The organism is Streptomyces sp. NPDC087787 (assembly GCF_044743035.1).
Lineage (GTDB): Bacteria > Actinomycetota > Actinomycetes > Streptomycetales > Streptomycetaceae > Streptomyces.
In genome coordinates this window covers 57,672-173,014 of the sequence record NZ_JBIUVQ010000010.1, presented here as the reverse complement: position 1 = coordinate 173,014, position 115,343 = coordinate 57,672, and the positions used below count along the sequence as shown (strand labels likewise).

The following is a 115,343-nucleotide window of genomic DNA, read 5'->3' as shown; positions in this document are numbered from 1 at the left end:
CCGAGTGCGCAGTGGGCCTCGACGTGGCAGTGAGCCGAAGCCTCGCCAGGTGCTGGCAGCGGCAGTGGCAGCAGTTCCAGGCTCGGCCGACGAGCAGAGCGTCGGCGGAGACGCTCGAAGACCACACAGCCGAGACCGAGAACCAGATTCGCACGGGAGAGGCGCTGATCCCGGATCTCTCCGAGCCGCTCGGCGTCCACGCCAAGGCGACGCAGGACGCGCTGCGCTCGGTGTGGGACGACTACGGCCGCGATCAGCTGCTGTCGGGTGCGACGTCGTCCGAAGGCTCCGTCACCCTGCGGCGATCCACCGCGACACGGCTCAGCAACGGGCCGGTCGAGCTCCAGCTCGTCGTGCGCGCGGGCCGGGATCTGCGTGACACGAAGGTCACGGTGCTCGGCCACGAGAGGTCTCTCGGGGAGCTGAGGGCGTCGAACACCGTCGGCTGCTTCCTCGCGGTCCCCGCCTCCGACCGCGAACTCACCGTCGAGGTCTCCGGGACGCCGGCCAACGGGGACGAGACGGAAACGGCGCTGTTCACCGTGCAGGTGAAGCAGCTCGTGCGTCAGGAAGCAGTCGTGTCCAAGTTCCGGCCGGGCGAACCGGCAGTGCCGGGCATGTTCGTCGGACGCACGAGCGAGCTTGAACGTCTGCGCACCGTGTACGCGGATGCTCACCGGCACTCGGTGCCGTCACTCGTCATGATGGGCTCTCGGCGAGCCGGCAAGACATCGATCATCCATGAACTGATGCGCATGCACAGCGGGGCAGCCGGCGAGCTGCTGGCGCCGGCGGAATGGCGCATTCCGCGCGCCCTCACCGTTCTGGTCGACGGACAGGAGACGAATCCGGGGTCGGCCCCGATGCTTCAGCAAATCGCCAACTCGGTCCTGGACCGGATCGAGGACGTGTACGGCCGCGACCTGAGCGGCGTGGAGCTTCCCGGGGACAACAGTGTGAACTTCCGCCGCTGGTGGCGGCGCCTGCGCCGCGAGGTGTGGCCGAACGAGGAGATCGCTCTGCTGATCGTCGTCGACGAGTTCCAGGAGCTGCTGAACCGCTATCCGAATTCTCAGGCCAAGGCGAACGACATGGGCGTTCTGCGCGCGCTGAAGCTCGACGGAACTCTGGCTCTGCTCTTCAGCGGCTCCTGCACCACCGAACAGTTGCGCCAGTCCCTCGAAGGCACGCTGTCGCAGCAGGACTTCTCCCAGCCCATGCGCATCGGTCCGTTGGACCGTCAGGCGACCCTGCAGATCGTTCACCAGGGCTTCGACAACACCGTCCAGGTGCTCGCCTCTGCTGCCGAGCTCGTCTACGACAAGACACGGGGTCATCCTCAGCACGTCCACATGATGGGCAAGAGGCTCGCCGAGCTGCTGGAGCAGCTGAATCGTACGGTCATCGACGAACAGCTCGTGGACGAGGCCGGCGAGTGGGTCAGGAGGCAGCGTCAAGCCGTGCTGGACATCGCGGACCCCTACGCGAGCGGCGCCCGGATCCCGGACCTGTTCTTCAAGATCGACAGCGAACTGGACACCGATCCGGACGAACTGCAGGTCCGCCGTGCCCTCACGGAGGAGGAACGGCGGCAGCTGGACGACTACCTGGACTACGGATTGCTGGTCCTCGAGGGCAACTGCCTTTCCTGGGCGAATGGAATCGTGCAGGGATGGCTCAAGGAGCAGAGTGGCCCTCCGGAGGACGACCCGGACGGGATGCATCCGCATGAGCGGGAGCTGCGCACTGCCGGCTACCAGGTGCAGGATCGCATCTCTCCGTCCGACAAGCGGTCCTGCGTGGCCGTGCACCGGGACGATCCGTCGACCAAGTACATCGCCAAGTACTACCCCGAAGCGGATCGCAACGTGCTGCGCGAGATCACGAAGGTGCTCGGCGGCGACGCATACGAACAGATGCAGGGAGTTCCTTCGCGCTGGGAAGTCCGGGGAAGCTGGCTTGTCTACGAGCGAGTCAACGGATTCTCACTGGGCGATCACCTTGTTTCGACCCCGTCCATCGATCCGGTGAAAGCCGCCCGTTGGGTGCTGATGGCATGCTGGACACTCCAGAATGTGTGGGAGAACCAGCGCATGTCGCACGGGGACATCCGCCCCGCCAACCTGATCCTGTCCGGCGACGCTCAGAACGACAATCGAGAGGTGTTCGTGGTCGGCTGGGGGTACGGGTGCGTGAGTGCGGGACCCGAACACCGCCCGCTGCTGACACCGAAAGGTTCGCGCTACTACCGGGCGGCGATGGGGGACGGCGACATCCGGGGGCCCGAGCACGACGCCCTCGCACTGGTGGCCGTACTGTACGAACTGGTCCACCCCGAGCACCGATTGCCGCTGAAGCCGGACAATTCCGTGGACGCGGAGGCGCTGGTCCGCGACGACCTACCGGGGGTTCCGCCGGCCCTGCAGTTTCTGTTGAAGGATGCCCTGCACCCGCTTTCAGCCCGCCGGTACCGATCCCCGTCGGATCTGGCAGAAGCACTGATCAACGCGCTTCCGGCCGAACTCGGCCCGCGGGAGGCGCCTCCAGGCCCGAGCGAGGTTCATCTAAACGAACACACCTTTAAGGCAATGCCGGTCTTTCCCTCACCATCCCCGCCACCGGTCATCAACTACGTCACCGCCTCAGCCCGTTCCATCCAGGAGGAATCCATGACTGACAGCAGCATCAAGATCGATCGTTCCACCCTGCAGGGAAATGCGATCGGCCACAAGAGCAAGGCCAAAGTCACCAATACGTCGTCCGTCGGTCCAGATGCGACCGCTGAGAAGCAGGACCTGGGCAAGCTGGTCGCCGAACTCCGGGCGGAGATCGAGCGGATCCATGACCAGATGAACGAGGGCGACGCGAACGACGTGGCGACCACGCTCGAGCGGCTCGAGGGCGAGGTACAGAACGAGCAGCCGAACCCCGGCAGGATCGCCCGACTCGCTGGCTTCCTGCGCGACACGCTTGAGGCGATCGCTGGAGCCGCCACGGCATTCACGGCTGCCACACAGATCGTCGACGCTGTCAGCGGCTGACGCTCTCCCGGCCGCTGGCGGCTGGTCAACAGCCGCCACAGCTCGGTGCGCCGCGTGCCGTCGGCCAGGACGACGGTCAGCCACGCCTCCACCACCCGCTGCCCGCCCGCCCTGGCACGGTAGCGGCGCGGGAGGACCGCGGTAAGGCAGGAGTCGTCGGGCAGCGGGCGGCGCACCGTCGGGTGCCGCTTCAGTTGCGGGTGGAGCGCATCACAAATCGGGCGCCGGTGTCCTGCACGGCCTGAGGGAAGTCGACCGCGTCGTAGTAGGAGTCGGTCGGCAGGAGCATCGATGCATCCAGACGTCCCAGCAGGCGGCGTGCGTAGATCAGGGCGTCACAGCACGCCGCAGAACCACCGTTCCTGGTGGGCAACAGCTACCGCGCAGAGCCGCCGGCCCTCTGCCCACCGGCGGTCCGAGCGTCATATGAGCGTCAAGATCTTCCGCAAGTCGGCTCTCCTTCATCCCCCACACGAGTCTCGGCAGCGGAAAACCGCAGGTGAGGGACTGAGCCACCGTCCGACCTGTTGGACATGGCAAAACAGGTCGAGAGCCGACCCGGAACAGAGAACCCGCAGGTCAGGCAGTCTTCCGAGCAGGCTCCAGAATCGCCACGCACTCCACGTGCGAGGTCATCGGAAACAGGTCGAACGCCCGCAGCGTCCGCACCCGGTAGCCGCCCTCACGGAAGTACGCCAGGTCGCGGGCCAGGGCCGCCGGGTCGCAGGCGACGTAGGCGATGCGGCGGGCGGCGAGGGAGGTGAGGTGGGCGACCGTGGTGCGGCCGGCGCCCGCTCGGGGCGGGTCGAGGACGATGAGGTCGACCTCGGTGATGCCGGTGCGCGGCAGGACGGACTCGACCTTGCCCTGTTCGACGCGGACGCGGGGGAAGTCGGCGAGGTTGTGCCGGGCGTCCTCCACCGCGCGCTTGCCGGACTCGATGCCGAGGACCGCGCCCTTGTCGCCGACGCGGTCGGCCAGGGCGCCGGCGAAGAGGCCGACGCCGCAGTAGAGGTCGAGCGCCATGTCGCCCTTGCGGGGCAGGAGGCCCTGCATGACCGTCGTGACCAGGGTGTCCGCCGCCTTCGGGTGGACCTGCCAGAAGCCGCCCCCGCCCACACGGTGGGTGCGGCCGTCGGCGCGCTCGCGGACGAACGGGCGGCCGTGGACGCGGTGGACGCCGCCGGTCTTCTCGTCGACGCGGAGGACGGAGACCGGCTTGTCCAGTTCCACCAGCGGCAGGCGGGCGCCGGGGCGCGGGGTCAGGATCACCTGGCGGTCCTGCGAGCCCGTCGCCGCGATCGCCTCCACGGACTCCATGCCGGTCCAGTCGCGCCGCTCGATGCCCAGCTCGCTCACCCCGGCCGCCGCGATCATGCAGTGGTCGATCGGCTCGACCTCGTGCGAGCGGTGGCGGCGCAGGCCGGCCTTCCCCGTGGCGGGGTCGACCGCGTACTGCACGCGGGTGCGCCACTGCGGGACCTCGCCCGCGGGCAGCTTGTCGCCCTCGGCGGGCATCACCGTGCCGTCCCAGCCGGCCTCCTCGGGCGTGAGGCCCGCGAGCCGCTTGAGCTGCTCGGCGAGCACCTCGCCCTTGAGGCGGCGCTGGGCACCCGGCTTGGCGTGCTGCCAGTCGCAGCCGCCGCAGCGGCCGGGGCCCGCGTAGGGGCAGGGGGCCTCGACACGGTCCTTGGAGGCATCGACGATCCGTACCGCGTCGGCGCGCAGGAACCGGGCGCCCTCCTCGCCCTCGGTCACCCGGGCCACGACCCGCTCGCCGGGCAGCGCGTGCCGTACGAACAGCACCTGGCCCTCGGCGGTACGGGCGATGCAGTGGCCGCCGTGGGCGACGGGACCGATCTCGACCTCGTACTCCTGCCCCACCAGCGAGGCGCCCTGTTCCTGGCCCACCCGCGAGTTCTTCTGTTCTGCGTGCATGGTGGGGTGACTCCAGATCGGGAAGGGCGGACGGCGTTCGGCCGGACAACAGCCCACCAGTCTACGTGGACGCCGTCCGGCCGTTCACCGCGAGGGGGCGGCGCCTCCTGTCAGCGCTTCGCGGCCTGCGACTCCTTCGGTTCCTTGGCGCGCTCCTGGGCCGGGCCGCGCCGCACCGCACCCGGCGCGCTCCACTCCTGGCGCCTGCGGGCGCGCTGCTTGGCCGCCTCGGAGGAGGCCAGCTGGTAGGGCACCGAGGTGACCATCACGCCCGGCGTGAACAGCAGCCGGCCCTTCAGGCGCAGCGCGCTCTGGTTGTGCAGCAGGTGCTCGTACCAGTGGCCGACGACGTACTCCGGGATGATCACCGAGACGGCGTCGCGCGGGGACTCCTTGCGCAGGCTCTTGACGTACTCGATGACCGGGCGGGTGACCTCGCGGTAGGGCGAGTCGAGCACCTTCAGGGGTACGTCGATGCCGCGCCGCTCCCACTCCTCGCGCAGCGCCCGGGTCTCGGCCGGGTCCACGTTGACGGTGAGCCCCTCCAGGGTGTCCGAGCGCATCAGCTTGGCGTACGCCAGGGCGCGCAGGGTGGGACGGTGGATCTTGGAGATGAGGACCACGGAGTGGACGCGGGAGGGCCGGACGGTGTCGTCGTCCGGGCCGTCGGGGGCCGCGATCTCCTCGGTGACCCGGTCGTAGTGCTTGCGGATCGCGGTCATCGTCGCGAAGAAGATGCACATGCCGAGCAGGGCCACCCAGGCGCCGTGCGTGAACTTGGTGACGAGGACGACGACCAGCACGGTGCTGGTGAGGAACGCGCCGAAGGTGTTGATGGCGCGGGAGCGGATCATGTGGCTGCGCCTGGCCGGGTCCCGCTCGGTGGCCAGATGGCGGTTCCAGTGCTTGACCATGCCGACCTGGCTGAGCGTGAAGGACACGAACACGCCGACGATGTAGAGCTGGATCAGCCGGGTGGAGTCGGCACCGTAGACGACGACCAGCAGGATGGCGGCGCCCGCGAGCAGCACGATGCCGTTGGAGAAGGCGAGCCGGTCGCCGCGGGTGTGGAGCTGGCGGGGCAGGAAGCGGTCCTGGGCGAGGATCGAGCCGAGCACCGGGAAGCCGTTGTAGGCGGTGTTGGCGGCCAGGAACAGGACCAGCGCCGTCGCCGCGGCCAGGATGAGGAACAGGAAGCTGCCCTTGCCGAAGACGGCCTCGGCGACCTGGGAGATCACCGGGTTCTGCACATAGCCAGGGCCGACCGGGACACCGTTGTTCAGGAGGTTGGCGGCCGGGTTGTCGGACATGCGGACGCCGGTCGTCATGGCCAGCGTGATGATGCCGCAGAACATCGTCACGGCCAGCAGGCCGATCATCGCCAGCGTGCTGGCCGCGTTCCTGGACTTGGGCTTGCGGAAGGCGGGGACGCCGTTGGAGATCGCCTCGACGCCGGTGAGCGCCGCGCAGCCGGAGGAGAAGGCGCGCAGCAGCAGGAAGACGAGGGCGAATCCGGCCAGTCCCTGGTGCTCCGCCTTGACGTGGAAGTCGGCGGTCGGCGCCCGCATGGTCTCGCCGAGGACGAGTCCGCGGACCGCGCCCCACACGATCATGATGAAGACGCCGGAGACGAACACGTACGTGGGGATGGCGAAGAGCGTGCCCGACTCTTTCACCCCGCGCAGGTTCATCACTGTCAGGAGCACGATCACCGCGACCGCGCACAGCACCTTGTGCTGGACGACGAAGGGGACGGCGGAGCCGAGGTTCTCGATGCCGGAGGAGATCGAGACGGCGACGGTCAGGACGTAGTCGACCAGCAGCGCGCTCGCGACGGTGAGCCCCGCCCTGGAGCCGAGGTTGGTGGTCGCCACCTCGTAGTCCCCGCCACCGCTCGGGTAGGCGTGCACGTTCTGCCGGTAGGAGGCGACCACGGTGAGCATGAGCACGGCGACCGCGACCGCGATCCAGGGGCTGAAGTGGTACGCCGACACGCCGGCGACGGACAGGACCAGCAGTACCTCGCCGGGCGCGTACGCCACGGAGGACAGCGAGTCGGAGGCGAAGACGGGTAGGGCGATGCGCTTCGGCAGGAGCGTCTCGCTCAGCCGGTCACTGCGCAGTGCGCGCCCGATCAGAATACGTTTGGGCACGTCGGTCAGTTTGGACACAACAGAGCATCGTAGGCCTTGGCCCCCCGGGTCGTGCACCCGCCGGTCCAGATCTGCCTCACGAGTGAATTCCGGTACCGAAGACCCTGCGGATTCCGCAGGCGGGGTGTGTGCCGTGCCTAGATGTCTGGACCCCGCTCCCCGCCGACCCCCCGGAGGTCCCGTGCCCCCTACCGCGGAGCTGATCGGCGCCGCCGCCGCGTTGCTCGGCCTCGGATTCCTGACCCTGCGCAGCGTGCGCAGCATCACTCGGCGCCGGCCCTTCGAGGCCGAACGGACCCGAGTGGGACGCCTTGGGGCCGAGTGAGGCGCCGCGCGCCGCGGAGGCGTTAAGGACGCGACAGGGGGTGCCCGCCCCGGACCGGGCATGTGTAGCTTGTCCCTCTGTCTGAGACCCTGATGGGGCTGAGCAGTCGCTATTGACATCGGAAGGACGGTCGTGCACATCGTCATCATGGGCTGCGGGAGAGTGGGCTCCGCTCTCGCCCAGACCCTGGAGCAGCAGGGGCACACGGTCGCCGTGATCGACCAGGACCCCACCGCCTTCCGCCGGCTGGGCCCCGGGTTCGGTGGCCGCAGGGTCACCGGAATCGGCTTCGACCAGGACACCCTGCGCGAGGCGGGCATCGAGGAGGCCGGTGCCTTCGCGGCCGTCTCCAGCGGGGACAACTCGAACATCATCTCGGCCCGGGTGGCCCGCGAGATGTTCGGCGTGCAGAACGTCGCGGCCCGTATCTACGACCCCCGCCGCGCCGAGGTGTACCAGCGCCTGGGGATCCCGACCGTGGCCACGGTCCGCTGGACGGCCGACCAGATGCTCCGCCGGCTGCTGCCCTCGGGCGCCGAGCCGCTGTGGCGCGACCCCACCGGCGGCGTCCAGCTCGCCGAGGTGCACGCCTCCCCCAAGTGGGTGGGCCACAAGATCAGCGAGCTCCAGGAGGAGACGGGCGTCCGGGTGGCGTTCCTGACCCGCCTCGGCGAGGCGATCCTGCCGAGCTCGCAGACCGTGCTCCAGGAGGGCGACCTCGTGCACGTGATGATGCGGACGGACGACGTGGAGAAGGTCGAGGCGGCGTTCGCCGAGGGCCCGGAAGAGGAGAGCGGTCACTGATGAGGGTCGCCATTGCCGGTGCCGGCGCGGTCGGTCGCTCGATCGCGGGCGAGCTGCTGGAGAACGGCCACGAGGTCCTTCTCATCGACAAGGCGCCGACCGCCATCTCGGTCGAGCGCGTGCCGCAGGCCGAGTGGCTGCTGGCCGACGCCTGCGAGATCACCTCGCTGGACGAGGCCGCGCTCCAGCGCTGCAACGTGGTGATCGCCGCGACGGGCGACGACAAGGTGAACCTGGTCGTCTCCCTGCTGGCGAGGACGGAGTACGGGGTACCGCGGGTGGTGGCCCGTGTGAACAACCCGAAGAACGAGTGGCTGTTCAACGAGGCCTGGGGCGTGGACGTGGCCGTGTCCACGCCGCGGCTGATGTCCGCGCTGGTCGAGGAGGCGGTGAGCGTCGGCGACCTGGTACGGCTGCTGCGCTTCAGCCACGGCGACGCCAACCTGGTGGAGCTGACCCTGCCGGAGGAGTCGGCGCTGGCCGGCACCCAGGTCGGGGACGTCGAGTGGCCCGAGGACACCTCGCTGGTCACCATCATCCGCGGCACCCGGGTGCTCACCCCGTCCCGGGAGGACTCCCTGGAGGCGGGTGACGAGCTGCTGTTCGTGGCCGCGCAGGCCCGTGAGGAGCAGCTGGAGGACCTGCTGTCGGTGCGCCGGGAGCGCTGAGCGCCCGAGGTCCGCGCACGGCGCGGGGCGCCCGGTACGAGCACCGGCGTCCGCATACGGCGAAGGGGCGCCCGGAGATCCGGGACGCCCCTTCGCCGTGTGCGGCGGTGCTCAGTTCTGGCGGCGGTGACGGCCTGCGGCCGGTTCCTCGCCGTGCTCCCGCGTCAGGGCCGCCTTGCGCTCCTCCTCGGCCTTCTCCTCGGCCTCCATCTCCGCGAACACGTCGATGGGCGGGGGCGCCTTGGCGAGGAAGACCCAGGTCAGCCAGACCGCCAGCAGGAACGGCGGGATCTTCAGGATGACCAGGACCCAGCCGAGCTGGGCGGTGTTGGCCCACCAGTACAGCGGGAAGAGGATCGCGCACTTGGCGAGCAGGATCAGGCCCCAGGCCCAGCTCGCCTTGGCGTAGGCCTTCTTGCGGCCCGGGTTTCGGGTGCGCCAGGAGAGGTTCTCCTTGAAGACCGGGCCGAGCATCAGGCCGATCAGCGGGACCCCGGCCAGCGTGGTCACGATGTACGCCACGGCCAGGCCCAGCGTGTAGAGCATGCCGGGCAGGTAGAAGTCCTTGGCGTTGCCGGTCATCATCGCGAAGACGACACCGAAGGCGACGCCGAAGACACCGCTGAAGGCGTGCTTGACGGTGTCCCGCCTCGCCAGCCGGACCACGACCAGCACCAGCGACACGGCCAGCGCGGCGATCGCCGACCAGTGCAGGTCCTTGTTGATCGTGAAGATGGTGACGAAGAGGAGGCCGGGCAGCACCGTCTCGACCATGCCCCGCACCCCGCCGAACGCCTCGAACAGGGCGGCCTCCGTCACCGCCCGGGCATCGTGGTCGGCCGTCGTGTCTTCGGTCGGCTTGTCGAGTGACGTCACCGGCTACTCCCGTCCCAGGGGTCGCAGTTCGTACTTGGGATTGAACAGCACCCGGCGGCCCCGGCTCATCGAGATCCGGCCCGATGCGATCAGCCTGCGCCCCGGTTCTATACCGACGATGGAACGCCTGCCGAGCCACACCACGTCCAGGGCGGCCGTGCCGTCGAACAACTCGGCCTCCAGGGCCGGGACTCCGGCACGCGGACGCAGGGTGACCGTGCGCAAGGTACCAGTAACCGTGACGATCTGCCGGTCGGTGCAGTCGCCGATGCGTGTACAGCCCGCGGTCTCGGCGTCCTCCCGCAGTTCCTCGGACTCCAGGTCCTCCTGCGACGAGGAAAGCCGGTCGAGCATGCGCCGGAATCGGCCCACCGGCTTGTCTGAACGAGGAACAGCACTCATGTCTGAAGCGTACCGGGGGTCCCCGAGGGGGACGTAACCGCTCACTTCTCGAAGCGGTAGCCCATCCCCGGTTCGGTGACGAAGTGCTTGGGGTGCGAGGGGTCGGCCTCCAGTTTCCTGCGCAGCTGTGCCATGTACACGCGCAGATAGTTCGTCTCCGTGCCGTACGACGGCCCCCACACCTCCTGGAGCAGCTGCTTCTGGCTGACCAGCCGGCCGGTGTTGCGCACCAGCACCTCCAGCAGATGCCATTCGGTCGGGGTGAGCCGTACGTCCTTGCCGGCCCGGTTGACCTTCTTCGCGGCCAGGTCGACGGTGAAGTCCTCGGTCTCCACCAGCACGCCGTCCTCGCCGCTCCCGACGGGCTCGGCGCGGCGGACGGCGGCCCGCAGCCGGGCCAGCAGCTCGTCCATGCCGAAGGGCTTGGTGACGTAGTCGTCGGCGCCCGCGTCCAGTGCCTGGACCTTCTCGTCGGAGGAGTGCCGGGCGGACAGCACCAGGATGGGCACCCGGGTCCAGCCACGCAGGCCCCTGATCACCTCGACGCCGTCCATGTCGGGCAGGCCCAGGTCGAGCACGACCACGTCGGGGTGGCGGGAGGCGGCGAGGTCGAGGGCGCTCCTGCCGTCGGAGGCGGCGTCGACCTCGTACTTGCGTGCCTTGAGGTTGATCACGAGGGCCCGCACGATCTGCGGCTCGTCGTCGACCACCAGCACCCGCGTCATGTGGTTTGCCTTTCTGGTTCGGCGAGTCGTGCGGGGCCGCGAAGGCTCTCCGCGGCCCGCAGGGTGAGGACCATCGTCAGACCGCCACCGGGCGTGTCCTCGGCGTCGAGCGTGCCGCACATGGCCTCGGCGAAGCCGCGCGCCACGGCGAGGCCGAGGCCCACGCCGGCTCCGCGCGGGGCGTCGCCGTGCCGCTGGAACGGCTCGAAGATTCGGCCCTTGGCCTCGTCGGGGACGCCAGGACCGCGGTCGACGACCCGCACCTCGACCCGGTCGGCCATGGCGCTGGCGGACACCACCACCTGCTCGTCCGCCGGACTGTACTTCACGGCGTTCTCCACCAGGTTGGCGACCGCGCGCTCCAGCAGTCCGGGGTCGACGGCGACCATCGGCAGGTACTCCGGTATGTCCAGGTGCACGCTGTCCTCGGGCACCCCGCCCAGCGCCATCGGCACCACCTCGTCGAGGTCGATCTCACGGATCAGCGGGGTGACGGTGCCGGTCTGGAGGCGGGACATGTCGAGCAGGTTGCCCACGAGGTGGTCGAGCCGGTCGGCGCCCTCCTCGATGCCCTGGAGCAGTTCCGCGCGGTCCTCCTCGGACCACTCGACGTCCTCGGACCTGAGCGAGGAGACGGCCGCCTTGATCCCGGCGAGCGGGGTGCGCAGATCGTGACTGACGGCGGCCAGCAGCGCGGTGCGGATGCGGTTGCCCTCCGCGAGGGCGCGGGCCTGGTCGGCCTCCTCCTGAAGGCGGCGGCGCTCCAGGACGACGGCGGCCTGGGCGGCGAAGGCGGCCAGCACGCGGCGGTCGGAGGCGGGCAGCACCCGTCCGGTCAGCGCCAGCGCCATGTGGTCGCTGACGGGCATGTCCACGGCCGCGTCCTCGGGGCGCTGGAGCGGCCCGCCCGTGCCCACACGGCCGGCGCACGTCCAGGGTTCCACCTCGCTCTGCCGCTCCAGGAGCGCCACCGACTCCATGCCGAAGGTCTCGCGGACCCGCTCCAGCAGCGCCTCCAGGCTGGTCTCGCCGCGCAGCACGCTGCCCGCGAGGAAGGACAGTATCTCCGCCTCGGCGCGCAGCCGGGCGGCCTGGTGGGTGCGGCGGGCCGCGAGGTCCACCACGGAGGCCACGGACACGGCGATCCCGACGAAGATCGCGATGGCCACGATGTTCTTCGGGTCGGCGATGGTGAGCCGGTGCAGGGGCGGTGTGTAGTAGTAGTTCAGCAGCAGCGATCCCACGGCCGCCGAGGCGAGCGCCGGCAGCAGCCCGCCCAGCAGGGCCGCGGCCACCGTCAGGGCGAGGAACAGCAGCATGTCGTTGGCGAGGCCGAGGTCCACGGTGTTCAGCAGCAGCGCGAGGATCACCGGGCCGGCGACCGCGACCGTCCAGCCCCAGACGATCCGGGCCCGTCCGAGCCGGGCACCGCGTGCCACCGGCAGTCCGCGCCCCTTGGCGACCTGTCCGTGGGTGACGATGTGCACGTCGAGGTCGGGGCCCGACTCGCGGGCCACCGTGGCGCCCACGCCCGGTCCGAAGATGTACTGCCAGGTCTTGCGGCGCGAGGAGCCCAGCACGATCTGGGTGGCGTTGACCCCGCGGGCGAAGTCGAGCAGCGCGGCCGGTATGTCGTCGCCGACGACGTGGTGGAAGGTGCCGCCCAGGTCCTCCACGAGGGTGCGCTGGACAGTCAGTTCCTTGGGGGAGGCGGAGGTCAGCCCGTCGCTGCGGGCGATGTAGACGGCCATGACCTCCCCTCCGGCGCCCTTCTCCGCCAGCCTGGCCGCCCGGCGGATCAGCGTGCGCCCCTCGGGACCGCCGGTCAGGCCGACCACGATCCGCTCGCGCGAGCCCCAGATCCTGGAGACCTGGTGCTCGCTCCGGTAGCGCTGGAGGTACTCGTCGACCCGGTCGGCCACCCACAGCAGGGCCAGCTCGCGCAGCGCGGTGAGGTTGCCGGGCCGGAAGTAGTTGGACAGGGCGGCGTCGACCTTGTCCGACTTGTAGATGTTGCCGTGGGCCATCCGGCGGCGGAGGGCCTCGGGCGACATGTCGACCAGCTCGATCTGGTCGGCCCGCCGCACCACCTCGTCCGGGACGGTCTCCCGCTGCCGTACGCCCGTGATCGACTCGACCACGTCGCCGAGGGACTCCAGGTGCTGGATGTTGACCGTGGAGATGACGTCGACACCGGCCGCGAGCAGCTCCTCCACGTCCTGCCAGCGCTTGGCGTTGCGGGAGCCGGGGATGTTGGTGTGGGCGAGTTCGTCCACCAGGGCGACGGCCGGGGCGCGGCGCAGCACGGCGTCGACGTCCATCTCGGTGAACGTGCTCCCCCGGTACTCCAGCGCCTTGCGGGGGACCTGCTCGAGACCGTGCAGCATCACGTCGGTGCGCGGCCGGTCGTGGTGTTCGACGAAGGCCACGACGCAGTCGGTGCCCCGCTCCACCCGGCGGTGCGCCTCGGCCAGCATCGCGTACGTCTTGCCGACGCCCGGTGCCGCACCGAGGTAGATCCGAAGCTTGCCGCGTCCCATGGCCCCATTGTCTTCCCGTCACGGCTGCGTATGCCGCGTCGACCTTACGGCCGATAATCGCGACATAAGGGGTCGCGCGGGGGCGGATGGCCGTCTTTGACACAACCCTGACGGACACGGCCCCGACCTGCGCGGCGTCGGGGCGGGAGGGGCCGCGGCAATACGACGTCCCGGCCATACGGCATCAGGCCGTCAGGGCGTCAGGGCGTCAGGGCGTCAGGGCATCACGATTCGACGATCCTGCCGTCGCGCAGCTCCAGCACCCGGTCGGCGAGGTCCAGCAGGGTGGCGTCGTGGGTGGCGACCAGCGCGGTGACCCGCTCGCTGCGGACGACGGCGCGCAGCAGCTCCATCACGGCGTGGCCGGTCTCCGCGTCGAGCTGGCCGGTCGGCTCGTCGGCTATCAGGAGCGCCGGCTCGTTGGCGAGGGCGCGGGCGATGGCCACGCGCTGCTGCTGGCCGCCGGAGAGCTCACCGGGCCGCTGCCGGGCGTGGTCGGCGAGACCGACCAGGGACAGCAGCAGCTCGACGCGCTCCTCCCGCACGCGCGGATCGGCGCGGCGCAGCCGCATCGGCACGCCGACGTTCTCCGCGGCGGTGAGGATCGGGATGAGCCCGAAGGACTGGAAGACGAACCCGACGTGGTCCCGGCGCAGGGCGAGGAGGCCCTCCTCGCCGAGTTCGGACAGGTCGCGGCCGTCGACGTGGACCCGTCCCCGGTCCGGCTCGTCGAGCCCGCCGACGATGTTCAGCAGCGTGGTCTTGCCGGAGCCCGAGCGGCCCTTGAGCGCGACCAGTTCGCCCCGCGGGACCTCGAAGGAGACTCCGCGCAGGGCGTGCACGGCGGCCTCGCCCTGCCCGTAGGACTTGTGGACGTCCTCCACCCGCACCATGGTCTCGGTGATCACCTGGCTCATGTGCCCTCCCCGTTCACGCCCCCGTGGACCGGGCGCCAGTATCACCAGCCGCGCCCGTCCGTTCAATATCCAGACGAACGGACGTCCGCGAAGGTTTCCGGCCGGGACCGCGGAGGAGTCCGCGCACGGCGAAGGGCCGCACCGCGGAGGTACGGCCCTGGGTCCTGTCGATGAGAGGACCGTGTCCGGCTGACCGTGGTCAGCGGACCTCGGTGATCTCCGGTCCGCGCTGGAGCTGGCCCATCCCGCCGGAGAAGCGCGACTGGCCCTCGTCCTGCTGGACGCCCTCGGGCACCATCTGCGCGTCGTTCGGCAGCTTGAGGACGATCGGATCGCGGGGCGCCATCGGGCCCTCGCCGCGGACCACGACGGTGTCCCGGAAGATCTGCTCGAGCAGTCCGGCCGCCTGCGGCTGCACCGCGCCCTGCCCGGAGATCACCCCGCGCAGGAACCAGCGGGGGCCGTCGACGCCGACGAATCGCACGACCTGGTAGCCGCCCGTGCCGTCCGGCAGCTGCACCGGCACCTGCGCGCGCAGTTCCCAGCCCAGCGGCCCCTCGACCTCGTCGATGATGCCGCCCTGCTGGGTGATGCCGCTGCCGATCTCCTCGCGCACCTCGCCCCAGATGCCCTCACGCTTGGGCGCGGCGAAGGCCTGCAACTGGATGGCGCTGTCGTGCAGGACGACGGTCGCCGCGACGATCGCGTCGCCCGCGACCTCGACCCGCAGCTCCATGCCCTCGACACCCGGTACGAACATCCCGCCGAGGTCCACGCGGCCCTCGGCCGGCTCGCGCACCTCGGAGCTGTCCCAGGGCCCGTCGGGCCGCGGTCCGGGCTCGAGCCGCACGCGCTCGCGCTCACCCTCCACGTCCACGTCCGCCTCGGTGTCGACGCTGTCGACGACCTGCTCGGCCTCGCCGGCCGCGTCCTCGGCGGCACCCTTCTTGTTGCGACGTCCGAACACGTCACTGTCCTTCCCGGTCGGATACGACCGAAGCGTATCGATTCCCACCCGCCGGCCCGCCCATGGCGGCCCGGCCGTTCGTGCCGCTCGCACCGTCCACGGCGGCGTGGCCGCCGGTGGACCCGAAGCCCCCCTCGGCCCGCGCCGAGCCGGGAAGCTCCGCCACCTCCTGGAAGCGGACCCTCTCGACCTGCTGGACGACCAGTTGGGCAATCCGGTCGAAGCGCTCGAACCGCACGGACTCGCGCGGGTCGAGATTCACCACGATCACCTTGATCTCCCCACGGTACCCGGCATCAACCGTCCCCGGGGCATTCACGAGGGCGACACCGCAGCGGGCGGCGAGTCCGGATCGCGGGTGCACGAAGGCCGCGTACCCCTCGGGAAGCGCGACAGACACTCCGGTGGGCAGTACCGCCCGCTCCCCCGGCGCCAGTTCGCACGCCACGGTGGTGCGCAGATCGGCGCCCGCGTCACCGGGATGCGCGTACGCCGGAAGCGGTACGTCCGCGTCGACACGCCGGATCAGCACGTTCAGCGGCTCACGGCTCACGGGTTCACCTCGAAGGCGCGGACGCGCCGGACCTGGTCGGGGTCGTTCATCACGGCCTGGATCTCCTGCTCGCGGCCGTGATCGACGAAGTGGTCGACCTTGACCTCGACGAACAGGGCCTCGGCGCGGACGGCGACCGGCCCGTCGGGGCCGCCGACGCGTCCGGTGGCCCTGGAGTAGATCTTCCGCCCGGCCACGGCGGTGACCTCGGCCTCCAGGTGCAGGACGGTGCCGACCGGCACCGGACGCACGTAGTCCGTCTCCAGCCGCCCGGTCACGGCGATCGTCCGCAGCAGCCAGTTCAGCGAGCCGAGGGCCTCGTCGAGGGCGGTCGCGAGGACCCCGCCGTGGGCGAGGCCGGGCGCGCCCTGGTGGGCGGGCTGCACGGTGAACTCGGCGGTGATCGCGACGCCCTCCCCGGCCCGGGCCTGGAGGTGCAGCCCGTGCGGCTGCTCCTCGCCACAGCCGAAGCACTCCGCGTAGTGCGAGCCGAGGAGTTCGCCGGGCGCGGGGGCGTCGGGGTGCCGGACCGGGGCCACGGCGTCGGGCGGGGGCTGAAGAGCTGCGGAACTACCACTCACAGGCGCAGACCTTACCCGCGCGTCGGCGTGCGCCCGACACCGTGCCAAGCTTGGTTCATGCAGCTCTCCGCCCAGCCCTACGAAGAACGCCTCACCGCGCCCCGTTCCTGGTGGCTGATCAGCCTTCTGATGGGCATCTCCTGCGCCCTGATCCTGCTTCCCTTCGGCACCCTGCCGATGCTGGGCGGCCTGGTCGGCGGCACCGCGGCGTCGGCGGTCGTGGCGAGCTCCTACGGCTCGCCGCGGATCCGGGTCGTGGGCGGACTGCTGATCGCGGGCGAGGCGAAGATCCCGGTCACGGCGCTCGGCGAGACGGAGGTGCTGGACGCGGAGGAGGCGCGCGCCTGGCGCACCCACAAGGCCGACACCCGCGCCTTCCTGCTGCTGCGCGCCTACATCCCCGGGGCGCTGCGGGTCATCGTCACCGACCCCGAGGACCCCACGCCCTACCTGTACCTGTCGACGCGGGAGCCGGAGCGGCTGGCTGAGGCGCTGCGTGCGGCGCGGGCCGCAGCTGAGGCCGAGGCCGCGTAACGCCCGTAACGCCGTCCAGGGGGCAACGAGGCCGCGCGGCTTCGTACGGGTGACCCCGGCGCGGCCGGGTCAGCTCTCGGGCTTCCCGGAGCCGCCGGTGGTGTCGGAGGTGCCGGGACCGTCGGTGGTACCGGAGCCGTCCGGGTCGTCGTCGGTGTCCTGGAGCCGCAGCGGGTGCCCGGCCGCCTCCAGGGGCGGCAGCGGGGGCAGTTCGCCCCACGGGACCTGGACCTTGCGCAGGTCCGAGCGGATACGGGCGGCGAGCCTTCTGGTCTCGCGCCGGTTCATCACGGCTCCGGCCGCGGCGCCCACCATGAAGGGCGTCAGCTTGGGCAGGCCCCGCGCCGTCCGCTTCATGATGTGCCGGCGCAGCTGGCGCCTCACCCGGCCCCCGAGGGCGATGTCGATCGTCGTCGGATTCCGCACGTCGATCTTGCGCTCGTGCGACCAGGCGGCCAGATACGCGGTACTGCGGGCCTTCAGATTTCCGGGGGGCCGCGCCCCGTACACCTCGTGGAGCTCCGCGATCAGCTTGAGTTCGATCGCCGCGACTCCGGTGACCTCCGCGGCCAGCTGGGTCGGCATCGCGGGCGGTACCGGCAGCATCGCCGCCGCGCCGACGCCCGCTCCGACCGTGGAGGAGGCGTGCGCAGCGCCCGCCACGAGCTTGTCCGCGAGCTGTTCGGGTCCGAGGCCCGGGAACTGCCGGCGGAGCGCGCCGAGGTCCCTCACGGGAATCCGCGGGGCCGTGTCGATGACGCGGTCGGTGAGGTACGAAAGGGCCGCCCTGGCGTGGCCACCGCCCACGCGTGCGCCGCTCCCGGCCGCTTTCCCGACCGTGCGGGCGTGATGCCGGAACACCGCGGCCTGCCGCCGGACTGCGGGCGCGGATCCGCCCGCCGGGACGGCGGGGTCACCGCGCCCGGAGGCCGATGCGAGCGCGGGCGATCCCGCCGATCCGTCCGGATCGGTTGTACGGGACGGCCCTCGCTCGTCGTCACGCGCGCCGTTGGGGCCGTCGGGCGGCCCCGGGTCCGCTCCCCCGCGGGGGATGCGGCGCTTCCAAGGAGGGGTCGAGCCAGTCACGGCCGACCCTGCCTCAGTCGCAGTCGCGGCAGATCGGCTGACCGTTCTTCTCCCGGGCCAGCTGGCTGCGGTGGTGCACCAGGAAGCAGCTCATGCAGGTGAACTCGTCCTGCTGCTTGGGCAGCACCCGGACGGCCAGCTCCTCGTTCGAGAGGTCCGCGCCGGGCAGTTCCAGGCCTTCGGCGGCCTCGAACTCGTCGACGTCGACGGCCGAGGTGGACTTGTCGTTCCGCCTGGCCTTCAGCTCTTCCAGGCTGTCCGAGTCGACGTCGTCGTCGGTCTTGCGTGGGGTGTCGTAATCGGTTGCCATGTCGCTCTCCCCCTCTGGGTGTATGCGGTGTCTCCAGCGCACGTAACGCGTGAGAGGCCGGACTTGTGCCCGACCTGAGGCGGAGATTTTGCCTCACATCAAGGTCTGTTACTCAATCGACACCCAACCGCACTCCTCAAGAGTGATCGGCTTGGATGGCGATCGGGACCGTACACGGTCCGGATGCCCCGCTCCAAAGCGGTCCCACCGTGTACTTCCCGTGATCATGCCCCCTGAAAACCGGTATTTTTCCGGCATTTTGGGGGTTCACATGACCACGCAGAGTAGATGGCCGGAAAACCGCCCATGTGATCGATCACACACGGTGAAGCCGGGAACGGCCCCGGGAATTTCCGCGCAAAGCGAACATCCCCGTGTGTCGGCGCAATGATCTCAGATCGGCAGCATCACTCGCATCACCAGCCCACCCCCCTCACGCGGCTGGGCCGAGATGTGGCCGCCGTGAGCCCTCGCCACGGAACGGGCGATGGACAGACCGAGGCCGACACCCTTGTCGCTGCCGGTGCGCTCGGTGCGCAGCCGCCGGAAGGGCTCGAAGAGGTTGTCGATCTCGTAGGCCGGGACGACCGGGCCGGTGTTGGTGACGACGAGGATCGCCTGACCGTGCTGGACGTCCGTGGTGACCTCCACCCACCCGCCCCCACCACCCTTGTTGGGAAGCGCTTCGCGCTGCGCCTCCTCATTGGCCACGTTGTACCGCACCGCGTTCTGCACCAGGTTCAGGGCGATCCGCTCCAGCAGCACGCCGTTGCCCTGGACCACCGCCGGCTTGCGCTCGCCGCGGATCACGACCCCCTTGGCCTCCGCCTCCCCGCGCACCTGGTCGATGGCCTGCGAGGCGACCTCGGCGAGGTCCACCGGCTTGCGCTCGACGATCTGGTTGTCGCTGCGGGCGAGCAGCAGCAGGCCCTCGACGAGCTGTTCGCTGCGCTCGTTGGTGGCCAGCAGGGTCTTGCCGAGCTGCTGGAGCTCCATCGGCGCGTGCGGGTCGGAGAGCTGCACCTCCAGCAGCGTGCGGTTGATCGCGAGCGGCGTGCGCAGCTCGTGCGAGGCGTTGCCGACGAAGCGCTGCTGGGCGGTGAAGGCCCGCTGCAGCCGCTCCAGCATGTCGTCGAAGGTGTCCGCGAGTTCCTTCAGCTCGTCGTCCGGGCCGTCCAGCTCGATCCGCCGGGACAGGTCGGAGCCGGCCACCGCGCGGGCGGTGCGGGTGATCCGGCCGAGCGGGGACAGCACACGGCCGGCCATCGCGTAGCCGAACGCGAAGGCGATCACGGCGAGGCCGAGCAGGGCGAGCAGCGAGCGGCTGAGCAGACTGTCCAGGGCGGCCTGGCGCTGGTGGTCGATGCAGGCGCTGATCGCGGCGTTGAACTCCGACAGCGACAGGTTGCCGTTGTCGACGCCCGGGCAGTCGGTGCTGGTGACCCTCAGGGCGTTGAAGTCGACGATCTTGAACAGCGGTTGGTTGCCGGTGCGCAGGGCCTGCGCGGCGAGCAGGTAGATGATCGACAGCAGCAGGATGCCGGCGATCAGGAACATGCCGCCGTACAGCAGCGTCAGCCTTATCCGGATGGTCGGGCGCAGCCACGGGAAGGCGGGCTCCGGCCTTCTGGGGTCCCAGGTGGGTTTCGGGGGCGCCTGGGGCGGCGCCGGGGTCGCGGCCACGGCGGCTCAGATCCGGTAGCCGGAGCCGGGCACGGTGACGATCACCGGGGGCTCGCCGAGCTTGCGCCGCAGCGTCATCACGGTGACGCGCACGACGTTGGTGAACGGGTCGGTGTTCTCGTCCCAGGCCTTCTCCAGGAGCTGCTCCGCGGAGACCACGGCGCCCTCGCTGCGCATCAGGACCTCGAGGACCGCGAACTCCTTCGGCGCGAGCTGGACCTCCCTGCCGTCGCGGAAGACCTCGCGGCGGTTGGGGTCGAGCTTGATCCCGGCGCGCTCCAGGACGGGCGGCAGGGGCATGCTGGTGCGTCGGCCCAGGGCACGCACGCGTGCCGTCAACTCGCTGAACGCGAAGGGCTTGGGCAGGTAGTCGTCGGCGCCGATCTCCAGGCCCTCGACGCGGTCGCTGACGTCGCCGGAGGCGGTGAGCATCAGCACGCGCGTGGGCATGCCCAGTTCGACGATCTTGCGGCAGACGTCGTCACCGTGCACCAGCGGGAGGTCGCGGTCGAGGACGACCACGTCGTAGTCGTTGACGCCGATGCGCTCCAGGGCGGCCGCACCGTCGTACACGACGTCGACGGCCATGGCCTCCCGGCGCAGTCCGGTGGCCACCGCATCGGCGAGCAGTTGCTCGTCCTCGACGACGAGTACGCGCACGTCGCATGTCCTTCCTGTGTCCACCCGCGTAGCGCCGCTCGGGGCACACGCCGGCGGGGTCTTCGTTCGTGTGTGTTTCCATCCTGCCCTTTTCGGCCGTAAGTCGGCGGTAAGCCGTGGTAGCGGCCGGTGCACGGCGGGCGAGCAGTGGGCGAAGCGTCCGTGAATCCCGAATTTTCTTGTTCGGCTGAGGTTTCCGCCGCGAGGAGTCGGGGGAGGACGGGTTTACACCCCGCGATCACGCTCTGCATGTGCCGCAGCACCATGCGGTACTCCGCGATCCGCTTCCGCAGAGTGGGTGTGGGTGTCCAGCGCCGTCGCCGCCCGGTCGGGCAGCGCCGGGCACCTGCTGAGACGTGATCGCCCCTTCCGAACGGCACACCCCCGTGCCACCGACCCACCGACCCAGGACGAGGGGGCGCAAGCATGGACGCATTCACCGCAGGACTTCTGCAGCGCATAAAGGCGACCGAGTCCGATCTGACCCGGGCTCGTGACGAGGGCGACGACTTCCTCGTCGAGGTCGAGCTGGCCGAACTCGACGACCTGCGCCGCCTCGCCGCCGAACACGGTGTGGAGGTCGGCGTGTCCGGCGTCTGACCAGCCTGCACGCGCACAGCGGGACCCCGGCGAATCCAGCGCCGGGGTCCCGCTGTGTCGATGGCTCTCGTGGGACCTCAGTCGTGCCAGGCGCCGAGGTCCTCCAGGAGGCTCTGGAGGGGCTCGAAGACGCCGGGGACGGCCGCCACCGTCAGGTCGCGGGAGGGGCGCTCTCCGGGGCGGCCACCGGACACGGCGCCCGCCTCCCGGGCGATCAGGTCGCCCGCGGCGAAGTCCCACGCGTTCAGACCGCGCTCGTAGAAGCCGTCGAGGCGGCCCAGCGCCAGGTCGCACAGGTCCACCGCGGCGGAGCCGCTGCGACGGATGTCGCGCAGCAGCGGGATCAGCCGCCGGGCCACGTCGGCCTGGTGGGCGCGGACCTCGGCGACGTAGTTGAAGCCGGTGGCGATCAACGCCTGGTCCAGGGGTGGCGCGGCGCGGCAGGACAGCTTGCGCTCGCCGGCCCAGGCTCCGGTGGCCCAGGCGCCGCGACCGCGCACGGCATGGAAGGCCTCGCCGCGCATCGGGGCGGCCACGACCCCGACCACCGCCTCGCCGTCCTGCTCGGCGGCGATGGAGACCGCCCAGGTCGGCAGCCCGTACAGGTAGTTCACGGTGCCGTCGAGCGGGTCGATCACCCAGCGGACACCGCTCGTGCCCTCGACGGAGGCGCCCTCCTCGCCGAGGAGGCCGTCGTCGGGGCGCCGGTCGGCGATCAGGCTGGTGATCAGCTTCTCGGCGGCGATGTCCATCTCGGTGACGACGTCGATCGGGCTGGACTTGGTGGCGGCCACCGTCAGATCGGCCGGGCGGCCGTCCTTCAGCAGCTCTCCGGCGCGTGCCGCCGCCTGGCGGGCGACTTGCAGCAGTTCCGCGGGCAGGGTGTCGGTCACGGGGCTCCTCACGCGTAGGGACTGTCGGCACCCGCGGCGGCCGGCCGGGGCGTACGGGCCGGGCAGCAGCCCACCGGGCAGATGTTGTGGTCCGCGCCGAGCGCGCCCAGGGCGCACGGCGTGACCCGCTGTCCGCGCTCGGTGGCGGCCCGCTCCATGATCAGGTCGCGGATGGCGGCGGCGAACCGCGGGTCGGCGCCCACGGTGGCGGAGCGGCCCACCGGGAGGCCCAGTTCCGCGGCCTTGGCCGTGGCCTCGGTGTCGAGGTCGTACATGACCTCCATGTGGTCGGAGACGAAGCCGATGGGCGCCATGACGACGGCCGGGGCCCCGGCGGCGTGCCGCTCCTCGAGGTGGTCGCAGATGTCGGGCTCCAGCCACGGGATGTGCGGGGCACCGGAGCGCGACTGGTAGACGAGCTGCCAGGGGTGGTCGACGCCGGTGCGTTCGCGGACCTCGTCGGCGATCAGCTGTGCCACGTCCAGGTGCTGGCGGACGTACGCCCCGCCGTCGCCGTGGCCCGCGACCGGGCCGGAGGTGTCTGCGGCGGAGACCGGGATCGAGTGGGTGCAGAAGGCGATGTGCGCGCCGTCGCGGACGTCCTCGGGAAGCCCGGCGAGCGATTCGAGCACGCCGTCGATCATGGGCTGGAGGAAGCCGGGGTGGTTGAAGTAGTGCCGCAGTTTGTCGACCTTGGGCAGGTCCAGGCCCTCGGCCTCGAGGGCGGCGAGGGAGTCCGCGAGGTTCTCGCGGTACTGGCGGCAGCCGGAGTAGGAGGCGTAGGCGCTGGTGGCCAGGACCAGGATGCGGCGGCGGCCGTCGCGGACCATGTCCCGCAGGGTGTCCGTCAGGTAGGGGGCCCAGTTGCGGTTGCCCCAGTAGACCGGCAGATCGAGGCCGTGGTCGGCGAAGTCCTTGCGCAGGGCGTCGAGCAGGGCACGGTTCTGGGCGTTGATCGGGCTGACCCCGCCGAACCGGAAGTAGTGTTCGCCCACTTCCTTCAGGCGCTCGGTGGGGATGCCTCGCCCGCGCGTCACGTTCTCCAGGAACGGGATCACGTCGTCCGGCCCCTCGGGGCCGCCGAACGAGAGCAGGAGCAAGGCGTCGTACGGGGTGGCGTCGAGCACGTCAGGCATGCCTCGATCCTGCCACTCCGCACCGGCGGGCAGGCTCCCGGCCCGCGGGGGCGCGGGAGTCAGGAGCGGGATGTGGGCCCGAGTCCGGAGGCAGCGGCACGCGGGAGCCCGGAGTGGGAGGTTGCGCCGGTGTCCGTGGGGAGATGTGTCCGGAAGTCCGGAGGGGGTGGTGCGCCGGGGGCGCCCGGTCCGTAAGCTGTATCAGCTTCCTTCACGCCTTACCGGATTCGCGGAGAGCCTGTGCCCAGCCCGTACCGTGACCTGTTCGCCGCTCCAGGCTCCAGGGGTTTCTCCGCCGCGGGGTTCCTCGGCCGGCTGCCGCTGGCGATGATGGGCATCGGCGTGGTCACGATGATCTCCCAGCTCACCGGGCGCTACGGACTCGCGGGCGCGCTGTCGGCCACCATCGCGCTGGCCGCCGCGGTCCTCGGCCCGCAGATATCCCGGCTGGTCGACCGGCACGGGCAGCGCCGGGTGCTGCGCCCCGCGACGCTCGTCGCGCTGACCGCCTCGGCGGTCCTGCTGTGCGCGGCGCACTTCCGGTGGCCGGACTGGGTGCTGTTCGTCTGCGCGGCCGGGATCGGCTCCGTGCCCAGCCTGGGCGCGATGGTCCGCGCGCGCTGGGCGGCCCTGTACCGGGGGACACCACGGCTGCACACCGCCTACTCGTTCGAGTCGGTGGTGGACGAGGCCTGCTTCATCTTCGGGCCGATCGCCTCCATCGGGCTGTCCACGGTCTGGTTCCCGGAGGCGGGGCCGCTGCTGGCCTCCTGCTTCCTGGCGGTGGGCGTGTTCTGGCTGACCGCCCAGCGCGCCACCGAGCCCGCGCCGCACCCGCGCGAGCACCACGTCGGCGGTTCCGCCCTGCGTGCGCGCGGGCTGCAGGTGCTCGTGTCGACCTTCGTGGCGACCGGGACGATCTTCGGGGCGGTCGACGTGGTCACCGTCGCCTTCGCAGAGGAGCAGGGGCACAAGAGCGCCGCGAGCGTCGTCCTCGCCCTGTACGCGGCGGGCTCCTGCACGGCGGGCGTCGTCTTCGGCCTGCTGCGCTTCGCGGGACCGCCCGCCCGGCGCTGGCTGCTGGGCATCTGCGCGATGGCCGTGAGTATGATCCCCCTCCTACTGGTCGGGAACCTGCCGTTTCTGGCCGTGGCGCTGTTCGTTGCGGGCCTGTCCGTCGCTCCCACAATGATCACGACGATGGCCCTCGTCGAAGAGCACGTACCACGCTCGCACCTGACCGAGGGCATGACCTGGGTGAGCACCGGGCTCGCGGTCGGGGTGGCGCTGGGCTCCTCGGTGGCCGGCTGGGTGATCGACGCGGCCGGGGCGCGGGCCGGGTACGGGGTTCCGGCCGTGTCCGGGGCCGTCGCGGTGGCGGTCGGTTTCCTCGGGTACCGCCGGCTCAGCAGGCCGGCTCCGCGTCGGGGAGGCTTCGTTGAGCAGCACGACGAGCGCGAAGAACGGCACATGGCGTAACTGGGGCGGCAACGTCGCCGCGCGTCCCGGGCGGGAGGTCGCTCCGGCCACGGTGGCGGACGTCGCCGCCACCGTGCGGAGGGCCGCCGAGGACGGACTGCGGGTCAAGGCCGTCGGCACCGGTCACTCGTTCACGAGCATCGCCGCGACGGACGGGGTGATGATCCGCCCGCGGTTGCTGACCGGCATACGCGGCATCGACCGTGAGGCCATGACGGTCACGGTCGAGGCCGGAACCCCGCTCAAGCGGCTCAACGTCGCTCTCGCGCGGGAGGGCCTCTCGCTCACCAACATGGGCGACATCATGGAGCAGACGGTGTCCGGGGCGACCAGCACCGGCACCCATGGCACGGGCCGCGATTCCGCGTCGATCGCCGCCCAGATCAAGGGCCTTGAGCTGGTCACCGCGGACGGCTCGGTGCTCACCTGCTCCGCGAGGGAGAACCCGGAGGTCTTCGCCGCCGCCCGCGTCGGCCTGGGCGCGCTGGGGATCGTCACGGCCCTCACTTTCGCGGTGGAGCCGCTGTTCCTGCTCACCGCCCGCGAGGAACCGATGAGCCTGGATCAGGTGCTCGCGGAGTTCGACCAACTCTGGGCGGAGAACGAGCACTTCGAGTTCTACTGGTTCCCGCACACCGGCAGCACCAACACCAAGCGCAACAACCGCAGCGCCGGCCCCGAGCAGCCGGTGGGGCGGGTGGCCGGCTGGTTCGAGGACGAGTTCCTCTCCAACGGCGTCTTCCAGGTGGCCAACTGGGTCGGTCGCGCGGCGCCCGCCACCATTCCGTCGATCGCCCGGATCTCCAGCCGCGCGCTGTCCGCGCGGACGTACACCGACATCGCCTACAAGGTCTTCACCTCGCCGCGCCGGGTGCGCTTCGTGGAGATGGAGTACGCCGTGCCGCGCGAGGCCCTGGCCGACGCGCTGCGCGAACTCAAGGCGATGGTCGACCGCTCCGGACTGCGGGTGAGCTTCCCGGTGGAGGTGCGCACCGCGCCCGCCGACGACATCACCCTGTCCACCGCCTCGGGACGGGACAGCGCGTACATCGCGGTCCACATGTTCCGGGGCACCCCCTACCAGCGGTACTTCACGGCCGCGGAGAGCATCTTCACGGCGTACGAGGGCCGGCCGCACTGGGGCAAGCTCCACACCAGGGACGCCGGCCAACTCGCCGCGGTCCACCCGCGCTTCGGGGAGTTCACGGCGCTGCGGGACCGGCTGGATCCCCAGCGGCTGTTCCAGAACGACTACTTGCGGAGGGTGCTGGGGCCGTAGCGCTCGCGCCGGATGCCGGAGCCGTGGTGCCGGGGTTGGAGGGCCTGCCCTCCCCGGCGCCGTCGGTGCCGGCGGACCCCGTGGAGTCGCCTCCGCCGGCGCCACTGTCACCCGTGGCCTCGGGTGCGGGCGTCGGGCTCGCCCCGGTGCCGCGGTCGGGGCGACCGGAGGCGGCTCCGTCCGGCGAGGTTCCGCCCCCGCTGCCGGGGGCGCGGGAGGGCGAGGAGGTGGGCGCGTGTTCGTCGGGGGCCACGGAGGGCGGGCGGTGGCCGGTCACGGCGGAGCCGACCGTCGTGCCCCTGCCGCCGCTGAAGCTGTCGCCCGACACCAGCTCGTAGGCGGTGATTCCGGCCATGGTGACCCCGAAGACGAGGGCGGCTGCGACCACGGGCCGCTTCCAGCTCCTGATCCGGGCCCGGTAGACGGTCCCCTCACCGAACTCACCCACCGGCGGCGGGATGCGCCCGGCGGGGGCGTCCGCCGTGACCGCCGCGGGAGAGGCGGCCGGGGAAGCGGTCGGGGAAGCGCCCACCCCGCGGAGCTGCTCGCCGGTACGCCGGAAGAAGTGCTGGAGGACCGAACCGCCGCAGGTGGCCAGGACGCTGACGACACCGGCCCCGAGGATCGTGCCGTAGACGCCGAAGTACGAGGCGAGCTTCGCGGCCACCACCGCCGCCAGGGCGCTGCCCGCGACCTGCGCGACGCTCAGGTCGAACCGCCTCCTCCTCACCTCCTCGCCGATGCTCGGCACACCGTCACCGTCGGACCTTTCACGCATGACCGGACCTTGCCTGACCTTTCCGCACACAGCCGCATCTTTCGTGCAGGGCCGCACCTTTCACAGGTGATCGGCCGAACACACGAGAAAGGGACGTACGGACGAAAGCGATAGTTCCGTTTGCGGCGATTAAGTGAAGTTCCCCACGGGCATGATCGAAAAAGCCGGACGAGGGCGGCCGAGTACCGCCTCCGGCCGGAAGTCGGGCGGCGCGCCCATCCACGCACGTGGCCCGAATGGAGTACCGTTATGAGCCCTGGGCCCGGCCTCCCTTCGGGGTGTCCGGGACCATGCTGGACCGCCGGGAGGGGGCTGATTGCACAGGGTGACGGTGTTGGTCACTTAGCGTTGCAAACAGGTAACCGTGCCATAACGGCGTTCCAGGGCCCGCGCCCGACACGCCGGGCAACTCGGCAAGGTTGTGGCAGGCTGCACCCGGGCAGGCCACACTCGACTAGCGGAAGCAGCGACGCACGTGACGTCGGCAGGCACCACCCGGGAGGTCCCCATGCCCGAACTGCGTGTCGTGGCCGTCTCCAATGACGGCACACGGCTGGTGCTCAAGGCTGCGGACAGCACGGAGTACACGCTTCCGATCGACGAACGGCTCCGCGCCGCCGTGCGCGGCGACCGTCCCCGCCTCGGCCAGATCGAGATCGAGGTGGAGAGCCATCTCCGCCCCCGCGACATCCAGGCCCGGATACGAGCGGGCGCGACCGCGGAAGAGGTCGCCCAGCTCGCCGGCATCCCCGTCGACCGGGTACGGCGCTTCGAGGGCCCCGTACTCGCCGAGCGCGCCTTCATGGCCGAGCGCGCCCGCAAGACCCCCGTCCGCCGCCCCGGCGAGAACTCCGGTCCGCTGCTCGGCGAGACCGTCCAGGAGCGGCTGCTGCTGCGCGGCGCCGACAAGGACACCGTCCAGTGGGACTCCTGGCGCCGCGACGACGGCACCTGGGAGGTTCTGCTGGTCTACCGGGTCGCGGGCGAACCCCACTCGGCGAGCTGGACGTACGACCCCCCGCGGCGCCTGGTGCAGGCCGTCGACGACGAGGCCCGCGCCCTGATCGGCGAGTCCGACGACCTCGGCTCCCCGGAGCCCAGCTTTCCGTTCGTGCCGCGCATCGCGCGTCTGCCGCGCGAGCGCTCCTTCGACCGGGACCGCGACCGTCCGGCACTGCCGGGACAGGCGCCCGAACCCCCCGAGGAGAGCGTCGGCGAGCGGGACACGCTGACCAGCCTGCTGGAAGCGGTGCCGAGCTTCCGCGGCGACCTGGTGGTGCCCGAGCGCGCGCCGGAACCCGTGGAGGAGCCCGAGGAGGACCTGGTGGCGGAGGAGCCCCCGGCACCCGCGGCCTCGGCCGGCTCCGCCTACGCGGACGTCCTCATGCCGCGCTCCGTCACAAGCCACCGCGACCGCCTCACCGGCGCCACCGACCGGCAGGCCGAGGCGGACGGGGTCCGGCCCGGCCGCCGGGCCGCCGTGCCGAGTTGGGACGAGATCGTGTTCGGCACGCGCCGCAAGAAGCAGGAGTAGCGGGCAGCGGCAGCAAGACTGTACGAGAGGAAGGGCCGCACCTGTCGGGTGCGGCCCTTCGCCGTGCGCCGCGCTGCCCAAGGTTCCTGACGGTCCGTCGCCGGTTCCGGCGGACCGACTGTCACTCGTTGGGAGTATCTTCCCGGCCGGCGACCTGACACCCCGTCACTGCGGGTCCGGTCCCACCGCGACCGGCCGGGACGGATCCGAGGACCACTCGGACCACGAGCCGACGTACAGGGCCGCCGGGATTCCGGCGACGGCCAGCGCCAGCACCTCGTGCGCCGCGGAGACGCCGGAGCCGCAGTAGACGCCGACATCGCGCCCGTCGGTCGCGCCCAACGCCGCGAACCGCGCCCGGAGTTCCCCGGCCGGCAGGAACTTCCCGTCCGGGCCCGCGTTCTCGGTGGTCGGCGCGGACACCGCGCCCGGGATGTGGCCGCCCACCGGGTCGATCGGCTCCACCTCGCCCCGGTACCGCTCCCCCGCGCGAGCGTCGAGGAGCACGCCGGACCGGGCCAGCGCCGCGGCCGCGTCGGCGTCGAGGAGCGGCAGCGCGCCGGGCTTCGGCACGAAGTCGCCCTCGGCCGGCTCGGGCACGGCGGTCTCCAGGGGGCCCTCCCAGGCCGCGAGGCCGCCGTCCAGGACGCGCACGTCGGGGTGTCCGGTCCAGCGCAGCAGCCACCACGCACGGGCCGCCGCCCAGCCCTGACCGCCGTCGTGAACGACGACCGGCCGGTCCGCGGACACCCCGGCACGGCGCATCGCGGCGCCGAACACCTCCAGGTCGGGCAGCGGATGGCGGCCGTTTCCGCCCGGCGCCGAGGCCAGTTCGCGGTCCAGGTCGACGAAGACGGCGCCGGGGATGTGCCCCGCCGCGTGGGCGGCGCGCCCGTCGAAGGGCGCCACGCCGGCCGCCGCGGCCAGGCTGAGCTGCCAGCGGACGTCGAGCAGCACGGGCGGCCGCGGCCCCGCGAGGGCGTTCGCGAGATCGGATGCGGAGATGATGGCGTTCATGGCCCCATCCTCGCGCACGGGGTGGCCGCATCGCCCGCGGCGGGCTACTCTGCTCGGCCGGGCACTTCCGATCACGAGGCGTACGGGATCGGCCACATGCTGTACAGCCGATCGACATCCTTCGGTAAACGCATCGAAACGGGCGGGGCACCGCATACCGGGCACCCTCCGGACGGGACCCCGTCTCGCCGGCGCTTCGGCTCGGGGTCCGGAGAACGGAATCGAGGCGGCCGTCGAGAGGCCCTGGAGGCCGAGGAGAAGGTGACGATGACCGAGGCACCGGAGCCGGGCGTCCCGAACGGCCGGGCACCCGCCCGGAACAGACCGGGCACACCGTGCCGGGTGAGCCTGATGGTGCAGGGAATGGCCGCCGCGCAGGCCTTCTACGGGGACCTGTTCGGCTGGGAGTTCCAGCCCGGTCCGAGCCGGTCGGTCCCCTGCGCGCGGGCCCTGCTGAACGGCCACGAGGTGGGCGGCATCGGGCAACTGCCGCCCGGCAGGAGGCTGACCGCGGCGTGGACGCCCTATCTCGCCTCGGACGACGTGGACCTGACGGCGGAAACGGTACGGCTGTGCGGCGGCACGATCGGGGTGGGCCCGTTGGACGCGGGCGGCATCGGACGGCTGACGATCGGCTCGGACCCGTGGGGCGCGGTTTTCGGCCTTCTGCGGGCCCGGCCGCACCCGGGCGCGGAGATCGCCGGGCTGCCCGGCACCCCGGTGTGGCACGAGCTGCTGACCTACGAGAGCGCGGGCGCCGCCACGTTCTACACCAGGCTGTTCGGCTACGAACGGAAGCCGGACGGCGCCGCCGACGTCGACCGCGTGACCCTGCACCTCGACGGCCGTCCGGTCGCCGGGGTCCACGGGGTGGGCCGGTCCCTGTCCCACGACCGGGGCCCGCACTGGACGACCTACTTCGAGGTCCCCGACACCGACGAGTCGACCGCCCGCCTGGTCGCCCTGGGCGGCCGGGTCCTCGTCCCCGCCCGGGACACCGTCCAGGGCCGCGTGGCCACGGTGACGGATCCGGAGGGGGCCCGGTTCGCCCTGATCCGGAGCGCGCGGTGAGCACGGCAGGCCGTGTTGACCGCGGTGATCACTCGGGAGGGTGAAACCTACCGGTCTCTTCAGCGGTGACCCCGGCCCGCCCGGGTCATCCCTCAGCCGGTACCTAGAGCCGCCTTCGCGTCGCTTCCCTCCCAGCCGACAGAGGTACGCCAGACAACCTCGATCGTGAAGACGTCACGGATGGAGTCGGCGGACCAGGGTTCGGCCGGCGCCTCGGAGAGAACGAGGTAGAGGCGATCGGCCTTGGAGGGGAGTGTGTGGTCGACCTCCAGGAGCCGCGCCGCACCCGCGCGGAGGTCGGCGTGGGACGTCCGGCCGGCGCCTAGAACCTCGTAGAGGGCGAGCCCCGTGTCGGTGACACAACTGACGTCCACGACCCCGGAGTTCTCGGGCTGCCAATCCGCACGCAGCAGAGCGGCCATCAGCTCGTGCCGCACGGCTTCGTGCGTCTTGCACGTGCGGTCGGCGGCGACGGCCGCTTCCAAGTGCTGGAGCAGGTCCGTGGCCGGCTCGGCCGCGTACGGGGTGATGGCCATGATGCCGGACTCCTTCTGGGCGTTGCCCTGAGACTGCTCGTGCTGCTCGTGCAATTCGGTTGCGCCGGTGGACGCTTGGGACTGCGCCTGAGTCTGCGTGACCTCGATTCGGCGCTCCTCCTCCACTGGCCCGGTGAGTCGCCGTCTCAGGGTGTCCCGCGCTTCGGCCAGCGCATCGGACCAGCCGCTCCGTGCCAGTTCAGCCCGGAACACGTCCGGCTCGAAGGTGCCGAACTTCAGCGCGTGGTTGGTGCTCACGGCCAGGTTCTGCAGCCGGCTCAGGCTCGGTTTGTCAGGACAACCGAGCACACGCCAGACGTCCAGCCAGTCGTGCTGGTCCAGTTTGAGACAGCGGGTGGCCATGCCCTTGAGTTCCGAGATCCGGGAGCGGGCGTTGTCCGGGACGTCCCCGCCCGCCAGGTCCTCGACGATGCCGAGAGCATCCAGGTAGCGCCCCAGCATGGTCGGAGAGATGGGAAGGCGGCCGAAGTCGTCCGTCGTGACGAACGCACCGTTCGACGAGTGGCGCAGCACCCACGCGTTCAGTTCGGTCCCGACGGCGGGCGGCACGGCGCCGCTGCGTACGGCCACGAAGAGGGGGAGGTTCGTGGCGGTCGAGACGGGTTCGACCCGGTACATGCCGCCACTGACGGAGACCACCCGTACCCGGACCTCGGTGCCGATCTGAAGGATGTCCCTTTCCGTGTCCTGACGCAGGCCGGCGTCGGAAGGCTGACCGTCATCAGCGCCCGTCAGCGCCGACGGAAGAGATGTGGAGTGAATGATCGTCAAGCTCTGAGTGCTACGGGTCAGGGCTATGTAGAGCAGCCGGAGGCCGACGGGTTCCTGGTCGGCGATGGCGGACGGTTCGACGACGAGGACGTGGTCGAACTCCATGCCCTTGGCCTGGGACACGGGAAGCACTGAGACGGCCTGGCGTTCCTCGGTGGTGACGCCGCCGGTCTCGGCCAGCCGGTGGTCGATCTCGTCGGCCCACTCGAACTCGTCGGGAATGATGACCGCGACGGACCGCAGGCTGCGGCCATCGGTGGTACCGATCAGGTGGCGGATACGGGTGACCGTCTCGTCCATGACCGTGTCCGGTTCGGCTTTGACCACTCGGACGGCGTCGGTCCCGGCTTCGCGTACGGCCCGCGGGTAGGGCAGCGTGGGCGCGATCACGTGGGCCAGTGGCGCGGTGAATTCCATGATCTCGGCCGGTACGCGGTAGCTCGTGTTCAGCTCGGCCAGCCGACAGTCTCCGTGATCGGAGAGGAGTGTGCCGAGGCGGTCCCAGTCGAGGTAGCTGTGGGGGCCGGTGGCCTGGGCCAGATCGCCGAGAACGGTCATGGAACCACCGGCCGCCAGACGGCGGCGCAGCGAGCGGGCCTGCATGGGTGTCAGGTCCTGGGCTTCGTCGATGATGACGTGCCCGTAGTGACGCGGAGTCTCACCTGTGATGAGGTGACGGAGTTCCTCGAGGCAGACTCGGTCGTCCAGCGTCCACTGTTCCTCGTCCGCCTTGGCCGCGCGGGGACGGTGCAGGACATCCTGCTCGACGTCGTCGAGGATGCCTTCGGCGCAGGCTCGGAGCAGTTGTGGTGAGTCGTACAGGGTGCGAAGGGCTTCCGCCGGGCTCGGGGAGGGCCAGATACGTTCGATGAGGCGCTCCACCCGCCGGTTGCGCTCCAGTTCGCGGCGGATCGTGTGGTCGCGGCTACGGCGCGGGGCGACAGCGACGAGTTCCCTCAGCAGCAGGTCGACGACCAGGCCACGGAATCGGTCGCGGCGCTCGCGGTAGGAGCCTCCGCCCTGCCGGACCTCCTCCAGGGCGGCGAGGATCTGCGAGCGGACCACACGCAGGGTCGTGCCGGCGGCGGTGACGACGAACGCGGGCTCGTCCCCCTCGTAGGAGGGCGCTGTGGTGAGGTCGTCGAGGGCCTCGGGGCGGTACTCGTTCTCGACGCGGTGTTGCAGGACGGCGGCCATGCGCTCGTCGGACTTCACCAGCCGTGTACGGGTGCTGTCAGTGCCTCGGATGTCACCGTCCCAGAGTCGTGACAGCTGTACGGCGTTGACGTCGCGGGTGCCGAGTGTGGGCAGCACCTGGCCGACGTATTCGAGGAACCGCTGGTGGGGGCCGATGACCAGGATGTCCCGCGCCTTGAAGTGGTCATTGTTCACCAGCCATGTCACGCGGTGCAGACCGACCGCGGACTTTCCGGTTCCCGGACCGCCCTGAATGACGAGGATCTCGGAGGGCGCCCCGGTGACGAGCGCCATCTGGTCACGCCGGATCGTCTCGACGATGTCCCGCATGCGACCGCTGCGCGAACGCTGCAGGTCACGCAGAAGGAAGTCGTCGGGCTGCTGGGGCTTGCGTCGCTGGATGCGGACGATGTCGCCGGGGTTGGGGACGGGGCGGCCGGTGGTCTCCTGCGTGGTTTTCTCACCTTGGACGACCGGTCGACGAGCAACCGCGTCCTCCTCTTCCGCTGACTCCGCTCCGGTGACGATCACCTGGTCCTCCGGACCGGGCGCGGCCGTGGCGGGGGCAGGCAGCGCGATTTCGTCGGCGTAGTCCTCGACGACTCGCTGCGAGCAGATCAGACGCCGCCTCAGCACCACGTCCCCGGGCGAGTCCGGCGACGCGTCGAACCACTTCCGGGCCGCCCGGTTGGTCCACTCCACGACCACCTGGTTGTGGTCGTCGTCCCATACCCCTCGCCGCCCGATGTACCAGGTCTCGATCCCCTCGTCGGGATCAGTCGCGTCGACGCGTCCGACGACCAGGCTCTCGTCGCCCAGCCCCCCGTAGGTGGCGGCCTGTTCCTCGGCCTTGAGCCGGTTGGCGACGCTGTCCTTTCCGCTGGCCGACGCCTTGGCCACGGAGTCACCGGTCATCTGGGTCAGCCGCGTCTCGTAGCAGTCGTAGGCGAAATCCACCTTCTTCTGCTCGGATGCGATGACTTCCTCATGCGCGGGCACGCCCATGCGATTTCCCCTCCTCGCGGTCCCCCGGACCGCATCGGGCGCAAGGCGCCCGATCCCCTTCACAGAATTATCACATCACGTCAGTTGCCTGTGATCGCAGTCCGGTTCCCGATGGTGTGCGATCTCTCGGAGGACGTCGGCGACTTCCCCAACGGCGGGCGCCTCGCGCCCGCCTGCTGCGGAAGCTCAAGGACATTCCGAGGCGCGGTGAGTTCCGCGACGAGTGCCTCGACAGCCGTCTGCCAGGCCCGTACCTGGGTGTGGCTCGGGCCGATCTCGTCGTGGTGGTACTTGCAGCCGGTGCTGAGCCGGCTCCAGAGCGCGCTGGTGCGGCGGGCCAGGTCGGGGCCGGCGTAGTGGCGCAGGCAGAGCAGCTTGGCGCGCGTACTACGGACCTCGCGGAATGCGGCTTCCTCAGTCGTGAGGATCGCGTCGACGGCCGCTTCCAGGGCGATGCGCAGGGCGTAGGTCGCGCCGCGGACACGGCCTGCGAGGGTCAGCGGACCACCGCTCGGGCCCTCGGCGAGGAGGCTCTCGGCCGTCGACAGGAGGTCGGAGACCGAAGCGGTGCCAGTGCTCGTGCGGGTGGCAGGCATCAGGCGTTCACCTCCGGCTTGCGGATCCGGCCGGCAAGGTCCTCGACCTTCCTGACGAAGGCGACCGGGTCGGGCGGGAGGAATCCGCCAGGGTGGGCGCCCTGCTGGCACTGGCGGATCAGGAGCGCGCTCTCGCCGCCGTACAGGGAACGAAGACGGCCCTTGACCTCCTCGTCAGGGTGGACGCGACCGTCGTCGAAGAGGGCGAAGGACGCGAGCGGGATGAGCCGTTCGGTCTCGTCGATGGCGGCCTGCAGACCGTCGGCGGACTGCCCGGTACGGCTCCGCCGGATCCAGGCCGCTTCGACGATCGCCTTCGTCAGGGCCTCGCGGCACAGTGACGGCAGGACGTTGCGCAGTGCCGGCTCGGGGCAGTTCTCGGTCTTCGCGAGGGCCATCGCGTCGCCGATGGCCTCCTGGACCGGATCGGTCTCGCACTCGACCTTCACCTGTGATTCCACGCCCCGATCCACCTTCAGCACGGTCACCGGCAGGCCCTGGCTGCGGAAGGCGTGCGGGAGGCGGGTGTCGTGGGTGAAGACGACCACCTGGCGGTCGCGGCCGAGTTCGTCGAGGACCTGGGCCAGGCCATCGACCTTCGCCGGGTCCATGGACTGCACGGGGTCGTCGATGACGACGAACCCGAAGGGGCTGTCAGCAATGGCGGCACGGGGCAGGAACAGGGAGAGCGCGAGCGAATGCAGTTCGCCCTGACTCATGACGCTCAGGGCGGGAGCCTCGGTGTCGTCGACGGTGACGTCCATGATCAGCTTGCGTACGGTGGCCCTCGCGGTGCCGTGCAGGCCGACGTGCTTCAGGTCGACGCTGCTCTGCTGGCGGAGCTTCTCCCAGATCCGCTGCGTGTGCCCGGCAAAGGCGTCGAGCCTCAGGTCGCGGATCTCGGTCGTGAGCTTCTTGACCCAGGTGTGGGCGGCGTTGACTTCCGTCTTGCGCGACTTGACGGCGTCTGCCTCCCGGCGGAGCTTCGTCCACTCGGCCAGCAGGCCGACGACCTCACGCCAGCGTTCGTCCATGGCCGCCAGTTCGTCACGCGCCCTCCTGGCCACGATCTCGCACGCGTCCGTCAGTGTCAGCGCCGCCCTGAGCGCGCGCTCGGCGAGCTCGGCGGGGTCGGTGACCCCCCGGCACGCGCCCCACGCCTCCCACGGGTCGGTCAGCACCGCCGGGAACTCCCGCGGCAGGTGAATCAGGTCCTGCAGCGTGCGCATTCCGGCCCGCACGTCCGCCTCCGCCCTGCGCACCGCTTCGGCTTCCTGCAGGAGGGCGGCGATTTCCGCCTCGGCGCGCCTGGCCCACTCCTGGTCCAGGACCTGCTGCGTGCCGCAGACCGGGCAGGCCGTGTCGTCGGCGTGGCGGTCGCTGTGTGTCAGGGCCGCCTGGAGCAACTCCGCCCTGCTGTGGGCGTCCGCGGCCGCGGACCCCTGCAGCTCGTCGGCGTCGGCCACTGCACACCGCAACTCGTCGACGGCAATGCCGACCCGGTCGAGGTCGGGCCCCTGGGCGTCGGCCTTCAGACGCGCTTCGCGCAGCCGGCCCTCATCGGCCGTGGGGGAGCCGGTGATCAGGGCGTCGAGGACGGCGTAGTCGGGACCGCCCTTCTCGTCCATCGCCAGCAGGGCTCTGAGTGCCCGGTCGTCATGCTCGACCGCTTCCAGGGCCGCGTGCAGAAGCTGCTTCTTCTCCTTCTCGGCGTTCTGGACCGCCTCAAGTTCCTTCTTCCTGTCCGCCAGCCGCCGCACGGCGGCGTTGAGGTACTCGAGTCCGAGGATCGCGGCGACGTTGTCGTACATCTCGGTCGGCTTGCCGTTGATCATGTTGCCCAGATCGACGTACGACAGGAACGGGCGGTAGGTCCGCATCGCCTGCCCCCAACCGGCCTGCTCCAGCGGTACGGTGCCGCGTCCCGGCCGCTTGAGCACGGCCCGGGAGTCGGTGAAGGCGTCGCCGGTCCAAGCGCGGGTGAGAGTGCTCGGCGACGGGTCGCACTGGACAGTCAGCTTGGCCTCGACGAAGGTACGTTCGCCGTTGTGCAGGTTGCGCCAGCGGACAGCGTGGCTCGGATGCCCTCCGGAGTAGTGGGCGTTGGTCCCAGTGAACAGGGTCTCGATGGCTTCGGCGAAGCTCGACTTCCCGGAGCCGTTGCGCCCGACGACGAGGGTGACTCCGGGCTTGGGCCGCAGCTTCAGCCGGGCCTCCGAGCCGACGCCGCGGAAGCCGGTGACGGTGACCTTGCCGAGGTAGAGCGGGCCTGTGGAGGTGCGTGCGCCGTCTTTGGTGTTCCCGGAGTCCTCGAGTGCCTCGCGGATGAGAGCCTTCACCGGCTCGGCGAGCTTCCGGTCGTCGGCCAGCCGGGCCTCCACCAGCTCGGGCAGCGGCAGTGCGCGGTCGGGGTTCTGGTCCGTAGCGTCGTCCATGAGGTGTCTCCCGTGATTCCCGTACTGACGTGGAAGGGGCGAGCACCGACAGGCGCCGGGGGCGGCGGCTGGGCCGCCGGGTGCCTGTCGATGGACGGAACCGTAGGAGCGGGCAGGCCTCCTCCAGGGCCGGCTACTCGATAACCCCAGTTATCAAGGGAGTTGACGAGTTGACAGGCTCCGTTACGAGGGTGGGCGAAGCTGTCCGGGGCTGTCCGTTCGCGTCGAGCCGGTGATCGGTCACGTTGCCCTCGTCTCACCGATCCGTCTGTCCAACTCGGCGTCCAAAGCGGCCTGCTCACTCACATCGGGGGCGTAGCCGTTCCGCTCCCGCAGAGCGGCGCGTGCCTGCTCGGCGTGAGCCGCACGCTCGGCGTCCTCGCCCTTCGCGCGGTGCGCGCCGGAGGGACCGTTCACCCCTGGGGCCAGGGCGGCAGCGTGCACTCCGCCCAAACGGTTTTTCCCGGGCCGTCCGGGCGTGGGTGCCAGTCCCAGCAAGTCGCGAGCCGCGACACGAGGAGCAGCCCGCGGCCGGCCTCGTCGGCGCCGTCGGCCTCCTCCAGGGCGGTGGGGCGGCGGGGGTGGCGTTCGGCGCGGGTGTCGGTGACCTCGACGCGGATCGTGCGGCCGTCGGGGGTCGCGTGGAGGCTGAGGTGGAAGTCCCGGCCGGGGACATGGCCGTGTTGTACGGCGTTCGCGGTGAGCTCCGCGACGATCAGCACGATCGCGTCGTGCGGGTCGGTGTCGTACGGGATCCCCCAGGCGTCCAGACGGACGGCCGCGAGGCGGCGGGCGAGACGGGCTCCGCGGGGTGTGGAGGTGAAGCGCATCTCGAAGGTGCGGGGCGGGGGTGGGGCCGTCTTCAAAGGGGCGTAGGGGGTGGTGGGTGTGGTGGTGTCGGTGGGATTGATGGGTTTCGTCGCCACGTCCCTCACGGTCCCGTCAGTCGCGTAGCGTGACCAGTGGTGACGTAGCGACAGGGGGCGGCTGTACGCGCTTTGCAGGCACGAGTCGGAGCTGCGCGCCGTGACGGCGTCTCTTGCGGGGCGTTGAGCGGAAGAGGCGGTGATGGACATGGCTGAACGCAAGGGCGCGGTGGCGGTACTCCGTCCGGACACCCCTGGGCTCCGGGACGTTCACCCGTGTGCTTCCGGTGGACGCCACAGCCCGGATGTGAACTCGCCGAGGAGTCGCCGACCGGCAACGGTGAACGGGTGATCGGCTCCCAGGCCGCGTTCCCGCCGGGCCACGACATCCGTCATGATCTCGGAGGCCGCCGCCAAGTCGCCCCGTGCGGCCCGAATTCGGGACAAAAGCTGCTGCGCCGAGAGCGCGATCGGGTGGTCGGGGCCGAAGCGCCGCCGGTACGCCTCGGTGACATGCCGGATCTCCTGGTCGGCCTCGTCGAAGCGGCCCAGCAGATGCAGTGCCCAGGCGTGGTTGTGATGGGCTCCCAGGGTCACCGTGTGGTCGGGACCGAGGAACCGTACGCATTCCATGGGCAGGGAGAGCAGGGCGCCGTCCTCTTCGGCGACGCTCTCGGACGCAGACAGCAGAACCAGCAGACTGGAACGGGAGCGCAATGTCAGCGGGTGGGCAGGACCCAGCGCCCTTCGCCTGCCGGCAACCGTGGAGCGGAGGAGCGAGACGGCCTCATCGCGTTCTCCGACGTTGCCGAGCACGAGCTGAAGGCCGTGGCGGCTGTCCAGGGTGTCCGGGTCGTCGGCCCCGAACAGTCGCTCCTGAGTCGCGTGGAGGCGTCTGAGCAGGAGTTCGGCCTCGCCGTATTCGCCGAGCCGGAAGAGTGCGCGGCCGGCCCTGGAGCCGGCGGCCAGGACGAGCCGGTGCTCGGCGCCGAGCCGCTGTTCACCGAGGTTCGCGGCGGCTCGGGCGGTCTCCCAGGCGGACATGTAGTCCCCCGTGCGGTGCAGCGCGGTGGACAGCCTGGTCACCACGGCCAGTGCGTCGGCCGATGTCGACGGGTCGCCGGCGCGCCGCAGCAGGGCGAGACCGTGCGGCACCAGCAGCCGAAGCAGCGGATCGTACGGACCGGCGTCGGGCACCTCGGGCACGGAAGCGTCGAGCAGTCGGACCGCTGTGGCGTGGAGCGCCGGCACCACGTTCGCCGGGGTCGCCGCGACGACGCTGTCGAGCAGCACCGCGTGGCTCGTCACGCACCGCTCACCGACGTCGACCAGTTCGGTGAGCGACTGGTCGATCAGTGCCCTCAGGGCCGTTTCGCAGCGGGTGCGCGGCAGGGCGCCACTGATCTCGGCATGGCCGAGCAGGGAGAGCGGCAGCGGCTCGGGGGCGAACCGCGACAGGAGCCTCAGCAGCGCGGTCGCCTCGGGCAGGCCGCGGGTCTCGAACGCGTCGAGTGTCAGTTGCCACGTCAGGCCCACCAGGTGCCGGGGGTCCTCCTCCGACAGGGCATCGGCTCCCTGGTCGATGAGTTCGACCCCTCCTCCTTCCTCCAGACGGCGCCCGTAGGTCTCCATCGTCCAGGGGTCGAGCACTTGCTGGGAGAGGAAGCCGCCCGCCAGCGTGAGGGCGAGCGGCAGCCGGCCGAGCCGGTCCGCGATCCGAGCCGCCTCCTGCTGCGTGCCACTGTGCGGGGCGAGGTCCCGCAGCACCCGCGCGGCATCCTCACGCGGCAGTACGCCGATGTGCTGCAGTTCCGCCCCCGGCCACCAGCGGGCGGCCGGACGGCGCGTGGTCACCACGACCGTTCCCCTAGGACTGGTGCGCAGCCAGCTGCCGTCCCGGAGGATCTCAGGGTGGTCGGCGTTGTCGAGCACCAGCAGCCAGGGCTCGGCGGAGCGGTCGAGATACTGCCAGACCAGATCGGCGGCAGGACGGAGTCCGTTCCGGGCGGCCAGCAACTCCCCGTCACCGGCGCCCCGGTCGGCGGCCACGGCGAGCATGCCCGCACGCAGGCTCGCGCGGTCGGAGGCGTTGACCCACAGTCCGACCCGGCCGCATTCGCCGGTGGCCAGCTGAAAGAGTGTGTAGGCGACCGCGGTCTTGCCGCAGCCACCCATGCCGTACAGCACGTAGACCTCGCCGCCCTGCCCTGTCCGCACACTCGCCCGCAGCCGTTCCAGTACCTCGGCGCGGTCGCGCAGCACGACTGGAGGCCGGCCGACCGCCGGACGGCGAACCGAGTCGGGGCCTTGCGGCGCGTCCGTCCCATCGCCCTGTTCGCCATAGTGGTGGTGCACGCTGATGTGCTGGTCACCCGACGCCTGGTAGACACGGCCACGGTCCTCGGCGTGACCGTCCATCCCACCTGTCATCGCTGCGTGTTGTGCTGGTCTCGCCCGGCCTGATAGACACGGGCGTGGCCCGACGCAGTGGCGTGCTGGGTGATCGCGGATCCACTCACACCGCCCGGGTCGAGCTCGTCGAGGAGTCCGCGCAGTTCCGCTGCGGCGTCTGGCCGGGCGGCGAGCAGCCGCCTCAGCCGCCCCTGCCACTCCGCATGCAGTTCGCCCAGGGTCTCCTGGTCACCGGCCTCACCGGCCTCACCGGCCGCCAGGGCGTCTTCGCGAGTGGCCGTCAGTTGGGCGGCGACGGCCTCGGCTCGGTGCGGCTGCGTCCGCTGCCACAGTCGTGTGACGCCCTCTCGAGTGCGATTCCAGGCGTCGGTCGTCATCAAAGTGACCAGTGTGACTCCCGCGCTCTGCGCGAGTAATGCCGTCTCCGGGTCCACAGTTCCCCCTGCCCAAAATATTCAAATTTTTGGATTGTATACGGAATGACTCACGTCTGTCGCATTTTGATACTGTGCCGTTTCGCGACCTCCCATCATCGCACTCTTGAACCGGATGGGACAACAAGAGAAAGGCCTCGGCATCTTCAGCATGTCCACTTTTCACATGACCAAGCCAACACGCGCAATGCTAAAGTGGCAAGAATCCGACCCGTTCGAGGGGGCGATGACCATGAGCAGGCCGTGGGAAGCCGACCCGACCACGACATTCAAGCGGCGCCTGGGGAAATCGCCTCAGGAATTGGGGAACACGACCGACAACCCCGACTGCCCCGACATCTGGGAACTCGAGAACGGGGACATCGCCATCATCGGGCGTGACCTCACGGAACCCCTGAGCGGAAAGCTGCCCGCCGGAGTATCCGTCGGAGCGGACGAACGACTCGTGGTCATTCCCAGGAACATGCTCATCGCAGCGAAACCGGATATCCCGAATGTTTGACTCCTTCCCGAGCGGAACCTTCGAACGCATGGATCGCCCCGCATATCACGCGGATTTCCGCCGCGTCTACGAGAGCGGAATTCACCATCTGAACAAGCTCGAACGAGGGCAGAACTTCAAAGAACGCGGGTTCGCCAGCTGGGAAGCCTTCGCCGCCGGGGAATGGGACCGCGCCCTGTCCCTCACCCAGGAGAAACGCGACGTCTACGCACGGCAGTTCCGCGACGCCGCGCGGTTAGGCATTCTGGAGCGTCGCCTTCGCGTGGTGGAGTTTCCGGTGACCCCCTACGTGCAGTGGGAGCTCTTCGTCCTGCGTCTGCGTGTGGACCTGGGCGACAACATCAGGGTGCTCGACGCTCGCGAGATCGCGGACATCGAGAAGGACCGCCCTGTTCCCGAGGTGGTGATCCTCGGGGACGTCGCCATGTACGAGGTGCTCTACGACGATGACGGGAACGCGGCGGGAGCCAACCGCTTCACCGACCGGACACTGATCCGGGAGACGTCAGCCGGCTTCGACGCTCTGTATGAGCGGGGGGACGACTTCCACGACTTCTTCGACAGGGAGATCGCTCCTCTCGCCCCGCCCGCAGTCGCCCGCTGAGCACCCATTTCGTTCGGGGCTCCGAGGCCCGGTCACGGCTCCTCCCCGGGACGAGCCGTGACCGAGAGCCCGCATGCGAGCAGCGCGGATGCCCCCACACGGCCCTGCCGGTCGCAAAGCGCGCCGAGTGGTGACGCAGCGACAAAGGGCGGTTGTCGGCGCGTTGTCCGCACGAGTAGGAGCTGCACACCGTAACGGCGTCCCTTGCGGGGGCGTTGAGGCAAGGAGGCGGTGATGACGGACATGACTGAACGCGAGGGCGTGGAGGCGGGCGCCGAGGCGCTTGCGGAAGAGCGTGACGGCGGCGGCGTGGGGGCGGCCATGGGTCCTGGGGACGGCTGGGAGAACGACGACCGGGCCGCGGGGCGACGACCGGAGGACGAGGCGGGGCGGGGTGTCGTCGTCGCGTTCGGGCAGACCATGAAGACGCTGCGGGTGCGGGAGGGGCTGGAGCGCGAGGAGTTCGGGCGGCGGCTCGGGTATTCGGCGTCCACGGTCGCCTCGTTCGAGCAGGGGCGGAGGATTCCGACGCCCAGGACGATCGAGCGCGCCGATGAGGTGCTGGGGGCGGGCGGGTTGCTGTGCCTGTGGAAGGAGCAGGTGGAACGGGCGCAGTATCCGGTGTTCTTTCAGGGGATGGCGGTGCTGGAGAAGGAGGCCGTTGAGCTGGTCTCGTACAGCATGCCTGTACTCAATGGCCTGCTTCAGACCGAGGAGTACATGAGGGGGCTGCTCGCCATGAGGCGTCCGCCTCTGGACGAGGAGACCATCGAGCAGCGAGTGGCGGCACGATTCGCCCGACAGGACATCTTCGATCGTCGGCCCGCACCCTTCCTGAGCTTCGTGCTCGACGAGTCGCTCCTGCGACGTCCGTACGGGGGTAAGACGGTGCAGCGCGGGCAGTTGGAGCACCTCTTGCTGATCGGCCAGAAGCGCAATGTCGAGATCCAGGTCATGCCACTCGACCGCGAGGACAACGCGGGTGTGAACGGACCGTTCACCGTCGTCACACGCAAGGACGGCAAGAAGTTCGTGTACGCCGAGGCACGAGGCATCGGCTCTCTGCAGACCGACCCTGAGCAAGGGGTACTGGCGGCCGCACTCTATGGGATTATCCGATCACAGGCTCTCAGTCCGCGAGAGTCAACGGAGTTCATCGAAAGGTTGCTGGGATCGCTATGACCAACGCTGAGTCCTCGACCGTCACCTCCGGCCTCGCCTGGTTCAAGAGCAGCTACAGCGGAACCGAGGGCGGCGAATGCGTAGAGGTTGCGGCTGCCATGGCAGTTGTGCACGTCCGGGACTCGAAGGCTGGGGCCGGCCCCATGCTCACGGTCTCGCGTGACGCGTGGGCGGGGTTCGTCGGGCTGGCCTCGTCGGAGCGGTGCGTGTGACGCTCGTACGACCGTGAGGGCCCTGCCGACCTGGATCTCGGTCGGCAGGGCCCTCGTTGTACCTGTTGCACTGATGCCAAGTGGCACCTACTGGGTACCAAGCCAGCTTTCAAACAACATGAGGTGTTCGCCTACGGCTCCCAGCGAGGAAGGACTGTTCTCGTACTGCTCCGAGAGCGCCACTTCATAGACCTTGTAAGCCGGTTCCGCCTCCTTGCCGGCGGCGTCTACGGCCGCGAGCGTCTCGAGCGCCTCCTCAATGTCCCCGTTCTCGGCGCTGGTCACGAGCCTGGGACAGAGGTCCTCGGCGATGTACTCGCACAGCTCAATGAGATGCCGCCCTGCGCGGGTCGCCCGGTCTCGGATGGCCTCTGTTCGCGCTTCACGAAGGGCATCCTCAAGGTCAGCCTCGTCACCTTCGTCACACCAGATCTGCCGTGCAGACTCCTCCCTTCCCTTGAGTTCCTTCTCGGAGTCACGCAGCAGTTCTTCCAGGGTGAGGGTCGGGTGCGCTACATCTTCGGCGGGCAACTCCGGCAACGACTCGATCGCTCCCGAATCCGGGAGCGATCCGCCGTCTCGGAGCGCTTGGAGCAAGAGAACCTGGCGAAGGATGGGCAGCAGGCTGTCACCGTCAGTGGCTCCGCGGATCTCATACGCTGCTTGCTGCACAGCCGAGTAGTCGCAATCCGCGACGTATCCGTCCAGCTCGAACCCGAGCTCCGAGACGGTGGAAGAAATTTGCCGAATCTCGTCGAGCAGTTCCTCGCAGACATCCGAGAGGCGGTCGGCGATCTGGTGCGCTTCCTCCGCCTCACTCACTTGCCGCTCCAGCTTTGCAACAAGGTTGATGAGCTCACTCACAGTATCCCCCTTGGATCAAGCAGTTCTTTGGACCACTCCGGCTGTGCACAATGATGACGCCCTGGTACACCACGAGGGTCCTGCCGTCACTCCGGGACGGCAGGACCCTCGCATCACCTCTCAGTCATCCGGCACGCCGTTCTCGGACCACTCGTTGGCGAAGTGTTCCATCTGACGGAGGACCAGGTCGATGGCCTCCTTCTGCTGGTCCGGCGGGTAGTTGTTGCGGGCCAGGAGGCGCTTGATGGTGCTGCGCAGTCGGGCGCGGACGGACTCGCGGGCGATCCAGTCGGGCTTGAGCTGGCGGCGGACCTCGGTGACGAGTTCGCGGGCGATGCCGGCCAGGACTTCGTCGCCCATGAGTGAGCGAGCGGTGCCGTGGTCGGCGACGGCGTCGTAGAAGGCGAGTTCGCGCCAGTTCAGCGGCGGGTCGAACTTCTCACCTCGGTTGGCGTCGGCCATGACGTCCTTGGCCATCTCGACCAGTTTGGCGATGAGTTCGGCGCTGGTGTACTGCTGACGCATGTAGCGCACCATCAGGTCCTGGAGGCGCTGGGAGAACGTGGTCTGCCGGACGATGTTGTGCCGGGTGACCTCGCGCATCTTCCGCTCGACGAGCCGCCTCAGCGCCTCGGCCGCCAGGTGCGGGGTGTCGCTGTTCTGGAGCTGGGCGACCAGGGCATCGCTGAGGTGGGTCAGGTCGGCGGTCTCCAGCCCCGCCTCGGCGAACAGGTCCGTGACTCCGCCGGTCTCCACCACCGACGAGGTCAGCTGGGAGAGGTACAGCTCGACGTCGCGGGCCACCGGGAGGCCGCGTGCCTCCCGCTCCATGGCGTCCAGCTTGGCCATGTAGGCGCGGACCTCGGCGAAGAACTGGATGTGCCGCTTCCAGGCCGGCTTGTCCCCGAACCTGTCCCCCACCTCCTTCGAACTGCCCGCCAGCGCCCAGAAGCGCTCCAGCCGGTAGGCGTGGTCGCGGAAGCGGCGGCCCAGGGTCTGGCGCGGGTCGTCGAGCAGGTCGGGGTTGTTGCCCTTGGTACGAGGGTCGCGCAGGTAGTTGGCGGTCTTCAGCGCCGCGTCGACGAAGGCCCGGGGGCCGGGCTTGTCGAGCAGGGGCTCCCAGGCGAAGCCGCGCAGGATGCCGGTGAGGATGTCGTACTCGTTGCGCAACTCGTCCAGCGCGCGCTCGACGTCCTGGCCGAGGGTGCGGTCGCGCTGGTCGGCCTCGGTGTACTCGGCGATGGCCTTCTGGAGGTTCTCCGTCAGCGGCGCGTAGCCGACGAGGAGGCCGTCCTCCTTGCCGCGGAAGCGTCGGTTGACGCGGGCCAGGGCCTGCATCAGGTTGGCGCCCTTGAGCGGCCGGTCCAGGTACATGGTGTGGATCGGCGGGGCGTCGAAGCCGGTCAGCAGCATGTTGTTGACGATGAGCAGTTCCAGCTCGTCGTCGGGGTTCTTGGCCCGGTTGATGACGGTCTTGCGGCGGCTGTCGGTCAGCGCGTGAGCGAGCAGCGCGTCCGGGTCCTTGCGGGAGTTCGACGAGAAGACGATCTTCATGACGCCCTTGTCGAATTCGTCCCTGTGCCACTCGGGACGCAGCTCGCGCAGTGCGTCGTAGACGCGTACGCAGATTTCGCGCGTCGCGCACACCACCATGGCCTTGCCGGGCGCGCCGCCCGACTCGGAGACGCCGACGAACGGCTGCATCCGCTCCCGGCGGGACTCCCAGTGGTCCACCAGGTCGGCGGCGAGATCCCTTATCCGGGCCGGTGCGCCGTACATCGCGTTCATCGTCGCGACGGCCTGCTCGACGCGGCGGCGTTCGGTGTCGTCGAGGCCGTCGGTGATGCGGTCGGCCTCCTCGTCGATGGTGGTCGGGTCCACCTCGCGGTCCAGAACGAGCTGGATCACACGGCTTTCGTGGTAGACCTTCACGGTCGCGCCGTCGTCGGCGGCCCGCTTGAGGTCGTAGACGTCGATGTAGTCGCCGAACACCTCGCGGGTGTTGCGGTCGGCCTCCGAGATCGGCGTGCCGGTGAAGGCGAGCAGCGTGGCGTGCGGGAGCGCGTCGCGCAGGTGGCGGGCGAGGCCGTTGAGGTCGTCGTAGTGGCTGCGGTGTGCCTCGTCGACGATCACCACGATGTTCCGGCGGTCGGAGAGCATCGGGTGGTCGGTGCCCGACTCCCGCTCCTCCTTGGTCTTGCCGAACTTCTGGAGCGTGGTGAAGAGGATCCCTCCCGTCCTCTTCGCCACGAGCTCCTCCCGGAGTTCGGCGCGGGTGACAACCTGCTTCGGCGTCTCCGGGAGGATCTCGCTCTCCTGGAACGTCGAGTAGAGCTGGTCGTCGAGGTCCGTACGGTCCGTGACGACCACGACGGTGGGGTTCAGCAGCGCCGGGTCCCTCATCACCATGGTGGTGGTGAGGACCATCTCCTCCGACTTGCCGGAACCCTGGGTGTGCCAGACCACGCCGGCCTTGCCGTCGCTGGCCGCGGCGGTACGGACTGCTTCGGCGGCGCGAGTGACGGCGTGGTACTGGTGCGGCTTCGCGATCCGCTTCATCCGCTTCGACGGGACGAAGTTGATGAAGGAGTGGACCAGTTGGAGGAACCGGGGCTGGGTGAACAGGCCGTGGATGGCGAGGTTCTGCCCCGACTCGGCGAACCCGTCGGCGGTGAGCGGGTCGACGCGGGCGCCGAACTCGTCCGTGTTCCACGGCGCGAAGTGCTCGTACGGCGTGAACGGCGTGCCGTACTTCGCGGAGATCCCGTCGGAGAGCAGAACGACTGTGTTGTAGCGGAAGGCGGTCGGGAACTCCTCGACATACCTCGCCACTTGGGCGTGAGCCGTCTGGAGCGTCGCGTCCTCGTCGCCGGCGCGCTTCAGCTCGACGGCGGCCAGGGGCAAACCGTTGACGTAGAGGACGACGTCGAAGCGACGGTTCTTGTCGCCGTCGATCACCGTGACCTGGTTCAGGGCGCGGTAGGTGTTCGCGTCCGGGTCTTCCAGGTCGAGGAGGCGGACCGTGGGGTTGTGCTCGGCACCGAAGGAGTCGGTGTAGGTGACGGACCGTATGCCGGTGGTGAGGTGGCGGTGGGCGGTCCGGTTCTCCTCGTAGGTGTCCTGGGAACCGGGGGTGGCGGCGGTCGTCACGGCTTCGTGAACGGCGTCCGGGGGCAGTTCCGGGTTCAGGCGCTCGATCGCCCCCTGAAGGTCCGGGTAGAGGATGAGATCCTCCCAGGACTTCCGGTGCCCGGACCCGGGCGCGAACTCGTTCCCGGAGGCCGGCAGCCAGTCCAACTCGGCCAACTCGTCGAGCGCGAGCACCTCCCAGTCGGCTTCGGTGGGGCGGCGGTGGGTTCTGTCGTCGGGCTCGTTGTCGTTCTGATAGGTCGTCATGTGGCGTCCTCGACAATCTTCTCGGCGTCCTTGACGCGGAGGCGACCGGACATGAGTTGAGGGAGGAGGGTGTCGCGGAGGGTCGCGAGGGTCTGGGACTCATTCAGAGCCTGGTCAGCCCGCGCTTCGAGGGAGTCAAGCCTGGGGCGAAGCTCACGTTGCCGCTCCTTGCTAGGGAGAGGGATTTCCAGCTCACCCAACTGAGTGCGTCGTAGCTCCGTCTGCCCGGTGCTGCCCTCGCCCATCGCCTCGATCTCGGGCTGTGCGCGAAGCATGGCGAAGCCTGCGCATACGGGGTCCACCTGAGCTTCGTCAAACCTCACGATGGTGATGTGCGAGTCGACCGTCGCAGCCTCGTCGGAGCTCCAACGCGCGACTCGTCCAAGCGTGCCGACACCGGTTGAATTCACCAAGACATCATTTCTCAGCAGCAGCTTCGGAGCTTTGGCCTTCTCTCGAAGCGTGCGACGTGCGGGAGCAGTGCTCACACGGCCGCCTCGGATGCACTTCTGGTTCAGGACCAACAGGTCATCCAGCGATTCAGAGTACTTCGGCGCTATGCCTCGTGTGAGAACGCACGACACTGATTTGACATTGGCCTCTACGCCCGCACCCTCCGCCACCGCTTGAGCGAAAAACGCGTGGCCAAGTTCACGCAAGGTATTCGCGATGCGCTCGTTGACGGCAATCTTGTCATCCAGCACGCCGAGCACACTGACGACGGCTTCCCGCTCTCCTCGCGGAGGTAGCGGCACCGGAAGTTGACGCACATCCTTCAGGTTTAGCGTGGCTTGGACTGTTGTGTTGAGATGCTCCCGCATATACTGCTGCGCATCTTCGGATTCAAGGAAGTACTGCAGCCAACGGGGCGAAATTTCCGAGCTCGGCCGCAGCACCCCAATAGCTCTGGCTACATTCCACCCGGCAAGCTCAGGGGAGACTACCGCTACCTGCCCCGTGGAACCAACCAACGTCAGAAGGATTTCTCCGCCCTGAAGACGTGTCCGCGTGTACTTGGACTCGATTTCAGGCGACACCCGAAGCGGCTCTCGATCGTCCACCTTCCCGTTACGCACGTCTTTGACGCGCACGATGGGAACACCAGCCGCTTGGTTCGATCCGGGTTGCACAATTCCGTATGAAATCGTGCTGCTCAATAGCGCCTCAAGCGGCACCTTCTTCCACTCAGACACCGATCCTCCCCAACTGCACCCGCACCATCTTCTCCAGCTCAGCCGACTTGTCGAACAGCTCGAACAGCTCCTCCGTCAGCTTGCTGATCCGCTCGGCAACTGCCTCCGGGTCCTCTTCCTCCGCCTCGACGGCCCCCACGTACCGTCCCGGCGTCAGTACGTACCCCTGTTCCCGTACCTTCGCAAGGTCCGCCGAGTGGCAGAAGCCGGGCTCGTCCTCGTACGTCAGCCCCGCCTCCCGCGCCGACGCCGTGCCCCGCCACGCGTGATACGTGTCGGCGATCCTCCTGAGGTCGGCCTCCAGCAGGATGCGTTCCGTCCGGTCGGCCATCTCGCCCATCCCTCGGGCGTCGATGAACAGGATCTCGCCGCGTCGGTCGTCCAACCGCCGAACACCCTGCGGCGACTTGTCCTTGGACAGGAACCAGAGGCACGCCGGGATCTGCGTCGTGCGGAAGAGCTGCGACGGCAGCGCGACCATGCACGCCACCAGGTCGGACTCGATCAAGGCCTGCCTGATCTCGCCCTCCCCGCTGGACTGGGAGCTCATCGAGCCGTTCGCCAGGACGATGCCGGCCGTTCCCTTCTCCCCCAGCTTGGAGATCATGTGCTGGAGCCAGGCGTAGTTGGCGTTGTTCTTCGGGGGGACCCCGTACTTCCAGCGCGGGTCGGTCTCGTCCCGCGCCCAGTCCTTGATGTTGAAGGGCGGGTTGGCCATCACGAAGTCGGCCTTGAGGTCCGCGTGCTTGTCGTCGGCGAAGGTGTCCCCCCAACGGGCGGCGAGGTTGCCGTCGATGCCGTGGATGGCCAGGTTCATCTTGGCCAGCCGCCAGGTGCGCTCGTTCAACTCTTGGCCGTAGACCGCGATGTCGGCCTTGTGGAGCCGGCCCCGGTGCGCCTGAATGAACTTGCTGGCCTGTACGAACATGCCGCCCGAGCCGCACGCCGGGTCGTACACCCGCCCCTCGTACGGCTCCAGGATCTCCACGATCAGCCGGACGACGGAACTCGGCGTGTAGAACTCGCCGCCCCGCTTGCCCTCGGCACGAGCGAAGTTGCCGAGGAAGTACTCGTACACCTCGCCGAGCAGGTCCTGGGCCGGCTTGTCCTCGCTGCCGCCGAAGCGGGCGTCGCTGATCAGGTCGACGAGTTCGCCAAGACGCTTCTGGTCGACGCGGTCCTGGTTGAAGATCTTGGGGAGGACGCCGGTGAGGGAGGCGTTCTCCCGCATGATCGCGTCCATCGCCTCGTCCAGGAGCTTGCCGACGCCCTGGGCCTTGGCGTGGGTGGCGATCCAGGACCAGCGGGCGGTCTCGGGGACCCAGAAGACGTGGGCGCCGGTGTACTCGTCGCGGTCCTCCAGGAAGTCGTCGAGGCGTTCCTCGGAGATGCCGTCCTCGACCAGTTCCTTGGCCAGTTCGGTGCGGCGCTCGTCGAAGGCGTCCGAGACGTACTTCAGGAAGATCAGGCCGAGGACGAACTCCTTGTACTGGGCGGCGTCGATGGAGCCGCGCAGCTTGTCGGCCGCCTTCCAGAGGATGTCCTGGATCTCCTTGGCGGTGGAGGCGCTGAACAGCTCCGCCTGGTCGGCGGGCTTCTTCTTGCCTGGAGGCATCGGGTGGGCCGTCTCCTTCAGTGGGTGCCGCAACCGTCGTCGGTGCCGGTGTGCGGGTGCGAGTGCGGGACGTGCTGGATGGTGAGCGTGCCGTCGGCCATGCCGGCCGCCATCACACGGGTCAGGTCGTCGAGGGCGGCGGTCTGCTCACGCAGCAGCGCCGCCCGGCCCTCGATCTCGGCGAGGACGGTCTCGTAGAGATCGGCCTCGGCGCGGCTCAGGTCGGGGATGACGAGGTCCTCGATACGGCGGGAGGCGCGCACGGCGCCGCTGGTGCGGGCGTGCTCGGCGGCGGCCGCGCGCAGCAGCGCGGCAAGCACCCGGGGCCGTACGGGTGGGTCGGCGTCGGGGTGGACGCGCAGGATGCGTGCCGGAGCGGCGACCAGGGAGATGCCCTCCGTGTCGACGTGCACGCCGAAATGCGGGTGCGCGGTGACGACGAGGTCGCCGGGTTCGGTGAACTGGGCGTGTTCGTAGGCGGTGAGGAGGATGCCCCGGTCGATGCGACGGCCGCCGACGCGGGCCGTACCGAGGATTTCCTCGGGAGTGAGGACCGGATAGTGGCCCTCGGGGGTGAGGTGTTCGGGGGCGAAACGGTGACCGGGGCGACGGCGCAGTCGGCGGGTGCGCAGGAGCCGGGCGACGGTGGTACGGCGCACCGGCTGGTTCTCGGGGCGCGGTTCGGCCTGGGCGTTCAGCCGGAGTTCGTGGGTGCGGGAGCGCTCGTGGAGGTCGTTCAGGCGGCGCTCCAAGTCGGCGATGATCGCTGGGCGTTCGACGACCGTGCGGGTGTGGCGGGAGGCGAGTGTGCGGTGCTGCGGGGTGAAGGGGGCACCGGGACGGTCGTCGAGGGCGGCACCGAGGACGACGGCGGCATGGCGCGGTTCGTGGCGCTGGTCGGGGGTCCAGCGAGAGGCGCGCCAGATGGCGATGTCCTCGGCAAGGGTGTCGAGGACGGGCTCGGTGAGCGGCTGGGCGGAGTAGTCGGCGAGGAGGACGAGGCCGGTGCGCTGCTCCTCGGGGACGCGGGCCAGGATCCAGGCCGCTGTGCGGTAGCCGGGGCGGTAGGCGTAGGCGCCGTCGGGGAGGCTGATCGCGGCCTTGAGCAGGCCGGGCTTCAGGAAGGAGCGGCGCAGGCGGTCGGCGTCGCCGTGCGCGGCGAGTGGGCCGGTGAGGATGTCGGCGGGGCCGAGGACGACGGCGGTGGAACCGGTGTCGAGGTGGTCGGAGAGGGCGGCGACCCGGTTCAGGACGGTCTTCGGGTCGCGGGTCTCGGCGGCCTCGTAGGGCAGGGCGCAGACGATGAGGTCCGGGGAGCCCCATTCCTCCTCGTCGGCGGAGAATTCCTCGCCGTGGGCGACGTCGAGCCGGAACTCGTACACCCCGCGCACCAGCATCCGTCGGCGGACGAGACGTACGCGAACCGGGTCGGGGTCGGCGGCGAGGTAGCTGTGTCCGGAGTCCTCGGCGGCGTGGTCGTGGAGAGCGGCCAGAAGATCGCCGGTGCGTGCGTGTGGGACGGCGATCACCGAGCCCTCGTCGAGAGTGTCGATGCCGGAGAGGGCGGTGAGGGCACGGACCACGGCCGGGGTGGGCTGGTCGGCGGCCAGGTCGCGGGAGCCGAGGCGGTGGCGGGCCTGGAGGATCCAGTCGAAGGCCTCTGCGGGGTTGTAGGCGGCTTCGATGAGTTCGTCGGCGAGCTCGGCGAGGGCCGGGCCGGTGCGGTCCGGGTCGGGCAGAGCCCGCAGTTCGGAGAGGAGGAAGCGGTCTTCGGGGTCGAGATCGGCGGCCTTCTCCAGGAGCGTGTCCCAGGGGCTGCCGTCGGCGACGGGGGCGTCGAGCTGCTGGTGCAGGCAGACCAGGGAGGTCAGCGCGCCGATCAGGGCGGACGCCGACAGGGACGGGGTGCGCCAGGCGGCCAGGGTGTGCAGGGCGACCTCGGCGCGGAGTCGGCGGGGGTCGGTGTTGCCGCGGCGGGTCGAGGCGAGCCAGTCGATGATGGCGCGGGCGTCGAACAGAGGGCGACCGTCCTCGTGGGCGACGGGAGCCGGGAAGTCGGGGTAGCGGCGGGCCCAGGTGGTGGGAACCGGGCGCTTGACCTGGGCGAGGGCGGCGATCTCGGCGTATGTGATCCGCCAGGCCGGCGTTTCGGGCAGGATGAAGGGGGGCGTCTTCGGAGCCGTATGCATCGCCATCGGACTGTTCCCCCTCCCCTTGGGCCGTTGAGGCCGACGTAATCGCCTCCGCGCCTCGCGGTCCGCCCCTCTTCAGCCGGGCGGGTCAGAAATCTACAGGTAGCTCAGAAGGTACGGCACAACTCGCCTGATAATACGGGTTATCAAAGATCTAAAGCCTCACGCACCGGAACGGCAGGCACCTTGTGATGGCCAAGTGCCACGACACCGACCGGAGGACCACCGCGATGAGTCACACGCCCCCGATGCCGCACAGCAGCCCGCAGCCCTCCGGCCCCGGCGGTGCACCGAGCTGGGGCGCCGTGCCGCCGGTCCCGCCGCCCGGCGGCCGACAGGCGCCGATGGGGCAGCCGATGACGCCGAAGCCGTCGCGCCGCAAGGCATGGCTCACCCACGGCGCGACCGCGTTCGTCGCGCTCATGGTCGGCACCGGCATCGGCAACAGCGGGGACTCCGGCAGCACCGACAACTCCGCCGCTCCCGCCCCGGCCGTCACCGTCACCAAAACCGCGGCCGCTGAGCGGGGCGAGCCGAAGCCGGCCGTCACGGTCACCCAGAAGGTCACGGTCACGCCGAAGCCGGCCAAGAAGCCCGGACCGGCCACCGCGGTCGGGGGCGAGGGCCAGTACCTCGTCGGCGAGGACATGCAGGCCGGCACCTACAAGACCGCCGGGCCCGACGAGGGCAGCTTCATCAAGAACTGCTACTGGGCACGCACCAAGGACGCCTCCGGGGAGTTCGGCGCCATCATCGCCAACGAAAACCTCAAGGGTCAGGGCCGCGTGACGGTCAACAAGGGCGAGTACTTCGAGAGCAAGGGCTGCCAGAAGTGGACCAAGGTCGGCTGACCGGCCTCCGCATACGCCGCCGCGCTCGTGGGGGGACGCGGCGGACCCGGGGGCGGCCCGGCTGAGACCGGGCCGCCCTGCCTCCGAGCGCCGACCAGGGAGTGGCGTGGCTGGGACAGAGCCCCGCGTCGACCTCCCTCACCCCACACCGCCGTCTTTCGCACCCGCGTACCGAGAGGAAGTTCCGCGATGTCCGTCCCGGAGCAGCAGCCGCACACCCCTCCCCAGGCCACCGCCCCGGAGGCGCCCCAGCGGGCGGCCGGCAACGCGACCTCCGTGTCCGCCGGGCCGATACCTGCCATGCCCGACCATCCGCCGGCTACGCCCGCCTCCCGCTGGTCGCGGCTGTCGCGCAGCACGGTCCTCGCGATCGGCGCAGGCCTCGGGGCCGCCGTGGTGGGAGCGTGCTGGGCGGGAGTGTCGTTGGCCGGTGGCGACGAGACCAACGCGCCCGAAGCCGGCGCGACCGGCTCCCCCTCCGCAATCGCCGAGCAGGCCGAGGATACGAAGACGCCGTTCAGCACCGATGGGACACTCACCGTCGCCGGGGTCGGCGCGGGTCTCGACTCCGGCGAGCTGTGCTCGGGAACGGGCGGCTACTCCGATATCGATTTCGGCACCCAGGTCACCATCACCGACGCCGCCGGAACCCTCGTCGCCGTGGGGAGCCTGGGCCTCGGCCAGAAGACGGAGCAGGGCTGTGAGTTCCCCTTCACGGTCGACGACATCACGCCGGGCTCGAAGTTCTACACCGTAGAGGTCTCCCACCGCGGCGGCCTCACCAAGGCCGAGGGCGAACTGCGCGAAGGCGGCCTGGCGTTCACCCTCGGCGGCTGAGCCCGCCCAGCCGTCACTCCGGAACTGGTCAGTCCGCGGTCACCGGCAGCACGTCCGGGGACAGTGCCGCCGCCCGGGCCGAGGCGGCTGTCATGCGGCGGCGGTGGTGGCGGCGGCACAGGACCTCGTAGCCGATCTCGTCCATGGAACGGGTCACGTCGCCGACGAACACCTGGGCGCCCTCGACGACCATGACGCCGCCCACGGTACGGGCGTTGTGGGTGGCGCGGGCGCCGCACCAGCACAGGGCCTCGACCTGGAGGACCTCGACGCGGTCGGCCAGTTCGACCAGGCGCTGGGAGCCGGGGAACAGCTTGGAGCGGAAGTCCGTCGTGATGCCGAAGGCGTAGACGTCCATCTCCAGGTCGTCGACCACGCGCGCGAGCTGGTCGATCTGCTCGGGCGCGAGGAACTGCGCCTCGTCCGCGATCACGTAGTCGGCGCGGCGGCCCTGCGAGAGGTGGTCGACGATGTAGGCGTACAGGTCCACGCCGTCCTCGACCTCCACCGCGTCCGTCACGAGACCGAGGCGTGAGGACAGCTTGCCCTCGCCGGCCCGGTCGTCACGGGTGAAGATCATGCCCACCAGTCCGCGCGCGGAGCGGTTGTGCTCGATCTGGAGAGCCAGTGTCGACTTCCCGCAGTCCATGGTTCCGGAGAAGAACACCAGCTCTGGCATGAGCAGTTGGGCACCTTTCGGCGAGTTTCGGCGAGTGGGGAGGACGGTGGTGTACGGCGAGTGGGCGGGGAGGGGCCTCAGGAGCGTACTTCCAGCAGGGGGACCAGCTGCTCGGCAGGGGTCATCGAACCGTGGTTGCCCACCATCAGCGACTCCTTCGGCTCCTGCTCGGAGGCGATGAGCAGGACGTCGTCGTGCGCGGCGGCGATCACATCGCCGATCCGCGCGTACACCCGCTCGTCGACGCGCGGCCCGAACCAGCCCGCCGCGATCGCCTCGTCCCGGGAGGCGACCCAGAACTGCTCGCCGAGCACCTCGCGCCAGCAGGTGAGCACGTCGCCCTCGGCGCCCGGCACCGCGTACACGTGCCGTGCGCGTCCCTCGCCGCCGAGCAGGGCGACGCCCGCGCGCAGCTCCCAGTCCTCGTCGAAGTCGATGCGGTGCTGCTCGTCGAACGGGATGTCGACCATGCCGTGGTCGGCGGTGACGTAGAGCGCGCTGCGCGGCGGGAGCTGCTCGGCCAGGCGCTGGACCAGCCGGTCGACGTGCATGAGCTGTCCGCGCCAGGTGTCGGAGTCGACGCCGTAGCGGTGACCTGCGCCGTCGAGTTCCGAGTAGTACGTGTAGACCAGAGCCCGGTCGGCGGCGGCGAGCTGCTCGGCCGCGACGTCCATGCGCTCCTCCCCGGTCAGCCGTCCCAGGAACGTGCCGCCGCTGAGTGCGACCTTGGTCAGCGGGGTGTTCTGGAAGGTCGGGGAGGACACCTGGGCGGCGTGCACACCCGCCTGCTGGGCGAGCTGGAAGACCGTGGGGTGGGGCTGCCAGGCCCGCGGATCGGAGTACGGCTGCCAGCGGAGCTGGTTCATCAGCGCGCCGGTGGCCGGGTTGCGCACGGTGTAGCCGGGCAGGCCGTGCGCGCCCGGGGGCAGGCCGGTGCCGACGGAGGCGAGCGAGGTCGCCGTGGTCGCCGGGTATCCGGCGGTGATCGGGCGGCCGGTGCCGCCGCGAGAGCTGCCGAGCAGGGAGTTCAGGTAGGGCGCGTCCGCGGGGTGTGCCTTCAGCTGCTCCCAGCCGAGGCCGTCGATCAAAAAGACGCAGGCTCGGTCGACGGGGGCCAGCTCGTCGATCGCGGCCGTCATCCGCTCAACGCCCATGCCGGCGGCCAGCGTGGGCAGCAGGTCGGCGAGCGAGCCGGTGCCGTACGCGGGGGCGGGGGCGGACTCGACGGCCAGCGGCTCGGGGTGGTCCCAGGCGGTGGCGTCGTCGGGGAAGAAGGGGCGGGTCATCAGCGGGTCGGGTCCGCGGTGGCCTCGGAGATGGCCTGGGCGAAGGCGAGGGCCTGCCGGACCGTCTCGGGGCCGTCGCCGGCCTCGCTGACGCGCAGGCTGAGGTCGTCCGCCGTCGAGTTGCCCGTGTAGCCGTGGTCGGCCTCGCAGTTGGGGTCGCCGCAGGCGGCGGGCTCCAGGTCGATCCGGGACACGGCGCCCCAGCCGATGGTCAGCACGACCTCGCGCGGCAGCGTGCCCGGCGTGTACTGCTCGGGGTTGGCGACCACGCGGCTGACCACGACCGACGAGATCCGGTCGAGCTTGACCGACTCCGTGGACGTGGTGGCGTACGGCGTCGGGGAGGTGCTGTCGGCGGCCTGCTCGTCGGTGTGGCTGACGATGAAGCGGTTGCCGGTGAGGACGAGCACCGTCACGTGCCGCCGCACCTCGTTCTGGTCGAACGTGGTCTCCTGGTGGACCAGGTACGACCGGATGGGCTCCCCGCCCACGGCGGCCTCCACCGCCTCGGCCACGAGAGCCGGGTAGTAGCCGCTGCGTTCGATCGCCGAACGCAGCCCCTGGGTCGTCGTACTGGTCTTGGCCATGCCGTCCATCCTACGGGGGCGCACTGACTGCGAGGCACCGCCGCGGAGCGAGGAGCACCGGTCAGTACACCGGGAGCGTGCGCGGGCCCAGGTCGTCGCGGGCGGGCGGGGGTGCCAGGCGCACGGAGGCGTCGAGGACGGTCAGCCCGCGCGGGGCGACGACGACCGGTTCCAGGGTGACGGCGACGACCTCCGGGTGGTCGTGGACCAGCCGTGACACGCGCAGCAGCAGCTCCTGCAGGGCGGGGGTGTCGACCGGGGCGGAGCCGCGCCAGCCGAACAGCAGGGGCGCCGTGCGGATGGAGCGGATCAGGGAGGTGGCCTCGCGGTCGGTGACCGGGATCAGCCGGTGCGCCATGTCGCCGAGCAGCTGGGAGGCGACACCGGCGAGCCCGAAGGAGAGCACGGCGCCGGCCGCCGGGTCGATGACCGCGCGCACGACGGTGTCGACGCCTCGGGGTGCCATCGCCTGCACCACCGGCCGCACCTCCTCGGGCTTGCCGAAGAGGTCGGTCAACTCGGCGTAGGACCAGCGGAGTTGCTCCTCGTCGGTGAGGTCGAGGCGCACGCCGCCGAGGTCGGCGCGGTGCCGCAGGTGGGGGGCGGTGGCCTTCAGGGCGACGGGGTAGCCGAGGGCGCGGGCGGCTTCGGCGGCGGCGTCGGGGGTGGGCGCGGGCAGGGCCCGGCGCACGTGGATGCCGTACCGGCCGAGCAGCTCGCAGGTCTTCTCCGTGCCGAGCGTGAGGCCCTGCCCGCGCTCCAGCATCCCGCCGATGAACGCGGCGGCGCCTTTCTCGTCGATGTCCTCGTACTCCGGCACCCTGCCGGGCTCCGCCGCCTCCCGCCGCCACTGCCCGTACCGGACCGCTTCGGCGAGCGCCCGCACGGCGCGCTCGGCTGCGGGATAGGCGGTGATCAGCCGCGGCCCCGCGGGGGCCGGCCCGGTGCTCGCACCGGCCGGCGCCACGGACCCGGGGCCCGTGCCCCCGGCCCCTTCGGGCGCGTGGGGGGCCGGTGGCCGGGGGCCGGAACCGGGCCGCGCGCTCGCGCCGGGAATTCGGTCCGAACCCGGCACGGCCTTCGGGCCGGTGCCCGTTTCTGGGTTCGGGTCGGCGGCCGAAAAGACCGGGCCGGACCGGTGGCCCGCCCCCGGCCGGAGGCCCTGGCCGACATGCGGTGCCGCGCCGGGCTCAGGGCCCGAGTCGGCCGGGGACGCCCCGCCCGGCTGAGGGTCCACGCCCGCCGCGGAGGCCGCACCCGGCTGAGGGTCCACGCCCGCCGGGAAGGCCGCACCCGGCTGAGGGACCGCACCCGCCGCGGACGCCCCGCCCGACTGAGGATCCGCACCCGCCGGGAAGGCCGCACCCGGCTGAGGGTCCGCGCCCGCCGGGAAGGCCGCACCCGGCTGAGGGACCGCACCCACCGCGGACGCCCCGCCCGCCGGGGAGGCCGCGCCCGCCTGGTGAACCGGACCCGACGGGGACGCCCCGCCCGCTGAGCGGTCCGGGCCCCCCGGGGAAGCCTGGGCCGACCCGGGTGCCGTGGGCGGCGGCAGCAGCGGGGTCGCCGGGGGCTGGGGGCCCGGGCCGGGGGGCGGGGCCGTGCTCGTGGCGGCGGAGAGGGCTTCCGCCAGGTCGCCGAACTCGACGTGGACGACCAGGACCGGCTTGCCGGGGACCTCCTGGGCGGCCGAGCGCAGCGCCTCGGCCAGGGCCGTGTCCGCCGCGGCCTCCTCCCCCACGGCCGGTATCAGCGTGACGACCACCGCGTCGGTGGCCTCGTCGGTGAGCGCCCGGGACAGCGCGACCCGGAAGTCCTCCGCCGAGGCCGCCGTCGTCAGGTCGCGCGGCGGCTGGGGGCGCAGGCCCTCCGCGAGACAGCGGTCGTAGGTCAGCACGCCCAGCGACTCGGAGTTGCCGAGGATCGCCACCCGCGGTCCCGGCGGCAGCGGCTGCCGGGCGAGCAGCAGTCCGGTGTCGACCAGTTCGGTGATGGTGTCGACCCGGATCACGCCGGCCTGCCGCAGCAGCGCGGACACCGTCGCGTGCGGCAGCCGCGTCGCCCGTACCGCGTGCCCCTGCGGGGCGGAGCCCGCGCTCTGCACCACGACCAGCGGCTTCACCGCCGCCGTACGCCGGGCCAGGCGGGTGAACTTGCGCGGGTTGCCGATGGACTCCAGGTACATCAGGGCGACGTCGGTGTCGGGGTCGTCGTACCAGAACTGCATGACGTCGTTGCCGGAGACGTCCGCCCTGTTGCCGGCCGACACGAAGGTCGACACGCCCGTGACCCCGGTGACCCCGCCGCCGCGCCGGTGCAGCCGGGACAGCAGCGCGATGCCGATGGCCCCGGACTGGGCGAAAAGCCCGATGCGGCCGGGCCGGGGCAGCTCGGGGGCGAGGGAGGCGTTGAGCCGGACGTCCGGCGAGGTGTTGATGATGCCGAAGGTGTTGGGCCCGATGATCCGCATGCCGTACGAGCGCGCCTGCCGCACGAGCGCGCGCTGCCTCTCGCGTCCCTCGGGGCCGCTCTCCGCGTAGCCCGCGGAGATCACGACGAGCCCCTGCACCCCGTGCTCCCCGCACTCGGCGACGGCGTCCGGGACGTGTTCGGCCGGCACGGCGACGACGGCGAGGTCCACGGGACCGTCGATGTCGCGCACCGAGCGGTGGGCGGGCACCCCGTCGATCTCCCGGCGGTCCTCGCCGAAGGCCCGGTTCACGGCGTGGAGCCGCCCCGTGAACCCTGCGTCGCGGATGTGGTCGAGGATGCCGCGGCCCACGCCCCCGCGCGTGCGGCCCACTCCGACGACGGCGACCGAGCCGGGCACCAGGAGCCGCCGTACCGACCGCGCCTCGGCCCGCTGCTCCCGTGCGTGCTGCACGGCCAGCGAGCGGTCGGTGGGCTCGATGCCGAACTCCAGGTGTACGACGCCGTCCTCGAAACTGCGCTTCTGGGTGTACCCGGCGTCCGTGAACACCTTGATCATCTTGGTGTTGGCCGGCAGCACCTCGGCGGTGAATCGGCGGATGCCGCGCTCCCGGGCGACGGCGGCGATGTGCTCCAGGAGCGCGGAGGCGACGCCCCGGCCCTGGTGGGCGTCCTGTACGAGGAAGGCGACCTCGGCCTCGTCGGAGGGCGCCGAGGCGGGCATGCCGTCCGCGCCGATGCGGTCGTAGCGTACGGTGGCGATGAACTCGCCGCCGACCGTGGCCGCGAGTCCCACCCGATCCACGAAGTCGTGGTGCGTGAAGCGGTGGACGTCCTTCGCGGAGAGCCGCGGGTAGGGCGCGAAGAAGCGGTAGTACTTGGACTCGTCCGACACCTGCTCGTAGAAGCTGACCAGACGGCCGGCGTCATCGGCGGTGATGGGGCGGATCCGTGCGGTGCCGCCGTCGCGCAGTACCACGTCGGCCTCCCAGTGGGCGGGGTACTCGTGCCGGTCCGGCGAGGTCTGCATGGGGCCCAGCGTACGGCTCGCGTCCCACAGCGGCGCGAGGCAGTCTGTGGAGGACACACATCGGACCGAGGCCGCGGTCCGGCGCCACCCGGAGCGGCGCACACGCCCGCTCCGTGCTCGCACCACGTGTGGAAAACTGGTCTAGACAACCCTGATCACCTGAAGGGCAGCAACACATGGCTGAGCGCCGCGTCAACGTCGGCTGGGCCGAGGGTCTCCACGCCCGCCCCGCTTCCATCTTCGTCCGGGCCGCCACGGCCGCAGGCATCCCGGTGACGATCGCCAAGGCCGACGGGACGCCCGTCAACGCGGCCTCCATGCTGGCCGTGCTCGGCCTCGGCGCCGAGGGCGGCGAGGAGGTCGTCCTGGCCTCCGACGCCGACGGCGCGGACGCCGCGCTCGACCGGCTGGCCAAGCTGGTCGCCGAGGGGCTCGAGGAGCTTCCCGAGACGGTCTGACCGGCAGGAACGGTCCTGCGCCGAAGCCGTGCCGCCCGGACGGGTGGCACGGCTTCGGCGTGCCGGTGGCGGCCGCCGGGGAACGCCGGAGGCCCCGGCTCGGGAGCAGGGGCCTCGGGAGGGCCGGACGGTGCGCCGGGCGGCGGGTCAGACGTTGACGCCGTGCTTGCGGAGGTAGGCCACGGGGTCGACGTCGGAGCCGTAGTCCGGGGTCGTACGGGCCTCGAAGTGGAGGTGCGGTCCGGTGACGTTGCCGGTCGCGCCGGACAGGGCGATCCGCTGACCGGGGATCACGTGCTGGCCCACCGAGACCTGGATGGACGACAGGTGCCCGTACTGGGTGTACATGCCGTCGGCCATCCTGATCACGATCTGGTTCCCGTACGCCCCGCCCCAGCCGGCGTCGACGACGGTGCCGCTGCCGACCGCGTGGACGCCGGCGCCGCTCGCGGCGTGGAAGTCGACGCCGGTGTGGGTGCCGGAGGACCACAGGGAGCCGCCGGTCCGGTAGCCGGTCGACACGTAGGAGTCGGAGATCGGCGTGACGAAGGCGTTGAGGCGCTCACGCTCGGCCTCGCGGGCGGCGCGCGCCTTGGCCTCGCGCTCCTTCACCGCCTGCTCGGCGGCCTTCTTGCGCGCGGCCTTCTCGGCCTCCTTGCGCGCGGCGGCCCGGTGCTGGGCGACGGCCTGGGCGTCGATCTTCTCGGCGACGCTGTCGCCGATGGTGACGACCGGGGTGAGGCCGGTGTCCTCGGGGGCGGGAGCCTCCGCCGCGAGGGCCGGGGCGGCGAGGGTGCCGATGGCACCGGTGGTGGCCAGGGCCGCGACGCCCGCAGCGTGGGCGGTGGTGCGGTGCATCCGGCTCGGCCGCCGGTGCTTCCCGGCGGCGCGGGTGAACGCCATGGAGACGTGGGTCCTTTCCTTCCGTGTCGCCTACCGGGTTAGCTGACGGGTTCGGAGCGGGAAGGTCTCCTACGGCCCCCTACGCATCGCGCGCGGGTGTCCGATTCACCCCAGGGACGGTGGGTCCCCGGCTCCCCTGGCTCGCGCCGTACGGGGACTCGGCGATGACTGTCCGGTGCCGCGGACGCGGCGCACTGCCCGACGAACAGCCGGACCGACGCTAAGCGGGGCCGCTTTCAATTCCCAAACGGATCAGAAGTTTTGTAGCGCATACCACAGGGCGAAAGGCGCTCTCCCCATCAATTCGGACCACACTCGGACAACACAGGGCCCTGGTGACGCTTCGGTCACCAGGGCCCCACGCGCGTGTGTGCCGGTCGCCGCGCACGGCGGCGGCCGGGTGTACCCCTACTCGGCCTCGACGACGGTGACCCGGCCGACGCCCAGGGCCTCGACGGGCTCCTTGATCTGCGCCGCGTCACCGACGAGGACCGTCACGAGACGGTCCACCGGGAAGGCGTTGACGACGGCCGCGGTGGCCTCCACCGTGCCGGTGGCGGCGAGCTGCTGATAGAGCGTCGCCTGGTAGTCGTCGGGCAGGTGCTGCTCGACCTGGTCGGCCAGCGTGCCCGCCACGGCGGCGGCCGTCTCGTACTTCAGCGGGGCCACGCCGACGAGGTTCTGCACGGCGACGTCACGCTCGGCGTCGGTGAGGCCCTCGGCGGCGAGCTTGCGCAGCACCGTGAACAGGTCGTCCAGGGCCGGGCCGGTGTTCGGGGTGTCGACCGAGCCGCTGATGGCGAGCATCGCGGCGCCCGACCCGTCGGGGGCCGAGCGCATCACCTGGCCGAACGCCCGGACGCCGTAGGTGTAGCCCTTCTCCTCGCGCAGGACGCGGTCCAGGCGGGAGGTGAGGGTGCCGCCGAGGCAGTACGTGCCGAGCACCTGGGCGGGCCACACGCGGGCGTGCCGGTCGGGGCCGATGCGGCCGATGAGGAGCTGCGTCTGGACGGCGCCGGGCCGGTCCACGATGACGACGCGGCCGGTGTCGTCGGCGGTCACCGGCGGCACGGGCCGCGGCTTGGCGGGCGCGCCGGACCAGGCGCCCAGGGTCCGGCCCAGCAGCTCGTCGAGGTCGACTCCGGTGAGGTCGCCGACGACCACGGCGGTGGCCGTGGCCGGACGCACGTGCCGGTTGTAGAAGGCGCGGACGGCAGCCGAGTCGATGGCGCCGACCGTCTCCTCGGTGCCCTGGCGGGGACGCGACATGCGCGAGTCGGCCGGGAAGAGCTCCTTGGACAGCTCCTTGGCGGCGCGGCGGGCCGGGTTGGCCAGCTCGTGCGGGATCTCGTCGAGCCGGTTGCGCACCAGCCGCTCGACCTCGGAGTCGGCGAACGCGGGCGCCCTGAGGGCGTCGGACAGCAGGCCGAGCCCCTTGGCCAGACGCGAGGCCGGGACCTCCAGGCTCAGCCGTACGCCGGGGTGGTCGGCGTGCGCGTCGAGGGTGGCGCCCGCGCGCTCCAGCTCGGCGGCGAACTCCTCGGCGGAGTGCTTGTCGGTGCCCTCGGAGAAGGCCCGCGCCATGATCGTGGCCACGCCGTCCAGGTCGGCCGGCTCCGCCTCCAGGGGCGCGTCAAGCAGCACCTCCACGGCGACGACCTGCTGGCCGGGGCGGTGACAGCGCAACACCGTCAGGCCGTTGTCCAGGGTCCCGCGCTCGGGGGCGGGGAACGCCCACGGCCTGGCCGCGCCGGCCCGGGGCTGGGGGTGGAACTCCATCGTGGCGAGCTCGGTCACTTCGCCGCCTCCTCGGTCTCGTCGGTGGCCGCGGCGTCCGCGTCCTGGGCGTCGTCCTGCGCAGCGGCGGCGGTCGGCTCGTAGACGAGCACCGCGCGGTTGTCGGGACGCAGGCGGGACTTGGCGACCTCCTGGACCTCCTCGGGCGTCACCTCCAGGACCCGGGCGACGGCGGTCAGGGCCAGCTGCGGGTCGCCGAACAGGACGGCGTAGCGGCACAGTTCGTCGGCGCGGCCGGCGACGGTGCCGAGACGGTCCAGCCACTCGCGCTCCAGCTGGGCCTGGGCGCGCTCCATCTCCTCGGCCGTCGGACCCTGTTCGGCGAACCGGGCGAGCTCCTCGTCGATCGCCGACTCGATGACCGGGACCTCGACGTCGCCGGAGGTCTTGACGTCCAGCCAGCCGAGGGAGGGCGCGCCGGACAGCCGCAGCAGGCCGAAACCGGCCGCGACAGCCGTACGGTCGCGGCGCACCAGCCGGTTGTAGAGCCGCGAGGACTCGCCGCCGCCGAGGATGGTGAGCGCCAGGTCGGCCGCGTCGCACGCGCGCGTGCCGTCGTGCGGGAGCCGGTAGGCGGCCATCAGTGCGCGGGCCGGGACCTCCTCCTCGACGACCTCGCGCAGCTGCCCGCCGATGACGTCGGGCAGGGAGCCGTCGCGGGGCTCGGGCTTGCCGTCGTGGGACGCGATGGAGCCGAAGTACTTCTCGATCCAGGCGAGCGTCTGCTCCGGGTCGATGTCACCGACGACCGACAGGACGGCGTTGTTCGGGGCGTAGTACGTGCGGAAGAACGCGCGCGCGTCCTCCAGGGTGGCCGCGTCGAGGTCCGCCATGGATCCGATCGGCGTGTGGTGGTACGGGTGGCCCTCCGGGTAGGCGAGGGCGGTCAGCCGCTCGAAGGCGGTGCCGTAGGGGACGTTGTCGTAGCGCTGGCGGCGCTCGTTCTTGACGACGTCCCGCTGGTTCTCCATGGACTCGTCGTCCAGCGCCGCGAGCAGCGAGCCCATGCGGTCGGCCTCCAGCCAGAGGGCGAGCTCCAGCTGGTGGGTGGGCATGGTCTCGAAGTAGTTGGTGCGCTCGAAGCTGGTGGTGCCGTTGAGCGAGCCGCCCGCGCCCTGCACCAGTTCGAAGTGGCCGTTGCCCTTGACCTGGGCGGAGCCCTGGAACATCAGGTGCTCGAAAAGGTGAGCCAGGCCGGTGCGTCCCTTGACCTCGTGGCGCGAGCCGACGTCGTACCAGAGGCACACCGCCGCGACCGGGGTCAGGTGGTCCTCGGAGAGCACCACGCGCAGGCCGTTGGCCAGGCGGTGCTCGGTCGCTGTCAGGCCGCCGGAGCCTGCCTCGGCTGCGGCCGTGTGACCCATGGGCATGTACGTCCCTTCGATCGCGATGGCGGTTCGCGAACCGCCCTTTTCCTGCCGGTCCTGCCACTGTATGCAAGCGTGCGGACCCGTGGCGAAGTTCCCGCGGTCCGTACGCCGAGAGCGAGACGGAAAGCCGTGCGTCACGGCGGCACCGCGGAACAGGACGTCCCCGCAGTTCGCACCGGCACCAGAGGCACCACCGCCACCAGCGGTCACGGGACGGCGGAGGTCCCCGGAGGCGGGACGAGAGGGCGGAACGTGCCCTGTGGGGACGGGGCGTGGTCCGGGTTGTCAGCCGCGCGGTCCACAATGGTCCGCGTCAGATCCCGTCCACGCTTCAGCAAGGAGCCGGCAGCGATGGCCCGCCGCAGCACGAAGACCCCGCCGCCCGACGACTCGTACGAGGAGAGGATCCTCGACATCGACGTCGTCGACGAGATGCAGGGCTCCTTCCTCGAGTACGCGTACTCGGTCATCTACTCCCGCGCGCTGCCGGACGCCCGGGACGGACTCAAGCCGGTGCACCGCCGCATCGTCTACCAGATGAACGAGATGGGGCTGCGCCCCGACCGCGGCTACGTGAAGTGCGCCCGCGTCGTCGGCGAGGTCATGGGCAAGCTGCACCCGCACGGCGACGCGTCGATCTACGACGCCCTGGTGCGCCTGACCCAGCCCTTCTCGATGCGTGTCCCGCTCGTCGACGGCCACGGCAACTTCGGCTCGCTGGGCAACGACGACCCTCCGGCCGCCATGCGGTACACCGAGTGCCGGATGGCCGAGGCCACGAGCCTGATGACGGAGTCCATCGACGAGGACACCGTCGACTTCGCCCCCAACTACGACGGCCAGGAGCAGGAGCCGGTGGCCCTGCCGGCCGCCTTCCCGAACCTGCTGGTGAACGGCGCCTCCGGCATCGCCGTCGGCATGGCCACGAACATGCCCCCGCACAACCTCAACGAGGTCATCGCGGCCGCCCGCCACCTCATCCGCCACCCGAACGCGGACCTGGACGCCCTGATGCGCCACGTCCCGGGCCCTGACCTGCCCACCGGCGGCCGGATCGTCGGCCTGTCCGGGATCAGGGACGCCTACGAGAGCGGCCGCGGCACCTTCAAGATCCGCGCGACGGTGTCGGTGGAGACCGTGACGGCGCGCCGCAAGGGGCTGGTCGTCACCGAGCTGCCCTTCGCCGTGGGCCCGGAGAAGGTGATCGCCAAGATCAAGGACCTGGTCGGCTCGAAGAAGATCCAGGGCATCGCCGACGTCAAGGACCTCACCGACCGCGAGCACGGACTGCGCCTGGTCATCGAGATCAAGAACGGCTTCGTGCCCGAGGCCGTCCTTGAGCAGCTCTACAAGCTGACGCCGATGGAGGAGTCCTTCGGCATCAACAACGTCGCCCTGGTCGACGGCCAGCCCCTCACGCTCGGTCTGAAGGAGCTGCTGGAGGTCTACCTCGACCACCGCTTCGACGTCGTACGGCGCCGCAGCGAGTACCGCCGGCGCAAGCGGCGCGACCGGCTGCACCTGGTGGAGGGCCTGCTCACCGCGCTGGTGGACATCGACGAGGTCATCCGTCTGATCCGCTCCAGCGAGAACTCCGCGCAGGCCAAGGAGCGCCTGATGCGGCGCTTCTCGCTGAGCGAGGTCCAGACCCAGTACATCCTCGACACCCCGCTGCGCCGGCTGACCAAGTACGACCGCATCGAGCTGGAGGCGGAGAAGGACAAGCTCGTCGCGGAGATCGAGGAACTGACCCGGATCCTGGAGTCCGACGCGGAGCTGCGCAAGCTGGTCTCGGCCGAACTGGCCGCGGTCGCCAAGAAGTTCGGCACTCCCCGGCGCACCATGCTGCTGGAGGCGAGCAACGTTCCGGCCGCCGTGGTGCCGTTGCAGGTGGCGGACGACCCGTGCCGCGTCCTGCTGTCCTCGACGGGTCTGATGGCCCGCACGGCGAACGGCGAACCGTTCGCGCAGGGCACGGGCGGCAAGCGGCAGAAGCACGACGTGATCGTCTCGGCGGTCCCGGCGACCGCCCGGGGCGAGGTGGGCGTGGTGACGTCGGCGGGCCGTCTGCTCCGCGTGAACGTCGTCGACCTGCCCCAGCTGCCGGAGCAGACGTCGGCTCCGAACCTCGCGGGCGGAGCGCCGCTGGCGGAGTTCGTCTCGCTCGAGGACGACGAGACCGTGGTCTGCCTGACCACCCTGGACGAGTCGTCGCCGGGCCTGGCGCTCGGCACCGAGCAGGGCGTCGTCAAGCGGGTCGTGCCCGACTACCCCTCCAACAAGGAGGAGTTGGAGGTCATCACGCTCAAGGAGGGTGACCGCATCGTCGGCGCGGTCGAGCTGCGCACCGGTGAGGAGGACCTGGTCTTCATCACGGACGACGCCCAGCTCCTGCGCTACCAGGCCTCCCAGGTGCGCCCGCAGGGCCGCCCGGCCGGCGGCATGGCCGGCATCAAGCTCACCGAGGGCGCCAAGGTCATCTCGTTCACGGCCGTCGACCCGGCCGCGGACGCGATCGTCCTCACCATCGCCGGCTCGCGCGGCTCGCTGGACGACTCCGTGCAGACGACGGGCAAGGTCACACCGATCGACCAGTACCCGCGCAAGGGCCGCGCCACCGGCGGCGTGCGCTGCCAGCGGTTCCTGAAGGGCGAGGACTGCCTGGCCTTCGCCTGGGCGGGACCCACCCCGGCTCTGGCCGCACAGAAGAACGGCAGCCCGGCCGAACTCCCGGAGCTCGACCCGCGCCGCGACGGCTCGGGCGTGTCGCTGCCGAAGACGGTGGCGGTGGTCGCGGGGCCCGTCTAGTGCTGCGACCGGAAAGGTTCACCGGCTCGCGACGCCCGGCACGGCACCTCGCCGCGTTGTCGCATCACCCGAGTACATCCAGTACACGGGCGATGCTCCGCCTTGCGATGCACCGCACCGGACGCCGCGAGCTTTCCGGCAAACCTTTCCGGTCACAGCACTAGGCCGGGGGGTCCGCCGGTGCCGGGTGCGTCCTACCCGGGGCCGGGGTCGGGTCCAGTTCCGGTCAGGACAGGTCCGGATCCGGCAGATCCGGGTCCGTTTGATCCGGGGCCTCGAGGTCGTGTCCCTCGGGGTCCCGTACGTAGCGCAGGACGCCCCACATGCCGTGCTCGTCGGCGTGCGGGGTGTCCTGCTCGCACGCCTCCAGCTCCTTGCCGAGGGCGCCCGCGTCGATGCCGGAGCCGATGAGCACGAGCTGGGTGAGACGGGGGTCGTCGCCGTCCGGCCAGGGCTCGGGGTAGAAGCGCAGGAAACGCCCGACCGCGTGCACGGCGTAGCGGTTGCGCACGTCGTGGCGGCCGAAGCCGACGTATCCCTTGATCCGGTAGAGCCCGTCGGGGCGGCTGTCCAGGAACCGCATCAGCCGGCGAGGATCGAGCGGCACGTCGGAGACGAAGGAGAGACTGTCGTAGCCGGCGTGCAGATGCCCGGCGTGGTGGTCGCCGTCCTCGTCCGCGCCGGACGGGTGCAGGTCGTCGAAGGAGAGCTGCCCGACCCGCTCCTCGCTCGGCCGGCAGTCGAAGAGGAACTCCGGGTCCACCCTGCCGTACGAGGCCGGAACGACGGCGGCCCCGTCGACCAGGGACCGTACGAGTGCGAGCACCTTCTCGCCGTCGGCGGCCCGGTCGGTCTTGTTGACGACGACGAGGTCGGCGAGCGCGAGATGCCGGTCGATCTCGGGATGCCGCGCACGGGTGTCGCCGAACTCGGCGGCGTCCACGACCTCGACGAGCCCGCCGTAGACGACCCGGGGGTTCTCGGAAGCCAGCACCATGCGGACGAGTTCCTGGGGTTCGGCGAGCCCGCTGGCCTCGATGACGACGACGTCGATGCCGGCGGCCGGGCTCGTCAACCGGTCGAGGTAGACGTCGAGTTCACTGGCGTCCACCGCACAGCACAGGCACCCGTTGCCGAGGGAGACGGTGGAGTCCCCGAGGGCTCCCGCGACCGCCATGGCGTCGATCTCGACGGCGCCGAAGTCGTTGACGATCGCGCCGATGCGGCTGCCGCCGCTGCGGTGCAGCAGGTGGTTGAGGAGCGTGGTCTTGCCCGAGCCCAGAAACCCGGCGAGCACCACGACCGGGATCTGCTCCGCGCTGCGGTTCGGACTCGGGTACCGGCTCGGCTGACTCACCGCGCGACCTCTCTCATGCCGACGCGTGCACCGGCTCACGGCCCTGCGCACGTACGAGGATGGAATGCCGACCAAGGATACGAGCCGTGCGCACGTCGGGGCGCTGCGCGAGCGCCCGGCGAAGATCACCCCTACGGCTGGCGTGGATCCGGTCCGAGTCAGGTTAGGCTCACCTGTGTGAGTACGTGCTCGACCGCCTCCCGGCAGCTCGACGAGCCGATGGCCGCCACCGCGGCCACGGCGACGACATGGCTGCTGCTGGAACAGCCCGGCCCCTGGGGTGCCAAGGCACTCACTTCGAGCCACCTGGACCCCGCGCTCGGACGTGCGCTGGATCGCGCGGCGCGGGGCACCGGCGTCCGGATCGCGCTCATCCGCCGTCCGGGGCGGCACGCCGACCGCCGCACCCAGTCCGTACGGCATGTGTACGCGGCCCATACGGTCCCCGGGAACGTATGGCTGCACAGCGCCATGACCGCCGACCCGGAACGCCTGCTGGCCCTCGACTTCGCCGCGCTGGGCATGGGCGACCACCACACCTTCGACGCCGCGCTCCACGGCGGGCCGCACACAGGTGATCCGCTCGCGCTGGTGTGCACCAACGGCAAGCGGGACCAGTGCTGCGCCCTGCTCGGCCGCCCCCTCGCGGCCGAACTCGCCGCCTCCGGGGTCCAGGACGTCTGGGAGGTCACGCACCTCGGCGGCCACCGTTTCTCGCCGACCGTGCTCGTGCTGCCGTTCGGATACGCCTACGGCCGGGCCGAGGCCCACGCCGTCAAGGAGATCCTGCACCGTGTGGGCGAGGGCCGGATGGTCCTCGAAGGCTGCCGGGGCCGCACGGCCTGGGAACGGCCCGGGCAGGCCGCGGAACTGGCGGTGCGGGAGACGGCGCGCGAGTACCGCGCGGACGCGCTGAGCGTCGTACGCACCGACGGATCGGCGCCGCGCTGGGAGGTCACCGTCGCCCACGCCGACGGGCGCCGGTGGCACGTGACCGTGTCGCAGGGAGCCGCCCTGCCGCCGCGCCCGGAAAGCTGCGGCGCGTCGGTGCTGGGCGGGCCCACACGCATGGACGTGACCACCGTCCGCGAGCTGGCGACCGCACCGCTGACGGCCTGACGGCCCACCCACCACGGGCTGCCCACCGCCGCCCCACGGACCGGGGCGACGGTACGGAGGCGGCACGGGACAACGGCGGCATCGCGCCGTCGCCGCGAGACAGCCGCGCGACGGCACGTCGGTGCGACGACTCGACGCGCGACGCGGCACCACGGCCGCACGACGGACCGGCGGCACCGCGGGGAAGCAACAGCACGGCACGGCTGCGGCGCGGGACAGCGCCAGGTGCGGCGCCGTGAGGCACCCGCGCGACGGCACGGCAGCAGATCAGCGCGACGACTCGACGCGGCACCGCGACCGCGCGACGGCACGGCGGACCGGCGGACCGGCGGACCGGCGGACCGGCAGCACAGCCTCGACACGGCGATCCGGCGACACGGCAGCGGCAGCGGCAGCGGCAGCGGCAGCGGCAGCAGCAGCAGCAGCACGGGACAGCGCCAACACGGCGGGACGGCGGCGCCGTGAGGCACCCGCGCGACGGCACGGCAGCAGATCAGCGCGCCGACTCGACGCGGCACCGCGACCGCAGGACGGAACGGCGGCCGCCCGGCGGAACGGCGTCAAGCCGGGGCAACGGCGCGGCTGGGCGACGGAGTCAGGCGGGACGGCCTCGCGGCGGTGGCGTGCGAGATGATCCGCGCCACACACCGGGAACAGCCCGGGAACGGCCCGGCGTCCCGACGTACTGTCATGGCCATGAGCGCCACTCCTCCCGCCCGCCGCCGGCGGCTGGGCCTGCCGCGACGTGTCTTCTCGCAGGTGCTGCTGATGCAGCTGGCGATCGCCGCGGGAGTCGCCGTGCTCGCGACCGGCCTGTTCCTCGCGCCGCTGAGCCACCAACTGGACGACCAGGCGATGCGCCGCGCCCTCGCCATCGCCGAGACCACCGCCGAGAACCGGCAGATCGCCCAGGACCTCCAGCACACCGTCCCGACCGTCGACGGCCCCGTGCAGCAGGAGGCGGAGCGGATCCGGAGGGCGACCGGCGCCGAGTACGTCGTCGTGATGGACAGACGGGGCATGCGCTGGTCGCACACGGATCCGAAGCAGATCGGCCGGCACGTGTCGACGAGTGCGAAGTCGGTCCTGGCCGGCCGGAAGGTCATGGAGATCGACACCGGCACGCTGGGCCGCTCGGCCCGCGGCAAGGTGCCCCTGTACGACGGCGGCCACCACATCGTGGGCGCGGTCTCGGTCGGCATCGCCTACGACAGCGTGCGCGGCAAGCTGATCGACGCCATTCCGGGCCTGCTCGCCTACGCCGGCGGCGCCCTGGCCGTGGGCGCGCTGGCGGCGTGGCTGGTCTCCCGGCGGGTCCAGCGGCAGACGAGGGACCTCGCCTTCTCGGACATCGCGGCCCTGCTCGCCGAACGCGAGGCCATGCTGCACGGCATCCGGGAGGGGGTCGTGGCCCTGGACCGCGGCGGGCGGATCCGGCTGCTCAACGACGAGGCGCAGCGGCTGCTCGGCCTCGGCGACGAGGCGGTGGGCCGGTCGCTCGACGAGGCGCTCGGGGCGGGACGTACGACCGACGTCCTGGCCGGGCGGGTGACGGGCACGGACCTGCTCACGGTGCGCGGGCAGCGCGTCCTGGTCGCCAACCGGATGCCGACCGACGACGGAGGCGCCGTCGCGACCCTGCGCGACCGCACCGAACTGGAGGAGCTGGGCCGGGAGCTGGACTCGACGCGCGGCCTGATCGACGCCCTGCGCGCCCAGGACCACGAGCACGCCAACCGCATGCACACCCTGCTCGGGCTGCTGGAGCTGGAGATGTACGACGACGCCGTGGACTTCGTCGGCGAGGTGGTCGGCGACCACCGGGCCACCACCGAACAGGTCACCGAGAAGATTCAGGATCCGCTGCTCGCCGCCCTGCTGGTCGGCAAGGCGACCGTCGCGGCCGAGCGCGGGGTCGCGCTGTGGCTGTCGGACCGCACGCACCTGCCGGACCGGCTCGTCGACCCCAGGGGGCTGGTGACGATCGTCGGCAACCTGGTCGACAACGCGCTGGACGCGGTCGCCGGGACTCCACACGCGCGTGTGGAGGGCGAACTACGCGCGACAGGACGTGCCGCCGTGCTCCGGGTGCGCGACACCGGGCCCGGAATCCCGGCGGGGCGGCGCGACCTGATCTTCACGGAGGGGTGGTCCACCAAGCAGCCGCCGGCACACGGCAGGCGCGGTATAGGTCTGTCCCTGGTGCGCAGGCTCGCCGAGCGGCAGGGCGGAACCGTCACGGTGGGCGAGGCGCCCGGCGGCGGAGCGGAGTTCACGGTCGTACTGCCCGAGGCGCTCGCCGAGGCGGAGCCCATGCCGGTGGCCGCCCTCGGCGCCGGGACCGGCGAGGAGGAACGGTGATCGACGTCCTGGTCGTGGACGACGACGTCCGGGTGGCGCGGATCAACGCCGCCTATGTCAAGAAGGTACGGGGCTTCCGTGTCGCCGCTGAGGCGCACACCGCCGCCGACGCCCTGCACCTGCTGGAGACGCTGCCGCGGCTCGACCTGGTCCTCATGGACCACTGCCTGCCCGACGACACGGGCCTGTCGGTCGTGCGGGAGATGCGCAGCCGCGGCATCGGGACCGACGTGATCATGGTGACGGCGGCCCGTGACGTGTCGACCGTGCAGGCGGCGATGCGGCACGGTGCGCTGCAGTACCTGATCAAGCCGTTCACCTTCGCCGGGCTGCGGTCCAGACTGGAGGCCTACGCGGCGCTGCGCCGCACCCTGGACAGTGGCGGAGAAGCCGAACAGGCCGAGGTCGACCGGCTCTTCGGGGCACTGTCGGCGCCGCCGGAGCCCACCGTGCCCAAGGGCCACTCCCCCGCGACCGTCGAACTCGTCCGCCGGACCCTGATGGGGGCCGCCGGGCCCCTGTCGGCCCACGAGGTCGCCGAGCGGACCGGGGTGAGCCGGCAGACCGCCCAGCGCTGCCTGAAGTTCCTGGAGCGCACCGGACGGGTCCGGCTGACGCTGAAGTACGGCGGCGCGGGCCGCCCTGAACACCGTTATGTGTGGGCGGCCCGCGCCTGAGGCCACGGCTCCGGGGGGAGGGGAAGGCCGTGGCCCCCTTGCATACGGATCTCAGCCCTTGGCCTTCTCAACGAACTCGGTGGTGTAGGTCTTGCTCAGGTCCACGTCGTGCTTCTGGATGTTGGGGTTGAACGCCTTGAGCACCTTCTCGACGGTCTCGGGGCCGTTCTGCGGCATCACGCCGTCGTTGGTGAACATCGGCAGCGTGCTCTTGATCGCCTCCGCGTACAGCGTCTTGTTGCCCTGGGAGTAGTCGGCGGGCATCTTGGCGGCGATCTCGTCGGCGCTGTGGGTGGACATCCACTTGAGCGTCTTCACGAACGCGTTGGCCAGCTTCTGGGTGGTCTCCTTGTGACTGTTGACCCAGTCCGTCTGCATGTACAGGCTGGACGACGGGTACGGGCCGCCGAGCGCCTCCTGCGAGCCCTCGGGCGTGCGCATGTCGATGAGGACCTTGCCCGCCTTCCTCTCCAGGATCGTCGCGACGGTCGGATCGGTCGTCATGCCGGCGTCGATGGACCCCTGCTCGAGTGCGGCGATGAAGGTCGGCCCCGCACCGACGGCGACCGGACTGAACTCGCTGACCTTCACACCGTTCTTGACCGCCAGGTACTTGGTGAGGAAGTCGGTCGAGGAACCCAGGCCGGTGACGCCGAGCTTCCTGCCCTTGAAGTCCTTCGGCGAAGTGATCTTGTCCGCCGCCTTGGTGGAGACGACCTCCACCTCACCGGGCGCGTGCGAGAACTGCACCACGGACTCGACGTACTTGCCGTGGGTCTGGAGGTCCAGGGTGTGGTCGTAGAAGCCGACGGCGCCCTGGACCTGGCCGGAGACGAGTGCGGTCTCGGCCTGGACACCGGCGGGCTCGCTCAGCAGCTCGACGTTCAGGCCCTCCTCGGTGAAGTAGCCGAGGCGCTGGGCGAGCATCGCGGGCAGGTAGATGACCTTGTCCAGGCCACCCACCATGATCTTGACCTTCTCCCCCTTGCCTCCTCCGCCGCTGCCGGTGGAGCTCGCCGCCTCGTTGGCGCAGGCGGTGAGGGAGGACAGGGCGAGCAGGCCGGCGGCGGCCGAGGCGGCGAATCTGGTGCTCTTGCGCATGAGGGTCACGTCCTTGAGAGAAAAGGCGGTACGGGAAGCGAGGTGCGGGGGGCTGGGAGGGGAGCCGGAGCGGCGGCGGACGTCAGTCCCCGGAGCCCGCCGGCTTCCAGCGGAAGATGCGGCGCTCGGCGAAGGTGAGCAGTCCCTCGGCGACGAGCGCGACCGCGGCGAGAATGACCATGGCGGCGTACACGCCGGCCGCGTTGAAGTTGCCCTGGGACGCCGCGACGAGCAGGCCGATGCCCTTGGTGGCGCCGATGTACTCGCCGACGATGGCGCCGATGAGGGCGAAGCCGAAGCTGACGTGCAGGCTGGTGAAGATCCATGAGGTCGCGGACGGGATGACCACCTGGAAGGTGACCCTGCGGTCGCTCGCGCCAAGGATCCGCGCGTTGGCCACCAGGTTGCGGTCGACCTCCCGGGCGCCCTGGAAGGCGTTGAAGAACACCGGGAAGAACACGAGGACCACGGCCGAGGCGATCTTGGAGAGCGGTCCGAGCCCGAACCAGATCACGAAGATCGGGGCCAGGACGATCCGCGGGAGGGAGTTGAGCACCTTGATGTAGGGGCCGAGGACATCCGCGAGGAAGGTGATACGTCCGAGCGCGATACCGAGGACCACACCGACCGCCACGCCGAGCACCCAGCCGATCAGCGCCTCGTAGAGCGTGTACCAGATCTGCTCACCCAGTGAGCCCTGTGCGGTGCCGTGCGTGATCCAGGTCCAGATCTGGTCCCAGATCTGCGAGGGCATGGAGAAGTTGAACGGGTCGATGGCCTTGGCCCGGGAGAGCGCCTCCCACAGGCCGAGCACGGCCACCAGCACCAGGGCGCGGGCGGAGCCGACGACCACCTTGCGTCTGCGGGCGGCGCGGGCCCTGGAATGCGCCCGATCCGAGGTCTTGACCGTTTCGGCGACCGGAGTGCTGAGGACCTCAGGCGACATGGGCGGAACCTCTTTCACGGGTGATGCGGACCTCTTCGCCGAGCGACTCCCAGATCTCGCGGTAGATGTCGATGAACTCCGGCTGGAGGCGCACCTGCTCGACCTTGCGCGGCCGCGGCAGGGCGATGTCGAAGACCTGCTTCACGGTCGCGGGGCCGGCGGTCATGACGACGACCTTGTCGGCCAGGGCGATGGCCTCCTCCAGGTCGTGGGTGACGAAGACGACCGAGGCGCCCGTGCCCTCCCACAGTTCGAGGAGTTCGTCCGACATCAGCGCCCGCGTCTGCACGTCGAGCGCCGAGAACGGCTCGTCCATCAGCAGGATCTCGGGGTCGTTGACAAAGGTGGCGGCGAGGGCGACGCGCTTGCGCTGACCGCCGGAGAGCTGGTGCGGGTAGCGGTCCTCGAAGGCGGCGAGTCCGACCCTGGCCAGCCAGGCGCGGGCCTTCTCCTTCGCCTCGGCCTTCGGCAGGCCGCGGAATCGCGGCCCGGCCATCACGTTGGACAGCACCGAGCGCCAGGGGAAGGTGGCGTCCTGCTGGAAGACGAAGCCGACCTTCCCGCCGACGCCCTGAACCGGCTCGCCGGCCACCAGCACATCGCCCTCGGTGGGCTCCTCCAGCCCGCTGACGAGGGTCAGAGTGGTCGACTTGCCACAGCCGGTCGGGCCGACCACGGCCACGAACTCGCCGCGCCGCACGGTGAGGTCGAGGTCCCTGACGGCCGTGTGCAGGCCCCCTGACGGGGTCCTGAACGTTTTGCTCGCGCCCCGTAGTTCGATGGCGGGGCTGGTGTCTGCGCTCATGGCCCGGGACGGTAGATGTGTCCCCGGCCACAGCAGCAGTCTTCTGAGCGCAAGCCGTTCTTTTGCTCGCAAGCACCTGTTGTGCTCGTTTTGCTCGCGCTACAACAGCGGAGCCCGACAACAGCTCAACGCCCGCCTGGCCTTGAGGGAAAGAGGCCCGATGATTGACGTCCTGGTGGTCGACGACGACTTCCGTGTCGCCGAAATAAACGCCAAGTACGTGGGAAAGGTTCCCGGTTACCGGGTGGCCGCCCGCGCGCACAGTGCCGCGCAGGCCCTGTCCACCGTGGAGCGCGACGGCATCGACCTGGTCCTGCTCGACCACTACCTGCCCGACCGCACGGGTCTGGAACTGGTCAACCGCATGCGGGAACAGGGCATCGGCACCGACGTCATCATGATCACGGCAGCCGGCGACGTGGCGACCGTCCAGCAGGCGATGCGCTTGGGCGCGCTGCACTACCTGGTCAAACCGTTCACCTTCGCCGCGCTGCGCAGCCGCCTGGAGTCCTACGCCGCCCTGCGCCGCACCGTCGACCGGGTCGGGCGCGGCGTCACCGGGCAGGAGCAGGTGGACCGGATCTTCGGCGCCCTGCGCACCTCGCCCGCGCCCGCGTCCCCGGGGCTGCCCAGCGGCCAGTCGGAACCGACCACTGACCTCATCTGCGGTGTCCTGCACCGCGCCGGCCAGCCCCTGTCCGCCCACGAGGTGGCCGCCCGCACCGGCCTGAGCCGCTCCACCGCCCAGCGCTACCTGCGCCACCTGGAACAGGCCGGACGCCTGCGCCTGTCCCTGAAGTACGGCGACACGGGACGGCCGGAGCACCGCTACGCGTGGGTGGCGCCCTAGCCGGCACGTACGGGGTTACGGGCCCCGTGCCTCTACACGGCCCCCGCCCCCGTCAGCGACCGCACCTCCGTCTCGGCGTGCCTGGCCTCGTCCGGGGCCTCGGTGGAGGTGACGGTGCCCAGCCAGCCTGCGAGGAACCCCAGCGGGACGGAGACGATGCCGGGGTTCTCCAGCGGGAAGAGCTGGAAGTCGACGCCAGGGAACAGCGCATCGGGGCTGCCGGAGACCACCGGGGAGAGCACGACGAGCCCGAGCGCGGGAACCAGACCGCCGTACACGGCCCACACCGCGCCGCGGGTCGTGAAGCCGCGCCAGAACAGGGAGTACAGCAGCACCGGCAGGTTCGCCGAGGCGGCGACGGCGAACGCGAGACCCACCAGGAAGGCCACGTTGAGATTGCGGGCGAGCAGGCCGAGGGCGATCGCGACCACGCCGATGCCGACCGCGGCGACGCGCGCCACGGCCACCTCGCTGCGCTGCCGGGCGCCACGACGCCGCAGCGACGCGTACAGGTCGTGGGCCACCGACGCGGAGGAGGCGAGCGTGATCCCGGCGACCACCGCGAGGATCGTGGCGAAGGCGACCGCGGCCACCACCGCGAACAGCACTGTCCCCGCCGTGGAGTCGGCGCCGCCGCCGAGGTCGAGGGCCAGCAGCGGGACCGCCGTGTTCCCGGCCGCGTTGGACCCGCGCAGGGCGTCAGGACCGACGATCGCGGCCGCGCCGAAGCCGAGGACGATCGCCATCAGGTAGAAGCCGCCGATCAGCCCGATGGACCAGATCACCGAGCGCCGGGCGGCCCGCGCGGTCGGCACGGTGTAGAAGCGGGACAGGATGTGCGGCAGCCCCGCCGTGCCGAGCACCAGCGCCAGTCCGAGACTGATGAAGTCCAGGCGCGAGGTCGGGTCCCCGCCGTACTTCAGTCCGGGCACCAGGAAGGCGCCCCCGTGACCGCTGCGCTCGGCCGCGGTGAGCAGCAGCAGGTCGATGTCGCCGTGGAACCTGACCAGGACGAGCACGGTCAGCACGACGGTGCCGCCCAGCATCAGGACCGCCTTGACGATCTGGATCCAGGTGGTGGCCCGCATCCCTCCCAACGACACGTAGATCACCATCAGCGCGCCGACGCCGATGACGGTCCAGGCCTGCACCCCCGCACCGGTCCGGCCCAGGAGCAGCGCCACCAGGCTGCCCGCGCCCACCATCTGCGCCACCAGGTACAGAACGGACACGGTGACCGAGGAGGTTCCCGCCGCGATCCGCGCCGGCCGCGCGCTCATCCGCGCCGCGACCACGTCGGCGAGCGTGAAGCGCCCGCAGTTGCGGACCAGTTCGGCGACGAGGAAGAGCACGACCAGCCAGGCCACGAAGAAGCCCACCACGTACAGAACACCGTCGTAGCCGAACAGGGCGATCAGACCGGGGACGCCCAGGAAGGAGGCGGCCGACGCGTAGTCGCCCGCGACGGCGAAACCGTTCTCCATCGGCGAGAACAGCCGCCCGCCCACGTAGAACTCCTCCGCCGATCCGTGCCGGTTGCGGCTCACCCAGGTGGTGATCCCCAGGGTGACCGCCACGAACACGCTGAACAGGACCAGCGCCAGGGTCTGGTGGTTGCCGGTCACGAGACACCACCGCCCACGCCGCGCGTCAGCTCCTGGGTGTCCCAGCGCAGTTCGAGGGCCGCACGGTCCCTGCGCAGCCGTGCGTGCCGGGCGTAGGCCCAGGCGAGGAGGAAGGTGCTGAGGAACTGCCCGAGGCCCGCCAGCATCCCCACGTTCACCACGCCCGCCACCGGCCGCGCCATGAACCCCGGCGCGGTCGTCGCGGTCACGACGTAGCCCACGTACCAGGCGAGGAAGAGGGCGACCGCCGGCATCACGAACCTCCGGTAGCGGCTGCGCACCTCCTGGAACGCCGGGCTGCGCTGCACCTCGAGGTACGCGGCGGCCGCCGCGCCGTCCCCCGGTCCGGTCCGATCCTCGCGGCGGGCCGCCGGTACCGGTGCGTCGGGGGCCGCCGTGCCGTTGCCGTCACCCCAGCCGGAGGCCAGCGCGTCGTACCAGGGGTCGCGGTATCTGATGTCCCCGGACTCCGGGCCCGGGCCTTCGTCGGTCCCGGGCACGTTCCCGGGACCGCCCCCGCCGGCGCGGAGGCGGTCGTTGCTTGACTGCATGCCCAAGGATGGACAGAACCGGAAGTTCCCTGACTTCTCTTCCCTCCGGTCTTCACCCCATCAGGTGACACGCCCCGGCTGTGCGTTGCGCGCCCTACGCCTCCTACGCGCCTTAGGCGTCGATGCGCGAGCGGTCCAGGGTCGCGGCGGAGCTCGCGATGAACTCCTTGCGGGGTGCCACGTCGTTGCCCATCAGGAGGTCGAAGACCTGCTCGGCGGCCTCCAGGTCGGAGAGGTTGATCCGGCGCAGGGTGCGGTGGCGCGGGTCCATGGTGGTCTCCGCGAGCTGGTCGGCGTCCATCTCACCGAGGCCCTTGTAGCGCTGGATCGAGTCCTTGTAGCGCACGCCCTTGCTCTGGAACTCGAGCAGCTTGTCGCGCAGCTCCCGGTCCGAGTAGGTGTAGACGTACTTGTCCTGGCCCTTCTTCGGCTGGATCAGCTCGATGCGGTGCAGCGGCGGCACCGCGGCGAACACCCGGCCCGCCTCGACCATGGGGCGCATGTAGCGGTGGAACAGCGTCAGGAGCAGGGTCCGGATGTGGGAGCCGTCGACATCGGCGTCGGTCATCATGATGATCTTGCCGTAGCGGGCCGCGTCGATGTCGAAGGTCCGGCCGGATCCGGCTCCTATGACCTGGATGATCGCGCCGCACTCGGCGTTCTTCAGCATGTCCGTGACGGACGACTTCTGCACGTTGAGGATCTTGCCGCGGATGGGCAGCAGCGCCTGGAACTCGGAGTTCCGCGCCAGCTTCGCCGTGCCGAGCGCGGAGTCGCCCTCGACGATGAACAGCTCGCTGCGGTCGACGTCGTCGCTCCGGCAGTCGGCGAGCTTGGCGGGCAGCGAGGAGGACTCCAGGGCCGTCTTGCGGCGCTGCGCGTCCTTGTGCTGGCGGGCCGCGATGCGCGTGCGGGCCGCGGCGACGGCCTTCTCCAGCACCACGCGCGCCTGCTGCGCGGCGTCGCGCTTGGTGGAGGTCAGGAACTCCTTGAGCTCCTTGGTGATGACGTTGTTCACGATCCGGCGGGCCGCCGAGGTGCCGAGGACCTCCTTGGTCTGCCCCTCGAACTGGGGCTCTGCCAGGCGGACCGTGACGACCGCGGTGAGGCCCTCCAGGGCGTCGTCCTTGACGATGTCGTCCTCGGCGACGCGCAGCATCTTCTTGGCGCGCAGCACCTCGTTCATGGTCTTGGCGACGGCCTGCTCGAAGCCGGCCACGTGCGTGCCGCCCTTGGGGGTGGCGATGATGTTGACGAAGGACCGCAGGGTGGTGTCGTAGCCGGTCCCCCAGCGCATGGCGACGTCCACGCCGAGCTCGCGGGTGACCTCGGTGGGCGTCATCTGGCCGTGGTCGTCGAGGACCGGGACCGTCTCCTTGAAGGTCCCGTGCCCGGTGAAGCGGAGCACGTCGCAGACGGCCCTGTCGCTCGCCAGGTACTCGCAGAACTCGCTGATGCCGCCGTCGTAGCGGAAGGACTCCTCGCCCTTGCTGCCGCCCTCGCCGAGGCCGTACTCGTCACGGACGACGATGGTCAGCCCGGGCACCAGGAACGCCGTCTGGCGGGCGCGCTGGTGCAGGTTCTCCAGGGAGAGCCTGGCGTCCTTCAGGAAGATCTGGCGGTCGGCCCAGTAGCGCACGCGGGTGCCGCTGCGGGACTTGGGGATCTTCCTGGCCTTGCGCAGTCCGCTCCCGGGCTCGAACCTGGCCTCGGGCCCGCCCGTCGTGAACGCGCCGGGCACACCGCGCCGGAAGCTGATGGCGTGGGTGTGGCCGCCCCGGTCCACCTCGACGTCCAGCCGGGCGGACAGGGCGTTGACCACGGAGGCGCCGACGCCGTGCAGACCGCCGGAGGCGGCGTACGAGCCGCCGCCGAACTTTCCGCCGGCGTGCAGCTTGGTCATCACGACCTCGACGCCGGACAGGCCCGTCTTGGGCTCGACGTCGACCGGGATGCCGCGGCCGTTGTCCCGCACCTCCACCGAGCCGTCGTCGTGCAGCACGACGTCGATGTGGTCGCAGTAGCCGCCGAGGGCCTCGTCGACGGAGTTGTCGATGATCTCCCACAGGCAGTGCATCAGACCGCGGCTGTCGGTCGACCCGATGTACATGCCCGGGCGCTTGCGCACGGCCTCGAGCCCCTCGAGGACGAGCAGGTGCCGAGCGGTGTAGTTGGAACCGTCGCGGTCTGCTCCTGCCAGCAGCGCTGTGGACGGCACGGACGTCTCGGCGGTCACGCGGTTCGCTCCTCGCTGAATTTCAGATGTGGCCCTGTTGGGTAAGGGCGCGGCCTGGGTAGCCGCTCAGAGGGTACCGAGGCCTGGTAGAGCCCTTGTAACGCAACCCTCGGCAGGAACACAGACTAGTAGAGGGTCGCATACACGTTCGATCCTTCATCCGAGTGAAGCACATATCACGTTCCCTTCGAGGCATGAACCATTTAGGCTCCGGGCACGTCCTCATGAACAACCGGCAAGCCGGCCGGGGAGGGCCGACCATGACCGAGAGCGCGAACCCGTACGACACATAGACACGCAATACGGCACATTCGCCGCCAAACCGGCAGCAGCCTGCCGCCCCGAAGAAGATTTTTCGAGGAAAAGCCACGATCGGGAACGTTTGGGGCTGGTTGGATGTTGACCCTGGTACGACAGCTCGTCGAGCTAGAGAAGAGGCGACGTGACTACTGTTCTGACCCCCGCGAGCCCACTGACGGCCGCTGATCGCTGCGACCGCTGCGGCGCCCAGGCATACCTGCGCGTCGTCCTGCTGAGCGGCGGAGAACTGCTCTTCTGCGCCCACCACGGTCGCAAGTTCGAGCCAGAACTCAAGAAGATCGCCGCTGAGATACAGGACGAGACCGAGCGCCTGACCTCCGTTCCGGCGAACGCCTCCGAGGAAGAGCGCTGACCCTCCCGCCCGACGAGCGAGCTCCGGCACAGGCCGACGAACGGGCGGTCGCCCCTGGCACCCAGGAGCGACCGCCCGTCCTCGTGACCGGCGATGCCGGTCAGGACTCGCCGGACGGCGGGTGCGGCGCCTTCTTGCCGACCCGGCCCAGCGCCCGGACCACCTCGGAGACGCGCGTGTAGACACCGGGGCCCCCGGCGCGCCCGCAGCCGCTGCCCCACGACACGAGCCCGATCAGGCGCCCCTGCGCGACCAGCGGGCCCCCGCTGTCCCCCTGGCACGCGTCCCGGCCCCCAGCGGTCTCTCCCGCACAGAGCATGCTCTCGGGCTGGTACGTGCCCTCACCGCCGCCCGGATAGGCCTGCCGGCACTCCTCGTCCCGCAGGACGTGCACAGGCGCCCCATGCAGGCTGTGGGCATAGGCGGCGGTACCCGTGGTGTCCCCCCACCCGTAGACCGTGGCGCTCGTACCCGGCGTGTACGCCGGGTCACCCGCGGCAGCCATGGGGACAACGGCGTTCTCCGGCATGGGCTCGGCAAGAGTGAGCACGGCGAAGTCACCGGCATTGGTGGCGGGGTCGTAGTGCGGATTGACCCAGGTGGACCGCACGGGGACCTCCTTGCCCTGGTCGGAGAGCAGATCCGTACGGCCCGTGATCACCTTCAGATCCGGCGCCGGCGGCGCGCCCACGGCCGCTCTGGCCAGACAGTGGGCCGCGGTGAGCACCTCGGTACGCCCGATGGCCACGCCCCCGCAGAACTGCCCCGCGCGGGTGCCTCCGAACCGGTCACGGCTGGAGAGCGCCACGGTCCACGGACTCTGCGAGACATCGACGGGGAAACCGCCGATGACAACGCTGTCAGCGGCTACGGGTGCGGCCGCTGACAGCGGTATCGCGGCTCCCGCGGCTGCCAGGACCAGCGGCCCGATCAGGGCACGGGCAGAACGGCGTCGCATGGGTGCTCCTCACTCTCGGACGATCACGGAACACCCAGAGTCATGCACAGTGACGCGACGCGCAGCACGAGGACCCGGCCCCCTGGGGAACCGGGCCCTCGGTGTCATACGACCGGACCAGTCGAAGTACCGGACTAGTCGAGGTAGTCGCGCAGCACCTGCGAGCGCGACGGGTGGCGCAGCTTCGACATGGTCTTGGACTCGATCTGGCGGATCCGCTCACGCGTGACGCCGTAGACCTTGCCGATCTCGTCGAGGGTCTTCGGCTGGCCGTCGGTGAGACCGAAGCGCATGGAGACGACGCCTGCCTCGCGCTCGGACAGGGTGTCCAGGACCGAGTGCAGCTGTTCCTGGAGCAGCGTGAAGCTGACCGCGTCGGCCGGGACGACCGCCTCGGAGTCCTCGATGAGGTCACCGAACTCGCTGTCGCCGTCCTCGCCCAGCGGGGTGTGCAGCGAGATGGGCTCGCGGCCGTACTTCTGGACCTCGATGACCTTCTCCGGGGTCATGTCGAGCTCCTTGGCCAGCTCCTCCGGGGTGGGCTCACGGCCCAGGTCCTGGAGCATCTGGCGCTGCACGCGCGCGAGCTTGTTGATGACCTCGACCATGTGCACCGGGATACGGATGGTGCGGGCCTGGTCGGCCATCGCCCGGGTGATCGCCTGACGGATCCACCAGGTGGCGTACGTGGAGAACTTGTAGCCCTTGGTGTAGTCGAACTTCTCCACCGCGCGGATCAGACCGAGGTTGCCCTCCTGGATGAGGTCCAGGAAGAGCATGCCGCGGCCGGTGTAACGCTTGGCCAGGGAGACCACCAGACGGAGGTTGGCCTCCAGCAGGTGGTTCTTGGCGCGGCGGCCGTCCTCGGCGATGATCTCCAGCTCGCGCTTGAGCTTGGGGGCGAGCTTGTCGGAGTTGGCCAGCTTGTCCTCGGCGAAGAGGCCCGCCTCGATGCGCTTGGCCAGCTCCACTTCCTGCTCGGCGTTGAGCAGGGGAACCTTGCCGATCTGCTTGAGGTAGTCCTTCACCGGGTCGGCGGTGGCGCCGGCCGCGGCGACCTGCTGGGCCGGCGCGTCGTCCTCGTCCTCGTCGGAGAGCACGAAGCCGGCGCTCTCGGTGCCCTCGGGCTCCTCGGCGCCCTTGGCCTCCTCGAGCACCTCTTCCTCGAGGAGCTCGACGTCGTCCTTCTTGGCGGCGGTGGTCTTCTTGGCAGCCGTCTTCTTGGCGGCCGTGGTCTTCTTGGCCACCGCCTTCTTGGCGGCGGTCGTCTTCTTGGCAGCGGCCTTCTTCGCGGGGGCCTCTTCCTCAGCGGGCGCGCCGGCGGTGGGCGCCGCCGGGGCAGCGGTGGCGGTGGCCTTCCTGGTGGTCACCGTCTTCGCCGCGACCGTCTTGGTGGCGGTGCGCTTGGCCGGGCTCTTCGCTGCGACGCTCTTGCGGGTGCGCTTGTTGGGCTCCGCGGCACTGACCATCAGCGTCACACCCTCTTCCTCGAGGATCTGGTTGAGGCTGCGCAGTACGTTCTTCCACTGAGTGGCCGGAATCTGGTCAGCTTCGAAGGCCCGACGCACATCGTCGCCGGCGATCTGCCCCTCAGCCTTTCCCCGCTCAATGAGCGCCATGACAGAGACGGACTCGGCGATCTCCGGCGGGAGCGTACGGGATGTGCTGGCCGACACGAACAACCTCTCGGAACGTTGGAAAACGGCTTCCGGCCCCGTCCGTCATGGACAGGAGCCGACCACCGGCCTGGGGATTGGGCCGACGGCGCGGGCGGGGGGCCGGGAAGTTGCACAGCGCCGTACATCGGCGTCCGTATTCCCTCCTCGGCTGTCACCTCTTAGGTCATCGCGTTGTACCCAGGAGTGTTACGCCCAATCTGCGTGGCCCCAGTCACACCCCGTAAGTGCGTAAAAAGGGTCAGAGATGGGCAGATGGAGTCGGAGTCGGGTACCCGCTGCGGTGACGAACCCACAGGCGGCTCAACCCTGTCACGTTCGGCTCCGCGGGTTCGCGGCGGGGGCGGCGTACCGGTCGGCCGGTCTGCGGCAGGTCGGCGCCCTCGGTCGGCCGTACGGCGACGGGAGCGGGTCACACGGTCGGCCGGGGCGCGACGGGCTGCGCGCGCGGTCGGCCGGTGTGCGACAAAGGCGGTGCCTGCGGTCGGCCGGTCCACTGGGGCGATGCCCGCGGTCAGCCGGTGGGCGACGGGCCGATTCCCGCCGTCAGCCGGCCTTCGGCGCGAGCCGTGCCCGCGGTCAGCCGGTGTGCGGCGTGGGTGACACCCACGGCCGGCCGGCGACCCGCCTCTCGCGGGAGCCCGCCGGAGGACGGCAGGGCCCGGGCCGTGCCGCCCACGCAGGGACCTGTGCTCGCGCGGTTCAGTGCTCGCGCGGCGCGGGAACCACCCGTTCGACCTCGGGGTGCACCGTGAGCAGTTGACGCATGGCGCCTTCCGCCGCGGTGCCGTCGCCGGCCACGACCGCGTCGACGATGCGGGCGTGCTGGGCGAGGGAGGCCTCGTTCGGCCGGTCGCAGCCCGTGACGGGCCCGCCGGACACCTGGAGGGCGGCCGAGACGATCCCGGAGAGGTGGTCCAGCATCCGGTTGCCCGCGATCTGGATGAGCAGCGAGTGGAACTCGGCATCCGCACGGGAGAAGGTGAGCGCGTCACCCTGCCCCAGGGCGTGCCCCATGATCTCGACCATGTCGGACAGGCGCTGGTGGATGTCCTCGCGGCCGTGCCCGGCGGCGAGACGCGCGGCGAGCGGCTCGATCGTCCAGCGCAGTTCGCTGAGCTCGCGGCGCTGGTCGTCGCGCTGCGGCCCGAAGGCCCGCCATTCGATGATGTCCGGGTCCAGGAGATTCCAGTCGCTGACCGGGCGCACCCGCGTCCCGACGTTCGGGCGGGCGCTGACCAGGCCCTTGGCCTCCAGCACGCGGAGCGACTCGCGGACGACGGTGCGGGAGACCTCGAAGCGCTGGCCGATCTCCTCGGGCACCAGCGGACGGTCGGCGCCCAGGTCCCCGGAGACGATCATCTGACCCAGCTGCTGGACGAGTTGGCCGTGCAGTCCGCGTCCGCGGCTGCCCGCGGTACGCCGGCCCACGCGCCCCAGTTCCGGGTCGGCGCCCTCCCAGGCGGGGCTCGCGACGCGGTCGGGGACGGGCGCCTCGGCGTAGGGGTATCGGTCGAGTTCGCCCGGGCCGACGAGACCGGAGTCTGTGGAGCGGGCGGCGGTCATCATGGTGTGCGCAAGGGTACTCACGGATCTTTTGTCGGCGTCGTCTCCAACTCCCTTGAGGTCTTTGGTGAAAAGCACACGAAAGGGTGATCGCTCACTTCGCCTCAATTGACGCCTTATCGGAAAGAAATGGGCTCTCCCTGGGAAGTTGCTTACGGAGCCCGACCGAAAGGGAGCGAACCCCTGTCATCGGGTCCGGCTCCGCAGCGCCGTCAGCAGGTAGGCGCACAGCAGCGCGCCGAGCGTCAACGCAAGAGCCCCGCCCAGGGGTTGGGCGATCAGCCGCGCCGCGGCGGCCACGTAGCGGTCACCGCCGAAGGGCCACTGGAACAGGTGGACCCGGCGCAGCCGGACGGGAAGACCGGCTGCGTCCCACACCCTGCCTCCGAACGCCTTCTCCACCAGGGGCACGACGAGCACCGGTACGGAGAGCACGGCCGCGAGCCCCGCCGTGGTGGACCGGAACACCCCCGCGGCCAGCACCCCGGCCCAGGCGCAGCCGGCCACGAGGCACAGCCAACTCGCGCTCAGCGAGAGCCAGTCGCCCGGAACCCGGGCGAGTTCCTGCCCGTACACGACATAGAGCACCTCGGCGTCGCAGCCCACCGTGAGGAAGGCGAGCACCAACGCGGTCGCGGTGGCCACGGTCAGCTTCGCGGCGAGCAGTCCCAGCCGGCGGGGGACGGTGCCACGGTCCGCCGCCAGCGCGGGGTGACGGAACTCGTCCCCGAAGGCGAACGCCCCGAGCAGCCCGGCGCCGAGCGCCGCCGGCGGCAGAGGCAGTTGCCGCGGCCACGCCGCCAGCAGCCGAGGCTGCGGAGCATGTCCCATCCGCCCCATGACCAGAGCCGTGAGGACGGAACAGACGAGGACCACGGCACTGACGTAGAAGCCGGTGCCGACCCCGGTGGCCCGGCGCAGCTCGTACCGCAGGGGCCGCAGGGGGCCGGCACCGGGCCGGACGGAGATGGGGGGTGGCAGGGGGGACGAACCGTCGATGCCGACGTTCTCGGCGGGGCGGGGGGTCGGGATGGACGGGTGGGGGTGTGCGGGGTGGTCGGTCGCCGAAGGCACGGGGGCGGGGCGATGTGCGGGGGCGGGGTGCGCGGTCGTCCGCCGGGTGGCCGGGGGCTGGTCGGGGCGCGTGGTCGCCGAGGCGGCTTCGTCCGCCGTATCAGCACGCGCAGACGGTTCTTCGGAGAGCGAGGAGGCGCTGGTGGCGCGGGGGGCGGTGTCGGCCACCTCAGGGGTGGCGGCGGAGGCGGCCTTCGGCTCGGAACCGGTGGTCGAGCCGCGGGCTTCGGGAGCGACGGTCGAGCCGCAGGCTTCGGGGGCCGTGGCCGAGTCACGGGCTCCGGGGGCGGTGGCCGAGTCACGGGCTCCGGGGGCGGTGGCCGAGTCACGGGCTCCGGGGGCGGTGGCCGAGTCACGGGCCTCGAAACCGGCGGTGGTGCCGGGGGCTTCGGGACCGTTGGCCGGGGCGAGGGGCAGAGAAGCGTGGGCAACGGTGCTGCCCTCGGAGCCGGTGGCCGTTCCCGGCGCCTGGGAATCGTGGGCGCGGCCCGGACCGCCGGGGCCGATGGTGGACCCCGAGGCGCCGACGCCGGTGAGGGCAACGGGGTCGCCAGGGCCGGCGTTGGTGCCCGGAGCCCCGGAACCGGTCGTAGGATCCGCGCCGTCGGCGGTACGAGTGGCGGGCCTCCCGTCACCGGAGCCGGCCGCAGGGAGCAGGCTCCCCATGTGAGCTACGGGAGAAGCGACCCTCGCCCGCGGTTCCAGGGCAGAGCCGAGGCCTTGCGCCGTACCGGACGCGCTCTTCGGGCGCCTGGTGGCAGGCGACTCCCCCGGATGCGACTCCCCCGGGTGCGGGTCGGCGGAACTGCCGTCTGTGGGCGAAGAGGCCAGCGCGCCACCCTCTTTCCCGCCACCCTCTTCGCTGTCCCCGAGCCGCGCCCCCGCGTCCACCACCGATGGCGCTGCACCGGCACCGGCGCCCATGTCCCCTACCTCGTGGGCGAGTTGATGGATGAGGATGCCGTGGCGGAACGCGACCTCGCCGACATCGGCACACGTACTGCCGTAGACGGACAGACGGTTGCCGGTCTCGCGTACGACTTCGACGGAGCGACGGGCGGTACGGGCCTCCTTGGCCAGGAGGGCACCGAGTCGGGCGGCGTGCGGGCTGCGCACGCTGACGCGGGGACGCAGCCGGTGGCGGGCGAAGTCCGCGGCCTCCTGATCGGCGACGAGCCTGCCGCGTTCGAGCGTGACGACGCGGTCGGCGGTGCGGGCCGCCTCCTTGGGGTCCGCCGTGGTGAACAGGACCGTACCGCCCTGGTTCGCATGGGCCCGCAGCACACCGTGCAGCCAACGGCCTTCCCGCACGGCCAGTCCGTCGGCGGGGGCGTCGAGCACCAGCGTGTGCGGGTCGGCCAGCATGACGCAGGCCAGCCCCAGCCGGCGGTCCATCCCCCGGGACAGGGTGCCAATTCGCTCGTCCCGGAAGCTGACGAGCCCGACGACCTCGAGGACTTCGTCGGCGCGCCGCACCGGAAGCCCCGCCGCGGCGCACAGCATGCGCAGATGGCCACGGACCGTGCGCGCGGGGTGTCCCGGAACGTCGCCCAGAAGAACGCCGACCTCGCGCGAGGGATGAGCGATGCGGTGCAGGGGGCGGCCCTCGAAGTAGGTGGTGCCGCAGCCCTGTTGAAGCTCGAGCATGAGTCTGAGCGTCGTCGTCTTGCCCGAGCCCGCCGTTCCGAGGAGCGCGGTGACACGGCCCGCGTGCGCTTCGAAGGAGACGTCGTCGACGGAGGGCGGAAGGTCCTTACGGGAGTCGCTGGTCAGTCCGAAGGCCTGGATCACCGCAGCAAGATAGCGCGTCATGTCCGCTTTTTTCGGGTATCGCGCCTCGCTTTCGGCAACCGTTCGGCGTTACTCGCCTTCCTCCTCCCACACGGTCAACTGGATCGGTACTTCGTACCGGCGTCCGGCTTGGCGAACACACCTACTCACGACGGCGACGGGCGGACGAGGGTCAGACCTCCGGGCGCAGCATCGGCGGGTTGAGCAGCGTGGCTCCCCCGGCCCGGAAGAGCTGGGCCGGCCGGCCGCCCTGGCGGGTGGTCGTCCCTCCGGTCGGCACGAGGAAGCCCGGGGTGCCCGTCACCTTGCGGTGGAAGTTGCGCGGATCCAGGGCCACGCCCCACACCCCCTCGTAGACACGGCGCAGTTCACCGACGGTGAACTCCGGCGGACAGAACGCGGTCGCCAGCGACGAGTACTCGATCTTCGAACGGGCGCGCTCCACTCCGTCCGCGAGGATCTGGGCGTGATCGAAGGCCAGCGGCGCCACCGGCTCTCCGTCACGGCCGTAGCCGCCCTGGCGCAGCAGCTCCTCCACGGGCGCCCAACGAGCGTGGTCGGCATCGCCACCCGCCCGGGGCGCCGGCAGATCCGGAGCCAGGGCGAGATGAGCGACGCTGACGACCCTCATCCGCGGGTCACGCTTCGGGTCGCCGTAGGTCGCCAGCTGCTCCAGGTGCGCGCCGTTGTCCTGGACCGGGGCGAACGGGTCGTGTACGCGCAGTCCGGTCTCCTCGGCCAGTTCCCGCGCCGCCGCCTGCGCCAGATCCTCGTCTTCCCGTACGAACCCTCCGGGAAGCGCCCACCGGCCCTGGAACGGCGGCTCACCCCTGCGCACCGCCAGCGCGCACAGAGAATGGCGGCGCACGGTCAGCACGACCAGGTCAACGGTGACGGCGAAAGGCGGAAAGGCTGACGGGTCGTAGGGCATGTCGCGATCATAGTCGTCTGCCTGACGATAAACACTCCCTTCGCCGGTCCCGACGATGGCTGATCCGCATCGGTCCTCCCCCTTTCACGAGCCTGTGCGCGTTCCTTCACCGGCGCTTCCCGGAGGCACCGCTCCCCCGGTCGGCACCCGGCCTGCCGGCACCTCGGCGGCGAGGGCCACCCCGTCCTGAAGTGCGCGTACCCGGACGACCCGTCGACCTGGCGGGCCCCGGGCACGCTCGGTCCGTCCGCGAGGTCGCGGGGCGCGACCCGGCCGGGACGGGTCCATCCGCGGGCCTCGGACGACCACGGCCGGACGCGGGGTCCGGCGCCCCCGAGGCAGCGCCGCCCCCTGTCCAGCTCGCCTCCTGCGGGCCCACGGCATCCCCGCTGACCGCGGTGGCCACGGTGTCCTCGGTGGCCACGGCGTCCCCGGCGTCCTCGGCGTCCCCGGATGTCGCGGTGACCGCAGTGATCGCAGTGACCGTGTCGTCAGCCCTGGTGGCCGGTTCGCCCTGGTGGGCCTCGGCCCCGGCCGCCGCCGCTGCCGCCCCGGTCGCTTCCGTGACGGCGCCGGCGTCCGCCGCTGTCGACCCCGCCCGTCCCCGGCGCTCCGCCCGCAGGCAGCGCCGGACCGACTCGGGGTCCAGGCCTTCGTTGCAGGCCTGGTGCAGCAGACGGGCGAAGAGGTAGTCGGGGTCCGCACCCAGCGCCATGGCCAGCGCCTCGCGGGCCTCCAACTGGTCCCCGGCCGACCACGCCACCCAGCCGGCGAGGGTCAGGGGAGCCGCGGCGTGCTCTCCGTACGGACCGACACAACGTCGGGCGAGCGCCCGCCACAGCCGCAGTGCCGGACCGGCCTCGTCCCCCTCCATCCACTCCGCCGCGCGGTCCCGTGTCGTACGGTCCTGAAGGCCCAGGATCAGCGACGCCGCTTCCTCGTGATCGAGCAGCTGGTCGTCGTGGAGGTCCGCGCGGGCGGCACCGGGCACGAAGGGCGCCTCGGCGAACCGGGTCATGACGCGCTCGGCGAGCCGCAGGGTCTCCTCGGCCACCGCCACACGCTCCGCCTCGTCGAGAATCCTGGGCACCAGGGACAGTCCCGCGGTGTCCAGGGCGATCTCCTGCTCCAGGGCCGCGGCGGTCTCCCAGGGCAGCAGCCTGGCCCGCAGTTCCCTCAGGCTGCCCCTGACCTGGACGCCCGCGTAGGCCGCCGCGGCGGCCAGCACGGAGGTTCCGGGGAGCCCCATGGGCAGTCCGTCGTCGGGGCAGCATCCGTCGGTCGGGCAGCAGTACGACCAGAAGCGCCCGCCGGAGATGCACAGTGCCTCGATCACGGGGACGTCGAGGTGGCCGCATTCCGTACGCAGCTTCTGGGCCAGCGGCTCCAGCCGCCGTACGACGTCCCGGCCCGACTCGCCCGCCGCCGGCTCCTGGCAGAGGAAGGCCACCATCTGCCCGGGCTTGGCTCCTCTGCGCTCGCTGCCCGTGATCAGGCCGTGGGCCAGCTGGCGGGCCGCGAACGGCCAGTCGTCACTGCTGGCCGGAATGCCGACCCGGGCGCGGCCGCCGAACCGGCCGCGCCCGCCCCGGTCGTTCAGCGCGACCAGGACGACGCTGTCCTCGGGACGGTACCCGAGCAGATAGGGCAGCGCGTCCGCGAGTTCGGCGGGGGTGCGGAGGGTGACCTGGTGCACGGCGTCGGATCCGTCGTACGCGATGTCCCCGTTTTCGAAGGGTCCGGCCGTTTCGCTGTGATTCGTCATGTGCCGACGATCTCGCGGAATGCAAAAGTCCGCTCGGGCCTGTGGACAACTCTGGACGAGGACACGTCAGTCGCAGCCCGCGTGCCGGCTTCGACGCGCCTGCCCCGGCTCCGGGCTTTCCCGGTTGTCAGTGCCGTCCTGTTGTATGGAACCCATGGAGCACACGAGCAACGCCGACCTCCGGAAGGCGGCCGACGCGGTCCTCGCCCGTCTGGTCGGCGACAGCACGGGCACGGCCCGCCTGCGCGAGGACCAGTGGAAGGCGATCGAGGCCCTCGTCGCCGACCGGCGCCGGGCCCTGGTGGTGCAGCGCACCGGCTGGGGCAAGTCCGCGGTCTACTTCGTGGCCACCTCCCTGCTCCGGGCGCGCGGCAGCGGCCCCACCGTGATCGTCTCCCCGCTGCTCGCCCTCATGCGCAACCAGGTCGAGGCCGCGGCCCGCGCCGGCATCCACGCCCGGACGATCAACTCGGCCAACACCGAGGAGTGGGACACCGTTCAGGACGAGATCGCCGAAGGGGCGGTCGACGTCCTGCTGGTCAGCCCCGAACGGCTCAACAACCCGGACTTCCGCGACCAGGTCCTGCCCAAGCTCGCCGCGGCGACGGGACTCCTGGTGGTCGACGAGGCGCACTGCATCTCCGACTGGGGCCACGACTTCCGCCCGGACTACCGGCGGCTGCGCACCATGCTCACCGAGCTCCCGCCCGGTGTCCCCGTCCTCGCCACCACCGCCACCGCCAACGCGCGCGTGACCGCGGACGTCGCGGAACAGCTGGGGACCGGCGACGCCTTCGACACCCTGGTGCTGCGTGGCCCGCTGGATCGGGAGAGCCTCAGCCTGGGCGTGCTGCGGCTGCCGGACGCCGCCCACCGGATGGCCTGGCTCGCCGACCACCTCGGCGACCTGCCGGGTTCCGGAATCGTCTACACGCTCACGGTGGCGGCGGCCGAGGAGGTCACGGCCTTCCTGCGGCAGCGCGGCCACACGGTCGCGTCCTACACGGGCAAGACGGAGAACGCCGACCGGCAGCAGGCCGAGGAGGACCTGCTCGCGAACAAGGTCAAGGCCCTGGTCGCCACCTCGGCACTGGGCATGGGCTTCGACAAGCCCGACCTCGGCTTCGTCGTGCATCTGGGGTCGCCGTCCTCCCCCATCGCCTACTACCAGCAGGTGGGCCGCGCGGGCCGCGGCGTGAAGCACGCCGAGGTGCTCCTGCTTCCCGGGAAGGAGGACGAGGCGATCTGGGAGTACTTCGCGTCGCTCGCCTTCCCCTCCGAGGATCTGGTGCGCCGCACCCTCGACGTACTCGCCCGCGCGCAGGGGCCGCTGTCACTGCCCGCCCTGGAGCCCCTGGTCGAGCTGCGCCGTTCCCGGCTGGAGGCGATGCTCAAGGTGCTCGACGTGGACGGAGCGGTCAAGCGGGTCAAGGGCGGCTGGATCGCGACCGGCCGGCCGTGGACGTACGACGCGCAGCGCTACGAGTGGGTCGCGCGGCAGCGGGAGGCCGAACAGCAGGCGATGCGCGAGTACGCGGCGACGACGGACTGCCGCATGGAGTTCCTGCAGCGCCGGCTCGACGACGACACCGCCAGGCCCTGCGGCCGCTGCGACAACTGCGCGGGGGCCCGCTTCACCGCGGACACCACCACCGCGGCCCTGGACGCCGCGCGCGTGGACCTCGGCCGGGCCGGTGTGGAGGTACAGCCCCGCCGTATGTGGCCGACGGGCCTGCCGGCGGTCGGCGTCGATCTCAGGGGACGGATCCCGGCCGGTGAACAGGCCGCTGAGGGACGGGCTTTGGGACGGCTCTCCGACATCGGCTGGGGCAACCGACTTCGGCCGATGTTCGCGGCCGACGCCTCCGACGCTCCCCTGCCGGAGGACGTGGCACGTGCCGTGGTGGGCGTGCTGGCAGACTGGGCGAAGGGCCCCGGCGGCTGGGCCCCGGGCGCGGTGGACGCGCGGCCGCGCCCGGTCGGCGTCGTCACCATGCCCTCCCGCACCCGGCCCCGGCTGATCCACTCCCTGGGCGCGCACATCGCGGAGGTCGGCCGGCTGCCGCTGCTGGGCGGCGTGGAGTACACGCCGGACGCGCGGCGGGTGCCGCGGAGCAACAGCGCCCAGCGTCTGAAGGCACTGGACGGGGCACTGACCGTACCGCCGGCCCTGGTCTCCGCCCTTGCCGCCGGCCCCGGCCCGTTGCTGCTCGTGGACGACTTCACCGAGACCGGCTGGACCCTCGCGGTCGCCGCCCGCCTGCTCAGAAGGTCCGGCGCACAGGCGGTGATGCCACTGGTCCTGGCGGTGCAGGGCTGATGGGACATCTCTGCGGCCACATGAACGACGCGGACCGTCACAGGAGTCGCGGGGCGAGCGCCGGGTAGGGATATAAGCCGTGCGTCGCCCGATAACGGCCGGTGCCCTCAATTGCTCGTTGCCGCATCCCAGTTCGACAGGAAGAATTGAAGTCCGCTCCCCGCACGGCTCAGCCGTTGGCCGGTAGGGCTCTCCTGCGGTGTGCGCTCCCCCGAATCCGATCCCGCCCGCAGTGTGGGCGCGTAGCCGAAGGGAGGAACGTGACCTTCGGATTCGCTCCGTCCTCGGCGGCATCGTTGTCAACGTCCGCCACCTCCGCCCACCGGGTGCTCGAACCCGCGGAGTGGGCGGCCGCGGGCATCCCTCTGCTGCGCAATCCGCGGGAGGTCGTCAGCGGACTGCACGCCCGGCACCATCCCAGGCCCGCCACCGCCGTGATCGCGGTCCTCGACCCGGACGAGCGACTGCGGGCGAGTGCCTCCTTCGTCCGCCGGCAGGCGCCTGCCGACGGCTGGATGTCGCGCAACGCGCTGCTGGCCCAACTGCGCCAGGTCATCCCGCACGACCTGCGGCGCCGCACCCCGGTGCGCACCGCCGTACTGCTCTACTGCCGTGACGGGGACGCGCGTTGGACCGAGGAGGACGGTGCGTGGATGTGGGGACTGCGTGACGCCTGCACACTGCACGGGCTGCGCTGCGGGGCGTACATCACGCTGACCCGGGACGGCTGGCAGGTCCTCGGCGAGGGCCGCGGGGGCCGGCGGCCGCACGCGTACTCGACACCCGACCCCTTCGGCACCGCCGAGGCGCCACCCCCGCTGCCGCGCACCGGTGGCGCGGCCTCCGAGGTGCTGCGCCGCGCGGCCGCCCGCTGACGAACAGCACGTCCCCCGTCACCCGTTCGTGCCGGACGACCAACCGGTGTGCGCACGACGAAGGCGTCGCCGCCGGTCGGACGGCGCGGCGGGCACGACGTCGGCTTCCCTCGGCCCAGGACGCACTCAGGACCGCCGGACGGACCCTGGACCGCCGGACGGACTCAAGGCCGAATGGACTCGAGGCCGTACGGACTCAGGACCGCCGAGCGGGCCGGACGCGGCTCAGACAGCCGCGCCCAGCACCGAGTTGATCTGCTGCGGGTCACCGCAGACGACCAGCAGCGCACCGGCCTTGGTGTGGGCCAGGGACAGGGCCGTGGCACCAGCGGCCTGGGGGCCGCCGTTGATCGCGACCACGACCACGGGCCGGGACGCGGCACGCGAGGCCACGGCGGCGTCCGCGTAGAACACGTCGTCGCGCGCGTCGTGCTGCGCCCAGTAGGACGCCTCACCGAAGGACAGTTCGTGCGCGGCCCACGGATGCGACTCACCGGTGGTGATCACCAGTACGTCACCGGGGGCACGGCCCGACTCCAGGAGCATGTCGACCGCTTCCTCGGCGGCGTCGAGCGCACCGTCGGCGGAAGCCGGAACCAGTTGGATCTGCGGGGCCGCCGAGGCGGCGGGGGCGGTCGGCCGCGACGGCCCGGACTTGGCCGGGGCCGGCTCCCGCGACGCGCGCTGCGCCGGCGGCGCGGGCCGTGCGGCACCGGGACGACCGGGGCGCGGCGGAGCCGCGGGACGGGGGCCGGGAACGGGGCGGGGGGTCGGCGCGGTGCGGCCGGAAGACGGCGTGGCGCGGGGACCCTGGGCACTCTCGTGAATCTGAGGCTCCTCGGGAATGAGAGGCATGGGCTGATATTTATCAAACATTGGTGCGGCTCGCGTGGGCGGGTGCCACTTAGGCCGAGCGGAAGGATCAGAAGTCGAAGCCGAGCTGACCTTCGACCTCCGCAACGCCTCCGTCTGCCCAGACGCGGACCTTCTTGAGGTGCCGCCACCTGGGCAGCGCATCAAGATACGCCCACGACAGCCGGTGGTACGGGGTGGGTCCCCGCTCCTCCAGCGCGGCCTTGTGCACGGGCGACGGATATCCGGCATTGGCCGCAAAGCCGAAGTCTGCATGCTCGATACCCAGTTCGGCCATCATTTTGTCGCGGTAAACCTTGGCGATCACCGAAGCCGCCGCGACGGCCACGCACGACTGGTCGCCCTTGATGACCGTACGGACCCTCCAGGGGGCCCCCAGGTAATCGTGCTTCCCGTCGAGGATGACCGCGTCCGGAGGGACGGGCAGACCCTCCAGGGCACGCACCGCCGCGAGCCGCAGCGCCGCCGTCATCCCCAGGCTGTCGATCTCCTCCGGAGAGGCGTGCCCGAGGGCGTACGCGGTCACCCATGTCTGCAGTTCCGCGGCGAGTGCGGTACGCCGCTTCACGGTCAGCAGTTTGGAGTCGGTGAGTCCCACGGGCGGACGGCGCAGTCCGGTGACCGCCGCGCAGACGGTGACGGGACCGGCCCAAGCACCGCGCCCCACCTCGTCGACACCGGCAATGACCTTCGCTCCGGTCGTCGCCCTGAGGGAGCGTTCGACGGTGTGAGTGGGGGGTTCGTACGGCATGGCGCCCTTAGCGTACGCTGCGCGGATCCCGCTGCGACACCCCGCCTTCCCTTGGGCATCACCCCGCCCCGAACGCGGACGGCCGGGGTCCGGTGTGAAATCCCGTTTGTTCGCTCAAGCACATTCCGGCGTGGCGCGTCATCGCGACCCGGGCGGTGTCCCACACATCACTGTTCGCCCTGTCGGACATCGCTCCCCCGGCCGCAATTCAAGGGGAGTAGACATCCGGAAGAAGCTTGATTCGCGGCCCGTCCGCCCCTTCGGCGGTCACATGTGGAAGCGCTCCGCCCACGCCGGGTCGCATTCGCGAATCATCGCGCGAAGCGCAGGTCACAAGGACGACGGGACCCAGTCGGGCAGTGCCTCCGTGCGCCGCACCCACTCGGCGGGCGGGGCCCCGGCCTTCCCCGAGGCGAGCACCCCGCCCACGATGGCGCAGGTGGTGTCCACGTCACCGCCGGCCCGGGCAGTCGTCCAGAACGCGTCCTCGAAGTCGGCCAGACACCGGGCGGCCGACCAGAGCGCGAAGGGCACCGTGTCGTGCGCTGTCGTGCGCCGTCCGGAGCCGAGGACCGCGGCGACGGTGGCCACGTCGCCGTAGTCGAGCATGTCGCGGGCGCGCCGCAGACCGGCGCCGACGGCGCTCCTGGCCGGTACGAGGTCGATGACGCCGCCGAGCAGCGCCTGCGCGGTCGGCGGCCCGCCGGGCGCGGCGGCCAGTGCGGCCGCCGCGGCCACGGCCATGGCGCCCACGACGGCCTCACGGTGCTGGTGGGTGGGGTAGGCGGAGATCTCGGCCTGGTGGGTGGCCTGCTCCGGATCGTCCGCGTACCAGGCGCCCAGGGGCGCGGTGCGCATGGCGGCGCCGCTCCCCCACGACCCGTGCCCCTTGAACAGGGCAGGCGCCAGTGTGCGCCAGTCGCCGCCCTCGCTGATCCGCCGCAGCAGCCCCGCCGTACCCGCGCCGTACCCGCGCTCCGGTGCGTGGCGCCGGGCGAAGGACTGCGCCAGGGCGTCCTGGTCGACACGGTGGTGGGCGGCCAGGACGGTGATCACGGAACAGGCCATCTCGGTGTCGTCCGTCCACTGCCACGGGCCGGACGGCAGCTCGCGGCGCCTGAGCAGCGGGTAGTTCGCCGGGGCGAAGAACTGCGAGCCCAGCGCGTCCCCCACCGCGAGCCCGCGCGCACTGGCCAGCGCTCGTTCCAGGCGCACGCCCGGAGAGGAGTCAGGGGTCATCGCTCAGCCGCTCCATCCAGTGATCCCGTACGATTCCGGCTCGCGCCACCGCTCAAACTGACGATCGAGCGTGTAGCGGCCGTCGTCCCCGAGAACGAGCATCCGCATCTCGGCGTTCCCCGGGTTCGAGAGGCACTCGAACTCCGCGACGGTCCAGTGGAACCAGCGCATGCAGAACAGCCGCATGGCCAGGCCGTGGGTCACCAGGAGGACGTTGGGCGGGTGGTCGGGGTCCTCGAAGCTGCGGAAGAGGCTCTCCAGGAAGCCGCCGACCCGGTCGTAGACGTCGGCTCCGGACTCGCCCTGGGCGAAGCGGTAGAAGAAGTGCCCGTAGGCGTCCCGGTAGGTCTTCTGGAGGCGCACGTCGTCGCAGTCCTGCCAGTTCCCCCAGTCCTGCTCGCGCAGCCGCGGCTCTTCGCGCACGCGTATGAGGCTCGGGTCCAGGTGGAAGGCGTGGAGGGTCTCGTGGGTGCGCCGGTAGGGGGAGACGTAGACGCTCACGCGTTCGCGTCCGAGCAGTTCCCGCAGTTCCTTGCCGGTCTCCTCGGCCTGTCGCCGGCCCCGCTCGGTGAGTGCCAGCGCGTGGTCGGGCTCGCGCTCGTACACGGAGTCATCGACGTTGCCCGTTGACTCGCCGTGCCGGACAAGGATGATGCGCCGTGGTCGTGCCATGCCAGAACAGTAGATCGGGCCGGCGCCGTTCGAGGACTCCGGCGGGCCTCGTACGGCGCACATCACACAAATCGTGCGGCACGCGCCACACGCGCGCGTGGGCGTGCGTCCGCCGTCACACCGTCCAGGTGCTCTCGAGTTCCACGATGTCACCCGTGAGCGACGCCACGTCGGCCTCCGTCTGGGCACGCAGCGCGAGGCGCTCCACGCGCTCGGTGCGGTACTTGCCGTGCTCGGCGGAGGACTGCCACATGGACAGCACGAGGAACTCGTTGCCGGGGGCCTCACCGAACAGGCCGCGCACCATGCCGGGCGAGCCGGCCATCGCCGGGTTCCAGACCTTCTCCTGCATCAGCGTGAAGTGCTCGGTGCGCTCCTCGTGGACCCGGCAGAGGGCGACCCGCAGCAGGTCGGCGTCCGAGAAGCGGGGTTCGAAGCCGGTCTTCACGTCGAACCGGTAGTCGAACAGCCGGGCCTGGGCGTCCTTGAAGGTGCCGGCCTGCGCCGCGGCCAGCCGGTCGTGGGAGCGGGCCATGAAAGAGTCGTAGAGGGCGCGGCTCTCCCAGAAGGCGAAGATGTGCGCGACACCCGGCCGTACCCGGCTCCACCCGCCCCCCTGTCCCCGAAACCCCGGCTCTCCCAGAAGCCCCGCCCATTTCCGCTGCCCCCGCTCGAAGCCCCGGCGGTCCACCACGGTGCAGCGAATCCACTTGACCAGCACCGCGCCATCGTAAGGCCCTGGGACGTGGCCTCGGTCACTCTCGTGGGGACAGCGCCCGCGCAAGCGCCCCCGCGCGCGTGGCACGATGGACAACAAGCGCCCACGGAAGGGAAGTTGAGGCAGAGGGGCGCACAAGGTCGGTCAAAGGGAGCCAGATGAGCGGACTCAGCAAGGGGATCGGCAAGGTCGAGGTCGCGGTCAAGTGGGATCCCAGTCCCGCGGGGCAGCCGCCCACCGACCTGGATCTGGTCGCCGCAACCTACCGGGCGGGCGACCCGCATGGCGAACCAGCCTATGTGGTGCATTTCGACAGCCGCTCTCCCGACGGCACCATCTATCTCAACCGGGACAGCAGGGACGGCCAGGGCTTCGGGTGGGACGAGGTGATGACGCTGGAACTCGACCGGCTCGGCGACGGGTACGCGCGCGTGGTGGTCGGCGTCGTCATCCAGCAGCGTCCGGCACGCCGCACCTTCGCCGGCGTCCTCGCTCCCGGGATGCGCGTGCGAGAGGGGTACACCGTCCTCGCCGAGGACGACTTCGGCGGCGTCCTCGGCGCGACGGCGGCCACACTCGCGGAGTTCACGCGGAACGAGGCGGGCACCTGGGAGTTCCGCCCCGGCGTCCAGGGCTTCGAGGACGACCCGGAGGGCTTCACCCACAGCATGGGCCGGGCACGCCCGTCGTAGCCGAAACGCGGAAGGGGCGCCGGCCCATTGCCGGCGCCCCTTACTTCACGGCGTTGCCGTCCGATCAGCTGCAACCGCTGGTCGAGCCGCAGCCCTCGCAGATGTAGCAGGAGCCGGCCCGCTGCATCTTCGTGCCGCACGAGAAGCACAGCGGGGCGTCGGCCTGGATGCCGAGCTGCATCTCCACCAGCTCGGCGCTGGTGTGCGCCTGCTGGGGCGCGGGCTTGGCCGCCTCGACCTCGGCCTTCGGCGTGGCGACCGCCTTCAGGTCGGTCTGGCGTGGCGCCGACTGGGCCAGGCCCTCGACGTCGACCTCGTCGTCGGCCGGCTCGTAGGAGCCGGTCTCGAGGTGGCGCTGGCGCTCCTCGGCGGAGTGGATGCCGAGCGCGGAGCGCGTCTCGAAGGGCAGGAAGTCCAGCGCCAGGCGGCGGAAGATGTAGTCGACGATCGACTGCGCCATCCGCACGTCCGGGTCGTCGGTCATGCCGGCCGGCTCGAAGCGCATGTTGGTGAACTTCGAGACGTACGTCTCCAGCGGCACGCCGTACTGGAGGCCCACCGACACGGCGATCGAGAAGGCGTCCATCATTCCCGCGAGGGTGGAGCCCTGCTTGGACATCTTCAGGAAGACCTCGCCGAGACCGTCGTCAGGGTAGGAATTGGCGGTCATGTAGCCCTCGGCGCCGCCGACCGTGAAGGAGGTGGTGATGCCGGGCCGACCCTTGGGCAGCCGCTTGCGGACCGGGCGGTACTCGACGACCTTCTCGACCGCGCTGCGGATCGTGTCCTCGGCCTTCGCGGCGACCTCGGTCTTCTCGTCCTTCTTCTTCGCGGAGAGCGGCTGACCGACCTTGCAGTTGTCGCGGTAGATGGCGAGCGCCTTGACGCCCAGCTTCCACGCCTCGAAGTAGATCTCCTCGACCTCCTCGACGGTCGCCGATTCCGGCATGTTGACCGTCTTGGAGATGGCGCCGGAGATCCACGGCTGGATCGCGGCCATCATGCGGACGTGGCCCATCGGGGAGATGGCGCGCTCGCCCATGGCGCAGTCGAACACCTCGTAGTGCTCGTGCTTGAGGCCGGGGGCGTCGATCACGTTGCCGTGCTCGGCGATGTGGGCGACGACCGCCTCGATCTGCTCCTCCTGGTAGCCCAGGCGGCGCAGGGCCTGCGGGACGGTGCCGTTGACGATCTGCATCGAGCCGCCGCCGACCAGCTTCTTGAACTTGACCAGCGCGAGGTCGGGCTCGACGCCCGTGGTGTCGCAGGACATGGCCAGGCCGATGGTGCCGGTGGGCGCGAGGACGGACGCCTGGGAGTTGCGGAAGCCGTTCTTCTCGCCGATCCGCAGCACGTCCTGCCAGGCCTCCGTGGCCGCGGCCCAGACCGGCGTGTCCAGGTCGTCCATGCGGACGGCCGTGGCGTTGGCGTCGGCGTGCTGCTTCATGACCCGCAGGTGCGGCTGGGAGTTGCGGGCGTAGCCGTCGTACGGGCCGACGACCGCGGCGAGCTCGGCCGAGCGCCGGTAGGCGGTACCGGTCATCAGGGAGGTGATGGCTCCGGCGAGGGCGCGGCCGCCGTCGGAGTCGTAGGCGTGGCCCGTCGCCATCAGCAGCGCGCCGAGGTTGGCGTAGCCGATGCCGAGCTGGCGGTACGCGCGGGTGTTCTCGCCGATCTTCTGGGTCGGGAAGTCCGCGAAGCAGATGGAGATGTCCATCGCCGTGATGACCAGCTCGACGACCTGGGCGAAGCGCTCGACCTCGAAGGACTGGTGGCCCTGGCCGTCGTCCTTGAGGAACTTCATCAGGTTCAGCGAGGCGAGGTTGCAGGACGTGTTGTCCAGGTGCATGTACTCGCTGCAGGGGTTCGAGCCGTTGATGCGGCCGGACTCCGGGCAGGTGTGCCAGTGGTTGATCGTGTCGTCGTACTGGATGCCCGGGTCGGCGCAGGCCCAGGCGGCCTCCGCCATCTTGCGGAACAGGTCCTTGGCGTCGACCTGCTCGATGACCTCGCCAGTCATCCGCGCGCGCAGGCCGAACGTCCCGCTCTCCGAGACCGCCTTCATGAACGTGTCGTTCACGCGGACCGAGTTGTTGGCGTTCTGGTACTGGACGGAGGTGATGTCATCGCCACCGAGGTCCATGTCGAAGCCCGCGTCGCGCAGGGCGCGGATCTTCTCCTCCTCCTTGACCTTGGTCTGGATGAAGTCCTCGATGTCGGGGTGGTCGACGTCGAGGATGACCATCTTGGCCGCGCGGCGGGTGGCGCCGCCGGACTTGATGGTGCCGGCGGAGGCGTCGGCACCGCGCATGAAGGAGACGGGCCCGGAGGCGTTGCCGCCGGAGGAGAGCAGTTCCTTGGAGGAGCGGATGCGGGAGAGGTTCAGGCCGGCGCCGGAGCCGCCCTTGAAGATCATGCCCTCTTCCTTGTACCAGTCGAGGATCGACTCCATGGAGTCGTCGACGGACAGGATGAAGCAGGCGGAGACCTGCTGGGGCTGCTTGGTGCCGACGTTGAACCAGACGGGGCTGTTGAAGCTGAAGATCTGGTGCAGGAGGGCGTAGGCCAGCTCGTGCTCGAAGATCTCGGCGTCGGCGGGCGAGGCGAAGTACTTGTTGTCCTCGCCGGCCTGCCGGTACGTCTTCACGATGCGGTCGATCAGCTGCCTGAGGCTGGTCTCGCGCTGCGGAGTACCGACGGCACCGCGGAAGTACTTGCTGGTGACGATGTTGACCGCGTTCACCGACCAGAAGTCGGGGAACTCGACGCCACGCTGCTCGAAGTTGACCGAGCCGTCGCGCCAGTTGGTCATGACGACGTCACGGCGCTCCCAGGCCACCTCGTCGTACGGGTGCACGCCGGGTGTGGTGTGGATGCGCTCGATACGCAGTCCCTTGCCGGCCTTGGTGCCCTTGGCTCGGGAACCTCGTGCCGGACCGCTCGCCGTCTCTGTCATGCCGCCTCCCTGTACGGGCGTAAACGCCCTGAAGTGCCCCTGTTGTTCCGGAGCACGGTGTTCTGTCTGGCGTCGCGGGCACCCTCGCTGCCACCCACGACCGGTTTCACTCACCGCCGCCGAGCCGGGTCAGGACGCGTCGTCCTGACCGGCCCGCTGCTCAGTCGGCGGCGCCTGCGGGCAGGGGGACCTCAGCCGTCCCACCGCGCCCGCGGCCGTCTTCCTGGCACCCCGCGCAAGCGCCGTCGCCGTCCTGCGCGGCGGGGTGCACCGTTCCTTCTCTGAGTTCCGCGATGGCGGACTCGAAGTCCTCCAGCGAGTCGAACGCCCGGTAGACGGACGCGAACCGCAGATAGGCGACGAGATCGAGCTCCTTCAGAGGGCCGAGTATGGCGAGCCCCACGTCGTGAGCGGCCACCTCGGCGCTGCCGCTGGCGCGCACCGCCTCCTCGACCCGCTGGCCCAGCTGGGCGAGCGCGTCCTCGGTGACGGGCCGCCCCTGGCACGCCTTGCGCACACCGTTGATGACCTTGATCCGGCTGAAGGGCTCGGTGACTCCGGACCGCTTGACCACGATGAGCGAGCACGTCTCCACCGTCGTGAACCGACGGGAGCAGTCAGGGCACTGGCGGCGCCTGCGGATGGACGTGCCGTCGTCCGTCGTACGGCTGTCGACCACGCGGCTGTCGGGGTGCCTGCAGAAGGGGCAGTGCATGGACTCCAACCCTCCTCACAGCAGACTCAATGACCTCACCAGACCCACGGGCCCCGCGAAGCAGGCACAAGCATAGGCGATGAACGGCGGCGCGAAGACCGGGGGGAACACAATCTGTGGGCCGCTGTAGCCATCCAACCACTACATGTGGGGATCGACTCCAGTGGGGCAGGTGATACACGCGTGTCGTGTGATGCGGCCACGCGGCGTGCACCGGCGTCGCCGCGCGCAACACGCCGCGGTGGCGCCCGCGCCTGCCGGGGAGCCTACGGAGATACCGTGAGCGCCGCACGGAGGACGCGTGGGACTCCCGGGCGGACGGGAGGCGGCACCCGGATGACGGCATACCGGATGGCAGACTGGGGCAGCCGCCCACGAGGGCGCCGTCCCGGCGGTGAAGAGTACAACAATGAGCGCTTTTGCCTGCCGGTCAGCGCACTGCCCTTACACCCAGATACGTGATCAAGTCCGGCTCTCGGCGTTTTTTCACTCGAACGTGTGTTTGGCGCAACCTTTCGAAAGCAACTACCGTTGTGCCGGAGGGAGACCATCGAGAGGGGCCGACGTGACCACCACCGCAGACAGTGCCACCATCACTGCCCAGGACCGCTCCCAGGGCCGACTCGAGCCGGTGCATGCGATGAACGAAGCCACGAATCCCGAGGGGCACAAGCGCTCCCTGCCGGGCCGACCTCCGGGCATCCGGGCGGACAGCTCGGGCCTCACCGACCGTCAGCGCCGGGTGATCGAGGTCATCAGGGACTCCGTGCAGCGGCGCGGCTACCCGCCGTCGATGCGGGAGATCGGGCAGGCGGTCGGCCTCTCCAGCACCTCCTCGGTCGCGCACCAGCTGATGGCCCTGGAGCGCAAGGGGTTCCTGCGGCGTGACCCGCACCGTCCGCGCGCGTACGAGGTCCGCGGCTCCGACCAGGCCACCGCGTTGCAGCCGACGGACACGGTCGGCAAGCCGGCCGCCTCGTACGTCCCTCTGGTCGGCCGGATCGCCGCCGGTGGCCCCATCCTCGCCGAGGAGTCGGTCGAGGACGTCTTCCCTCTTCCCCGGCAGCTGGTCGGTGACGGAGAACTCTTCGTCCTGAAGGTCGTCGGCGACTCGATGATCGAGGCCGCGATCTGCGACGGCGACTGGGTCACCGTCCGCCGTCAGCAGGTCGCCGAGAACGGCGACATCGTGGCCGCGATGATCGACGGCGAGGCCACCGTCAAGCGCTTCAAGCGCGAGGACGGCCATGTCTGGCTCCTCCCGCACAACGCGGCGTACGAGCCGATCCCGGGCGACGAAGCGACCATCCTCGGCAAGGTGGTGGCGGTCCTGCGGCGCGTCTGAGTACCGCGCCGGGCGGACTCGCCCACCTGCCCCCTTGATCGGGCCCCGGGACCCCTGCGCCGGTTCCGGGGCTCCGTGCTGTGCGGTGCCTGGTCGTACGAGGCGGCTCCCTCGTCATAGTGCTTTCGGACCGTGGGGGTGGGGGGGGGGGCGGCCCGGGCGGGGCCCCCCCCCCCCCCCCGGGCCCCCGCGGGGGCCCCCCCCCGGGGGGGGGCCCCCCCGCCGCCGCGGCGGGGGGGGGGGGGGGGGGGGCGGCGGCGGGGCGGGTCGTCGGGGGGGCCCCCCGGGTACTTTGGTTTGCGGGGGGGGGGGGGGGCCGCCCCGCCCCCGCCCCCCCCCACCCCCACGGTCACTTGCCCTCCTGCTCGGCCACCGCGTTGATGGCCGCCAGCGACTTGCGGACCTGGTTGCGGTCCGTGGTGTGCCAGAAGTCGGGCAGCGACGCCTTCAGATAGCCGCCGTACCTGGCCGTCGCCAGACGCGGATCCAGCACGGCGACCACACCCCGGTCCCCCGAGGCCCGCACGAGACGTCCGGCGCCCTGGGCCATGAGGAGCGCCGCATGGGTGGCGGCCACCGCCATGAAGCCGTTGCCGCCGGCGTCCTCCACGGCCTTCTGGCGGGCGCTCATCACCGGATCGTCGGGGCGCGGGAACGGAATCTTGTCCATGACGACCAGCTGGCAGCCGGGTCCGGGGACGTCCACGCCCTGCCAGAGCGACAACGTGCCGAAGAGGCACGTCTTCGGGTCCGCCGCGAAGTTCTTGATCAGCTCGCCCAGCGTCTCCTCGCCCTGGAGCAGGATCGGAAACTCGGGGATACGGCCCCGCAGCTCCTCGGCGGCCAGCTGGGCCGCCCGCATGGAGGAGAACAGACCGAGCGTGCGTCCGCCCGCCGCCTGGATCAGCTCCGTCAGCTCGTCGAGCATGTCGCCCCGGTCACCGTCCCGCGCGGGACGCGCCAGGTGCTTGGCGATGTACAGGATGCCCTGCTTGCGGTAGTCGAAGGGGGAGCCGACGTCGACCCCCTTCCACCGCGGCACGTCGTCGCCCTCGGTGCCCTCCGGCGCGAGACCGAGGGAGGCGCCGACGCCGTTGAAGTCCCCGCCGAGTTTGAGGGTCGCCGAGGTCAGGACGACGGAGCGGTCCGCGAAGAGCTTCTCCCGCAGCAGGCCCGAGACGGACATGGGAGCGACGCGCAGGGAGGCGCCGAAGCGGTCGTGGCGCTCGTACCAGACGACGTCCCACTCGGAACCGTTGGTGATGCGCTCCGCCACGTCGTGCACGTTCTCCACCGAGGCCAGCGCCTGTTTGCGGACGGCGTCCTCGTCCTGGACCGCCCTGTCACGGGTCGCGCCCAGGGCGGAGATGACATTGCGCGAGGCGTCCCGCAGTGCCAGCAGCACATAGCCGAGGTCCTCGGGGATCTCTTCCAGGCGGCCGGGCAGGGCCAGTTCCATCAGACGCTCGAAGCCCTCGGCCGCGGTCTGCAACTGATCGGCGGCCTTCTCGTTCACCAGCTTGGCGGCACGGCGCACCGCGCGGTTGACCTGGCCGGGGGTGAGCTCACCGGTGGCGACGCCCGTGACCCGTGAGACGAGCTCGTGCGCCTCGTCGACGATGAGCACCTCGTGCTGCGGGAGGACCGGCGCGCCCTCGATGGCGTCGATCGCGAGCAGCGCGTGGTTGGTGACGACGACCTCGGCGAGCTTGGCGTGCTCACGGGCCATCTCGGCGAAGCATTCGGCGCCGTAGGCGCACTTGGACGCGCCCAGGCACTCCCGCGACGAGACCGACACCTGCGCCCAGGCCCGGTCGGACACTCCGGGTGTCAGGTCGTCGCGGTCGCCGGACTCGGTCTCGTCGGCCCAGTCGCGCAGCCGCAGCAGGTCCTGGCCCAGCTTGCTGGTCGGCGCGGCAGCCTCGAACTGGTCGAACAGTCCCTCCTCCTCGTCCTGCGGCATGCCTTCGCGCAGGCGGTGCAGGCACAGATAGTTCGACCGGCCCTTGAGCATGGCGAACTCCGGGCGGCGGCGCAGCAGCGGGTGCAGGGCGTCGACCGTGCGCGGCAGGTCCCGCTCGACGAGCTGGCGCTGGAGGGCGAGGGTGGCGGTGGCCACGACCACTCTCTCCCCGTGGGCGAGGGCGGGCACGAGGTAGCCGAGGGACTTTCCGGTGCCGGTGCCGGCCTGGACCAGCAGATGCGAGCCGTCGTCGATCGCGTCCTCGACGGCTTGGGCCATGGTCACCTGGCCGGGGCGCTCCGAACCGCCGACGGCGGCGACAGCGGCATGCAGGAGTTCGGGGAGGGAGGGCTTCGTCATAGCGCGACCACCCTACGGCTCGGGACTGACAATCGGGCGATCAAGGCGAGTTCCGGTGGCTGGGTATCTCCTACTCCCGTCCGGCGGGGTGGGAACCGGATCGGCCCGGTCTGTGTACCGGACGTGATGACAGCGGGGCTCACTGTCACAGCAGATCACGCAAGGCCCGCTCGCGGATCATGAGGGCGGCCCGCTTGGCGGGCAGATCGACCTCGGCGGCGAACCGGAAGCCGGCGCTCAGAAATGCGGCCACGGAGGGTGCGTTGCGCAGGTCGGGTTCGGCGAGGACGCGGGCGCAGGTGACGCGTTGGTCGAGCACCAGGTCGGCCACGGCTTTGAGCAGGGTGCTGCCGAGCCCTCGCCCACGGTCGGCGACGCCGCCGACCAGGAGATGGATACCGGTGTCGTGCGGCCGGGCCGGGTAGTGCCGGGCCAGGGGATCGAGGTCGGCCCGGTAGACCTCCCAGTAGCTCATCGGCGTGCCTTCGAGCAGGCCGATGCAGGGGACACTGCGGCCGTCGCCGTCGAGTTGCGCGAGCAGATGGATCTCGGTCACGTTCTGCTCCCCGGCCAGCTGCCAGAACTCCGCGACGGCGGGGTCGTTCATCCAGCGGCTGATCAGCGGCAGATCCCGCTCCAGCCGGACGGGAACCAACTGGAACGCGCCGACGGGGGTGAGGGTGGGGCCCCAGTCACCCACGCCGTCGAGCAGGTCGGCCACGGCCGGGGTGCGCGTCCCGGTCATCCCCCCGAAACGCGCGACGAAGTCGTCCGGCAGTCGCAGTTCGAGCGTGTCCGCCCCGTCGGTACCCGCCTCGGTCACGCGGAGGCGGGGAGCGGTTGCCGGTGCTTGCCCGGTGGCGGCTTCGGCGTCGGTGGGAGGCATGGCGCGCTCCTTTCGGAAGGAGGGTCTACGGAGGACGGGAGTCGAAGTCACGTCGGAGTGCGGGGCAGGGAACGGTCAGAGGAACAGGGGGTTGGCGATGGTGACGTAGACGGACTGGGTGTCGACCGGGCCGACGAGTTCGTCGAGGCCGTGCAGCCGGGTCAGCAGGTTGGCCTTGCAGCGCAGCACCGGCGAGTCGAGCAGGCGGGCCGGCAGCGTGGAGCGCATACGGGCCGGGCCGGAGGCCGTGGCGGCGAGGAAGCGGCGGAAGGCGGCCAGCAGCAGCCGCTCGTCGGCGAGCCGTTGGGAGCCGAAGGCGCCGATCAGACCGAACACGTTGTTGACGGCGAGGTAGTACGCGAAGCGTTCGTCGGTGACGTCGTCGGAGACGAAGGTGTCGCTGTGCTCGCCGATCCCGGGCAGCCGGGCGTCGAGCTCCGCGTGCCGGGACACGCGGAAGTAGTAGCCCTGGTTGTCGCGGTAGCGACCGCCCGCGGGCCAGCCTTCGTCGTCCAGCAGGAGCAGCGTGTTCTGCTGGTGCGCCTCCAGGGCGACTCCGGCCTCGCCATCCAGCCACAGCACGGGGCGGACCACCTGTTCGAGGTAGCGCAGGAACCACTCGGTGGCGACGGCTCTCGACGGACGGCCGGTGCGGACGGCGAGGCCGGTGACGACCTCGGCCAGGCGGGACCGCAGGGAAAGGGGGGCACCGGCTCGGGGGTAGGGCCGGGGTGCCACGAGTCCCGCGACGCAGGAGACGTCGTCCGCCGCATGGAACGGGTTGTGCCGGATCATCACGTCCAGACCCGGCACCGGTGTCCCGTCCTGGTCGTCCACGGCCAGCCAGGCCGGGTCGCGGACGATGTCGAAACCGGGGTGCGCCGCGTGCCACTCCCGGGAGAGACCACTGCGTAGCAGCCGGTGGACCTCCACACCCCGGTGCAGTTCCTTGCGGAGGTTCTCACGACGGGAGTTGGTGATGCGCAGGCCCAGCGACAGCTTGAGCATGGCGGCCGTGCCGGTGCGGTGGACGGTGCGTACGGAGGAGGTGGGACACCAGGACGGCCCACAGGGGCCGAGGTCGCGCAGGAGTCCCGCGTCGAGCAGGGCCGCCGCGGCCGGGCGGTGGCGTACCTCGCGCGACTGCCACGGGTGCAGCGGCAGGGCGGTGTATCCGTCGGGCAGGGGCAGCTCCGCTCCGGCGAGCCGAGCGGTGAGCAGCCCCGCGGGTACCGTCCGGCCGCGTTCGGTCCAGGCGGAGTCGGTGGCGAGTACGGAGTCGGCGACCGCCAGCCAGTGCAACGGGAAGGAGCCCCGCGATTCGGGCGAGTAGTGGCGGACTTCGGCTTCCGACAGGCCTTCGCGGCTCTTCGGGGTCGGGTGCAGCGGATGCCCGAGCAGGAGGGCCTGCTCGGCGGAGAGGAAGCGGTCGGTTCCGTCGGTGGGGCGGTGCCGGCGGTCACGGAGGAAGAGGGTGGTGCCACGAACGGAGTCGGCGACACGGGCCACGAGGTCGAGTGCGGCGGTGTCGCAGGGCTCGGCCGAACCCCGCTCCGGTGACGGGTCGGCGGCTGCGGGCCCACGCAAGGGTCTGGGCACGCGGCTCCTGACGCGTGCTTCCCGCGCGAGCAGGGCGGCGACCGTGACGGCGTCGGCCGGCGGGGCGTCCTCCGGGGCGTCGGCCAGGTACGGAAGGCCGAAGCGGTGCCAGCCCGTCGGGGACCAGTGGTGGACGGGCACGAGCAGGGCCGTCCCGCCGGCCCGGAGGGGGATGCGGAGGGTGCCGTAGCTGGGGGCTGCGGCACCGGTCTCGCGCACCCAGCAGCGCAGGAGGTTCTCCACGGCCGCGGCCTGGGCGGCGGTGTGCGGGTCGGGGTGTTCGAGGAGGTCGGTGGGTGTGCCGTCGGGCCGTGGAGCGGCCGATGTCCTTCGCGGCTGGCGGGGAACCGTCTCGGCCGGGTCGGGGGTGCGGCGGGAGCGGCCGTGGGGAATGGGGGTGAGGTTCAAGACGGCTCCTCGGGGTGACGTTCGGGTCGACGATGCCCGGCGATGACGGGCCGGTTGGGCGACCGTGGGGGCGGCGGTCAGGGCGGCAGCGGGGCGGTACGGGTCGAGCGGTGGGGTCGGAGGGGTGCGTATCCGGGGGTATCCGGGGGTTTCGGGATGTGCCGGTGGGGCGGCTGGGCGGAGCGGGGCGGTCGCCTTCGGCGGGCCGTCCGGCCCGTGAGGTCAGGGGTTCGGCAGGGCTAGCGTCGGGCGTGGGGGGGGCGGGCGTCGGGCGTCGGGCGTCGGGCGTCGGGCGTCGGGCGTCGGGCGTCGGGTGAACTGATCGGCCCGTCCGGCTCAGGCACCAGTGGCTCGGGCCAGGTCGGTGGCGCGGGGCCAGTGCCGGCTCGGACCTGCTCGTCCCGGGGCACCGGCCGACGAAGACGGCCGGAGGGCTTATCCCGCGTTACCCCGCGCCTTCCGAGCGGCCGGTGAGTCGCGGCTGCCTCCGAGGGGTCCCGCGCTCCTGGCCGTCCCGGCCGGTGTGGCCTCGGGCCGCCGCTTCGACCGCGTCGGCCAGGCGGCCGAGCACCGCGGCGGCCTGCTCGTCGGTGATCGTCAGCGGGGGAAGGAGTCGTACGACGCTTGCGTGGCGGCCGCCGAGTTCGACGATCAGGCCCCGCCGCAGGCACTCCCGTTGGACGGCGGCGGCGAGTTCGGGTGCGGCGGGACGGGGCTCTCGGACGCGGGATGACGCCGGCCCCGGGCTGTCATTCCCACAGTCACCCGCGCCGAGGCCCCAGTCATCGCCCCTCGCTGACGGCAACTCCCGGGCGTCGCCGTGGCGGAATCCCTCGTCTCCCGACGCCCGGCCGGCCCCGGCGCGACGCTGCTCCGCTACGACCACACCGTCCACCGCCGCCGTCGCTCCAGTCTTTCCCGTGCCCAAGCTTCCCGGCGTGCCCCGCGTCCCCACACCGGTCCCGCCCGGCCCAGCCGCCGCGCTGCCCCCGCTGTCCGTCCCGAAGTCCCCTTCCGGGTCCACCAGTTCGAGGCCGATCATCAACCCGCGGCCGCGTACCTCGCCGACGCAGGGGAAGTGGGCGGCCAGGTCGCGGAGTTGGGTCAGCATGTGGAGGCCGAGGGACGCGGCGTGTTCGGCCAGGCGGTTCTCGCGGACATGGGCCAGGGTGGCCGTGCCGGCGGCCATGGCGAGCTGGTTGCCGCGGAACGTTCCCGCGTGGGCGCCGGGCTCCCAGACGTCGAGGTCGTCGCGGTAGACCACGACGGCCAGTGGAAGGCTGCCGCCGATGGCCTTGGACAGCACCATCACGTCCGGTGTCACACCGCTGTGCTCCACCGCCCAGAAGGTGCCCGTGCGGCCCACCCCTGTCTGGATCTCGTCGGCGATCAGTGGGACCGACCGGTCCTCGGTGATGCGGCGCATGCGCCGCATCCAGTCGTCCGGGGCGGGAATCACCCCGCCCTCACCCTGGACGGGTTCGACGATCATCCCGGCGGGCAGCGGTACGCCCGACTTCGGGTCGTCCAGGACCGACTCGGTCCAGCGGGCGGCGAGTTCGGCTCCACGTGCGCCGCCGACGCCGAAGGGGCAGCGGTAGTCCTGGGGGTAGGGCAGGCGCGCGACCCGTACGTCGGCGGCGTGGCCCGAGGCGGCGAGCGCTCCCTCGGTCATCCCGTGGTAGGCGCCGGCGAAGGCCAGCATCCCGGTGCGGCCGGTGGCGGCCCGGACGAGTTTGAAGGCGGCCTCCACCGCGTCCGTGCCGGCCGGGCCGCAGAACTGCACGCGTGCCCGGCCGGCGAGTCCGGGCGGCAGGGTGTGGAACAGCTCGGTGACGAAGGCGTCCTTGACGGGTGTGGCGAGGTCGAGGGCGTGCAGGGGCGCGCCGGAGTCGAGGACCTTTCGGATGGCCTCCAGGACAACGGGGTGGTTGTGGCCGAGGGCAAGGGTGCCCGCGCCGGAGAGGCAGTCCAGGTAGCGGCGGCCGTCCGCGCCCTCGACGGTGAGCCCGCGTGCCCGTACGGGCACGATCGGCAGGGCTCGCGCATAGGTGCGCGCCGCCGACTCGCGCGCCGACTGCCGCCGCAGGATCCCCTCGAGCGAGGCGTGCGCCCCCGCGGACGCGCAGCTTACGGGCGCAGACTCCGTCACGGTCACGGCTCCTTGTCCTCCCGCTGTTCCATGGCGTCGGCCTGCCACTGACGCAAGGCGCCGGCCTCTCGCGCTCCCGGGGCGAGTCACCGCCCACGGCGCGGGGGTCCCGGACGCGGACATCAGGACCCTCACCGCTACAACCCCGGACGGTGCGCACGGTTACGGGTGCGCTCAAGATCCCTGGCGTCAGAGATCGTTGCTCGTCGGCGCGCCGGGCCCGGGGGTGGTGTGACCAACCCTCGGCGGGCTCGCACGGGACATCGGACAATGGGGATCGGATCGCAGGCGAAACCGGCGGAGCAGGCGCGAGGACCGAGGGCATGAGCGACGAGACACCGCCCGTGGCGGGGCTGACCACGGGAGCTCTGGCCCGCCGCCTGGGCGTCTCCCCGACCACCCTGCGCTCCTGGGACCGCCGCTACGGACTGGGGCCCGCCGTGCGGGAGGGGGGACGGCACCGACGCTGGAGTCCCCAGGACATCGCGATGGTGGAGGAGATGTGCCGGCTGACGTCGGCGGGCACGCCACCGGCCGAGGCCGCCCGGGTGACCCGCCTCGGGCGCGGCGGCCCGCCCGGGCAGACCGAACCGTCCCCCGCCGTGCCCTCCGCCCGGCGTGCGTCGTCGTTGGGGGCGGGTGAGCCGCCCCTCCGTGGGGGCGCCGGCAGCGGGCTGCCGCTGGGCGACGTGCGGCAGGAGTGCCGGGGCCTGGCCCGTGCCGCGGTGCGCCTGGACGCGCCGGAGCTGGAGAGCCGGCTGCTGGATGCGGTCCGGCGGTACGGGCTGACCGTGGCGTGGGAGGAGGTGATGGTGCCGACCCTGCGCGCGGTGGGCCGCAAGTGGGTGTCGTCCGGCGAGCGGTACGTGGAAGTGGAGCACCTGCTGTCCTGGCAGGTGTCGACCACCTTGCGCAGCATGCCGCTGCTGCTGCCCCGCGCCGCGGTCCGGGTGGACGTTCCGCCGGTGGTGCTGGCCTGCGTGCCCGGTGAGCAGCACTCCCTCCCCCTGGAGGCGCTGAACGCGGCGCTGGGCGAGCGTGGGGTACCGACCCGGATGCTGGGCGCCGCGGTGCCGGTGGAGGCGCTGCTTGCCTGCGTGCGGCGTACCGGTCCGACCGCCGTGGTCCTGTGGGCGCAGGCCCGCTCCACCGCGTCGGTGCCGCTGGCCCGGCGGGTCGCGGCTCTGGAGTGGGGGGCGCCGGGGGCGCGTGGGCGGCCTGCCGTCCTGCCCGCCGGTCCAGGCTGGGAGCGGCGGGCCTGTCGGGACTTCCCCCGCTGCGTCGGCCTGCGGGACGCGGTCGGGACGCTGAGCCGCCTCTGCGGTGGCGACGGTGCCGCGGCGCACTCCGCACGAGTGCGCTGAGGGGCAGGATTTGGGGCGAACGGCCTGACCGGAGAACCGACGGTGGCGGAACCACTGCCCGTAGCGAAACCGTTGCCGTTCCGTCGGCGGGCCCCCATGCCGAACGCATAGTGTGTGGTGCCGTTCGCGCACGCCGTGGGACCGGGGTGAACCGGCCCCGGACTCACGGTGGGCATGCGACGGCAAGCAGCAAGTCCGTTCTTAGCAGGGGGAGTCAGAGCATGCGACCCATACGCCCGTTCTTCACCGCGCGTCGAGGAGGGGGCGCCCGCCGCACAACCTCCCCCGTACTGACCGCCGTTGCCCTGGCCTCCGGGCTCGCGCTCCTCGCCACGGGCTGCGACTCGGGCGACAGCGCGGCCGACGGGCGGCCCTCCGCCGTCGCGACCGCCGACGACATGGCCGGAACCGGCGACGGAAAGATCAAGATCCCGGACGACATCAGGAAGAAGCTCAAGGAACACGGGATCGACATCGACAAGTGGAAGAACGGCGCCTGGAAGGACTGGAACCAGGACGACTGGCTCCGTGAGGCGAAGGACTACGTCAACCCGATCATCAAGGACCTGTGGGATCCCGAGCGGATGCGTCGCGCCAAGGACCCGGACAAGGGCGTCGACAACGATCTCTCGGGCGACCAGGGTGTCACCGACCCGACTCCGGCCCCGGTGACGGCGCGTGCTGTCTCGCCGGCGTACCACGCGAACGCGGCGACGGCGGGGAAGGTGTTCTTCGACTCCCCCGAGGGCACGATGGTCTGTTCGGCGACGGTCGTTCAGGACCCGGCCCACCCGGGCAAGTCCAACCTCGTGTGGACGGCAGGCCACTGCGTGCACGCCGGCAAGAAGGGCGGCTGGTACCGCAACATCGCCTTCGTGCCCTCGTACAACGACGCGGGCCGCAGCACCGCCGATCTGCAGAACGCCGGCAAGGACGAGGTCGCCCCGTACGGCGTGTGGTGGGGGGACTGGACGAAGGCCTCGGAGCAGTGGATCGAGCAGGGCGGTCCGACCGGAGGGCAGGGTGCCGCCTACGACTTCGCGGTCATCCATGTGACGCCCGAGCAGGGCGGCGGCGGCCGATCGCTGGAGGAGACAGTCGGTGCTGCGCTCCCTGTGGACTTCGCCGCCCCGGCCGTGCCCAAGGTGCAGAGCCTGACCGCGACCGGCTACCCGGCCGCGCCCCCGTACGACGGGCAGCGGCTGTACCAGTGCCAGGACAAGCCGGGCCGGCTGTCGCTGAACGCCTCGGACCCGACGATGTACCGCATCGGCTGCACCATGACCGGCGGCTCCTCCGGCGGCGGCTGGGTCGCGACCGGCTCGGACGGCAGGCCCGCCCTGGTCTCCAACACCTCGATCGGCCCCGTGACGGCCGGCTGGCTGGCGGGTCCGCGACTGGGCCCGGCGGCCAAGAGCGTGTACGACGCGGTCAGCGGCAAGTTCGCCGGACAGTAGGCCGTCACGGCGGCGGGGCGCCCGACGGGGGCCTTCTCACGGGAACCTTCACCGTCCCGCCGCGCGCACGACACCAAGCACCAAGCACCAAGCACCAAGCACCAAGCACCAAGCACCAAGGGGCGTTCGGCGCTCGGGCCGGGCGCGCACGGCGTTCACACCAACCGACGGGGGTTCATCGCATCATGCAGATCATACGTAGGTCCGCCACGCCCCGGCGCGCGCGCCGGCGCACCGTCCTGGCCGCCACCGGGCTCGTCGCGGCCCTGGCGCTCACCGCCACCGCCTGCTCCGGCTCCTCGGGCAAGACCGACGCC

Annotated in this window: 90 protein-coding genes and 1 riboswitch (2 of these 91 cut by a window edge); of the genes, 30 read left to right on the top strand and 60 right to left on the bottom strand. The window is 71.1% G+C overall.

Annotated elements, in window-relative coordinates; translation table 11 throughout:
• Nucleotides 1-3,041: the 3' portion of a hypothetical protein gene (locus ACIOWN_RS18090; protein WP_401982717.1), read on the top strand. Its footprint begins 5,245 nt before the window's first position; the window shows 3,041 of its 8,286 coding nt (coding positions 5,246-8,286); its start codon lies off the left edge, out of view; it ends in the stop codon at nucleotides 3,039-3,041.
• Nucleotides 3,042-3,620: 579 nt separating this feature from the next.
• Here the strand turns inward: ACIOWN_RS18090 and ACIOWN_RS18085 are convergent.
• Nucleotides 3,621-4,979, bottom strand: coding sequence for a TRAM domain-containing protein (locus ACIOWN_RS18085; RefSeq protein ID WP_362354660.1), 1,359 nt, complete (start codon nucleotides 4,977-4,979; stop codon nucleotides 3,621-3,623).
• Nucleotides 4,980-5,089: 110 nt separating this feature from the next.
• A complete protein-coding gene (locus ACIOWN_RS18080) occupies nucleotides 5,090-7,150 on the bottom strand; it encodes an APC family permease (protein ID WP_362354658.1) in 2,061 nt (686 codons plus the stop codon).
• Between the two features lie 163 nt (nucleotides 7,151-7,313).
• On the opposite strand from ACIOWN_RS18080, the gene ACIOWN_RS18075 reads away from it, so the two are divergent.
• The 3 genes from ACIOWN_RS18075 to ACIOWN_RS18065 all read left to right on the top strand — a co-directional run bounded on the left by ACIOWN_RS18075 (nucleotide 7,314) and on the right by ACIOWN_RS18065 (nucleotide 8,929).
• Nucleotides 7,314-7,457: a hypothetical protein gene (locus ACIOWN_RS18075; RefSeq protein ID WP_362354676.1), complete on the top strand. Its 144-nt coding sequence runs from the start codon at nucleotides 7,314-7,316 to the stop codon at nucleotides 7,455-7,457.
• A 132-nt stretch (nucleotides 7,458-7,589) separates the two neighbouring features.
• On the top strand, nucleotides 7,590-8,261 hold the full coding sequence (locus tag ACIOWN_RS18070; RefSeq protein ID WP_100570643.1) for a TrkA family potassium uptake protein: 672 nt from the start codon (nucleotides 7,590-7,592) through the stop codon (nucleotides 8,259-8,261).
• Nucleotides 8,261-8,929, top strand: a complete 669-nt coding sequence (locus tag ACIOWN_RS18065) for a TrkA family potassium uptake protein (RefSeq protein ID WP_100570644.1) — start codon at nucleotides 8,261-8,263, stop codon at nucleotides 8,927-8,929. The genes ACIOWN_RS18070 and ACIOWN_RS18065 overlap by 1 nt, the downstream gene beginning before the upstream one ends.
• 111 nt (nucleotides 8,930-9,040) lie before the next feature.
• On the opposite strand, the gene ACIOWN_RS18060 is transcribed toward ACIOWN_RS18065, so the two are convergent.
• The 8 genes from ACIOWN_RS18060 to ACIOWN_RS18025 form a co-directional block, all read right to left on the bottom strand.
• Nucleotides 9,041-9,805: a DUF3159 domain-containing protein gene (locus ACIOWN_RS18060; RefSeq protein WP_362354655.1), complete on the bottom strand. Its 765-nt coding sequence runs from the start codon at nucleotides 9,803-9,805 to the stop codon at nucleotides 9,041-9,043.
• Nucleotides 9,806-9,808: 3 nt separating this feature from the next.
• Complete coding sequence (locus ACIOWN_RS18055) at nucleotides 9,809-10,207, bottom strand: OB-fold nucleic acid binding domain-containing protein (protein ID WP_100570646.1); 399 nt, start codon at nucleotides 10,205-10,207, stop codon at nucleotides 9,809-9,811.
• A gap of 41 nt (nucleotides 10,208-10,248) precedes the next feature.
• On the bottom strand, nucleotides 10,249-10,932 hold the full coding sequence (locus ACIOWN_RS18050) for a response regulator (protein WP_100570647.1): 684 nt from the start codon (nucleotides 10,930-10,932) through the stop codon (nucleotides 10,249-10,251).
• Nucleotides 10,929-13,472, bottom strand: coding sequence for a sensor histidine kinase KdpD (locus ACIOWN_RS18045; protein ID WP_362354653.1), 2,544 nt, complete (start codon nucleotides 13,470-13,472; stop codon nucleotides 10,929-10,931). Before ACIOWN_RS18045 ends, ACIOWN_RS18050 begins: the two co-directional genes overlap by 4 nt.
• A 224-nt stretch (nucleotides 13,473-13,696) precedes the next feature.
• Nucleotides 13,697-14,389, bottom strand: coding sequence for an ABC transporter ATP-binding protein (locus ACIOWN_RS18040; RefSeq protein WP_362354651.1), 693 nt, complete (start codon nucleotides 14,387-14,389; stop codon nucleotides 13,697-13,699).
• Nucleotides 14,390-14,588: 199 nt separating this feature from the next.
• Nucleotides 14,589-15,356: a DUF3710 domain-containing protein gene (locus ACIOWN_RS18035; RefSeq protein WP_362354649.1), complete on the bottom strand. Its 768-nt coding sequence runs from the start codon at nucleotides 15,354-15,356 to the stop codon at nucleotides 14,589-14,591.
• A gap of 1 nt (nucleotide 15,357) precedes the next feature.
• The gene (gene dut, locus ACIOWN_RS18030; protein ID WP_100570651.1) at nucleotides 15,358-15,909 is read right to left on the bottom strand and encodes a dUTP diphosphatase; all 552 of its coding nucleotides are present in this window, start codon (nucleotides 15,907-15,909) and stop codon (nucleotides 15,358-15,360) included.
• Nucleotides 15,906-16,490 carry a PaaI family thioesterase gene (locus ACIOWN_RS18025; protein ID WP_100570652.1) on the bottom strand — a complete coding sequence of 195 codons (585 nt, stop codon included), beginning with the start codon at nucleotides 16,488-16,490 and terminating at the stop codon, nucleotides 15,906-15,908. The genes dut and ACIOWN_RS18025 overlap by 4 nt, the downstream gene beginning before the upstream one ends.
• A gap of 57 nt (nucleotides 16,491-16,547) precedes the next feature.
• Between ACIOWN_RS18025 and ACIOWN_RS18020 the strand changes: the two genes are divergently transcribed.
• On the top strand, nucleotides 16,548-17,024 hold the full coding sequence (locus ACIOWN_RS18020) for a DUF3093 domain-containing protein (protein WP_362354647.1): 477 nt from the start codon (nucleotides 16,548-16,550) through the stop codon (nucleotides 17,022-17,024).
• Between the two features lie 69 nt (nucleotides 17,025-17,093).
• On the opposite strand, the gene ACIOWN_RS18015 is transcribed toward ACIOWN_RS18020, so the two are convergent.
• The 4 genes from ACIOWN_RS18015 to ACIOWN_RS18000 all read right to left on the bottom strand — a co-directional run bounded on the left by ACIOWN_RS18015 (nucleotide 17,094) and on the right by ACIOWN_RS18000 (nucleotide 20,763).
• Nucleotides 17,094-18,110: a hypothetical protein gene (locus ACIOWN_RS18015; RefSeq protein ID WP_362354645.1), complete on the bottom strand. Its 1,017-nt coding sequence runs from the start codon at nucleotides 18,108-18,110 to the stop codon at nucleotides 17,094-17,096.
• Nucleotides 18,111-18,123: 13 nt separating this feature from the next.
• Nucleotides 18,124-18,420, bottom strand: a complete 297-nt coding sequence (locus ACIOWN_RS18010; protein WP_005481602.1) for a DUF4193 domain-containing protein — start codon at nucleotides 18,418-18,420, stop codon at nucleotides 18,124-18,126.
• Nucleotides 18,421-18,813: 393 nt separating this feature from the next.
• Nucleotides 18,814-20,103: a HAMP domain-containing sensor histidine kinase gene (locus tag ACIOWN_RS18005; protein WP_362354643.1), complete on the bottom strand. Its 1,290-nt coding sequence runs from the start codon at nucleotides 20,101-20,103 to the stop codon at nucleotides 18,814-18,816.
• Nucleotides 20,104-20,109: 6 nt separating this feature from the next.
• The gene (locus ACIOWN_RS18000; protein WP_306189769.1) at nucleotides 20,110-20,763 is read right to left on the bottom strand and encodes a response regulator transcription factor; all 654 of its coding nucleotides are present in this window, start codon (nucleotides 20,761-20,763) and stop codon (nucleotides 20,110-20,112) included.
• A 426-nt stretch (nucleotides 20,764-21,189) separates the two neighbouring features.
• On the opposite strand from ACIOWN_RS18000, the gene ACIOWN_RS17995 reads away from it, so the two are divergent.
• Nucleotides 21,190-21,363 carry a hypothetical protein gene (locus ACIOWN_RS17995; RefSeq protein WP_019981855.1) on the top strand — a complete coding sequence of 58 codons (174 nt, stop codon included), beginning with the start codon at nucleotides 21,190-21,192 and terminating at the stop codon, nucleotides 21,361-21,363.
• 77 nt (nucleotides 21,364-21,440) lie between these two features.
• Here the strand turns inward: ACIOWN_RS17995 and ACIOWN_RS17990 are convergent, their stop codons facing one another.
• Both ACIOWN_RS17990 and ACIOWN_RS17985 read right to left on the bottom strand, forming a co-directional pair.
• Complete coding sequence (locus tag ACIOWN_RS17990; protein WP_362354640.1) at nucleotides 21,441-22,256, bottom strand: inositol monophosphatase family protein; 816 nt, start codon at nucleotides 22,254-22,256, stop codon at nucleotides 21,441-21,443.
• A gap of 8 nt (nucleotides 22,257-22,264) precedes the next feature.
• Nucleotides 22,265-23,392: a ferrochelatase gene (locus tag ACIOWN_RS17985; RefSeq protein ID WP_362354638.1), complete on the bottom strand. Its 1,128-nt coding sequence runs from the start codon at nucleotides 23,390-23,392 to the stop codon at nucleotides 22,265-22,267.
• A 240-nt stretch (nucleotides 23,393-23,632) separates the two neighbouring features.
• On the opposite strand from ACIOWN_RS17985, the gene ACIOWN_RS17980 reads away from it, so the two are divergent.
• Both ACIOWN_RS17980 and ACIOWN_RS17975 read left to right on the top strand, forming a co-directional pair.
• Nucleotides 23,633-24,871 carry an MFS transporter gene (locus tag ACIOWN_RS17980; RefSeq protein ID WP_362354636.1) on the top strand — a complete coding sequence of 413 codons (1,239 nt, stop codon included), beginning with the start codon at nucleotides 23,633-23,635 and terminating at the stop codon, nucleotides 24,869-24,871.
• Entirely contained in the window at nucleotides 24,831-26,150 is a 1,320-nt protein-coding gene (locus ACIOWN_RS17975; RefSeq protein ID WP_362354634.1) for a D-arabinono-1,4-lactone oxidase, read from the top strand. Before ACIOWN_RS17980 ends, ACIOWN_RS17975 begins: the two co-directional genes overlap by 41 nt.
• Here the strand turns inward: ACIOWN_RS17975 and ACIOWN_RS17970 are convergent.
• Nucleotides 26,074-26,928: a hypothetical protein gene (locus ACIOWN_RS17970; protein ID WP_362354632.1), complete on the bottom strand. Its 855-nt coding sequence runs from the start codon at nucleotides 26,926-26,928 to the stop codon at nucleotides 26,074-26,076. The two genes, ACIOWN_RS17975 and ACIOWN_RS17970, sit on opposite strands and share 77 nt — an antisense overlap.
• A 508-nt stretch (nucleotides 26,929-27,436) precedes the next feature.
• On the opposite strand from ACIOWN_RS17970, the gene sepH reads away from it, so the two are divergent.
• On the top strand, nucleotides 27,437-28,462 hold the full coding sequence (sepH, locus tag ACIOWN_RS17965) for a septation protein SepH (RefSeq protein WP_362354630.1): 1,026 nt from the start codon (nucleotides 27,437-27,439) through the stop codon (nucleotides 28,460-28,462).
• A gap of 165 nt (nucleotides 28,463-28,627) precedes the next feature.
• Here the strand turns inward: sepH and ACIOWN_RS17960 are convergent, their stop codons facing one another.
• On the bottom strand, nucleotides 28,628-29,479 hold the full coding sequence (locus tag ACIOWN_RS17960) for a sulfurtransferase (RefSeq protein ID WP_362354628.1): 852 nt from the start codon (nucleotides 29,477-29,479) through the stop codon (nucleotides 28,628-28,630).
• 267 nt (nucleotides 29,480-29,746) lie between these two features.
• Here ACIOWN_RS17960 and ACIOWN_RS17955 point away from each other — a divergent pair, with 267 nt between their 5' ends.
• The gene (locus ACIOWN_RS17955) at nucleotides 29,747-30,550 is read left to right on the top strand and encodes a VOC family protein (RefSeq protein ID WP_362354626.1); all 804 of its coding nucleotides are present in this window, start codon (nucleotides 29,747-29,749) and stop codon (nucleotides 30,548-30,550) included.
• Nucleotides 30,551-30,642: 92 nt separating this feature from the next.
• On the opposite strand, the gene ACIOWN_RS17950 is transcribed toward ACIOWN_RS17955, so the two are convergent.
• The 6 genes from ACIOWN_RS17950 to ACIOWN_RS17925 all read right to left on the bottom strand — a co-directional run bounded on the left by ACIOWN_RS17950 (nucleotide 30,643) and on the right by ACIOWN_RS17925 (nucleotide 40,823).
• Nucleotides 30,643-34,080, bottom strand: coding sequence for an ATP-binding domain-containing protein (locus ACIOWN_RS17950; protein ID WP_362354624.1), 3,438 nt, complete (start codon nucleotides 34,078-34,080; stop codon nucleotides 30,643-30,645).
• An 80-nt stretch (nucleotides 34,081-34,160) separates the two neighbouring features.
• Nucleotides 34,161-34,676, bottom strand: a complete 516-nt coding sequence (locus ACIOWN_RS17945; RefSeq protein WP_362354622.1) for a hypothetical protein — start codon at nucleotides 34,674-34,676, stop codon at nucleotides 34,161-34,163.
• Nucleotides 34,676-37,111: an AAA family ATPase gene (locus ACIOWN_RS17940; protein ID WP_362354620.1), complete on the bottom strand. Its 2,436-nt coding sequence runs from the start codon at nucleotides 37,109-37,111 to the stop codon at nucleotides 34,676-34,678. The genes ACIOWN_RS17945 and ACIOWN_RS17940 overlap by 1 nt, the downstream gene beginning before the upstream one ends.
• Nucleotides 37,112-37,524: 413 nt before the next feature.
• Nucleotides 37,525-38,037, bottom strand: a complete 513-nt coding sequence (locus ACIOWN_RS17935) for an ATP-binding protein (RefSeq protein WP_362354616.1) — start codon at nucleotides 38,035-38,037, stop codon at nucleotides 37,525-37,527.
• Nucleotides 38,038-38,247: 210 nt separating this feature from the next.
• Nucleotides 38,248-40,407, bottom strand: coding sequence for a tetratricopeptide repeat protein (locus tag ACIOWN_RS17930; protein WP_362354614.1), 2,160 nt, complete (start codon nucleotides 40,405-40,407; stop codon nucleotides 38,248-38,250).
• Entirely contained in the window at nucleotides 40,404-40,823 is a 420-nt protein-coding gene (locus ACIOWN_RS17925; protein ID WP_401982708.1) for a hypothetical protein, read from the bottom strand. Before ACIOWN_RS17925 ends, ACIOWN_RS17930 begins: the two co-directional genes overlap by 4 nt.
• A 232-nt stretch (nucleotides 40,824-41,055) precedes the next feature.
• Here ACIOWN_RS17925 and ACIOWN_RS17920 point away from each other — a divergent pair, with 232 nt between their 5' ends.
• The 4 genes from ACIOWN_RS17920 to ACIOWN_RS17905 all read left to right on the top strand — a co-directional run bounded on the left by ACIOWN_RS17920 (nucleotide 41,056) and on the right by ACIOWN_RS17905 (nucleotide 43,323).
• Nucleotides 41,056-41,325: a hypothetical protein gene (locus tag ACIOWN_RS17920; protein WP_362354674.1), complete on the top strand. Its 270-nt coding sequence runs from the start codon at nucleotides 41,056-41,058 to the stop codon at nucleotides 41,323-41,325.
• Nucleotides 41,318-41,929 carry a DUF6879 family protein gene (locus ACIOWN_RS17915; RefSeq protein ID WP_362354610.1) on the top strand — a complete coding sequence of 204 codons (612 nt, stop codon included), beginning with the start codon at nucleotides 41,318-41,320 and terminating at the stop codon, nucleotides 41,927-41,929. The genes ACIOWN_RS17920 and ACIOWN_RS17915 overlap by 8 nt, the downstream gene beginning before the upstream one ends.
• A 243-nt stretch (nucleotides 41,930-42,172) precedes the next feature.
• Nucleotides 42,173-43,111: a helix-turn-helix transcriptional regulator gene (locus ACIOWN_RS17910; protein ID WP_362354672.1), complete on the top strand. Its 939-nt coding sequence runs from the start codon at nucleotides 42,173-42,175 to the stop codon at nucleotides 43,109-43,111.
• Nucleotides 43,108-43,323 carry a DUF397 domain-containing protein gene (locus ACIOWN_RS17905; protein WP_362354608.1) on the top strand — a complete coding sequence of 72 codons (216 nt, stop codon included), beginning with the start codon at nucleotides 43,108-43,110 and terminating at the stop codon, nucleotides 43,321-43,323. Before ACIOWN_RS17910 ends, ACIOWN_RS17905 begins: the two co-directional genes overlap by 4 nt.
• Before the next feature lie 87 nt (nucleotides 43,324-43,410).
• Here the strand turns inward: ACIOWN_RS17905 and ACIOWN_RS17900 are convergent, their stop codons facing one another.
• From ACIOWN_RS17900 to ACIOWN_RS17880, 5 genes are all read right to left on the bottom strand, one after another.
• Nucleotides 43,411-44,187: a hypothetical protein gene (locus tag ACIOWN_RS17900; protein WP_362354606.1), complete on the bottom strand. Its 777-nt coding sequence runs from the start codon at nucleotides 44,185-44,187 to the stop codon at nucleotides 43,411-43,413.
• 120 nt (nucleotides 44,188-44,307) lie between these two features.
• Nucleotides 44,308-47,583 carry a type I restriction endonuclease subunit R gene (locus ACIOWN_RS17895; protein WP_401982705.1) on the bottom strand — a complete coding sequence of 1,092 codons (3,276 nt, stop codon included), beginning with the start codon at nucleotides 47,581-47,583 and terminating at the stop codon, nucleotides 44,308-44,310.
• Nucleotides 47,580-48,776, bottom strand: a complete 1,197-nt coding sequence (locus ACIOWN_RS17890) for a restriction endonuclease subunit S (RefSeq protein ID WP_401982703.1) — start codon at nucleotides 48,774-48,776, stop codon at nucleotides 47,580-47,582. The genes ACIOWN_RS17895 and ACIOWN_RS17890 overlap by 4 nt, the downstream gene beginning before the upstream one ends.
• Nucleotides 48,769-50,391 carry a type I restriction-modification system subunit M gene (locus tag ACIOWN_RS17885; protein WP_401982701.1) on the bottom strand — a complete coding sequence of 541 codons (1,623 nt, stop codon included), beginning with the start codon at nucleotides 50,389-50,391 and terminating at the stop codon, nucleotides 48,769-48,771. Before ACIOWN_RS17885 ends, ACIOWN_RS17890 begins: the two co-directional genes overlap by 8 nt.
• A 17-nt stretch (nucleotides 50,392-50,408) precedes the next feature.
• On the bottom strand, nucleotides 50,409-52,586 hold the full coding sequence (locus ACIOWN_RS17880; RefSeq protein WP_362354598.1) for a hypothetical protein: 2,178 nt from the start codon (nucleotides 52,584-52,586) through the stop codon (nucleotides 50,409-50,411).
• 227 nt (nucleotides 52,587-52,813) lie between these two features.
• Here ACIOWN_RS17880 and ACIOWN_RS17875 point away from each other — a divergent pair, with 227 nt between their 5' ends.
• Both ACIOWN_RS17875 and ACIOWN_RS17870 read left to right on the top strand, forming a co-directional pair.
• Nucleotides 52,814-53,434: a hypothetical protein gene (locus ACIOWN_RS17875; RefSeq protein WP_362354596.1), complete on the top strand. Its 621-nt coding sequence runs from the start codon at nucleotides 52,814-52,816 to the stop codon at nucleotides 53,432-53,434.
• Nucleotides 53,435-53,623: 189 nt separating this feature from the next.
• Complete coding sequence (locus tag ACIOWN_RS17870) at nucleotides 53,624-54,271, top strand: hypothetical protein (protein ID WP_362354594.1); 648 nt, start codon at nucleotides 53,624-53,626, stop codon at nucleotides 54,269-54,271.
• Nucleotides 54,272-54,299: 28 nt separating this feature from the next.
• Here ACIOWN_RS17870 and ACIOWN_RS17865 read toward each other — a convergent pair whose 3' ends face one another.
• From ACIOWN_RS17865 to ACIOWN_RS17850, 4 genes are all read right to left on the bottom strand, one after another.
• Nucleotides 54,300-54,950, bottom strand: a complete 651-nt coding sequence (locus ACIOWN_RS17865) for a thymidine kinase (protein WP_100570664.1) — start codon at nucleotides 54,948-54,950, stop codon at nucleotides 54,300-54,302.
• A gap of 77 nt (nucleotides 54,951-55,027) precedes the next feature.
• A complete protein-coding gene (locus ACIOWN_RS17860; protein WP_362354592.1) occupies nucleotides 55,028-56,236 on the bottom strand; it encodes a nucleotide pyrophosphatase/phosphodiesterase family protein in 1,209 nt (402 codons plus the stop codon).
• Entirely contained in the window at nucleotides 56,236-56,832 is a 597-nt protein-coding gene (locus ACIOWN_RS17855) for a DUF5998 family protein (RefSeq protein WP_100570666.1), read from the bottom strand. Before ACIOWN_RS17855 ends, ACIOWN_RS17860 begins: the two co-directional genes overlap by 1 nt.
• Nucleotides 56,833-56,884: 52 nt before the next feature.
• Nucleotides 56,885-60,283, bottom strand: a complete 3,399-nt coding sequence (locus ACIOWN_RS17850; RefSeq protein ID WP_401982700.1) for a GNAT family N-acetyltransferase — start codon at nucleotides 60,281-60,283, stop codon at nucleotides 56,885-56,887.
• A gap of 176 nt (nucleotides 60,284-60,459) precedes the next feature.
• Here ACIOWN_RS17850 and ACIOWN_RS17845 point away from each other — a divergent pair, with 176 nt between their 5' ends.
• Entirely contained in the window at nucleotides 60,460-60,741 is a 282-nt protein-coding gene (locus ACIOWN_RS17845) for an HPr family phosphocarrier protein (RefSeq protein ID WP_100570667.1), read from the top strand.
• A 147-nt stretch (nucleotides 60,742-60,888) separates the two neighbouring features.
• Here ACIOWN_RS17845 and ACIOWN_RS17840 read toward each other — a convergent pair whose 3' ends face one another.
• The 3 genes from ACIOWN_RS17840 to ACIOWN_RS17830 all read right to left on the bottom strand — a co-directional run bounded on the left by ACIOWN_RS17840 (nucleotide 60,889) and on the right by ACIOWN_RS17830 (nucleotide 64,811).
• The gene (locus tag ACIOWN_RS17840) at nucleotides 60,889-61,644 is read right to left on the bottom strand and encodes a M23 family metallopeptidase (RefSeq protein WP_401982699.1); all 756 of its coding nucleotides are present in this window, start codon (nucleotides 61,642-61,644) and stop codon (nucleotides 60,889-60,891) included.
• Nucleotides 61,645-61,656: 12 nt separating this feature from the next.
• Nucleotides 61,657-61,818: riboswitch (cyclic di-AMP (ydaO/yuaA leader) on the bottom strand.
• 234 nt (nucleotides 61,819-62,052) lie between these two features.
• Nucleotides 62,053-63,441 (bottom strand): pitrilysin family protein, encoded by a 1,389-nt coding sequence (locus ACIOWN_RS17835; protein ID WP_362354586.1) that lies wholly within the window; start codon nucleotides 63,439-63,441, stop codon nucleotides 62,053-62,055.
• Nucleotides 63,438-64,811 (bottom strand): M16 family metallopeptidase, encoded by a 1,374-nt coding sequence (locus ACIOWN_RS17830; RefSeq protein WP_401982697.1) that lies wholly within the window; start codon nucleotides 64,809-64,811, stop codon nucleotides 63,438-63,440. Before ACIOWN_RS17830 ends, ACIOWN_RS17835 begins: the two co-directional genes overlap by 4 nt.
• Nucleotides 64,812-65,162: 351 nt before the next feature.
• On the opposite strand from ACIOWN_RS17830, the gene ACIOWN_RS17825 reads away from it, so the two are divergent.
• Complete coding sequence (locus ACIOWN_RS17825) at nucleotides 65,163-67,619, top strand: DNA topoisomerase IV subunit A (protein ID WP_362354582.1); 2,457 nt, start codon at nucleotides 65,163-65,165, stop codon at nucleotides 67,617-67,619.
• Nucleotides 67,620-67,845: 226 nt separating this feature from the next.
• Here ACIOWN_RS17825 and ACIOWN_RS17820 read toward each other — a convergent pair whose 3' ends face one another.
• Nucleotides 67,846-68,976, bottom strand: coding sequence for a CobW family GTP-binding protein (locus ACIOWN_RS17820; protein ID WP_401982695.1), 1,131 nt, complete (start codon nucleotides 68,974-68,976; stop codon nucleotides 67,846-67,848).
• Between the two features lie 177 nt (nucleotides 68,977-69,153).
• On the opposite strand from ACIOWN_RS17820, the gene ACIOWN_RS17815 reads away from it, so the two are divergent.
• The 3 genes from ACIOWN_RS17815 to ACIOWN_RS17805 all read left to right on the top strand — a co-directional run bounded on the left by ACIOWN_RS17815 (nucleotide 69,154) and on the right by ACIOWN_RS17805 (nucleotide 73,133).
• On the top strand, nucleotides 69,154-70,095 hold the full coding sequence (locus ACIOWN_RS17815; RefSeq protein WP_401982693.1) for a sucrase ferredoxin: 942 nt from the start codon (nucleotides 69,154-69,156) through the stop codon (nucleotides 70,093-70,095).
• A gap of 696 nt (nucleotides 70,096-70,791) precedes the next feature.
• Entirely contained in the window at nucleotides 70,792-72,456 is a 1,665-nt protein-coding gene (locus ACIOWN_RS17810) for an ATP-binding protein (RefSeq protein ID WP_401982692.1), read from the top strand.
• Entirely contained in the window at nucleotides 72,453-73,133 is a 681-nt protein-coding gene (locus ACIOWN_RS17805) for a response regulator (protein WP_362354575.1), read from the top strand. The genes ACIOWN_RS17810 and ACIOWN_RS17805 overlap by 4 nt, the downstream gene beginning before the upstream one ends.
• Nucleotides 73,134-73,184: 51 nt before the next feature.
• Here ACIOWN_RS17805 and ACIOWN_RS17800 read toward each other — a convergent pair whose 3' ends face one another.
• From ACIOWN_RS17800 to ACIOWN_RS17790, 3 genes are all read right to left on the bottom strand, one after another.
• Nucleotides 73,185-74,234, bottom strand: a complete 1,050-nt coding sequence (locus ACIOWN_RS17800; protein WP_401982690.1) for an ABC transporter substrate-binding protein — start codon at nucleotides 74,232-74,234, stop codon at nucleotides 73,185-73,187.
• Between the two features lie 82 nt (nucleotides 74,235-74,316).
• Complete coding sequence (locus ACIOWN_RS17795; protein ID WP_362354571.1) at nucleotides 74,317-75,180, bottom strand: ABC transporter permease; 864 nt, start codon at nucleotides 75,178-75,180, stop codon at nucleotides 74,317-74,319.
• Entirely contained in the window at nucleotides 75,170-75,985 is an 816-nt protein-coding gene (locus tag ACIOWN_RS17790; protein ID WP_362354569.1) for an ABC transporter ATP-binding protein, read from the bottom strand. The genes ACIOWN_RS17795 and ACIOWN_RS17790 overlap by 11 nt, the downstream gene beginning before the upstream one ends.
• A gap of 160 nt (nucleotides 75,986-76,145) precedes the next feature.
• Here ACIOWN_RS17790 and ACIOWN_RS17785 point away from each other — a divergent pair, with 160 nt between their 5' ends.
• On the top strand, nucleotides 76,146-76,835 hold the full coding sequence (locus ACIOWN_RS17785; protein WP_362354567.1) for a response regulator: 690 nt from the start codon (nucleotides 76,146-76,148) through the stop codon (nucleotides 76,833-76,835).
• A 32-nt stretch (nucleotides 76,836-76,867) separates the two neighbouring features.
• On the opposite strand, the gene ACIOWN_RS17780 is transcribed toward ACIOWN_RS17785, so the two are convergent.
• The 3 genes from ACIOWN_RS17780 to ACIOWN_RS17770 form a co-directional block, all read right to left on the bottom strand.
• Nucleotides 76,868-78,460, bottom strand: a complete 1,593-nt coding sequence (locus ACIOWN_RS17780; protein ID WP_401982689.1) for a cation acetate symporter — start codon at nucleotides 78,458-78,460, stop codon at nucleotides 76,868-76,870.
• Nucleotides 78,457-79,011 carry a DUF485 domain-containing protein gene (locus tag ACIOWN_RS17775; RefSeq protein ID WP_401982688.1) on the bottom strand — a complete coding sequence of 185 codons (555 nt, stop codon included), beginning with the start codon at nucleotides 79,009-79,011 and terminating at the stop codon, nucleotides 78,457-78,459. The genes ACIOWN_RS17780 and ACIOWN_RS17775 overlap by 4 nt, the downstream gene beginning before the upstream one ends.
• Nucleotides 79,012-79,123: 112 nt before the next feature.
• A complete protein-coding gene (locus tag ACIOWN_RS17770; RefSeq protein ID WP_401982687.1) occupies nucleotides 79,124-81,247 on the bottom strand; it encodes a type IIA DNA topoisomerase subunit B in 2,124 nt (707 codons plus the stop codon).
• A 442-nt stretch (nucleotides 81,248-81,689) separates the two neighbouring features.
• Here ACIOWN_RS17770 and ACIOWN_RS17765 point away from each other — a divergent pair, with 442 nt between their 5' ends.
• Nucleotides 81,690-81,920, top strand: coding sequence for a hypothetical protein (locus ACIOWN_RS17765; protein WP_141357618.1), 231 nt, complete (start codon nucleotides 81,690-81,692; stop codon nucleotides 81,918-81,920).
• Nucleotides 81,921-82,020: 100 nt separating this feature from the next.
• On the opposite strand, the gene ACIOWN_RS17760 is transcribed toward ACIOWN_RS17765, so the two are convergent.
• The 6 genes from ACIOWN_RS17760 to ACIOWN_RS17735 form a co-directional block, all read right to left on the bottom strand.
• A complete protein-coding gene (locus tag ACIOWN_RS17760) occupies nucleotides 82,021-82,878 on the bottom strand; it encodes a S1 family peptidase (protein ID WP_401982685.1) in 858 nt (285 codons plus the stop codon).
• 134 nt (nucleotides 82,879-83,012) lie between these two features.
• Nucleotides 83,013-84,554, bottom strand: a complete 1,542-nt coding sequence (locus tag ACIOWN_RS17755; protein WP_362354557.1) for an RNA polymerase sigma factor — start codon at nucleotides 84,552-84,554, stop codon at nucleotides 83,013-83,015.
• 702 nt (nucleotides 84,555-85,256) lie between these two features.
• Nucleotides 85,257-86,144: a FadR/GntR family transcriptional regulator gene (locus ACIOWN_RS17750; protein ID WP_362354555.1), complete on the bottom strand. Its 888-nt coding sequence runs from the start codon at nucleotides 86,142-86,144 to the stop codon at nucleotides 85,257-85,259.
• 162 nt (nucleotides 86,145-86,306) lie between these two features.
• Nucleotides 86,307-89,006 carry an ATP-binding cassette domain-containing protein gene (locus ACIOWN_RS17745; RefSeq protein ID WP_401982683.1) on the bottom strand — a complete coding sequence of 900 codons (2,700 nt, stop codon included), beginning with the start codon at nucleotides 89,004-89,006 and terminating at the stop codon, nucleotides 86,307-86,309.
• Nucleotides 89,007-89,157: 151 nt separating this feature from the next.
• A complete protein-coding gene (locus ACIOWN_RS17740; protein WP_362354551.1) occupies nucleotides 89,158-89,916 on the bottom strand; it encodes an NUDIX hydrolase in 759 nt (252 codons plus the stop codon).
• A 106-nt stretch (nucleotides 89,917-90,022) separates the two neighbouring features.
• The gene (locus ACIOWN_RS17735) at nucleotides 90,023-91,681 is read right to left on the bottom strand and encodes a DUF4192 domain-containing protein (RefSeq protein WP_401982681.1); all 1,659 of its coding nucleotides are present in this window, start codon (nucleotides 91,679-91,681) and stop codon (nucleotides 90,023-90,025) included.
• A gap of 154 nt (nucleotides 91,682-91,835) precedes the next feature.
• Here ACIOWN_RS17735 and ACIOWN_RS17730 point away from each other — a divergent pair, with 154 nt between their 5' ends.
• Together ACIOWN_RS17730 and ACIOWN_RS17725 are read left to right on the top strand one after the other, a co-directional pair.
• Nucleotides 91,836-94,001: a RecQ family ATP-dependent DNA helicase gene (locus tag ACIOWN_RS17730; RefSeq protein WP_401982679.1), complete on the top strand. Its 2,166-nt coding sequence runs from the start codon at nucleotides 91,836-91,838 to the stop codon at nucleotides 93,999-94,001.
• 260 nt (nucleotides 94,002-94,261) lie between these two features.
• The gene (locus ACIOWN_RS17725) at nucleotides 94,262-94,876 is read left to right on the top strand and encodes a hypothetical protein (RefSeq protein ID WP_362354545.1); all 615 of its coding nucleotides are present in this window, start codon (nucleotides 94,262-94,264) and stop codon (nucleotides 94,874-94,876) included.
• 225 nt (nucleotides 94,877-95,101) lie between these two features.
• Here the strand turns inward: ACIOWN_RS17725 and ACIOWN_RS17720 are convergent, their stop codons facing one another.
• From ACIOWN_RS17720 to ACIOWN_RS17700, 5 genes are all read right to left on the bottom strand, one after another.
• The gene (locus tag ACIOWN_RS17720) at nucleotides 95,102-95,731 is read right to left on the bottom strand and encodes a hypothetical protein (RefSeq protein WP_362354544.1); all 630 of its coding nucleotides are present in this window, start codon (nucleotides 95,729-95,731) and stop codon (nucleotides 95,102-95,104) included.
• 67 nt (nucleotides 95,732-95,798) lie between these two features.
• Nucleotides 95,799-96,500 (bottom strand): ribonuclease HII, encoded by a 702-nt coding sequence (locus ACIOWN_RS17715; protein ID WP_362354542.1) that lies wholly within the window; start codon nucleotides 96,498-96,500, stop codon nucleotides 95,799-95,801.
• 330 nt (nucleotides 96,501-96,830) lie between these two features.
• Entirely contained in the window at nucleotides 96,831-97,739 is a 909-nt protein-coding gene (locus tag ACIOWN_RS17710) for an ADP-ribosylglycohydrolase family protein (RefSeq protein ID WP_362354540.1), read from the bottom strand.
• 3 nt (nucleotides 97,740-97,742) lie between these two features.
• The gene (locus ACIOWN_RS17705; RefSeq protein WP_401982677.1) at nucleotides 97,743-98,411 is read right to left on the bottom strand and encodes a histidine phosphatase family protein; all 669 of its coding nucleotides are present in this window, start codon (nucleotides 98,409-98,411) and stop codon (nucleotides 97,743-97,745) included.
• A 115-nt stretch (nucleotides 98,412-98,526) separates the two neighbouring features.
• Nucleotides 98,527-99,132, bottom strand: coding sequence for a YdbC family protein (locus ACIOWN_RS17700; RefSeq protein WP_401982675.1), 606 nt, complete (start codon nucleotides 99,130-99,132; stop codon nucleotides 98,527-98,529).
• A 155-nt stretch (nucleotides 99,133-99,287) separates the two neighbouring features.
• Here ACIOWN_RS17700 and ACIOWN_RS17695 point away from each other — a divergent pair, with 155 nt between their 5' ends.
• Nucleotides 99,288-99,821, top strand: a complete 534-nt coding sequence (locus ACIOWN_RS17695; RefSeq protein WP_362354535.1) for a TerD family protein — start codon at nucleotides 99,288-99,290, stop codon at nucleotides 99,819-99,821.
• Nucleotides 99,822-99,885: 64 nt separating this feature from the next.
• Here the strand turns inward: ACIOWN_RS17695 and ACIOWN_RS17690 are convergent, their stop codons facing one another.
• Together ACIOWN_RS17690 and nrdR are read right to left on the bottom strand one after the other, a co-directional pair.
• A complete protein-coding gene (locus ACIOWN_RS17690) occupies nucleotides 99,886-102,777 on the bottom strand; it encodes a vitamin B12-dependent ribonucleotide reductase (protein ID WP_362357922.1) in 2,892 nt (963 codons plus the stop codon).
• A 160-nt stretch (nucleotides 102,778-102,937) separates the two neighbouring features.
• The gene (gene nrdR, locus ACIOWN_RS17685) at nucleotides 102,938-103,492 is read right to left on the bottom strand and encodes a transcriptional regulator NrdR (protein WP_362357920.1); all 555 of its coding nucleotides are present in this window, start codon (nucleotides 103,490-103,492) and stop codon (nucleotides 102,938-102,940) included.
• Between the two features lie 565 nt (nucleotides 103,493-104,057).
• Between nrdR and lexA the strand changes: the two genes are divergently transcribed.
• The gene (gene lexA / locus ACIOWN_RS17680) at nucleotides 104,058-104,837 is read left to right on the top strand and encodes a transcriptional repressor LexA (RefSeq protein WP_100570721.1); all 780 of its coding nucleotides are present in this window, start codon (nucleotides 104,058-104,060) and stop codon (nucleotides 104,835-104,837) included.
• Between the two features lie 349 nt (nucleotides 104,838-105,186).
• On the opposite strand, the gene ACIOWN_RS17675 is transcribed toward lexA, so the two are convergent.
• The 4 genes from ACIOWN_RS17675 to ACIOWN_RS17660 form a co-directional block, all read right to left on the bottom strand.
• On the bottom strand, nucleotides 105,187-107,160 hold the full coding sequence (locus ACIOWN_RS17675; RefSeq protein ID WP_362357055.1) for an ATP-dependent DNA helicase: 1,974 nt from the start codon (nucleotides 107,158-107,160) through the stop codon (nucleotides 105,187-105,189).
• A gap of 145 nt (nucleotides 107,161-107,305) precedes the next feature.
• Nucleotides 107,306-108,046 carry a GNAT family N-acetyltransferase gene (locus tag ACIOWN_RS17670; protein ID WP_362357053.1) on the bottom strand — a complete coding sequence of 247 codons (741 nt, stop codon included), beginning with the start codon at nucleotides 108,044-108,046 and terminating at the stop codon, nucleotides 107,306-107,308.
• Between the two features lie 75 nt (nucleotides 108,047-108,121).
• On the bottom strand, nucleotides 108,122-110,053 hold the full coding sequence (locus ACIOWN_RS17665; protein ID WP_362357051.1) for an IucA/IucC family protein: 1,932 nt from the start codon (nucleotides 110,051-110,053) through the stop codon (nucleotides 108,122-108,124).
• Between the two features lie 445 nt (nucleotides 110,054-110,498).
• Nucleotides 110,499-112,211: a diaminobutyrate--2-oxoglutarate transaminase family protein gene (locus ACIOWN_RS17660; RefSeq protein ID WP_401982673.1), complete on the bottom strand. Its 1,713-nt coding sequence runs from the start codon at nucleotides 112,209-112,211 to the stop codon at nucleotides 110,499-110,501.
• 317 nt (nucleotides 112,212-112,528) lie between these two features.
• On the opposite strand from ACIOWN_RS17660, the gene ACIOWN_RS17655 reads away from it, so the two are divergent.
• The 3 genes from ACIOWN_RS17655 to ACIOWN_RS17645 all read left to right on the top strand — a co-directional run.
• Nucleotides 112,529-113,569 (top strand): MerR family transcriptional regulator, encoded by a 1,041-nt coding sequence (locus ACIOWN_RS17655; protein WP_401982671.1) that lies wholly within the window; start codon nucleotides 112,529-112,531, stop codon nucleotides 113,567-113,569.
• A 221-nt stretch (nucleotides 113,570-113,790) separates the two neighbouring features.
• Nucleotides 113,791-115,026, top strand: a complete 1,236-nt coding sequence (locus tag ACIOWN_RS17650; protein WP_362357045.1) for a hypothetical protein — start codon at nucleotides 113,791-113,793, stop codon at nucleotides 115,024-115,026.
• 185 nt (nucleotides 115,027-115,211) lie between these two features.
• Nucleotides 115,212-115,343, top strand: the start of a protein-coding gene (locus ACIOWN_RS17645; protein WP_401982669.1) for a trypsin-like serine peptidase. It continues 1,101 nt past the right edge of the window; only the first 132 of its 1,233 coding nucleotides appear in the window; the start codon lies at nucleotides 115,212-115,214; the stop codon falls past the right edge of the window.

Excerpts from the sequence above, each read along its gene's own strand:
- ACIOWN_RS18085 (WP_362354660.1), bottom strand. The coding sequence starts at position 4,979 with ATGCACGCAGAACAGAAGAACTCGCGGGTGGGCCAGGAACAGGGCGCC.
- ACIOWN_RS18065 (WP_100570644.1), top strand. The coding sequence starts at position 8,261 with ATGAGGGTCGCCATTGCCGGTGCCGGCGCGGTCGGTCGCTCGATCGCG.
- ACIOWN_RS18055 (WP_100570646.1), bottom strand. The coding sequence starts at position 10,207 with ATGAGTGCTGTTCCTCGTTCAGACAAGCCGGTGGGCCGATTCCGGCGC.
- ACIOWN_RS18050 (WP_100570647.1), bottom strand. The coding sequence starts at position 10,932 with ATGACGCGGGTGCTGGTGGTCGACGACGAGCCGCAGATCGTGCGGGCC.
- ACIOWN_RS18045 (WP_362354653.1), bottom strand. The coding sequence starts at position 13,472 with ATGGGACGCGGCAAGCTTCGGATCTACCTCGGTGCGGCACCGGGCGTC.
- ACIOWN_RS18040 (WP_362354651.1), bottom strand. The coding sequence starts at position 14,389 with ATGAGCCAGGTGATCACCGAGACCATGGTGCGGGTGGAGGACGTCCAC.
- ACIOWN_RS18020 (WP_362354647.1), top strand. The coding sequence starts at position 16,548 with ATGCAGCTCTCCGCCCAGCCCTACGAAGAACGCCTCACCGCGCCCCGT.
- ACIOWN_RS18010 (WP_005481602.1), bottom strand. The coding sequence starts at position 18,420 with ATGGCAACCGATTACGACACCCCACGCAAGACCGACGACGACGTCGAC.
- ACIOWN_RS17995 (WP_019981855.1), top strand. The coding sequence starts at position 21,190 with ATGGACGCATTCACCGCAGGACTTCTGCAGCGCATAAAGGCGACCGAG.
- ACIOWN_RS17985 (WP_362354638.1), bottom strand. The coding sequence starts at position 23,392 with ATGCCTGACGTGCTCGACGCCACCCCGTACGACGCCTTGCTCCTGCTC.
- ACIOWN_RS17970 (WP_362354632.1), bottom strand. The coding sequence starts at position 26,928 with ATGCGTGAAAGGTCCGACGGTGACGGTGTGCCGAGCATCGGCGAGGAG.
- sepH (WP_362354630.1), top strand. The coding sequence starts at position 27,437 with ATGCCCGAACTGCGTGTCGTGGCCGTCTCCAATGACGGCACACGGCTG.
- ACIOWN_RS17960 (WP_362354628.1), bottom strand. The coding sequence starts at position 29,479 with ATGAACGCCATCATCTCCGCATCCGATCTCGCGAACGCCCTCGCGGGG.
- ACIOWN_RS17955 (WP_362354626.1), top strand. The coding sequence starts at position 29,747 with ATGACCGAGGCACCGGAGCCGGGCGTCCCGAACGGCCGGGCACCCGCC.
- ACIOWN_RS17950 (WP_362354624.1), bottom strand. The coding sequence starts at position 34,080 with ATGGGCGTGCCCGCGCATGAGGAAGTCATCGCATCCGAGCAGAAGAAG.
- ACIOWN_RS17945 (WP_362354622.1), bottom strand. The coding sequence starts at position 34,676 with ATGCCTGCCACCCGCACGAGCACTGGCACCGCTTCGGTCTCCGACCTC.
- ACIOWN_RS17940 (WP_362354620.1), bottom strand. The coding sequence starts at position 37,111 with ATGGACGACGCTACGGACCAGAACCCCGACCGCGCACTGCCGCTGCCC.
- ACIOWN_RS17930 (WP_362354614.1), bottom strand. The coding sequence starts at position 40,407 with ATGACAGGTGGGATGGACGGTCACGCCGAGGACCGTGGCCGTGTCTAC.
- ACIOWN_RS17920 (WP_362354674.1), top strand. The coding sequence starts at position 41,056 with ATGAGCAGGCCGTGGGAAGCCGACCCGACCACGACATTCAAGCGGCGC.
- ACIOWN_RS17915 (WP_362354610.1), top strand. The coding sequence starts at position 41,318 with ATGTTTGACTCCTTCCCGAGCGGAACCTTCGAACGCATGGATCGCCCC.
- ACIOWN_RS17910 (WP_362354672.1), top strand. The coding sequence starts at position 42,173 with ATGACTGAACGCGAGGGCGTGGAGGCGGGCGCCGAGGCGCTTGCGGAA.
- ACIOWN_RS17905 (WP_362354608.1), top strand. The coding sequence starts at position 43,108 with ATGACCAACGCTGAGTCCTCGACCGTCACCTCCGGCCTCGCCTGGTTC.
- ACIOWN_RS17895 (WP_401982705.1), bottom strand. The coding sequence starts at position 47,583 with ATGACGACCTATCAGAACGACAACGAGCCCGACGACAGAACCCACCGC.
- ACIOWN_RS17885 (WP_401982701.1), bottom strand. The coding sequence starts at position 50,391 with ATGCCTCCAGGCAAGAAGAAGCCCGCCGACCAGGCGGAGCTGTTCAGC.
- ACIOWN_RS17880 (WP_362354598.1), bottom strand. The coding sequence starts at position 52,586 with ATGGCGATGCATACGGCTCCGAAGACGCCCCCCTTCATCCTGCCCGAA.
- ACIOWN_RS17875 (WP_362354596.1), top strand. The coding sequence starts at position 52,814 with ATGAGTCACACGCCCCCGATGCCGCACAGCAGCCCGCAGCCCTCCGGC.
- ACIOWN_RS17870 (WP_362354594.1), top strand. The coding sequence starts at position 53,624 with ATGTCCGTCCCGGAGCAGCAGCCGCACACCCCTCCCCAGGCCACCGCC.
- ACIOWN_RS17865 (WP_100570664.1), bottom strand. The coding sequence starts at position 54,950 with ATGCCAGAGCTGGTGTTCTTCTCCGGAACCATGGACTGCGGGAAGTCG.
- ACIOWN_RS17860 (WP_362354592.1), bottom strand. The coding sequence starts at position 56,236 with ATGACCCGCCCCTTCTTCCCCGACGACGCCACCGCCTGGGACCACCCC.
- ACIOWN_RS17855 (WP_100570666.1), bottom strand. The coding sequence starts at position 56,832 with ATGGACGGCATGGCCAAGACCAGTACGACGACCCAGGGGCTGCGTTCG.
- ACIOWN_RS17850 (WP_401982700.1), bottom strand. The coding sequence starts at position 60,283 with ATGCAGACCTCGCCGGACCGGCACGAGTACCCCGCCCACTGGGAGGCC.
- ACIOWN_RS17845 (WP_100570667.1), top strand. The coding sequence starts at position 60,460 with ATGGCTGAGCGCCGCGTCAACGTCGGCTGGGCCGAGGGTCTCCACGCC.
- ACIOWN_RS17840 (WP_401982699.1), bottom strand. The coding sequence starts at position 61,644 with ATGGCGTTCACCCGCGCCGCCGGGAAGCACCGGCGGCCGAGCCGGATG.
- ACIOWN_RS17830 (WP_401982697.1), bottom strand. The coding sequence starts at position 64,811 with ATGCCCATGGGTCACACGGCCGCAGCCGAGGCAGGCTCCGGCGGCCTG.
- ACIOWN_RS17825 (WP_362354582.1), top strand. The coding sequence starts at position 65,163 with ATGGCCCGCCGCAGCACGAAGACCCCGCCGCCCGACGACTCGTACGAG.
- ACIOWN_RS17810 (WP_401982692.1), top strand. The coding sequence starts at position 70,792 with ATGAGCGCCACTCCTCCCGCCCGCCGCCGGCGGCTGGGCCTGCCGCGA.
- ACIOWN_RS17800 (WP_401982690.1), bottom strand. The coding sequence starts at position 74,234 with ATGCGCAAGAGCACCAGATTCGCCGCCTCGGCCGCCGCCGGCCTGCTC.
- ACIOWN_RS17795 (WP_362354571.1), bottom strand. The coding sequence starts at position 75,180 with ATGTCGCCTGAGGTCCTCAGCACTCCGGTCGCCGAAACGGTCAAGACC.
- ACIOWN_RS17790 (WP_362354569.1), bottom strand. The coding sequence starts at position 75,985 with ATGAGCGCAGACACCAGCCCCGCCATCGAACTACGGGGCGCGAGCAAA.
- ACIOWN_RS17785 (WP_362354567.1), top strand. The coding sequence starts at position 76,146 with ATGATTGACGTCCTGGTGGTCGACGACGACTTCCGTGTCGCCGAAATA.
- ACIOWN_RS17775 (WP_401982688.1), bottom strand. The coding sequence starts at position 79,011 with ATGCAGTCAAGCAACGACCGCCTCCGCGCCGGCGGGGGCGGTCCCGGG.
- ACIOWN_RS17760 (WP_401982685.1), bottom strand. The coding sequence starts at position 82,878 with ATGCGACGCCGTTCTGCCCGTGCCCTGATCGGGCCGCTGGTCCTGGCA.
- ACIOWN_RS17745 (WP_401982683.1), bottom strand. The coding sequence starts at position 89,006 with ATGACGCGCTATCTTGCTGCGGTGATCCAGGCCTTCGGACTGACCAGC.
- ACIOWN_RS17740 (WP_362354551.1), bottom strand. The coding sequence starts at position 89,916 with ATGCCCTACGACCCGTCAGCCTTTCCGCCTTTCGCCGTCACCGTTGAC.
- ACIOWN_RS17735 (WP_401982681.1), bottom strand. The coding sequence starts at position 91,681 with ATGACGAATCACAGCGAAACGGCCGGACCCTTCGAAAACGGGGACATC.
- ACIOWN_RS17730 (WP_401982679.1), top strand. The coding sequence starts at position 91,836 with ATGGAGCACACGAGCAACGCCGACCTCCGGAAGGCGGCCGACGCGGTC.
- ACIOWN_RS17720 (WP_362354544.1), bottom strand. The coding sequence starts at position 95,731 with ATGCCTCTCATTCCCGAGGAGCCTCAGATTCACGAGAGTGCCCAGGGT.
- ACIOWN_RS17715 (WP_362354542.1), bottom strand. The coding sequence starts at position 96,500 with ATGCCGTACGAACCCCCCACTCACACCGTCGAACGCTCCCTCAGGGCG.
- ACIOWN_RS17710 (WP_362354540.1), bottom strand. The coding sequence starts at position 97,739 with ATGACCCCTGACTCCTCTCCGGGCGTGCGCCTGGAACGAGCGCTGGCC.
- ACIOWN_RS17705 (WP_401982677.1), bottom strand. The coding sequence starts at position 98,411 with ATGGCACGACCACGGCGCATCATCCTTGTCCGGCACGGCGAGTCAACG.
- ACIOWN_RS17695 (WP_362354535.1), top strand. The coding sequence starts at position 99,288 with ATGAGCGGACTCAGCAAGGGGATCGGCAAGGTCGAGGTCGCGGTCAAG.
- ACIOWN_RS17690 (WP_362357922.1), bottom strand. The coding sequence starts at position 102,777 with ATGACAGAGACGGCGAGCGGTCCGGCACGAGGTTCCCGAGCCAAGGGC.
- nrdR (WP_362357920.1), bottom strand. The coding sequence starts at position 103,492 with ATGCACTGCCCCTTCTGCAGGCACCCCGACAGCCGCGTGGTCGACAGC.
- ACIOWN_RS17675 (WP_362357055.1), bottom strand. The coding sequence starts at position 107,160 with ATGACGAAGCCCTCCCTCCCCGAACTCCTGCATGCCGCTGTCGCCGCC.
- ACIOWN_RS17670 (WP_362357053.1), bottom strand. The coding sequence starts at position 108,046 with ATGCCTCCCACCGACGCCGAAGCCGCCACCGGGCAAGCACCGGCAACC.
- ACIOWN_RS17655 (WP_401982671.1), top strand. The coding sequence starts at position 112,529 with ATGAGCGACGAGACACCGCCCGTGGCGGGGCTGACCACGGGAGCTCTG.
- ACIOWN_RS17650 (WP_362357045.1), top strand. The coding sequence starts at position 113,791 with ATGCGACCCATACGCCCGTTCTTCACCGCGCGTCGAGGAGGGGGCGCC.